This is a genomic window from Stenotrophomonas sp. Steno-Z1 (assembly GCF_056393175.1).
Genome location: NZ_JBWJPB010000007.1, coordinates 115344 through 216023, shown reverse-complemented (window position 1 = coordinate 216023; position 100680 = coordinate 115344). Strand labels below are relative to the sequence as shown.

Sequence of the window (100680 nt, the reverse complement as noted above, 5' to 3'; positions counted from 1 at the left end):
GGGGACATTCGCCGGAAAGGGCATGGGGCCCCAGCGCCCAACCCACTGACCGCGCGCGCCTGGAAGAAGTCAAAGCACGCTTCTGCTTGCCCCCGCATAGGGGCGAAGAACCTAAAAAAAGGCCACGCATTGCGTGGCCTTTTCATACGCATCGGCGCGGGGTGATTACCCCGCCACCTTGCCCCACACCTGGAACCCGGTCAGCCACAGCCCCAGCATGCTGCCGAGGTTGGTCAGCATGAAGGTCAGCACCACGCGGGTGACCCGGTTGCGGTACCAGCCCTTCACGCTCTGCGCGTCATCGCGCAGCTTGAGGAAGTCCTCGTAGGCCGGCTTGCGCAGCCGCGTTTCCACCAGCGCGGCAAACGCGCCGGTGGGGATGCTCAGCCGGAACGGCTTGAACGGAGCCACCACGATCGCGGTCAGGATGCTCAGTGGATGGCTGCCCGCCAACAGGCAGCCCAACCCGGCCAGGCCGCCGGTGTACATCGCCCAGGTCAGCAGCAACTCGCCGCCGACACCGAGGCCACCGCGGTAGAAGCCCACGGCAATACCGGTCAGCACCACGGCCAGGATGGTCAGCGTGATCCACGGGATGTTGCGCTTCTTCGGCACCGCTTCCAGCGACTCGCGCAACGGGCCCGGCGCATCGGTATCGGTCTCCAGGTACCGCGCCAGCCCGGCCAGGTGGCCGGCGCCGACCACGGCCAGCACCTCGCGCTGGGCGGGGTCGTGCACCTCGCGCAGGCGGGTGGCCATGTAGCGGTCGCGCTCGCCGATGATCGTCTCGTACAACGCCGGGCTCTCGCTGGCGAACTCGCCGAAGCTCGCTTCCAGCATGTCGCCCTGCTTGAGTTTCTCGATCTCGTCCTCGCCCACGTCCTCGGACGCGAACAGGCCGGCGCCCAGGCCCATCACCAGCTTGATCCGGCCAAAGAAGCCCAGCTGCTGCGAGGCGCGCTTGAAGGTCAGCCCGACCTCGCGGTCGATCAGGTGGACCGGCAGGTTGTGCTGGTTGGCCAGGGTGACCGCACGCTTGAGCTCGGCACCGGGCTCGATGCCCAGCTGCTCGGCCAGCCGGCGCTGGTAGGCGGCCAGCGCCAGGTTGGCGGCGAACAGCGCCACGCGCCCCTTGCGGATCACCTCCACCAGGTCCAGCTTGGCCATGGCATCGGGGTTGGTCAGCGCCTGCAGGCGTTGCGGGTCCAGTTCAACCGCGACCGCGTCGAAGCGGCCGCTGCCGATGGCGCGTTCCACCGCCTCCACGCTGGCCTGGGAAACGTGCGCGGTGCCCAGCAGGGTGTAGCGCACACCGTCGCGTTCGACCACGCGCACGGGCTGGCCGGCGAACAGATCGCCGCCGGTGTCATCGAGTTGGGGTTCAGTCATTTCATTCATTCGAAGGGGCGCTGTCGGCACCATCGCCGAGCGCGCGCTGCATCTGGACGGTATCCAGCCAGCGGCCATGCTTGCGGCCGAGGCCGCGGAAAATGCCGACGGTATGGAAACCGAAGCGCTCGTGCAGCTTGATCGAGGCGGTGTTGGTCGGCTCGCCGATCACCGCCACCATCTGCCGGTAACCGCGTGCCACGCAGGCGTCGATCAGCCCCTGCATCAGCGCCGTGCCGACCCCGCGACCCTGGAAGCCGCCCGCCACGTAGACCGAATTCTCCACGGTCCACTGGTAGGCGATGCGCCCGCGGTAGGTATTGGCGTAGGCATAGCCGGCCACCTGGCCATCGACGTCGGCCACGAGGTAGGGGAAGCCACGGCCGATGATGTCGTGCATGCGCCGCAGCATCTCCACCGCGTCGGGCACGTCGTACTCGTAGGTGTTGACCAGGTCGGTCACCTCCACCGCGTAGATGGCGGTGATGGCATCGATATCGGTGTCACGGGCGTCGCGCAGCTGCACGGTCACGGGGCGGTTCCTGGTCGGTCAGTCGATGTAGCGCTTGAGCAGGTCGCCGTACGCATCGATGCGGCGATCGCGCAGGAACGGCCAGATCCGGCGCACGTGTTCGCTGCGTTGCAGGTCGACGTCGCAGAGCAGCACGGTGGGGTCGCCACCGGCCTCGGCGATGAACTCGCCCTGCGGGCCGAGCACGTGGCTGTTGCCCCAGAACTGGATGCCCGAGGCGCCCAGCGGCGAGGCTTCATGACCGACGCGGTTGCAGCTCAGCACCGGTACGCCGTTGGCCACGGCATGGCCGCGGTGGCTCAGCACCCACGCATCGCGCTGGCGGTTCTGTTCGTCCTGCTGGTCGTCCGGGTCCCAGCCGATCGCGGTGGGGTAGAGCAGCAGCTCGGCGCCGGCCAGCGCCATCAGGCGCGCCGCTTCCGGATACCACTGGTCCCAGCACACCAGCACGCCAAGACGACCCACCGAGGTGTCGATCGGCTTGAAGCCGATGTCGCCGGGGGTGAAGTAGAACTTCTCGTAGAAGCCCGGGTCGTCCGGGATGTGCATCTTGCGGTACTTGCCGAGCAGCGTGCCGTCCTTTTCGAAGACGACCGCGGTGTTGTGGTACAGGCCGGCGGCGCGGCGTTCGAACAGCGAGCCGACGATCACCACGCCGTGCTTCTTGGCAAGCGCGCCGAGGCGCTCGGTGCTGGGGCCGGGGATCGGTTCGGCCAGGTCGAATTCGTCCACCGACTCGTGCTGGCAGAAGTACGCGCCGTTGTGCAGTTCCTGCAGCAGGATCAGCTTGGCACCCTGGGCGGCCGCTTCAGCCACGCGCGTTTCGATCACGGCCAGGTTGGCCGCGGCGTCTCCGTGGTTGCGCTCCTGGATCAGGGCGACGGAAAGGGTGTGGCGTGAGCTCATCCGAGTGCGGTCCTGCGGGGGAAAAACGCAGTTTATCGCGGATGGGTGCACGCGGCGTGCTGTGCGCTAAATGGGGAGCGCCCAGCCTCGGGGCTGGCGAGGGAGCGGGCTGGGTGGCGCGGTCGGGGCCGCGCCGTGAACCCACGCATTGGCCGCTTGCGGGCGCCCTCCATGGCGCCCAACGGTCGCGGCCCGGGCGGCGGGTCAGGCCAGCAGGCCTTCCGGCAGCTGCATGGTGATGCAGTGCAGGCTGCCGTTCTGCCAGATCAGCGAGCGGCAGGGCACCGGCACAATCTCCCGGCCCGGGTAGGCCGCGGCCAGCACGGCCCGCGCGGCGTCGTCGGCCACGTCGCCGTACACCGGCATCAGCACTGCGCCGTTGAGGATCAGGTAGTTGGCGTAGGACGCGGCCAGGCGGCGGCCGTCGTCGATCACCGGCTGCGCCCACGGCAGCGGGAACAGGCGATACGGCGCACCGGACGCGGTGCGCAGCGCGGCCAGCTCATTGCCCATCGCCTGCAGTTCGACGAAGTGCGAGTCGCTGCTGTCATCGCAGGCCTGGTAGACGATGCTGTCGGTCGAGGCGAAGCGGGCCAGCGTATCGATGTGGGCGTCGGTGTCGTCGCCTTCGAGGTAGCCGTGGTCCAGCCACAGCACGCGGTCCTGCTGCAGCCAGTTGGCCAGATCGGCGCTCAGCGAATCGCGGCTGCGCTCCGGGTGGCGCTCGTGCAGGCATTGCCAGGTGGTCAGCAGGGTGCCGGCGCCATCGGTCTCGATGCCGCCGCCTTCCAGCGCGAACGGGATGCTCTGCACCTCGGCGCCGGAGGCGAACACGCCGGCCTCATGCAGTACCCCCACCAGCTTGTCGTCCAGGCTGGCGTCGAACTTGCCGCCCCAGCCGGTGAAGCGGAAGTCCAGCAGGCGGAAGCCGCCGTCGGCGCGCGTGAGCGTGATCGGGCCGGAATCGCGCAGCCAGGTGTCGTCGTACTGCGCGGTGACGAAACGGACGCGGTCCATGTCGATCCGGTTGGAGCGCAGCCGTGCATCGGCGTAGGCCTCCAGGTCATCGTCGGCGACGATGATCAGCACCGGCTGGAAGCGGGTGATGGCGGCGACCAGGGCGATGTAGGTGTCCTCGACGTCACCCAGGCGGTCGGCCCAGTCGGTGTCGGCGTGGGGCCAGGCGATCAGGATGGCGGACTGGGTTTCCCATTCGGCCGGAAAGCGGAGCGTGTCGTTCATGGTCTCGGTGCGATGGCCCGCCCTGCGCGGGCGGAGTGATGGGTCAGCGGATCGGCGGCTTGGGGCCGACCTCGTTGGCGTCGGCCTTGTTGGCCACCACGTCGATCACCTTCTGCTTTTCAAAGTAGACAGTGAACTGCGGGTAGACCCAGCGGTTGATCGTCGGCCACTGGCGCTTCTGGCCGCCGCGCGGGTCCAGGCGCTCGCTGGGGTCGCCGAACCGGGATTGCACCTCCTGCATGCTCTGGCCGCGGACGGGCAGGGCGGTGGCGGGCTTTTCCTGGCTGCGGTCGATCAGCAGCGTATCGGCGTGGGCGCTGGCGCAGGCCAGCACGGCAAGCAACGGCAGGGTGGTCAGGTAACGCGTCATCTCGATCTACTCCCCAGTGGTCAAGAAAGGTGTCACGGCAAGGAACGTGTCACGACGGACGGCCTTGCGACCGACCGTCACGACCAACCCGGCGATTACAACAAAAACGGCAATAAAAAACCGCCCGGAGGCGGCTTTTTATTCAGGATGGTCGCGACCAGAGGCCGGGACCCCCGCCGGCTCAGCGCTGGCGAGCCTTGAAACGCGGGTTCGACTTGCAGATCACGAAGATCTTGCCGCGACGACGAACGACCTTGCAATCGCGGTGACGGGACTTGGCCGACTTCAGGGAAGACAGGACTTTCATTGCATACCTCGGCGTAAACGTTGGATTCGGTTGGAGCGCGGCCGCGATATGCAGATGACAATCGGCAGGTGACGCCCGTTCAAGCCCGCAATTGTACCGGGCTTTTTTCCATCCTTTCAAGTGGTTGCACGAAAAAGGTCTCGAAGGCCCCCGGGCGGGGGCTAGAATGGGCGGTCCATTCCACAGGGAAACCCATGAACCAGCTTCCTCCCGTGCTCACCATCGACGGCCCGTCCGGGGCCGGCAAGGGTACCGTCAGCCGCATTGTCGCACGCCGCCTGGGCTGGCATTACCTGGATTCGGGCGCCCTGTATCGCGCCGTGGGCGTGGCCGCGAGCTGGGCCGATATCGACACCTCCGACGCGTCGGCACTGGTTCGCTGCACCTTCGACACCCATGTCCGCTTCGTCGAGGCGGCCGACGGGGGGCTGCGGGTGGTGGTCAATGAAACCGACGCCACCGACGAGCTGCGCCTGGAGACCACGGGCGCGCTGGCCTCGGCCATCGCGGCCATTCCGGAGGTCCGCGCCGCGCTGAAAGAGCGCCAGCGCGCATTCAGGATTCTGCCCGGCCTGGTCGCCGACGGCCGTGACATGGGCACGGTGATCTTCCCGGATGCCCCATTCAAGGTCTTCCTGACGGCGAGCGCGGAGGAGCGGGCGGGGCGCCGGCATAAGCAGTTGAAAGACAAGGGGGTTTCTGTTAACTTTGATGACCTCCTGCGCGAGATCATGGCCCGCGACGCCCGTGATGCACAGCGCACAGTGGCGCCCCTGAAGCCGGCAGACGATGCCGTCATCATCGACACCAGTGGCATCGGCATCGACCAGGTCGTTGCCAATGTGTTGGATCTGCTTCCGGTTTCGGGTGCCTGATCCGTTGTACAGGAGGACCGCCAAGGCACCGGCGGTGTCGCACATCGCAAGGCAGCACAAGCTCCGTCCCGCAATGATGCGTGGCGGTTTTCCTACTTAACACACGGCCTGCAGTACCGGGGTCGACGAACAGGCGGGCGGTAGCCATTCCCCGAAGGGAAGCCAACCGACCCATGTGTCCAACAGAGTAAATCTAATGACCGAATCATTTGCCGAACTGTTTGAAGCCAGCCAGGCCAATCTGGCCAAGCTGAAGCCGGGCGCCATCGTCAGCGGTGTTGTCGTTGAAGTCCGCGGCGACGTCGTGGTGATCAACGCCGGCCTGAAGTCTGAAGGCATCGTGCCGATCGAGCAGTTCCGTAACGACGCTGGCGAGATCGATGTCGCCGAAGGCGACGTCGTCAAGGTCGCCCTCGATTCCATCGAGAACGGCTTCGGTGAGACCGTCCTGTCGCGCGAGAAGGCCAAGCGCGCGATGGTGTGGGACGAGCTGGAAGAAGCGTTGGAAAAGAACGAAACCATCACCGGCCGCATCAGCGGCAAGGTCAAGGGTGGTTTCACCGTGGACATCAAGGATGTCCGCGCGTTCCTGCCGGGTTCCCTGGTCGATGTGCGCCCCGTGCGCGATCCGGCCTACCTGGAAGGCAAGGAGCTGGAATTCAAGCTCATCAAGCTGGACCGCAAGCGTAACAACGTCGTGGTCTCGCGCCGCGCTGTCGTCGAAAGCGAGCACTCGGAAGAGCGCGAGCAGCTGATGGACAAGCTGCAGGAAGGCGCGATCCTGAAGGGTGTCGTCAAGAACCTGACCGATTACGGCGCGTTCGTGGACCTGGGCGGTATCGACGGCCTGCTGCACATCACCGACATGGCCTGGAAGCGCGTGCGCCATCCGTCCGAAGTCGTGAACGTCGGCGACGAGCTGGACGTGCGCGTGCTGAAGTTCGACCGCGAGCGCAACCGCGTTTCGCTCGGCCTGAAGCAGCTGGGCGAGGATCCGTGGGACAACATCGCCCGTCGTTACCCGGCCAACAGCCGCGTCTTCGGCAAGGTCTCCAACGTGACCGATTACGGCGCGTTCGTCGAGATCGAGCCGGGCGTGGAAGGCCTGGTGCACGTGTCCGAAATGGATTGGACCAACAAGAACGTCAACCCGTCCAAGGTTGTGCAGGTCGGTGACGAAGTTGAAGTCATGGTCCTGGACGTCGACGAGGAGCGTCGCCGCATCTCGCTGGGCATGAAGCAGGTTGCCGCCAATCCGTGGGAAACCTTCGCTGCCATCCACAAGAAGGGCGACAAGGTGTCGGGCCAGATCAAGTCGATCACCGACTTCGGCATCTTCATCGGCCTGGACGGCGGTATCGATGGCCTGGTGCACCTGTCCGACATCAGCTGGAACACCACCGGCGAAGACGTGGTCCGCAACTTCAAGAAGGGCGACAACCTGGACGCCGTCGTCCTGGCCGTCGATCCGGAGCGCGAGCGCATCAGCCTGGGCGTCAAGCAGCTGGAGCAGGATCCGTTCGGTCAGTACATGGCTGCCAACCCGAAGGGTTCCAAGGTCGAAGGCGTGGTCAAGGAAGTGGACGCCAAGGGCGCTACCATCGAACTGGCTGACGGCATCGAAGGCTACGTGGCCGCTCGCGACGTTGCCAACGAGCGCGTGGACGACGCGACCCAGTTCCTGAAGGTCGGCGACAAGGTGGAAGCCAAGTTCGTGGGCATGGATCGCAAGGGTCGTACCCTGCAGCTGTCGATCAAGGCCAAGGACGACGCGGAAATGCGCGAAGTGCTGGAGGAATACCAGTCCTCGTCGGCATCCAGCGGCACCACCCAGCTCGGCGCGCTGCTGCGTGCACAGCTGAACGGCAACAAGTCCGAGTAATCGGTTTGTCGCTGGCGTAGTTTCCTGGACGGCCCGGACATCAGTCCGGGCCGTTTCAGGGTCTGAGTTCCCCTCGAAGAGCCCGTAATGACCAAATCCGAGCTGATCGAAATCCTGGCGCGCCGACAGGCGCATTTGAAATCGGACGATGTCGATCTGGCGGTAAAGTCGTTGCTGGAGATGATGGGTGGGGCGCTGGCCGGCGGGGATCGCATCGAGATCCGCGGGTTCGGCAGTTTTTCGTTGCACTACCGGCCGCCACGGCTGGGGCGCAACCCCAAGACCGGGGAATCGGTCGCGTTGCCGGGCAAGCATGTCCCGCACTTCAAACCGGGCAAGGAGCTGCGCGAACGCGTCAGCGCCGTGGTGCCGCTGGAAAGCGACCCCGCGTAGAGCGGCCCGTTGGTCCGTTGCTCTTCTGGTCCACGTCTCTTTTGTCCCGCCGCTCCATATTCCGCTACTCTTGAATCTCCCGGAACTGGAGCTGCTGCATGAAAGTCGTACGTCTGCTGATCCTGTTGGCGGTTCTGGTGTTCGGGCTCATCGTCGGTGCGCTCAATTCAGACCCGATCGTCATCAGCCTGGGCTTCACCCATATCAATTCCACCACCGGCCTGGCGATCATCATCGCCCTGTTGTCCGGTGCCATCATCGGTGGCGGCATCGTGCTGGCCAGCCTGGTGATCCCGTTGTACGCAAAACTGCGCAAGGCGCAGAAGGCAGGCCCGACCGTGGTCGTGGCGCCTGCTCCCACCCCTTCTTCTCCTTTCGACGGACGCTGAGCGCCGATGGAATTTGTCTCCGAGTGGTTCTGGTTCTTCCTGTTCCTGCCGTTGGCGGCGGTGTCCGGCTGGGTGATCGGCCGTCGCGGTGGCCAGCGCCACGGCGACAACCAGGTCAGCCGCCTCTCCAGCACCTACTTCCGTGGCTTGAACTACCTGCTCAACGAGCAGCCGGACAAGGCGATCGAGCTGTTCCTGCATATCGCCGAGCTGGACAAGGAAACCTTTGAAACCCAGGTCGCGTTGGGCCACCTGTTCCGCCGTCGCGGCGAAGTGGACCGCGCGATCCGCCTGCACCAGGGCCTGGTCAACCGCGCCGACCTGAACGACGCGCAGCGCGTGCAGGCACTGCTGGCGCTGGGCGAGGACTACATGAAGTCCGGCCTGCTGGATCGCGCCGAGACCGTGTTCACCGAACTGGCGCAGATCGACCAGCGCGCCCCGCAGGCGCTCAAGCACCTGATCGGGATCTACCAGGCCGAGCGCGATTGGGAAAAGGCGATCGACAACGCCAGCCGGTTCGAGGAAGTCACCGGCGAGCCCATGGGCAAGCTGATCGGGCAGTTCGAATGCGAACTGGCCGAGCGCTTCCGTGGCGCGGGCAAGATCGAGGAGGCGAGGGCGGCGATCGCGCGCGCCTACCAGGCCGATGCGATGTCCGTCCGTGCCGGCATCATCGAAGGCCGCCTGGAGGCCGACGCCGGCAACGCCGAGGCCGCCGTACGCGCCTTCGAACGTGCCGCCCGCAATGATCCGGAGTACCTGCCGGAAGTCCTGCAGGCGCTGATGCAGAACTACCGCAAGGTCGGCGACCTGGGCGGCGCGCGCGCGTTCCTGTCGGAAATGACCGAGCACTACCGCGGCATCGCCCCGGTGCTGGCGCTGACCCAGTTGATGGAGGAGCAGGAAGGCGTGGCCCCGGCGCGCGCCTACCTTGGCCGCCAGCTCAAGGACCGACCGTCGGTGCGCGGCGAATCGGCGCTGATCGACCTGACCCTGGCCGAGGGCGCCGATTCCACCGCGACCCTGCACGACCTCAAGCACATCACCGACCAGTTGCTGGTACGCAACCCGGCCTACCGCTGCACCCGTTGCGGGTTCGGCGCACGTACCCACCACTGGCAATGCCCCAGCTGCAAGGAGTGGGGCACGGTCAAGCCGCTGCTGAACTACGCGGTGCTCTAAGCGATGCCCGTTGCCTGGATGATCGGATTGCCAGCGGTGCTGGTGATCGCGGCGCTGCTTACCTGGGTGGCGCGCCAGTACGCGCTGCGTCGCAATCTCATGGACCAGCCCGGCGAGCGCCGCAGCCATGGCGTGGCCACCCCGCGCGGCGGCGGCATCGCGATCGTGCTGACGCTGTTGCTGGCCACCGCGGCCGCCGGCCTGGCCTGGCCCGGCGGGCGCGTGGCGCTGCTGGTGTTCGGGGTCGGCCTGGTGCTGGTCGCGGGGATCGGCTGGTGGGACGACCACCGGCCGCTGCCGGCGGTGCGCCGCCTGCTGGTGCACCTGGTGGCATCCGCGCTGGTGGCCGCGCTGGTCTGGCAGGCCAGCGGCAACCCGGTGCAGGCGGTCCTGGCGTTGTTGTTCACGGTGTCGATGATCAACATCTGGAACTTCATGGATGGCATCAATGGCATCGCCACCACCCAGGCGATCCTGGCGGGCCTGGCGTTCGCCGCGGTGATGCCCATGCCGTTCGCCTTGGCCGGCGCGGTGCTGGCCCTGGCTTGTCTCGGCTTCCTGCCGTTCAACTATCCGCGGGCCCGGATCTTCATGGGCGATGTCGGCAGTGGCGCCCTGGGCTATGCGATCGCCGCGCTGGTCTGCCTGGCCAGCGTGGTCACCGAGGTCCATTGGTTGCTGCTGCTGGTGCCGCTTTCGGCCTTTCTTGTGGACGCAGGCTTCACACTCCTGTCGCGCATGCTGTCGGGGCAGCGATGGATGGAACCCCACACCCAACATCTCTATCAGCGCGCCGTTAAAGGTGGCATGAGCCACACTTCGGTGACAGGGATGTACTTCGTTTTTGGTCTGTTCAGTATTACAGTGTTTAATGCTTGCAGCGATCTGCAGCCGAGGTGGGAGGCTGCCGTGGCCGTCGCGTGGTTGATCTTCGCGACCGGTTTGTGGCTACTCCTGCGCAAGGGAATGCGCAACTAGAAGGATTGTTTGTTTTATGACGCCTTGGCAGGACCGTCTTACCAGTTTGATCCCACGCGGCGCCATCGTGGTCCACGACCTGTTCATGGTCTGGGCCTGCTGGCAGCTGCTGCATGCCGGCCGCTATTCGATGCTGGCCGATGCTCCCTCGCTGCCCCTGTGGAACATCGACACCTCGCTGGTGCTGGTGATCCAGGCGGTGGTGTTCTGGCGGGTGGGCCTGTATCGCGGCCTCTGGCGTTTCGCCAGCGTGGCCGACCTGCTCAATATCTTCAAAGCCAGCTTCATCGGCCTGCTGGCCATCGTCGTGGTGCTGGCCTACAAGCGCTTCAACGGCGTGCCGATGTCGGTGCTGGTGATCTATCCGTTCGCGCTGTCGGCGCTGCTGGGCGCGCCGCGCCTGCTGTACCGGGCATGGAAGGACTACCAGTCGCTGCAGTCCGATGCCACCGCCCGTCGCGTGCTGATCCTCGGCGCCGGCCAGGCGGCCGAGGCGCTGGTCCGCGACCTGCGCCGCTCCGGCGATTTCGAACCGGTCGGCCTGCTCGACGACGCCCCGCACCTGCAGGGGGCCAAGCTGCAGGGCCTGCCGATCCTGGGCACGCTCGACGATGCGCCGGCGGCCGTGCGCGAGACCGCGGCCAAGCTGCTGGTGATCGCCATCCCCTCGCTGGACGCGGTGGGCATGCAGCGCGTGGTCGCCATCTGCGAGGCCACCGGCGTGCCGTTCCGCATGGTGCCCAAGCTCAATGACGTGCTGCTGGGGCATTCGCTGCCCGGCGAGCTCAAGGAAGTGGCGATCGAGGACCTGCTGGGGCGCAAGCCGATCCTGCCGGACTGGTCGCTGATCCGCGGCTGGCTGGGCGGGCGTACCGTGCTGGTGACCGGCGCCGGCGGCTCGATCGGCTCGGAGCTGTGCCGCCAGTGCGCGCGCCACGGTGCCGGGCGCATCATCCTGCTGGAAATGAGCGAGCTGCTGCTGCTGACCATCGAGGCCGAGCTCAAGCGCAGCTTCCCGGACCTGGAAGTGGAGGCCGTGCTCGGCGACTGCGGCGACCCGGCGGTGATCCGCCACGCGCTGTCCATGGCCAGCGTCGATGCGGTCTTCCATGCCGCCGCCTACAAGCAGGTGCCGGTGCTGGAGCGCCAGCTGCGCGAAGCGGTGCGCAACAACATCCTGTCCACCGAGACGGTGGCCCGCGCCTGCGTCGAAGCCCGCATCGAGCATTTCGTCTTCATCTCCACCGACAAGGCGGTCGACCCGGTCAACGCACTCGGCGCCAGCAAGCGCTATGCGGAGATGATCTGCCAGAGCCTGGACCAGAAGACCAGCCACACCCGTTTCGTGACCGTGCGCTTCGGCAACGTGCTGGCGTCGGCCGGCAGCGTGGTGCCGCTGTTCCGCGAGCAGATCCTCAAGGGCGGCCCGGTCACCGTGACCGACCCGGAAGTCACCCGCTATTTCATGACCATCCCCGAGGCCTGCCAGCTCATCCTGCAGGCGGCCGCCTCGGCGTCGCATGGGGCCATCTACACCCTGGACATGGGCGAGCCCGTGCCGATCCGGGTGCTGGCCGAGCAGATGATCCGCCTGGCCGGCAAGCAGCCGTACAAGGACATCGCGATCATCTACACCGGGCTGCGCCCGGGCGAGAAGCTGCACGAGACCCTGTTCTATTCGGACGAGGACTATCGCCCGACCGCGCACCCGAAGATCCTGGAGGCCGGCGTGCGCACGTTCGCGCGTGAGCAGGTGCTGGGCAACGTGCCGCGGCTGCGCGAGGCGATCGCCACCTACGACACCGATGCCATCAACAACATCCTGTTCGCGACCATGCCGGAGTTCTCGCCGTTGCAACAGGACGATCACGTCGCCTCGGCTAAAGTGCTTCCTTTCCCGGCACGAGAGGCCAACAGGCTGTGACGAACAAGCGTATTCGCAAGGCGGTTTTCCCGGTGGCAGGGCTGGGCACGCGTTTCCTGCCCGCAACCAAGACGGTTCCCAAGGAAATGCTGCCGATCATCGATCGGCCGCTTATCCAGTACGCCGTCGACGAGGCGATCGAAGCCGGTTGCGACACCCTGATCTTCATTACCAACCGCTACAAGCACGCGGTCGCCGACTATTTCGACAAGGCCTACGAGCTGGAGCAGAAGCTCGAGCGCGCCGGCAAGACCGAGCAGCTTGAACTGGTGCGCCACGTGCTGCCCAACGGCGTGCGCGCGATCTTCGTCACCCAGGCCGAGGCACTGGGCCTGGGCCATGCGGTGCTGTGCGCCAAGGCCATCGTCGGTGACGAGCCGTTCGCGGTCCTGCTGCCCGACGACCTGATCTGGAACAAGGGCGACGGTGCACTCAAGCAGATGGCCGATGCCAACCAGGCCAGCGGCGCGAGCATCATCGCGGTCGAGGACGTCCCGCACGACAAGACCGGCAGCTACGGCATCGTGGCCACCGACACCTTCGACGGCCGCCAGGGCCGGATCAGCGCGATCGTCGAGAAGCCGAAGCCGGAAGACGCACCGAGCGACCTCGCCGTGGTCGGCCGCTACGTGCTGAGCCCGAAGATCTTCGAGCTGCTCGAAGCCACCGGCACCGGTGCCGGCGGTGAGATCCAGCTGACCGATGCCATTGCCGAGCTGCTCAACAGCGAGCGCGTGGACGCGTACCGGTTCGAGGGCACGCGGTTCGATTGCGGCACCCACCTGGGCCTGGTCGAGGCCACCATCCGCTTCGCGCTCAACAACGAGAAGCTGGCCGGCCCCGCCCGCGAGATGCTGCAGAAGGCGCTGGCCGACGGCTGACCCTGGCGCCGGGCCATGCCCGGCCGCCCGTTGACGCGGGCGGGGTGGTGCTGCCGCGCATGGTTCGGCACTACGTACGGGTTTCCGGTCACGGTAAACAAAAAGGGCAGCCTCACGGCTGCCCTTTTGCGTTTCAAGTGCCCACCAACGGCTGGCACCTACCGTTTTCTCACTGCCGTATCGACCAACGCTCGATACCTGCCGCGTGGCAAGTGCCGGCGCTGGGCCGGCACCGCCGATGCATCACAGCGACTCGAAGATGCCCGCCGCGCCCATGCCGGTGCCGATGCACATGGTGACCATGCCGTACTTCTGCTGGCGACGGCGCAGGCCGTGCAGCAGGGTGGCGGTACGGATCGCGCCGGTCGCGCCCAGCGGGTGGCCCAGGGCGATCGCGCCGCCCAGCGGGTTGACCTTGGACGGGTCCAGGCCGCAATCGCGGATGACCGCCAGCGACTGCGCGGCGAACGCTTCATTGAGCTCGATCCAGTCCAACTGGTCCTGGCTCAGGCCGGCCTGCTTGAGCGCCTTGGGGATCGCGGCGATCGGGCCGATGCCCATCACTTCCGGGCGCACGCCGGCGACCGAGAAGCTGACGAAGCGGGCCAGCGGGGTCAGGCCGTAGTCCTTGATCGCCTGCTCGGAGGCCAGCAGCACCGCACCGGCGCCGTCGCTCATCTGCGAGGAGTTGCCGGCGGTCACGGTGCCGCCGAACTGGCCGTTGCGGAACACCGGGCGCAGCTTGGCCAGGCCCTCGGCGGACGAATCCAGGCGCGGGCCTTCGTCGGTGTCGACGATCTTGTCGCGGGTGATGATGCGGCGGCCGTCAGCCAGGTCGGGCTGGCGGGTGCGCACGTCGTAGGGGCTGATCTCGTCCTTGAAGTCGCCGTTCTGGATCGCGGCGATGGCCTTCTGATGCGAGGCCAGCGCAAAGGCGTCCTGCTCCTCGCGCGAGACCTTCCACTCCTCGGCGACCTTCTCGGCGGTGATGCCCATGCCGTAGGCGATGGCGACGTGGTCGTTGTCGAACACGCTCGGGGCCATCGCGATCTTGTTGCCCATCATCGGCACCATCGACATCGACTCGGTGCCACCGGCCAGCATCAGGTCCGAATTGCCCAGGCGGATCTGGTCGGCCGCCATCGCCACGGCCTGCAGGCCGGAGGAGCAGAAGCGGTTGACGGTCTGCGCGGCGATGGTGTCCGGCAGGCCGGCCAGCAGCACGCCGATGCGCGCCACGTTCATGCCCTGCTCGGCTTCGGGCATGGCGCAGCCGATGATCGCGTCATCGATGCGGTTGAGGTCGATGCCCGGGGCCTGTGCGACCACCGAGCGGAGCACGTGGGCGAGCATGTCGTCGGGGCGGGTATTGCGGAACACGCCCTTGGGCGCCTTGCCAACCGGGGTGCGGGTGGCGGCGACGATGTAGGCGTCCTGGATTTGCTTGGTCATTGCAGTGATCTCTCGAAATTTTTGCCGGAGTGCCGACCTGTGGTCGGCACCCACCGAAAGCAGGGAGGGGCCATCAATTGCGCAGCGGCTTGCCGGTCTTGAGCATGTGCGCGATGCGGGCCTGGGTCTTTTCCTGCTGGGCCAGTTCGACGAAGTGCTTGCGCTCCAGGGTCAGCAGCCATTCTTCGTCCACCAGCGTGCCGCGATCCACTTCGCCGCCGCACAGCACGGTGGCGATGCGCACGGCGATCTCGTAGTCGTACGGGCTGATGAAACGGCCTTCCAGCATGTTGACCAGCATCATCTTGAAGGTGGCGATGCCGACGTCGCCGGCCACCTGGATGCGACGGGCCGGCATCGGCGGACGGTAACCGCCGTCGGCCAGCGCCTGCACTTCGGCCTTGGCGATGTAGAGCGCTTCGAAGCTGTTGAACACCACCTTGTCGGTGGCGCGCATCAGGCCCAGTTCCTTGGCGTTGACCGCCGAGTTGGAGACCTTGGCCATGGCCACGGTTTCGAAGGTCTTCTTCAGCTCGGCAAAGACGTCACCGCCCGGGCCGGCCGCCTGCGAGGCGCGCACCGCCAGTTCCTTCAGCCCGCCGCCGGCCGGCAGCAGGCCGACGCCGGCTTCGACCAGGCCGATGTAGCTTTCCAGCGCGGCCACGCTCTTGGCGCTGTGCATCTGGAACTCGCAACCGCCGCCCAGGGCCAGGCCGCGCACGGCGGTCACCACCGGTACCAGCGAGTACTTGATCGCCTGGCTGGTGCGCTGGAAGTTGTGCACCATTTCTTCGAACTGCTCGACCTTGCCGGCCTGCAGCAGGCCCAGCGCACCGGCCAGGTCGGCACCGGCGGAGAAGGGCTCCTTCTGCTGCCAGATCACCAGGCCCTTGAAGTCCTTCTCGGCGCGCTTGATCGCTTCCTGCAGGCCATCGAGCACGTGGTCGGAGACGGTGTTCATCTTGGTCTTGAAGCTGACCACGGCAATGCCGTCGCCGTCGTGCCACATGCGCACGCCGTCGTTCTCGAACACGGTCTCGCCCGGGCTGAAGGTTTCGCCCAGCAGCGGATCGGGGAAGCGCTGGCGCTGGTACACCGGCAGCGCCGAGCGCGGCAGCTTGGCATTGCGCGACGGGCTGTAGCTGCCTTCGGCGGCGTGCACGCCCTCGCGGCCATCGAACACCCAATCCGGCAGCGGCGCGTTGCTCATGCTCTTGCCGGCGACGATGTCATCGGCGATCCACTGCGCGACCTGCTTCCAGCCGGCCGCCTGCCAGGTTTCGAACGGGCCCAGCGACCAGCCGTAGCCCCAGCGGATGGCCAGGTCCACGTCGCGCGCGGTCTCGGCGATGTCGGCCAGGTGGTAGGCGCTGTAGTGGAACAGGTCGCGGAAGGTCGCCCACAGGAACTGCGCCTGCGGGTGCTCGCTCTCGCGCAGCTTGGCGAACTTCTCGGCCGGGTTTCGGATCTTCAGGATCTCGACCACTTCCGGGGCGGCCGTGCGGTCGGCCGGGCGGTAGTCCTGCTTTTCCAGATCGAGGACGACGATGTCCTTGCCGACCTTGCGGAAGATGCCGGCACCGGCCTTCTGGCCCAGCGCGCCCTTGGCGATCAGCGCGTCCAGCCACTTTGGCGATTTGAAGAACTCATGCCACGGATCGTTGGGCAGGGTGTCGCCCATGGTCTTGATCACGTGCGCCATGGTGTCCAGGCCGACCACGTCGGAGGTGCGGTAGGTGGCCGACTTCGGGCGACCGACCAACGGGCCGGTCAGGCCGTCGACTTCGTCGAAGCCCAGGCCGAATGCCTGGGTGTGGTGGATGGTGGACAGGATCGAAAACACGCCGATGCGGTTGCCGATGAAGTTCGGCGTGTCCTTGGCGTACACCACGCCCTTGCCCAGGGTGGTGACCAGGAAGGCTTCCAGGCCTTCCAGCACCGCGGCATCGGTGGTGCTGGCCGGGATCAGCTCGGCCAGGTGCATGTAGCGCGGCGGGTTGAAGAAATGCACGCCGCAGAAGCGGTGGCGCAGCTGCTCGGGCAGCACGTCGGCGAGCTTGTTGATGCCCAGGCCGGAGGTGTTGGAGGCCAGCACGGCGTGATCGGCCACGAACGGGGCGATCTTCTTGTACAGGTCCTGCTTCCAGTCCATCCGTTCGGCGATGGCTTCGATGATCAGGTCGCAGTCCTTGAGCTGCTCCAGGCCGGTCTCATAGTTGGCCGGGGTGATCGCCTCGGCGTAGGACTTGCTGGCGAGCGGGGCAGGACTGAGCTTGCCCAGGTTGGCGATTGCCTTGAGCACGATGCCATCGGCCGGACCTTCCTTGGCGGGAAGGTCGAACAGCACGGTGTCGACGCCGGCATTGGTCAGGTGGGCCGCGATCTGGGCACCCATGACGCCGGCACCCAGCACGGCGGCGCGGCGGACTAGCAGGGAATTGGACATGTCGATAAGCCTTTGTTGGTCAACGTCGGTGCAGCCGGGCAGCGCCCGGCTCTACGGGGTGGAAAGGGAACTCGTCGCAGCCTCGGTGCCCGCGCTGGCGCGGAAACCGGCTTCGGCGAAGTGGATCAGTTCGCGGGCGGCATGGGCACGATGCGCCGCTTCGGTGACACCGGCAGGTCGCTTGATCAGGCCGAAGTCGGCCATGGCGTAGGTCAGCGAGCCGGCCAGGAAATCCAGGCGCCAGTACAGCTCCTCCTTGCTCAGCCCCGGCACGCAGGCGGCGATCGCCTTGCCGAAGTCGCGCAATACGTGGCCGTAGTGGTCGGAAAGGAACTTGCGCAGGTTGTCGTTCTTCTCGGCGTAGGCCCGGGCGATCACCCGCACGAAGGCACCGCCGGTCTGGCGGTCCTGGGCCATGGCCAGGGCCGGCTCCACGAACGCGGCCAACACCGGGCGCAGCTGGCCGGGGTGCTCGCGGCGGGCGCCCTCGAGCTGGGCCAGACGCGCGGCGGTCATCTCGTCCATGCGGCGGCGGAACACCTCGTTGACCAGATTTTCCTTGGACCCGAAGTGATAGTTGACCGCGGCGATGTTCACGTCGGCCTGGCTGGTGACCTGGCGCAGCGACGTGCCGGCGAAGCCATGCTGGGCGAACAGCTCCTCGGCCGCGCCGAGAATGCGGTCCTTGGTGGAGAAATGAGCGGGCTTGGCCATGGGACGGGCAGGGTTCAATCAAACGATTGTTTGATATTAGGCCCATGCCGGCGAGGGAGCATTGTGCGGCGCACAAAAGCGCGGCATCCGTTCATCGTCGTGCAGGGCGTTGACCGGCCACCCCGGGGGCGCCTGAACGGGCGGCATCGCCCTGCGGGGTGCCGGCCTGCCACGCGTGGCGTGGCACTACCGTAGATGGGGAGGACACGTTAGAATTGCCTCACGTATATCAGGCTAAGCCCGCGTTTTGACGCGGGTTTTTTTCATGTTACTCTCGGGCCGATCAGTGGCCCGCCCAACGGAGAATTCCCATGGCGCTGGAGCGCACCCTTTCCATCATCAAGCCGGACGCCGTCGCCAAGAACGTCATCGGTGAAATCTACGCCCGCTTCGAAAAGGCCGGCCTGAAGGTCGTCGCCGCCAAGTACAAGCAGCTGTCGCGCCGTGAAGCCGAAGGCTTCTACGCCGTGCACCGCGAGCGTCCGTTCTTCAACGCGCTGGTCGAGTTCATGATCTCCGGCCCGGTGATGATCCAGGCGCTGGAAGGCGAGAACGCCGTGCTGGCCCACCGCGACCTGCTGGGCGCCACCAATCCGAAGGAAGCCGCTGCGGGCACCATCCGCGCCGACTTCGCTGAATCCATCGATGCCAATGCCGCCCACGGCTCGGACTCGGTCGAGAACGCCGCGATCGAAATCGCCTACTTCTTCGCCGCGACTGAAGTCGTCTCGCGCTGAGAGTGAACCCGTGAACGAGGTCGTACAGCCAACCGCCATCCCCGTCGTGCTCGTCCCGAGCGCGCCGGTGGCCAAGCAGAACCTGCTCGACCTCGATCGCGAGGGTCTGGAGCGCTTCTTCGCCGATACCCTCGGCGAAGCGCGCTACCGTGCCCACCAGGTGATGAAGTGGATCCACCACCATTACGTCACCGATTTCGATGAGATGACCGACCTGGGCAAGGCGCTGCGCGCCAAGCTCAAGCAGCACGCCGAGGTCCGCGTCCCGAACATCGTGTTCGACAAGCCTTCCGCCGATGGCACCCACAAGTGGCTGCTGGCGATGGGTACCGATGGCAAGAACGCCATCGAAGCGGTCTACATTCCGGACAAGAACCGCGGCACGCTGTGCGTGTCCTCGCAGGTCGGCTGCGCGCTGAACTGCACGTTCTGTTCGACCGCCACCCAGGGCTTCAACCGCAACCTCTCCACCGCCGAGATCATCGGCCAGGTGTGGGTGGCCGCGCGTCACCTGGGCAACATCCCGCACAAGCAGCGTCGTCTCACCAACGTGGTGATGATGGGCATGGGCGAGCCGTTGATGAATTTCGACAACGTCGTGCGTGCCATGAGCGTGATGCGCGACGACCTGGGCTACGGCCTGGCCAACAAGCGCGTGACCCTGTCCACCTCCGGCCTGGTGCCGCAGATCGACCGGCTGTCCGCGGAAAGCGACGTGTCGCTGGCGGTGTCGCTGCATGCGCCCAACGATGCGCTGCGCGAGACCCTGGTCCCGCTCAACAAGAAATACCCGATCGTCGAGCTGATGGCCTCGTGCGCACGCTATCTGCGCGCCAACAAGCGCCGCGAATCGGTGACGTTCGAATACACCCTGATGAAGGGCATCAACGACCAGCCCGAACATGCCCGCCAGCTGGCGCGGCTGATGCGCCAGTTCGACAACGCCGTGCAGGCGTCGCACTCGGGCAAGGTCAACCTGATTCCGTTCAATCCGTTCCCGGGGACGCGCTACGAGCGTTCCGGTGATGCCGAGATCCGTGCGTTCCAGAAGATCCTGCTGGATTCGCAGGTGCTCACCATGGTGCGACGCACCCGCGGCGACGACATCGATGCCGCCTGTGGCCAGCTCAAGGGCCAGGTGATGGACCGCACGCGTCGCCAGGCCGAGTTCAATAAAACACTGCAGGAAGGGAAAGGCCGGGATGCCGCTGCCTGATATCCGATTGCCAGCCGTTGTCTTCATCGCGCTGGCATTGGTCGGCTGCGGCAGCAAAGGCGTCAAACCCCCGTCCGGACCCTTGGCCATCGCGCCGGTGTACGAGGTCCGCGACACCCCGTCGACCCGTCAGCGGGTCGGCTACCAGGACCAGATGACCCTGGCGGCCGAAGCGTTCCGCGCCGGCCAGGTCGAGGCGGCCGAGAAGAAGGCCAAGGCGGCACTGAAGATCGACGGTACCCGTCCGGACGCCTACCTGCTGCTGGCCAATGTCGCCACCCAGCGTGGCGCCGACGCCGAGGCGGGCACGCTGTATCGCAAGGCCGCCGAGTTGGCGCCCGCCCACGGCGATGCCCTCAACAACTACGGCGCCTGGCTCTGCACGCATGGCCATCCGGCCGAGTCGCTGGTCTGGTTCGACCGCGCCATCGCCGCGCCGGGCTATGCGACGCCGGCCTCGGCCCTGGCCAATGCCGGCGGCTGCGCCCTCGATGCCGGCCAGGCCGAACGGGCCGCGCGCGACCTGCGCAACGCCATCCAGCTGGACCCGACCAACGCGTACGCGCTGGAATCGATGGCCCGCAGCGAGTATGCCCAGGGCCGTTATTTCGAGGCGCGCGCCTTTTCGCAACGTCGTCTTGCGGCTGCACCGGCCACACGTTCCGTGTTACAACTTGCCTCTCAAATCGAGGCGCAGCTTGGCGACACTGTGGCATCCGGTCGTTATCTGCAGCGAATTCGCGACGAATTTCCGCAGGATGCGGCTCCTAATCCCCGGGGTTGAAGCATTGTGATTGATGACCAGACTGTGAACGCTCTTGATGCTGCCGCCGGCTGTGGCGCACGCCTCCGCCAGGCGCGGGAAGCGGCAGGGCTGACGCTCGAGGAAGTGGGGCAGCAGCTGCGCATGCCCATGCAGGTGGTGAAGTCGCTTGAGGATGAGCAATGGGAGCGCCTGGGCGCGCCGGTGTTCGTCCGCGGCCAGCTGCGCAGCTACGCGCGCCTGTTGAAGGTGGACCTGGGCGATGCGCTGGAGCAGGCCCGGATCGGGGCGGTGGTGCCGCCGCAGCTGGTCAGCCACACGCATACCCCGCGCACCCGCCGCATTGCCGAGAGCCTGGGCCGCAAGGCGCTGTACGTGGGCATCACGGCGGCGCTGGTGGTGCCGACCTACTTCACGACCCGGGGCTTCTTCGACGCGGGCAGCCCCGCCCCGAGCACCGCCTCGCTGGATGTGATCCCGGCGGCCGTGCCGGTGGCCGGTGGTCCGGCCCCGGCCGACACCCCGCCCGCGCCGGCCGCTGCCCCCGCCGGTGCCGTTCCCGCCACGCCCAACGCGCCCTACGTGGCCTCGCTGACGGCGGTTCCGCGCCCCGCGGCCGCCGCCGCCCCGGCCCCGGCCGGTGCCTTGAACCTGCAGTTCACCGGCGACAGCTGGGTGGACATCACTGCGCCCGATGGCAGCAGCGTCGAGAAGGCCCTGATCAAATCCGGCGAGACGCGCAGCTTCAGCCCCGGCCAGGTCGGGCGCATGGTGCTGGGCAATGCCTCTGCGGTCGAGGTTCAGCAGGCCGGCACTATCGTCGACCTTTCGCCGTACCAGCGAGCCAACGTGGCACGCTTTACGGTATCCTCTGACGGCTCCGTGGCCCCAGTTTCGCACTGAGTCGCGTTTCCCAATCCAATTCAACTAGCTCCCCTTCACGGGCGGGGCGAGAGTACGCATGGCGATCGACGATCTGCTCGACGAGCACGAACAAAGTGAACGCGTCCGCAGCTGGCTGCGGAAGAATGGTGTCAGCATCATCGCGGGTGTCGCGATCGCAATCGGCGGCATCGCCGGTTGGCAGTGGTGGCAGAAAGAGCACAGCAATTCACTGGCCGGCGCCAACGTCCAGTACCAGGCGGTGCTCAAGCACCTCCAGGACAAGGACCTGGAGCAGGCAGCCAAGGGCGTGAAGGCGCTCGATGAAGGCAAGGCCAACATCTACGCCGACCTGGCGGCGCTGCAGCTGGCCAAGGCCCAGGTGGAGGCCGGCAAGAACGACCTCGCGCTGGCGACCCTGCGCGGTATCAAGGCCGATCCGGAATTCCAGCCGGTCATCGAGCAGCGCATCGCGCGCCTGCTGCTGGCCACCGGCAAGTACGACGAGGCCAGCAAGGCACTCGGCGGCGCCAGCGACAGCGCCAGCCTGGAAATCCAGGGCGACGTGTTGATGGCGCAGGGCAAGCGTGATGACGCCCGGCAACAGTATGAGAAGGCGCTCAAGACGCTGGACGTGGCAGCGCCGCAGCGGCGACTGCTTGAAACCAAAGTGATGGATGCCGGTGGCACCGTCACCGATGCTGCGGAGTCGGTGTAATGAAGCAGATGGTCATGATCAAGCGCGTTGCCACCCTGGTCCTGCTGGGCGTTGCATTGTCCGGCTGCACCACCGTCAAGGGCTGGTTTGCCGGCAAGGACGCGGCCGCCAAGAAGGCGCTGGAGCCGGCGGAGCTGGTGAAGTTCGAGCCGACCGTCAAGGTCGACAAGCTCTGGAGCGTCAACGTCGGCAAGGGCGAAAAGCGCATCGGCGTCCGCCAGGGCCCGACCGTGGCCGATGGCCGCGTGTACGCGGCGGCCATCTACGGTGGCGTGCATGCCATCGACCTGCAGACCGGCAAGAAGGTCTGGACCTGGGAGCCGGCCAAGGAAAAGAAGAAGCCCAAGCTGCGCCTGTCCGGTGGTCCCGGCGTGGGTGACGGCCTGGTGGCCATCGGCACGCTGGACGGCCAGGTGATCGCCCTCGATGCCAACGATGGCACCGAGAAGTGGCGGGCCAAGGTGACCGGTGAAGTGATTTCCGCGCCGGCCATCGCCCAGGGCATGGTGTTCGTGCGCAGCAACGACGGCCGCGTGACTGCCCTGGACGCCGGCAACGGCACCCAGCGCTGGTTCAATCCGCGTGAGCTGCCGGCCCTGACCGTGCGTGGCAATGCCGCCGTGGTCGCAGGTCCGGGTGTCCTGTTCATCGGCAACGATGACGGCAGCGTCTCGGCGCTGGGCATGCAGGATGGCCGCACCGTGTGGGACCAGATGGTCGCCAACGGCGAAGGCCGCACCGAGCTGGAGCGCATGTCCGACGTGGACGGCGCCCCGGTGCTGGAAGGCAACACCCTGTTCGTGAGCAGCTTCAAGAGCCAGACCATGGCCATTGAAGGCCCGACCGGTCGTCCGCTGTGGGCCCGCGATCATGGCGGCGCCGGCGGCCTGGCACTGACCTCGGGCAATGTCTTCGTCACCGACAACAAGGGTGGCGTGTTCGGCCTGGACAAGAGCAGTGGCACCGCGATGTGGTCGCAGACCGGCCTGGCGCGGCGCTCGCTGACCGGCCCGGCGGTGCAGGGCGATTACGTGGTGGTCGGCGACTACAAGGGTTACCTGCACTGGTTGCGGACCGACAATGGTGAGTTCGCGGCGCGCGCCAAGAGTGGCGGCGACGCCCTCCTGGCACAGCCGGTAGCTGCCGATGGGATTCTGCTGGTGCAGAACGTTGATGGAAAGCTGACCGCATTCCGGTTGGCACAATAAGGAGTTACCGCGATGCTGCCCTTGGTCGCCCTGGTTGGACGGCCGAATGTCGGCAAGTCCACGCTGTTCAATGCGTTTACCCGTACGCGCGACGCGCTGGTCCATGACCAGCCCGGCGTGACCCGGGACCGTAATTACGGTGTTTGTCGTCTTAACGAAGACCACCCGTTCCTGGTGGTCGATACCGGTGGTATCGCCGGTGAAGAAGAAGGTCTGGCCGGCGCTACCGCCCGCCAGGCCCGCGCCGCCGCCGCCGAGGCGGACCTGATCCTGTTCGTGGTCGATGCCCGTGAGGGCCCGATGGACGACGAGATCCTGTCCTGGCTGCGCAAGCTGGCACGTCCGACCCTGCTGTTGATCAACAAGATCGACGGCATGAACGAAGATACCGTGCGTTCGGAGTTTGCCCGGTACGGCTTTGGCGAAATGCTGACCGTCTCGGCCGCGCATCGCCAGGGCCTGGACGACCTGCTGGACGAGGTCGTGGAGCGGCTGCCGGAAGAAGGCACCACCGAGACCCTCGACACCGATCCGAACCGCATCCGCATCGCCTTTGTCGGCCGCCCCAACGTGGGCAAGTCGACGCTGGTCAATCGCCTGCTGGGCGAAGAGCGCATGATCGCCTCCGAAGTGCCCGGTACCACCCGCGACTCGATCGCGGTGGACATGGAGCGTGACGGACGCGAGTATCGGCTGATCGACACCGCCGGCCTGCGTCGCAAGGCGCGGGTGGAGGAGGTGGTCGAGAAGTTCAGCGTGATCAAGACGCTGCAGGCCATCGAGCAGTGCCAGGTGGCGGTGCTGATGCTGGACGCCGCCGAAGGCGTGACCGACCAGGACGCCAGCGTGCTGGGTGCGGTGCTCGATGCCGGCCGTGCCCTGGTGGTGGCGATCAACAAGTGGGACGGCCTCACCGATTACCAGCGCGAGCAGGCCGAAGCGCTGGTGTCGCGCAAGCTCGGGTTCGTGCCGTGGGCGGAAGTGGTGCGGATCTCGGCCAAGCACGGTTCGGGCCTGCGCGAGCTGTTCCGCTGCATCCACGCCGCGCACGCCTCGGCCACGCATGAGTTCAGCACCAGCGAAGTCAACAAGGCGCTGGAAGTGGCGTACGAGACCAACCCGCCGCCGGCGATCCGGGGTCACGTGTCCAAGCTGCGTTACGTGCACCCGGGCGGCTCCAATCCGCCCACCTTCATCGTGCACGGTACGCGCCTGAAGGACCTGCCGGAGTCGTACAAGCGCTACCTGGAGAATTTCTTCCGCAAGCGCTTCAAACTCGTTGGCACCCCGGTGCAGTTCATCTTCCGCGAGGGTGTGAACCCGTACGAAGGCAAGAAGAACGTCCTGACCGAACGCCAGATCAAGCGCAAGCGGCGCCTGATCAAGCACGTCAAGGGCAAGTAATCCAGAAGAGCCGGCGAAAGCCGGCTCTTCTGCATTACCGGTAGTGCCGAGCCATGCTCGGCAAGGCAGCGCGCAACAATTCACCCCGGTAGTGCCGAGCCATGCTCGGCAGGCCCCCGCAAAGGGGCAATGGCCGATGCCAACGGCAGCCGAGCATGGCTCGGCTCTACCCACGCCCTGCCTGCGCGATCGTCCCGGGATGAGCAGCGCGCAATCATCCCCCCGGCAGTGCTGAGCCATGCTCGGCAGGGCAGCGCGCAACAATCCAGCCCGGTAGTGCCGAGCCATGCTCGGCAGGCCCCCGCAAGGGGGCAATGGCTGATGCCAACGGCAGCCGAGCATGGCTCGGCTCTACCCGCGGCCTGCCTTCGCGATCATCCCGGCATGAGCAGCGCGCAATCATCCACCCTGTAGTGCCGAGCCATGCTCGGCAGGCCCCCCAAGGGGGCAATGATCGATGCCAACGGCAGCCGAGCATGGCTCGGCTCTACCCACGCCCTGCCTGCGCGATAATCCCGGGATGAGTACCGTCCCCGAAATCACCCCCGAGCAGGCCCGCGCGCGCATCGTCCATGGCGCCCTGCTGATCGACGTCCGCGAGGCGCACGAGCGCGCTACCGGCATGGCCGAGGGGGCGCTCGGCATCGCCAAGGGCGATCTCCAGGCCGAGCCTTCTATCCATCTGCCCGCCACCGACCGCGAGGTCGTGCTGATCTGCCAGAGCGGCAAGCGCTCGATGGAGGCTGCGCGGGTGCTGCACGACCTGGGCTACACCCACCTGGCCTCCGTGCAGGGCGGCACCACCGCCTGGCGTGCCGACGGCCTGCCGCTGGTGCAGCCGCTGCAGGGCGATGCCGAGCGCGACTTCAACGAACGCTATTCCCGGCACCTGCTGCTGCCGCAGGTGGGCGTGCCTGGACAGCAACGCCTGCTGGGATCGCGGGTGCTGGTGGTCGGCGCCGGAGGCCTGGGCGCACCGGCCAGCTTCTACCTGGCCGCGGCCGGGGTAGGGCACCTGCGGATCGCCGATGACGACGTGGTGGAGCGCAGCAACCTGCAGCGCCAAATCATCCACACCGACGCCAGCGTCGGCACGCCGAAGGTACTGTCCGCGCGTGAGCGCCTGATGGCGCTCAATCCGCACCTGCAGGTGGAGGCGCTGCAGGTGCGGGTCACCTCCGGCAACGTGGACCCGCTGCTGGACGGCGTGGACGTGGTGCTGGATGGCTCGGACAATTTCCCGCTGCGCTACCTGCTCAACGATGCCTGCATCCGGCACGCCATCCCGCTGGTGTATGGCGCGGTGGAGCGCTTCACCGGCCAGGTGAGCGTGTTCGATGCCGGCCGCCAGCGCGGGCACGTGCCGTGCTATCGCTGCCTGTTCCCCGAGCCGCCGCCGCCGCAGTTCGCCCCCAACTGCGCCGAGGCCGGCGTGCTCGGCGTGCTGCCGGGGATGGTCGGGCTGCTGCAGGCCACCGAGGTGCTCAAGCTGCTGCTGGGCGTGGGCGAGCCGCTGACCGGCCGGTTGCTGAGCTTCGATGCTCTGGGCATGCGTTTTCGTGAGACCCGCCTGCGCCCCGATCCGGCCTGTCCGCTGTGCGCGCCGGGCACGGCCTTTCCCGGGTATATCGACTACGCCGCGTTCTGCAACGCCCGCTGATGCGGGTCACGGGCAGGGTAGAGCCGACCCATGGTCGGCTGCCTTTGGCGCGGTCTTCGGCAGCGTGAGCAGCCGAACATGGGTCGGCTCTACCGGGTTGCGTGGTGCCACCCCTGTTTGCGGGACGATATGCCGTGTGAATCCCGCCATCGTTCTGTTTTCGGCACAATCATGCGCGACATGCGTGCTATTGCCGCCAGGCGCTTTGCCCTATCGTTGACCCCTCTATGTAGTCCGGGGAAGCAACCGCATGGCGGTCGAAGCAGGTGCCAGCGAGCTGGTGAAAGTAGTGGCGCTGCTGGGCGCGGCGGTGGTGATGGTGCCGCTGTTCCGCCGGCTGGGCCTGGGCTCGGTGCTGGGCTATTTCGCCGCCGGCCTCGCCATCGGCCCGTTCGGCTTCGGCTGGTTCTCCGATCCGCAGGCGATCCTGCATACCGCCGAACTCGGCGTGGTGATGTTCCTGTTCGTGATCGGGCTGGAAATGCGGCCCTCGCACCTGTGGAGCCTGCGCAACGAGATCTTCGGGCTGGGCACGCTGCAGATCGTGGTCTGCGGCACGGTGCTCACCGGCGTGTGCATGCTGCTGGGCTTCCCGTTGCCGGTGGCCTTCATCGGCGCGGCGGGTTTCGTGTTGACCTCCACCGCGGTGGTGATGCAGTTGCTGGCCGAGCGAGGTGACATCGCTTTGCCGAGCGGCCAGAAGATCGTTTCGATCCTGCTGTTCGAAGACCTGCTGATCGTGCCGCTGCTGGCCGTGGTCGCGTTCATGGCGCCGGTGCACAGCGACGCCGGCGAGAGTTCGCGCTGGGTCACCGTCGGCATCGCCGCCGGCGCGATCGTCGGCCTGGTGCTGGTCGGCCGCTTCCTGCTCAACCCGTTGTTCCGCATCCTCGCCGCTGCCAAGGCGCGCGAAGTGATGACCGCCGCCGCGCTGCTCGTCGTGCTGGGCGCGGCGTTGCTGATGCAGCTGGGCGGCTTGTCGATGGCGATGGGCGCGTTCCTGGCCGGCGTGCTGCTCAGCGAGTCCACGTTCCGCCACCAGATCGAAGCGGACATCGAACCGTTCCGCGGCATCCTGCTGGGCCTGTTCTTCCTCAGCGTGGGCATGGCGCTGGACCTGACCGTGGTCGCCAACAACTGGCCGCTGATCGTCTCCGGCGTGTTCGCACTGATGCTGGCCAAGGCGGTGTGCATCTACGTGGTCGCGCGGATCCTCGGCAGCGATCATCGCCAGGCGCTGGATCGCGGCGTGGTGATGGCGCAGGGCGGCGAGTTTGCGTTCGTGCTGTTCTCCGCCGCGGCGGTGGCCGGTGTGATCGACGTACAGGTCAACGCCAACTTCACCGCGATCGTGGTGCTGTCGATGGCGCTGACCCCGTTGTTCGTGCTGCTGCACGACAAGCTGATGCCCGACCGCGAAGTGTCGCTGGACGGCGTGGAGGAGGCCGACGGCCTGTCCGGCAGCGTGCTGATGATCGGCTTCGGCCGCTTCGGCCAGGTCGCCAGCCAGTCGCTGCTGGCGCGCGACGTGGACGTGACCATCATCGACAACGACGTGGACATGATCCACAACGCCGAGCGCTTCGGTTTCAAGATCTACTACGGCGATGGCACCCGCCTGGACGTGCTGCATGCCTCCGGGGCCGGCTCGGCCCGGGCGATCGCGGTGTGCGTCAACAACGACCAGGACGCCGACCGGATCGTCGAGCTGGTCACCCATGAATTCCCGCAGGCCAAGGTGCTGGTGCGCTCGTTCGACCGCGAGCATTCGCTGCGCCTGATCCATGCCGGCGTGGACTACCAGATTCGCGAGACGTTCGAGTCGGCGCTGCAGTTCGGCCAGGCCGCGTTGATGGAACTGGGCGCCGACCAGGACGACGCGCGCGAGATCGCCGAGCAGATCCGCGAGCGCGACGCCGAGCGCTTCGAGCTGGAAATGGCCGGCGGCAGCCTGCGTGCCGGCGCGCACATGGTGTTCGGCAGCGCGCTGCCAGGCGTGCCCACGCCCACCCCGTTCACCGCGCCCAAGCGCAAGGCACGTACGCTCAACGCCTACGAAGTGCCCGAAGAGGAATGACGCAGCGGTGGGCGGGGCCGGCGTAATCGGGGACAATACCGTCCCCGCCGCCCCACGCCTGCCGCCCTCGATGAGCTCACCGACCCCCGCATCCGCCGCCCCCGCCCGCATCCTGGACGGGCGCCGCATCGCCGAAGACCTGCTGGACAGCCTCAAGGTGCGGGTGGATGCCCGACTGGCCGCCGGCGGCACCCGGCCCGGCCTGGCCGTGGTGCTGGTGGGCGGCGACCCGGCGTCGACCGTATACGTGCGCAACAAGCGCCGCGCGGCCGAGAAGGTGGGCATCGAGGCCTTCGACTACGACCTGCCGGCGGGCACCAACGAGGCCCAGCTGCTGGACCTGATCGACCAGCTCAACGCCGACCCCAAGATCCACGGCATCCTGGTGCAGCTGCCGCTGCCGGGCATCCCCGATGCCAGCCGCCTGATCCACCGGATCGACCCGCGCAAGGACGTGGACGGCTTCCACCCGGAAAACGTCGGCCACCTGGCCCTGCGCGAGTTCGGCCTGCGCCCGTGCACGCCGCGCGGCATCGTCACCCTGCTGGGCCACACCGACCAGCCGGTGCGCGGCCGCAACGCCACCATCGTGGGCGTGAGCAACCACGTCGGCCGCCCGATGGGCCTGGAGCTGCTGATCGCCGGCTGCACCGTGACCAGCTGCCACAAGTTCACCCCGCGCGACGTGCTGGAGCGCAGCGTGCGTGACGCCGACATCCTGGTGGTGGCGGTGGGCCGCCCGGGCATCGTGCCGGGGGAGTGGGTGAAGCCGGGCGCGGTGGTGATCGACGTGGGCATCAACCGCCTGGACGACGGCCGCCTGGTCGGCGACGTCGGTTTCGAGGCCGCCGCCGCCCGTGCCAGCTGGATCACCCCGGTGCCGGGCGGGGTAGGGCCGATGACGGTGGCCACGCTGATGCAGAACACGATCGAGGCGGCGGAAGCCTTCTGACCGCCCGGGGCTGACTCGCGGCCGGCACCTGTCGCGGCTGCGGTTCCGGGCCGACCGATGCCTGCCGTGGCGGCGATCCCGGACCGAGCGATAGCTGCCGCCGCCACGGTCTCGGGCTGACCGATACCTGCCGTGGGGGCGATCTGGGGCCGAGCGATAACTGCCGCCGCTGGGATCTCGGGCCGACCGAGACCTGCTGCGGCCGCTATCTAGGGCCGACCGACCGGTGCCGCTGCCGCGATGTCGTGCCGACCGACCGGTGCCGCTGCCGCGATGTCGTGTAGAGCCGACCGTTGGTCGGCTGTTTTCGGCGCGGTGGCTCATCGATCCAGGCGCAGCCGACCAACGGTCGGCTCTACCCGGTTCGGCGGAAGGTTCAGGCGCAGCCGACCAACGGTCGGCTCTACCCGGTTCGGCGGAAGGTTCAGGTGCAGCCGACCAACGGTCGGCTCTACCCGGTTCGGGGCAGGGTTCAGGTGCAGCCGACCAACGGTCGGCTCTACGGCCCCCGCTGGCGCGACACTGCGTCGCATCCGCCCCCTGCCCAAGACGGCCGAATCAGGGTAAAATGTCGCGCTTCCCCACATCTCGGGTATGCCGATGCTGCGCATCCAGGCTGAAGCTCTCACCTACGACGACGTCTCGCTCGTCCCCGCACACTCCACGATCCTGCCCAAGGATGTCAGCCTGGAAACCCGGCTGACCCGCGACCTGCGGCTGAAGCTTCCGATCCTCTCCGCGGCCATGGACACGGTCACCGAAGCCCGCCTGGCGATCGCCATGGCCCAGCTCGGTGGCATGGGCATCATCCACAAGAACCTCAGCGTGGAGCAGCAGGCCGCCGAAGTGGCCAAGGTCAAGAAGTTCGAGGCCGGCGTCATCCGCGACCCGATCACCGTCGGCCCGGAAACCACCATCCGCGACGTGCTGGCCCTTACCCAGGCGCGCAACATCTCCGGCGTGCCGGTGGTGGACGGCGGCGGCCAGCTGGTCGGCATCGTGACCCACCGCGACATGCGCTTCGAGACCGAGCTGGACGATCCGGTCCGCCACATCATGACCAAGAAGGATCGCCTGATCACGGTCAAGGAAGGCGCCGCGTCGGAAGAAGTGCTGCAGCTGCTGCACCGCAACCGCATCGAAAAGATCCTGGTGGTCAATGACGAGTTCGCCCTGCGCGGGCTGATCACGGTCAAGGACATCCAGAAGAACACCGACTACCCCAACGCCGCCAAGGACACCGCCACGCGCCTGCTGGTGGGTGCTGCGGTAGGCGTCGGCGGCGACACCGATCGCCGCGTCGAGGCGCTGGTCGCCGCCGGCGTGGACGTGCTGGTGGTGGACACCGCGCACGGCCATTCGCAGGGCGTGCTGGACCGCGTGCGCTGGGTCAAGAAGAACTTCCCGAACGTGCAGGTCGTGGGTGGCAACATCTGCACCGGCGAAGCCGCGCTGGCGCTTCTGGACTGCGGCGCGGACGCGGTCAAGGTCGGCATCGGCCCGGGCTCCATCTGCACCACCCGCGTGGTCGCGGGTGTCGGCGTGCCGCAGATCACCGCGATCGACCTGGTGGCCGAGGCGCTGCAGGACCGCATCCCGCTGATCGCCGACGGTGGCATCCGCTACTCCGGCGACATCGGCAAGGCGCTGGCCGCCGGTGCCTCCACCATCATGATCGGTGGCCTGCTGGCCGGTACCGAGGAATCGCCCGGCGAAACCGAGCTGTTCCAGGGCCGCTCGTACAAGAGCTACCGCGGCATGGGCTCGCTGGCCGCGATGGAGAAGGGGTCCAAGGACCGCTACTTCCAGGACGCCTCCAGCGCCGACAAGCTGGTGCCTGAAGGCATCGAAGGCCGCGTGCCGTACCGCGGCCCGGTCGGCGGCATCATCCACCAGCTGATGGGCGGCCTGCGTGCCACCATGGGCTACGTGGGCTGCGGCACCGTCGAAGACATGCGCAGCAAGCCGAAGTTCGTCAAGATCAGCGGCGCCGGCCAGCGTGAGAGCCACGTCCACGACGTGCAGATCACCAAAGAGCCGCCGAACTACCGCGCCTGATGCGGCATGAGCAAAGAGGAACGAGGAAGCTGATTCCCGTTCCTCTTTCTCTATCCGCCGCCGGTAACGAATCTGTGTTTCCCGTATTTACTCCTGCATTGCCCGGGCACCATGACCAACATCCATAACGACAAGATCCTCATCCTCGATTTCGGTGCGCAGTACACCCAGCTGATCGCGCGCCGCATCCGCGAGCTCGGCGTGTACTGCGAGATCTGGGCGTGGGACCACAACCCGGCCGACATCGCCGCGTTCGGCGCCAAGGGCATCATCCTGTCCGGTGGCCCGGAGTCGACCACGCTGCCGGGCGCGCCCGCCGCGCCGCAGGAAGTGTTCGACAGCGGCCTGCCGATCTTCGGCATCTGCTACGGCATGCAGACCCTGGCCGCCCAGCTCGGTGGCGCCACCGAAGCGGCCGACCAGCGTGAGTTCGGCCATGCCGAAGTCAACGTCGTCGCCCCCGATGCACTGTTCAAGGGCCTGAGCGACCACGGCGGCGAGCCCAAGTTGAACGTCTGGATGAGCCACGGCGACCACGTCTCCGTCGCGCCCCCGGGCTTCACCGTGACGGCTGTGACCGACCGCATCCCGGTGGCTGCGATGGCCAACGAAGAGAAGCGCTGGTACGGCGTGCAGTTCCACCCGGAAGTGACCCACACCCTGCAGGGCCAGGCGCTGCTGCGCCGCTTCGTGGTGGATGTGTGCGGCTGCGAAACCCTGTGGACCGCCGCCAACATCATCGACGACCAGATCGCCCGCGTGCGCGAGCTGGTGGGCGATGACGAAGTGATCCTGGGCCTGTCCGGCGGCGTCGATTCGTCCGTCGTGGCCGCGCTGCTGCACAAGGCGATCGGCGACAAGCTGACCTGCGTGTTCGTCGATACCGGCCTGCTGCGCTGGCAGGAAGGCGACCAGGTGATGGCGATGTTCGCCGAGCACATGGGCGTCAAGGTGATCCGCGTGAATGCTGCGGACCGCTACTTCAGCAAGCTCGAAGGCGTGAGCGACCCGGAAGCCAAGCGCAAGATCATCGGCAACCTGTTCGTGGACATCTTCGATGAAGAGTCCAACAAGCTGAAGAACGCCAAGTGGCTGGCGCAGGGCACCATCTACCCCGACGTGATCGAGTCGGCCGGCAGCAAGACCGGCAAGGCGCACGTGATCAAGAGCCACCACAACGTGGGCGGCCTCCCCGAGCACATGAAGCTGGGCTTGGTGGAGCCGCTGCGTGAGCTGTTCAAGGACGAAGTGCGTCGCCTCGGCGTCGAACTCGGCCTGCCGCGCAGCATGGTCTACCGCCATCCGTTCCCGGGCCCGGGCCTGGGCGTGCGCATCCTGGGCGAAGTGAAGCGTGAGTACGCCGAGCTGCTGGCCAAGGCCGATGCCATCTTCATCGACGAACTGCGCAAGGCCGATCTGTACGACAAGACCAGCCAGGCGTTTGCCGTGTTCCTGCCGGTGAAGTCGGTGGGCGTGGTGGGTGACGCGCGTGCGTATGAGTGGGTGATCGCGCTGCGTGCGGTGGAGACCATTGATTTCATGACGGCGCATTGGGCGCACCTGCCGTATGAGTTCCTGGGTACGGTGAGTAACCGGATCATCAATGAGCTGCGGGGGGTGTCGCGGGTGGTTTATGACATCTCGGGGAAGCCGCCGGCGACGATCGAGTGGGAGTGATCCTGCAGGTCGATTGAAGTAAATGAAAAGAGCGCTTCGGCGCTCTTTTCAATTCAGGGGTCACGTTCTGTCGTCTCGTCTTGTCGATTCGGCATAGCGCCGCCGCCATTCAAGGCTGGAATCTTTGAAAACACGTCAGCCATGAAATCCATGAACACAACAGCCCGCGTGGGGAGCAGTCTATTGGCGACGTACACCATCTGTACGGGGACAGGGGGAGCCACATGCTGGGTGAGAATGAACTGTAATCTCCCGCTGCTCAGCCCGCTCTCGAACAGCCAGGCAGGTCCATGCGCCACCCCCAGGCCTGCCGTGGCCGCCGCGCTCACAGCGTCGGGCGAGTTGACCCTGAGCCTGCCGCCAATCGCAATTTCCGTATTCCGGAAGCGCCAGGTCGCCCCGGACGACAGCAGGGTGTAGATGATGCAGTCGTGGTGCCGTAGATCATCCGGGGTCTGCGGAACTCCGCGCTTGGCCAGGTACTCCTTGCTGGCGACGAAGACCCGGTCGTACGAGCCAAGGGGCCGGGCGCGCAGGGCACTTTCTTCAAGCTGACCTATGCGAATGGCGAGTTCGGTGCCTTCATTGACCAGGTCTACGTATCGATCGTTGAGTTGGAGATCCAAGTTCAATTCAGGGTAGCGCGCCAAAAAGACCGGCACATGCGGCAGCACAAACGCGTGTGCGAGCGCTGTCGGACAGGCCACGCGCAAGAGTCCCGATGGGGTGACGTTGTTCCTGAAGGACGATTCGGATTCATCCACCGCATCCAGGATTCGCCGGATGTCCGCATAGTAGCGCTCGCCCTCCGGCGTCAAGGAAAGCTTCCGCGTAGACCGGTGCAGTAGACGCGTCTGCAGATGGTCCTCCAGCGCCGCTACATAGCGACTCACATTGGGTTGCCCCAGCCCGAGATCGCGCCCTGCCGCCGAAAAGCTCCCGGTTTCTACAGCGCGCGCGAAGCATGTCATCAAAAGAAATCGGTCCACTTCTCCACCTTGATTCATGCTCGGATTGCATGAATTATATTCCCATGCGGGTTCTTATCCGATACGGCGCATAGGCGCATAGTTCTCCATGTCGGCCGCGGTGGTCGTCGTTCCTCGGAGAATTCAAATGTCGCGCTTGCAAGGTAAACGTACTTTGATCACTGGTGGCACCAGTGGCATCGGGCTGGAAACGGCAAAGCAGTTCCTGGCGGAGGGGGCGCGCGTGATCGTCACGGGCGTCAACCCGGATTCGATCGCAAAGGCCCAGGCCGAATTGGGGCCGGAGGTGCCGGTGCTGCGCGCCGACTCGGCCAGCGTTGCAGCGCAAAAGGAGCTGGCCCAAGCCATCAAGGACCACTACGGCCAACTCGACGTTGCCTTCCTCAATGCCGGCGTATCCGTCTGGCGGCCCATTGAGGAATGGACGGAGGACATGTTCGACCGTTCTTTCGACATCAACGTCAAAGGGCCTTACTTCCTGATGCAGGCGCTGTTGCCGGTCTTCGCACGCCCTGCATCCGTGGTGTTGACGACGTCCGTAAGCGCGCACGCGGGGGCGGATCGCTCGTCGGTGTATGCCGCGACGAAGGCCGCATTGCTGAACATGTCGAAGACGCTCTCGACCGAATTGCTGGGTCGTGGCATCCGTGTCAACGCAGTGAGCCCTGGCCCCGTCGAGACTCCGCTATACGACAAGCTCGGTATTCCGGAAGCGTATCGCGAGCAGCTCAATAAGGAGATCGCGGCGACCATCCCGCTTGGGCGTTTCGGTACCTCTGACGAGGTCGCCAAAGCAGTTCTGTATCTGGCCTCCGACGAGTCTCGCTGGACGGTCGGCTCTGAAATCGTTCTTGACGGCGGCCGCCTGCTGAATGGCTGAGCGAGCATCTGAATATTGCGCGGTGGTGGGGCGTCCGCAGACCAATCCACCGGGGTTGCCGAACCTGTGAGGCGGCAGGAGCAGCCGAGCATGGCTCGGCTCTACCCGAACGCGCCGGCGCGGTGCCGATACGGCGCTGGCCGCAACGTGCCCTGTAGAGCCGGGCCACGCCCGGCTGCCCTGCGGGGTTACCAGCGCGCCTCCAGCGTGCGGAACGGCCGCGCCAGCAGCACGCCGTCTGCATCGTAGTCGCTCACCGCGCGCCCATCCACGCGCACGCTGGCCGGCCGCGTGCGCGACGGCCACCACACGCGCACGGCGGCGTCCTTTCGCAGGCCCGGGCCCAACGTGAGCCGCAGCGCATCGTCGCGCTGCCGCGCCTGCAGTTGCAGGGTGCCGTAGGCGGTGGGCAGGCGCTCGATGGCCAGGCCTTCGCCAGCCACCCACGACGGCGGCGTGCCCGGCAGCAGCGACAGTGCGTCGTCGTCTTCGCGCATCAACATGCCAAACAGCGTGCGCCCGTATTCGGCACCGATCCAGGTGTGCGGCATGTCGCCGAGGTAGCGCGGGAAGCGCAGCCGCGAGTGCACCACTTCGGCCAGTACCTGCCATTCCAGCGGGCGGCGGTCGTGCAACAGGCCCTGCAACAGCTCCTCGGCCGCGGCTGGCTGGTCCAGGTGCACGTAGCTGAGTACGTTGCGGATCTCGTACGGGGTATAGGCATACAGCGCGCCGGGCTGCCTGCGCTTGCGCACGTCCTCCAGGTAGCGCGCGAAGCTGGTGCGCAGTGCCTCGGGTGGCAGCACGCTCTGTGCGCCGGTCGGGTCCAGCGCGATCGAGACGCCGGTCGGATCGCCGTCGCCGAGATCGGCCGAGGACGGGATGAAATCGATGCCCTTCCAGGCCATCGTCGCCCGGATCGACGCACCGAGGGCGTCGTACAGCGCCTTGTACTGCGCGCGTGCCCACGCGGCGGTTTCGTGGTCACCCAGCGAGTCGGCCAGCCACGCGCCGTCGTGCCAGCCCTTCAGGCCCCAGTAGTCGTCCCAGTAGCTGTGGGTGGGCGAGGGATAGCCTTCGTGGCTGATCGACGGCGCAAGGATGCCGGCGAAGCGCTCGGGCGAGGGTTGGCTGGCCATGTAGCCGGGCACCAGCGTGCGCTCGCGCAGTTCCTGCAGGAAGCGCAGTGCGGCCTTCACCTTGGGCAGGTAGTCGCGGACCGACTCGGGACCGCCGTCCAGCCGTGCGACGTCGGCCACCAGCGTGACGTACTGGCCCTGGCTGTCGTACTCGATATCCGAGCCGAACCCGGTGTTGACGCTGCCGTCGTCGTTGAGGATGGGCGATACCAGCCCGTTGGCGTGCACGCCGTGCTCGCTGTACCAGGCCAGGTAGTCGCGCGCGACCTTGGCCTCGCCCATGCGCAGCAGCACCGCCGAGGTGGCCATGCCGTCGCGGATGAAGGACCGGTTGTAGTTGCGTGGGCCGGGCTGCATGGCCGGCCCGGTCTGGTTGATCAGCATGTAGGCGGCCTGCGCGCGCAGCATGTCCACCAGTGACGGGTCGGGCAGGCGCAGGCCGACCTGGCCCAGGCGTGCCTGCCAGTCGTCGGAGGCGCGCCTGGCCAATGCGTCGAAGGCGGCATCGGCGTCGCGCGGGGCATCGGCCAGGTCCAGCGGGGGTGCCTCGGGCAACGCGCCATCGGAACCGGTCGCGGCGGTGCCGAGCGGGAAGGCCACCACCACGGCGCGGCTTTCACCGGGTGCCAGCTGCACGCGGTAGCGCAGCGCGGCCGCCGCCAGGCCGTCGGCGTCGCGGGCGTGCTGCGCGGTGGGCAGCACGCCGCTGGCGATCGCCGCGGTGATCTCGGCGTTGCCATCGGGCCCGAACGGCGCGGCACCGGCGGCATCCACCGCGCTCAGCGACTGCAGCAGGCGACGCCCATTGACGCGCACGCTGCGGCCGTCGATCGCGATCTCGCGGATCGGCGAAAGGCCGCCGTTCTGCCACGGCGGGTTCATCTGCATCGGCCGCACCACCAGCGCCAACGTTCCGTCCACCGGCGTGCTGCCAGTGTTCGTGAGGCGGTGGCGCAGGTATGTCACCGGCTGCCCGTCGCGTTCGATGGCGAAGGTTTCGCTGCGCAGTTGCAGCCCCGGTTGGGGCGACCAGGTGGCCGACGGCATGGGCTTCCAGCCGTCGCGCAGGGCGTGCTGCACGGGATGGTCGGCGGCGCCGGCGGTGCTGCCATCGGCGTTGCGCCAGATCGGCTGCACCAGCGGCGCCCCCTTGAATGCCTCGATGTTGCCGTACTCGTCGAAAATCGACTTCTGCCGGCCGCCGTGGATGCCGACCGCGGTCCAGTAGGTCTGCTGCATGTGCAGCGAGGCGGGGAACAGGCTGCGTTGCGCGCCACTGGCGGCGATCTGGTATCGCTTCATCGGCGTCATCACCGCCTTCGGGCCAAGCAGGCGCAGGCGCGCAACCCGCGGGGCGTCGCCGGCCACGCTCAGGCGCAACGCCTTGGCCGTCACGGGCGCGCTGCCCGCCAGCCAGCTCTGCGGGCGGCTGCCGGCCTGCGCGTCGGTGGCAAGGTCACGCCATGCGCCGTGCGTGTCCTGCGCCTGCAGCCGCGCCGCGCCGTGCGCGCCGGCCCATTCCACGACCAGGCCGGTGGTGGCCTGTGGGCGGGGCAGGGTGATGTCGAATGCGTGCGTGCCGCTCTTCAGCGGCGGCACCGGGACTGCTCCGCCGCCCTGCCACACGGCGGCGGCCTGTTGCGGGGTGAGCGCGGCCACGCGCGCGCTGCTGGCGGCGTCCAGCGGCTCCAGTTCGAAGATCGACACGCCCCAGTCGGAGGTGCGGTCCGGACTGGCCAGGCGCAGGTAACGCGCCTGGCGTGGGGCGAAGTACAGGGTTTCGATGCCGCCCAGCGAGTCGGCCATGGTGTAGGCGGGCTGCCATTGCGTGCCGTCCAGCGAGGTCTGCAGCGTGTAGCCTTCCGGGTTGGAGACATCCCAGGTGATCTGCGCACCGCTGAGCGACGCCGTGTTGCCCAGGTCCACTTGGAACCAGTGGCCGGGACTGAAGGCGCCGCCGGTGACGGTCTTCGGGTCGCCGTCGATGAGGTGGCTGACCGCCATCGCCGGGACCTGCTGCGAGGAACTGCTGGCGTGCCACTGGCTGCGCGGCGGCAGGTTCTGCGCGGCTGCGCCCAGGGCCAGCAGCAGGGCCGGGAGCAGAAGGCTGCGCGCGAGGCGCTCTGCAGGCGGGCGCGGGACGGTGCGGCGATCGGCAGGCAACCCCATCAAGCTCTCCTCGGCGACCCTCGACATGAGGTGGGGGCAACGCTAGCAGGGGATGTAACCGTTTACATGACGCGTCGCAATATCGTTTTCGACTGCGCCCTGCCGCCGGTACCGGTCAGCCCAGCCCCGCCACGATCCGTTCGCGCAGCCAGCGGTGCGCCGGGTCACGGTGCACGCGCTCGTGCCAGAGCATCACCATCTCGAAGCCCGGCACCTCGATCGGTGCGGGGACCGCCTTCAGCGCCGGATCCTGCGCGACCAGGCGCGAGGGCATCATCGCCACCAGGTCGGTGCGCAGCAGCACGCTGCGCAGGAACAGGAAGTGCGGCACCGACAGAACCACGTTGCGGCGTGCCCCGGCGTGCGCCAGCGCGCTGTCGGTATTGCCGTGGAAGCCGCCGCCATCGGGCGAGACGATCACATGGTCCAGCGCGCAGAACTGCTTGAGCGTGGGCCGGCGCTTGAGGCGCGGGTGGTCGCGGCGGCCGGCCAGTACGTAGCGCTCCTGGAACAGGGGGCGGTGGTGGAGGCTCGGTGGTGCTTCGGAGGTGATGTGGATCGCCAGGTCGATGGCGCCGCGCTCGCTCTGCGACACCATCTGGCCCGGTACCAGGCCGACCACGGCCAGCCGCGTCGAGGGTGCGGCCTGGCGCAGCGCGGGCAGGGCAGGCAGCACCACTGTGGTTCCCCCGAAGTCCGAGGCCATGATCCGCCAGGTGAGCGCGGCCTGTCCGGGATCGAACGGCTGCACCGGCGCAACCGCGCGCTGCAGCGCGGCCAGTGCGTCGGCGAGCGGCTCGCGCAGCGCATCGGCGCGGGCGGTGCTGCGCATGCCGCGGGGGCCGGGCAACAGCAGCGGATCGTCGAACACGTCGCGCAGCCGGCCCAGCTGCACGCTCACCGTCGGCTGGGCCAGGTGCAGTCGCTCGGCGGCACGGGTGACGTTCTGCTCTTCCAGCAGGGCCTGCAGGGTCACCAACAGGTTGAGGTCGATGCGACGCAAGGTATCGTCCATGGCAATGCCTGGAATGCAAGGAATTCATTTCTACTATAGCCGGGCGCCGCCTAAGGTGGTTGGCAGTCCCGTATTGGAGTGCCCATGAACGTCCTGCTTGTCTACGCCCACCCCGAATCCACCTCGCTCAACGGCGCGCTCAAGGACTTCACCGTCCAGCGCCTGCAACGCGCCGGCCACTGCGTGCAGGTGTCCGACCTCTACGCCATGCGCTGGAAGGCCCAGGTGGACGCGGATGACCATGTGGGGCGCGATCCGTCTGCGCCCTTCCACGCGTCGCTGGACTCACGGCAGGCCTTCGCCACCGGCGCCCAGAGCGCGGACATCGCCGCCGAGCAGGACAAGCTGCGCTGGGCCGATGCGGTCATCCTGCAGTTCCCGCTGTGGTGGTTCTCGATGCCGGCCATTCTCAAGGGCTGGGTCGATCGCGTGTACGCCTATGGTTTCGCCTACGGTGTGGGCGAGCATTCGGATACGCACTGGGGCGACCGCTATGGCGAAGGCGCGATGAGAGGCAAGCGCGCGATGCTGGTGGTCACCACCGGCGGCTGGGCGTCGCACTACGGCCCGCGCGGCATCAACGGGCCGATCGAGGACGTGCTGTTCCCGATCCAGCACGGCATCCTGTTCTATCCCGGCTTCGAGGTGCTGCCGGCGCACGTGATCTACCGCACCAGCCGGGTGGATCAGGCCACGTATCCCGCGCTGCTGGAGCAGCTGGGCAAACGCCTGGACGGACTGGCCAGCGATCCGCCCATTGCCTACCGTCGGCAGAATGGCGGCGACTACGTGATTCCCACGCTCACCCTGCGCGACGGGCTGGCCGAGGGCGAGGGCGGGCTGGGCATTCACATCGCAGGCTGATCGGCACCCGCGCCGGGCCGGAAGAACACCTGCTCCGGGTCGCCAGGGTCGAGGTTGTCGATCTGTCCGCTGGCGATGAAGCCGTTGCGCGCCAGCAGCGCGTGCATCGGCTGGTTGGACCGGTTGGTGGAGGTGAACAGGCGCGGTCGCTCGCAGCGTGACACCAGGTGCTGCAGCAGGGCCTCGCCCAGGCCGCGGCGACGGACGTGTGCACCGACCATCAGCATCTCGATGAAACCACTGTCGAAGAAGTGATGATGGAGCACGCCGTAGGCCGCCACATGCCCGTCGAGCAGCAGCAGGTGGCAACTGCGCGCCGCCACCCAGTGCTGCAACAGCTCGACGCGGCGCCGGTCGTGGGCGGCCACGCTGTCGATGTCGATCAGCGCAGGCAGGTCGCCGGCGTGGGCGAGGCGGAACTGGACGGTGTTTCCCACGGGGTATCCGGGTGTGGCAATGGGGCGAGCGTAGGCCAGGAGCGTGGCGGACGCCACCCGCCGGGCATCGCGCCCGACCCGCAGCGAAGGGCGTTGCATCGACTGCGGGACGAATGCGTCTGATCGTCGCTGCTTGACGCATCGTCAAGTGCGTGACGCGCCAACTTGACGGGCTGGCGGTTCACCCGCGGGTCGCCCATCCGCACACTTTCCCGGTGCCAGTCCACATCCAGGGCTGGCCATGACGATCACTACCGGGGGACCACCATGATCAGCATTCCCGTTTCCGATACCTCGCACGCACGCCTGACGCGCGCCGCGCGCTGGCTCTGCATCCTTGGCTACGTCGGCCTGGCCATCGGCTTTGCCTGGACCGCGCTCAGTGGCCATCGACAGGCGCAGGCCATCCTCAAGGATCCGGTCAGCGTGCAGGTGCCCGTGCAGCTGGACCACATCGAGGAGAGCCGGCGCAAGGGCCGGGTCAGCCACACCTATCAGTTCCGCTATCAGTTCGTGGTCGACGGTGTGGCACGGCACGGGGAATTCAGCACCTCCGAAGACAATGCGACGCCGTACCTGGAGGACGGGGCGCAGGTCGAGGTGGCGTATGCCCGCGCCGACCCGGCACGGTTTGAACGCATGGACCGGCTGCAGGGCCAGAAGGACCTGGGCGCGGTGCTGGGCCGGTTGTCGGTCGGCGTGGTGCTGCTCGGCGTGCTGGCCTTCGTGGTGTTCCTGCTGCTGACCCGCAAGCTGTTCGTGGTGCGCCAGCCACACGCCGCATCGGCAGCCTGATCCGGTCCCGACACGGCAGGCCGCCCCGATGGTTGACAGCAGAAACGGCCACGGTAGGGTGGCCGATTCCCACCCGTTCTGGTCCCCCTCCATGCCCGTCCCGGCGTTCGCGGAACTGCTCTCGCGCCACATGCGTCGCATCCGGGCCAGCGCCGGCGGCGTCGCCGCCGAGATCGGGATCAGCCGCGAGGCGGTCAACAACTGGCGCGCGGGCGCGTCATTGCCCAGCCGTCGTCACCGTGACCGCGTGCTGGCCTGCGCCAACTACCTGCGCCTGACCGAAACGGAAAGCAACGCACTGCTGTGCTCGGCCGGTTTCGAGCCGGAGTTCCCGGTGGAGCCGGCGGAGCCGGTCACGCATGCGCCGGTCCCGGCCACGGTGGTGCGTCTGTTCGACCGTCTACAGGCCCTGCGACCGTACCCGGTGAGCTTGTTGTTGACCCAGGCGCACTGGGGGCAACCGCCGGAACGCGAGGCGATGCTCGCCGAAGCGGTGCGCCGCTACGGCCACGATCGGGTGTTGCACCTGCAGCCACCGTTCCGTGCCGGCGTGGATGACCAGGACTACTTCGCGTTGCTGGCCGCGCAGTGCGGGCTGGACGGCATCGACTCCGATGCCGGTTTCGAAGCGGCGCTCGCGCGTCGCCTGCAGCAACCCGGCGCGCTGTTCTGCCTGGTCAGCCGCTTCGAACAGGGTGCGCCCGGCCCACGCGATGTGCTCGCCGGCATCCTGCGCAGCCTCAGCGAAATGTACAGCGGCAAGCTGCACCTGCTGATCTGTGGCGGTGCCGCACTGGCCGATCTGAAATACCAGGGCGGCGACCTGTCGCTGCTCAACATCGCCGCCAGCGAGCAGTGGCCCGAACTGGGCCTGGAGGACCTGCAGCGCAACGCAGCCAACGTGCCGGACGCCCTGCTGGCCCGCGCGCTGCACCTGTCCGGCGGCCACCCGCTGCTGGCCCAGGCCGCGCTGGCCCTGCTGACCACGCCCGCGCCGGCGCCCACGCTGGACGACGACGCGGTCATCGCCGCCCTGGCCACGCATCCGCGCCTGTGGGAAGCCCTGCTGCCGCTGCTGCGCGACCCGGCCGCGCGCGCCGCGGTGGATGCGTGGCTGGCGCGTCCGCGGCTTGCACCGGCACGTCCGTACCTGGTGGATCCGCTGCTGCGCCAGTTGTACTGGCACAACCTGCTGGCAGCGCGCGCGCACGCCGACGGTGCATGGCTGGAATGGCGCTGCGAGGCGATCCGCCGCGCGGCGCGGCAGGTGATCGACGGCCTCGCCGAGGTGCCCGCATGAGCCGCGGCACGGGCCTGTCGCGTGGGCGCGTCGTGCGCCTGCTGTTGATCGTGGCCGTGACCTGGTTCGTGGCCAGCCTGTTCGTGGCGCCCATGCTGAACCCGTGGGTGGCGTGGAAGATCTCGCACGACGGCGAAAGCATGATGCTGATGCAGCGTGCCCGCATCGACATGCTGCTGTTGCGCGAGGAAGCGCAGGGCTACTGGGAACGGGAGGGCGAGTGGCCCGCCGAGATCGCCGTGCCGGGTGTGCACGACCCCGCGGAGGCGCTGCTGGTGGCCGAGCTGCCGGCACCATTCGTGCTGCGGCTGCGGTTTACCGACCGCTTCCCGGCCAGCGCCGGGCTGGCTGGCACCGTGCTGGAGCACACACTGACCCCGGCCACCGGCGGTTGGCGTTGCCGGCCCGGCGAGCCGGCGCCACCGTCGCGCTGGCTGGCGCCGGACTGCCAGGCCAGTGCGCCCTGGACCATCATCGAATGGCTGGGCCTGTTGCTCGGGATCACCCTGGTGGTGCTGGTGGCGCTTGGCCTGGTCTGGTATCGCGTGCAGCCGGCCATTGCCGGCATCGTGCGCGCGCCGCGGCGCCTGTTCGAGCAGCCGCTGCAGGCGTTGCCGGCGTTGGACCGGCAGTTGGGCTGGGTACGCCTGCGCGCGCGCGTGCTGGCCGACGCCGGCGTGGCCACGGTGCGGTGGCGCGAGGCACTGCGCCATGCAGAGGCGCCCGCGACGCAGCAGGCGGCGGCATTGGCGGCGCGGATCGGTGCCGTCGACGCCCCGGCGGCGGGATGGTCGCTGCCCGGTTGCGTGCGCGAGTGGACGCTGCCCGATGCCATGCCCCTGGCGCTGGAGCGTCTATGGGTCTACCTCCCCGACGGCGGCCTGAGCGGCGAGGCGATCGTGCAGCACGTGCGCGGCATGCCCAACGGGCAGGACGTGGTCCTGGTGGTCAGCCCATCGCTGGCAGCCGAGCCCGCGCTGGTCGCCCATGCCGACGACCCCGCCAACCTGTGCGTCTGCCTGGACCAGGTCGCGCAGAGCCGCTGGCTGCTGCAGCCCAATGCCGCGGTCGCGCTGCTGGCGTTGCTGGCACGGCAACTGAAGGTGACCCGCATCTCCCCCTACCAGACGCATGGCGGCATCACCCGGCCGACGGCGTTTTTTGGACGCGAATCGCTGCTGGCCCGGGTGCTCAACCGCGAGCCCGGCAACTACCTGCTGGTGGGTGGCCGGCAGTTGGGCAAGACCAGCCTGATGAAGGCGATCGAGCGCCGTTTCGCCGGGCATCCGCGGGTGCACTGCCGCTACCTGTCGCTGCGCGACCACCGCCTCGGCGTACGCCTGGCGGTGGAGCTGGGCTTGCCTGAAACCGCCGACATCGATGCCGTGGTCGCCGCGCTGTCCGCGCAGGCCGGTGGGCGCCGGCTGCTGCTGTTGGTCGATGAGACCGACCTGTTCCTGCGCGCCGACGCCAGTGCCGGTTACCCGCAGCTGGCCGCCTTGCGCGCGATCAGCGAAGAGGGGCGCTGCCATTTCATGCTGGCCGGATTCTGGGACTTGTATGAAGCGGTCACCCTGGATTTCGCCTCGCCGCTGCGCAACTTCGGTGAGGTGATCCATGTCGGCGGGCTGGAGGAGGCGGCCTGCCAGGCCCTGGCAACCGAGCCGATGGCGCGCCTGGGCGTGCACTTCAGCGCGCCGGAGCTGCCCCGGCGGCTGGTGGCCGCGTGTGGCCGGCGCGCCAATCTGGTCGCGATCGTCTGTCAGCAGCTGCTGGCACAGCTGGGCCGCGGCGAACGCGTGATCGACGCGACGCACCTGCATGCCGCGCTGGTGGCCGAGCCGGTCTTCGATGCGTTGGCCGGCTGGGCCCGGCTGACCCCGGACGCGGAGGCCAACCGCATCGATCGGATCGTGGTGTACCGCGTCGCCTGCGCGCAGCTCAGTGGCACCGGTGAGCGCAGCGTGGGGCTGGACGAGTTGCTGGCCGACTTCGATGGGGCCGGCGTGCGCATCGATCCCGAAGCACTGCGCCGCGCGTTGGCGCGGCTGCAGCTGGCCTACGTGATCCGGCGCGAGGATGACGGCCCGCGGTTCGTGTTCGCGGTGCCGTTGTTTGCCACCCAGTTCCAGGGCGAAGAAGCGCGGACGCTGCACCAGCGTGAACTGCAGGCGATGGCGGGCAGGGTTGCAGAGCGCGATGCTGCCGGGCCGGCCGCGTAGCAAGCATGCCGGTCGCGCCGCAGCGTGACGCAATGCGCTGCTACTGCGCGGCGATTCTGCGATAGTGGGGCGATGCTCGTGCAACACGGCGGATGGATGCTGCACCCACAGGAACTCTCTTCTTCGCAGATTGGCGCGGTGCTGGCACAGGCCTGGGGCGTGCGCGCCACCTCGGTGGTGCAGCGCCCGGCCGGTGCCGACGCCGGCGCCACGGTCTACCAGGTGGGCGCGCACGACGGCGCCCGGTACTGGCTGAAATGTCGCCGCTACGCGGTGGAAGACACGGTGTGGCAGGTATTGCAGCACCTGCGCGGGCCGCTGGGCCTGGTGGAAGTCACCGCGCCGCAGCCCGCGCTGGATGGCGCCGCGGCGGTGCGTGCCGATGGCCTGCAATGGACCCTGTTCGCCTATATCGAAGGCCAGTCCGGCTTCGAGGCCGCGCTGTCGCAGGCGCAGTGGCGCCGTCTGGGCGAGGTGCTGCGCCAGGTGCACGAGGCGCGGCTGCCGCCCGCGCTGGCCGCCGGGTTGGCGCAACCGGGCTTCGATGACGACACCGCCGTGGAGCGGGTTGGCGCGTGGTTGCGCCGCGGCGATGCGCGCTGGCCGGTGCCCGATGCGCTGGCCGCCCAATACCTGGCCAGCTGGCGCCAGCACCGGCCGCGCATCGCCGAGGTCTGGCAGCGCTGCGTGGCGCTGCGCGAACGCCTGGTCCGGCAGCCGCTGCGGCGGGTGCTGTGCCATGGCGACCTGCACGCGGGCAACCTGCTGCTGCGTGCGGACGGGGGGTTGAGCCTGATCGATTGGGATGACATGTTGCTGGCCCCGCGCGAGCGCGACCTGATGCTGGTCGGCGCCGCCGTGGGAGGGCGCTGGGGGCGCGAGGATCCGCCGGGCTTCGGCGACGGTTACGGTCCGGTGGCGGTCGAGCCGGCGCGGCTGGCCTACTACCGGCATTGGCGGATCCTGCAGGACGTGCAGGAGTTCCATGACCTGCTGCTCGAACCCGGCGCGGCCTCCCGCCCGCCCACCCAGCGCCGCCAGGCGCTGCGCTACATGGACGAGCAGTTCGCGCCGGGCAACGTGGTCGACAGCGCCGCACGCAGTTGGGCAGCCGCGGTCGACTGAACGAGGAGGGCCACGAATGGCGTGGCGCGCTGCCGCTTGCGCCGCCGGCCGGGCCGGCTCACTCGCCCGGCTTGGCCGCGGCGGAGGCGGCCTGCGAGGCCGCGCGGCGCGACAGCACCGCCTCGCGATGGGCGATGTAGGCGTTGGCGGCGAGGATGATGCCGGCGCCGATCACCGTCCAGCGATCCAGCCGTTCGCCGAACAGCAGCCAGCCCAGCGCCGCCACCAGCGGCAGCTGCATGAAGCTGATCGGGGTCAACGCGGACACATCGCCCAGGCGCAGTGCGCGGGTCCACAGCAGTTGGCCGACGGTGCCGAACAGGCCGGTCGCCGCCAGCCACAGCCAGGCCATGCCCGCCGGCCAGACCCAGACGAACAGGGCCGGCACCAGCGACAGCGGCACCCAGAACACATAGGTGTACAGCACCACCGCATCGGCGCTGTCCACGCGGGTCAGCTGCTTGATCTGGATCGCCACCAGTGAACTGAGCACCGCGGCCAGCACCGCCACCAGGATGCCGGGGGTGAAGCTGTCCGAGCCGGGGCGCACGATGATCAACACCCCGATGAACCCGACCACCACCGCCGCCCAGCGCCGGGCGCGCACGGTTTCACCCAGCCACAGCACCGCGGCAATGGTCACGAACAAGGGCGTGGAATAGGACAGCGAGATCGCCTGCGACATCGGCAGGTGGCCGATCGCCCAGAACGCGCACAGCATCGAGGCCAGCCCGATCGCGCTGCGCAGCAGGTAGCGCGGCAACTGCTGCGTGCGCAGAGAGGCCCGGCCCGGGCGCAGCAGCATCGGCAGCAGCGCCAGCAGCCCGAAGGCGTTGCGGAAGAACGCCACCTCCTGGGTGGGGACCGAGCGGGTGGCGTAGCGGATCGCCACCGCCATCAACCCGAACGCCATCGTGCTGCCAAGCATCAGCAGTGCCGCACGCATCGGGGGTGGGGCGGGCAGGGTGAGTGGCGGGGTCACCACTGCGCGCCGATCAGGCGCGGCTCCGGCTCAATCGGCACGCCGAATTTCTCCAGCACCGAGGCCGATATCTGCCGCGCCAGCGCCAGCAGCTGCGCGCCGGTGGCCGCGCCATGGTTGACCAGCACCAGGGCATGCTGCGGCGACACCCCGGCATCGCCGTCACGGTAGCCCTTCCAGCCGCAGGCCTCGATCATCCAGGCCGCCGACAGTTTGCGGCGGTCGTCCTGGTCGGCCGGGTACACCGGCAGGTCGGGGAAGTGCTGCAGCAGCACCTCCACCTGTTCCAGCGGCAGGATCGGGTTCTTGAAGAAGCTGCCGGCATTGCCCAGCACGTCAGGGTCGGGCAGCTTGCGCCGGCGGATGTTGATCACCGCGTTGGCCACGTCCGCGGCGACCGGCAGCTCCACGCCCATCGCCTGCATTTCTCCGTCGATCCCGGCATATCCCAGGCGCAGCGCGTGCAGCAGCGGCAGGCGCAGTTCGATGGCGCTGATCAGGTAGCGGTCCGGGAACTGCTTGAACACGCTGTCGCGGTAGCCGAACCGGCAGGCATCCGCGTCCATCCGCACCCAGGCTGCCGCCTCGCGGTCCCACGCTTCCACGGCCTGGATGAACTCGTCCACCTGCACGCCGTACGCGCCGATGTTCTGGATCGGGGCGGCGCCGGCAGTGCCGGGGATCAGCGCGAGGTTTTCCAGCCCGGACAGCCCGTTCTGCAGCGACCACATCACCAGTCCATGCCAGTTCACGCCGGCACCGGCGCGCACGATGGTGTGGTCGGCGCGGTGTTCCAGGATGTCGATGCTGCGGTTGGCGAACACCAGTACGGTGCCCTCCACGTCGCCGGCCAGCAGCACGTTGCTGCCGCTGCCGAGCACCAGCAGCGGCCGGTCCGCCACCTGGGGCAGGGCCAGCACGTCCGGCAGCAGGGTCACATCGTCCAGTTCCAGCAACTGCGCGGCGCTGGCCTCGACGTGGAAGGTGTTCAGCGCCTTCAGCGAGGCGTTTTCAGTCAGGGTCCAGGCAGGCATCGCATTACTCATAGGGGGGCGACCGCGCCACGGCTGGGTGCTTCGCGGCGACGGCGGATGGCCTCCACGCAGTCCTGCACCAGGGCCGGGCCACGGAAGATCAGGCCGCTGTAGCACTGCACCAGCGCGGCACCGGCGGACATCTTGGCCACGGCATCGGCACCGGACAGGATGCCGCCGACGCCGATCAGCGGCATCGATTCGGGCAGGCGTGCGCGCAGGCGGCGCAGCACCAGGGTTGATTGGCCCAGCAGCGGCGCGCCGGACAGGCCGCCGGCCTCCTGCGCGCGCGGGTCGCCCGCCACGGCGCTGCGGTCGATGGTGGTGTTGGTGGCGATCACCCCGTCCACCTTCAGCTCGCTGAGCACGCGGGCGGCGGCGTCGATGTCGCGGTCGCTCAGGTCCGGCGCCACCTTGACCAGCATCGGCACGCGCTTGCCATGCCGCGCGGCCAATGTTTCCTGGCTGTCCCGCAGCTGCGAGATCAGCTGGCGCAGCGCGTTCTCTTCCTGCAGTTCGCGCAGGCCGGCGGTGTTGGGCGAGGAGATGTTGACGGTGATGTAGTCGGCCAGCGGGTAGACCTTCTGCAGGCAGTGCTGGTAGTCGTCGAACGCCTGCTCGTTGGGGGTGTCCTTGTTCTTGCCGATGTTGATGCCGAGCAGCCCGGTGCGGCGCTTGGCGCGTTCGACGTTGCGCACGAGCGCATCCACGCCGAGGTTGTTGAACCCCATGCGGTTGATGATGGCCTGGTGCGCCGGCAGCCGGAACAGGCGCGGTGTGGGGTTGCCCGCCTGCGGGCGCGGGGTGATGGTGCCGATCTCGACGAAGCCGAAGCCCAGCGCCAGCAGCGCGTCGATGTGCTCGCCATTCTTGTCCAGCCCGGCGGCCAGGCCGACCGGATTGGGGAACGCCAGGCCGAAGGCCTGGGTGGGCAGCGGCGCGATGCGGCCGGCGAGCAACGGCGTGGTGCCGGTGCGGTAGGCCAGCTCCAGGCCGCTCAGGCCAAGGCCGTGGGCACGCTCGGCATCGAAGGCGAACAGGAAGGGACGGGCAAGCGAGTACATGGCGTTCTATCAGTCCAGCGTGCCGATGGAGGCACGGGTGTGGTATTCGAAGGCGACCTGGCCGTCCACCGCATGGGCGTCGAACAGCTGCTGCAGCGCCTCCAGCATCGGCGCGTGGCGCGGGTGGCCGGCCTGGGGCGCGTAGGAGGACGACAGCAGGCGGCCGCGCAGGCCATCCAGGTCCATCCGCTGCACGTTGGGGAAGCTGGCCATTCCGCGCAGGCCGGGGCCGAACCAGGCACGCATGGCGTCATCGTCCTGGTAGCGCTCGGCGACCTGGGTGTAATCGGTGCCGAACTCCAGCAGCAACTGTTCGTAGCCGACCAGGAACGGCGAGGCATCGAGCAGCCGCGAGTTCCAGAACACCAGCGCCAGGCCGCCCGGGTGCAGGATGCGCGCCCATTCGGCGCGTACCGCGGTGGTGTCGAACCAGTGGAAGGCCTGCGCGGCCGCCACCAGGCCGACGCTGTGGTCGGCCAGCGTGGTCGCTTCGGCGGTGCCGTCGACCAGTTTCAGGCGCAGGTAGTCCGGCGCCAGCCACTGTTCGGCGGCCGCGCGCATGGCTGCATTGGGCTCCACCGCGATCACCGGGTGGCCGCTGGCCAGGAACAGGCGGGTGGAGATGCCGGTGCCGGCACCGATATCGGCGACCAGGGTCTCGGTCGGCACGCCGATATCACGGTGCAGCCAGTCCAGCAGCGCCGGCGGGTAATCGGGGCGGTAGCGGACGTAGTCGGCGACGCGACTGCTGAAGCGTTCCGTCGAATCCGATGCGCTCATGCCGACCTCACGAATGGGATGCGGCAAACAGGGCCAGTCCACCGAAGAACAACAGGAAGCCCATCACCACCAGGATGCTGCCGATCACCGCCACCCAGCCCAGGATCAGGCCGGCCAGGGCCAGTCCGTCGCCTTCCAGCGCCTGCGGCTGGCGACGGATGTCGGCGCGCGCCATGTGCCCGGTGATGATCGCCACCAGGCTGCCGATGAACGGCAGTACCGTCCAGCCGACGATGCCCATGACCAGGCTGACCACGGCCAGCGCGCTGGTTTGTCGAAGTGGCTGGTTCATCCGGTTCCTCCAAGGCAATGTGCCCATGATAGTGCCTGTGGCCGGTTTATCCCATCGACGGCAAGGCCCAGGCGTTGGCGGCGGCCGCTCAGTGCGAGCGGAGCAGCAGGGCGTCCAGCAGCACCTGGCCCGGCGCCTTCAGCGCTGGAATCACCCGGAACACCATCACCGCGGCCACCACCATCAGGACGATCAAGCCGATCCAGCCCAGCGTCAGCCCGGCCAGGGCGAACGCATCGGTGTCCATCGGCGCGTGGCGCCGCCGGATCTGCGCCCGTGCCCGGTGGCTGGTGATGATCGCGACCCACTGCCCGACGACGGGCAGGACCACGCAGTCGAGCAGGCCGACTATCAGGCTGACCCTGGCCAGGGTATTGCCGAGGGGTGGGGGCTGGGACATCGACATCCTCCGTGATGGCGATGCGGTGCATGGCGGAGCGGGAGGCTCAGCCCATGAGGACCTGGCCGCCATCCACGTTCAAGGTGTGGCCGGTGATCCAGCGTGCCAGCGGCGAGCACAGGAACAACGCGGCATCGGCGATCTCCTGCGGCTGCCCGAAGCGGCCGAACGGAATCTTGGCCAGGGTGCCGTGGTACAGCGTTGGGTCCTGCTCGCGGCGGCGTGCCCACAGGCCGTCCTCGAACTCGATCGAGCCTGGGGCGATGGCATTGACGCGGATGCGCTGCGGGGCCAGCGCCAGCGCCTGCGAGGTGGTGTAGTGCATCAAGGCGGCCTTGGCCGCCGCATAGGGCGCCGCGCCGGGGCGCGGTTGCTGGGCCGCGATCGAGGCCAGGTTGAGGATGCAGGCGTCGCTGGACTGCTGCAGCCAGGGCAGGGCCAGACGCGAGGCCCGCACGGCCGCCATCAGGTCGACGCCAAGGCTGGCCTCCCAGCCGGCCTCGTCATCGGCCATGCCGTAGCCGGTGGCGTTGTTGACCAGCACGTCGATGCCACCGAGCGCGCCGGCGGCATCGGCCAGCCAGCGGCCGATGTCGTCCAGCACCGCCAGGTCCGCCGACGTGGTATGCACGTCCAGGCCCAGTGCCTGCGCATCGGTACGCAGCGCGGCGAGCCCTTGCTCACCGCGTGCGCAGACCGAGACGCGGGCGCCCGCCGCAGCGAACGCCAGCGCCATCGCGCGGCCGATGCCCTTGCTGCCACCGGCCACCAGTACCCGGCGGCCGCTGAAATCCAGGCAGGGGCCGCTCACAGGTCGAACTTGATGCCCTGGGCCAGCGGCAGCGAATCGGAGTAGTTGATGGTGTTGGTCTGGCGGCGCATGTAGACCTTCCAGGCATCCGAGCCGGACTCACGACCACCGCCGGTGTCCTTTTCGCCACCGAACGCACCGCCGATCTCCGCACCCGAGGTGCCGATGTTGACGTTGGCGATGCCGCAATCCGAGCCGGCCGCCGACAGGAAGCGCTCGGCGGTCTTCAGGTTGGTGGTGAAGATCGAGGACGACAGGCCCTGCGGCACGCCGTTCTGCATGTCGATGGCCTCATCCAGCGTGCTGTACTTCATCACGTACAGGATCGGCGCGAAGGTTTCGTGCTGCACCACTTCGTCGCTGTTCTTCAGCCCGGTGACGATCGCCGGCAGCACGAAATTGCCGGCGCGGTCGATGCGGGTGCCGCCGGTTTCCACGGTGCCGCCGCTGGCCTTGGCCTTCTCGATGGAGGCCAGGAACTGCTGCACGGCGCCGTCGCTGTTGAGCGGGCCCATCAGGTTGGCCGGGTCGGTCGGATCGCCGATCTTGCCTTCCACCTGCTTGTACGCCTTGATCAGCGTGGCCAGCACGTCGTCATGGATGGATTCGTGCACGATCAGGCGGCGCGTGGTGGTGCAGCGCTGGCCGGCGGTGCCGACCGCACCGAACACGATGCCCGGGATGGCCAGCTTCAGGTCGGCCGTTTCATCCAGGATGATCGCGTTGTTGCCGCCCAGTTCCAGCAGGCAGCGGCCCAGGCGATGGGCGACCTTCTCGGCGACCTGGCGGCCGACCTGGGTCGAGCCGGTGAAGCTGATCAGCGGCACGCGCTTGTCGGCCACCATCTTCTGCGACAGCTCGGTGCCGGCATCGTTGATGAGGAAGAACAGGTCCGGGAAGCCGCCGTTGCGCAGCGCTTCGTTGCAGATGCGCATCGAGGCGATGGCGGTGAGCGGGGTCTTGTTGGACGGCTTCCACAGGCAGATGTCGCCGCAGATCGTGGCCAGGAACGCGTTCCACGCCCACACCGCGACCGGGAAGTTGAACGCACTGATGATGCCGACCAGGCCCAGCGGCTGGTACTGCTCGTACATGCGGTGGCCCGGACGCTCCGAATGCATGGTGTAGCCGTACAGCATGCGGCTCTGGCCCACGGCGAAGTCGGCGATGTCGATCATCTCCTGCACTTCACCGTCGCCCTCAGGCTTGCTCTTGCCCATTTCCAGCGCGACCAGCGAACCCAGCGCATCCTTGTTGGCGCGCAGCGCTTCGCCGCACAGGCGCACGGCTTCGCCACGGCGCGGGGCCGGGGTGGTGCGCCACACGTGGAAGGCTTCCTGGGCGCGCGCGATGATGGTTTCGTAATCGGCGTCGGTGGTGGCGTGCACGGTGGCGATCGCTTCACCGGTGGTCGGGTTGACCGGGGTGATCACACCGGCGCTGGTGGCGGTGGACCACTCGCCGTTGCCCAGATAGGTGCCAGCGTTGGTCGCGTCCAGGCCAAGGGCCTTGAGCAGCTCAGAGGACATGCAAACTCCTGTTGCGTATCAAAAAAGGGCGCAGCCGCTGGCAGGGTGGGGGGCGGCATGCAGAACGCCGATTCTACCCGGTCGACGCAGGCGATGCCTGGCTGCTCCCGGCGCGGACGCCCTCGCCCCAACAGGTAGAGCCGGGCCATGCCCGGCTGCTCTTCCCCTGCAACCGGATAGAATGTCGCCCATTGTTCGCCCCAAGGAATCTGAATGAACGTTACCGTTGCGGAAGGCGTGGTTGTCGGCAATCGACTGCCGTTCGTGCTGTTTGGCGGCCTGAACGTGCTCGAAGACCTCGATTCGACCCTGCACGCGGCCGAACACTTCACCACGGTCACCGCCAAGCTCGGCATCCCGTACGTATTCAAGGCGTCGTTCGACAAGGCCAACCGGTCCTCGATCAAGTCTTTCCGTGGCGTCGGCCTGGAGGAGGGGCTGCGCATCTTCGAGGAGGTCAAGCGTCGTTTCGGCGTGCCGGTGATCACCGACGTGCACGAAGTGGCCCAGGCCGCGCCGGTCGCCGAGGTGGTCGACGTACTGCAGATCCCGGCCTTCCTGGCGCGCCAGACCGACCTGGTCGAGGCGATCGCGCGCACGGGCCGCGCGGTCAACATCAAGAAGCCGCAGTTCCTCAGCCCCACCCAGATCAAGCACATCGTGTCCAAGATCCGCGAGGCGGGCAACGAGAACATCATCCTGTGCGAGCGCGGTGCGCAGTTCGGCTACGACAATCTCGTGGTGGACATGCTGGGCTTCCGCGAAATGATCGAATCCACCGGCGGCCTGCCGGCGATCTTCGACGTCACCCACAGCCTGCAGCGTCGTGACGCCGGCAGCGATGCCTCCGGTGGCCGCCGCCGCCAGGTGGCGGAACTGGCCCGTTCCGGCATGGCGCTTGGCCTGGCCGGCCTGTTCCTGGAAGCCCACCGCGATCCGGACCACGCCCGTTGCGACGGCCCCAGCGCGCTGCCGCTGGCCGCGCTGGAGCCGTTCCTGGTGCAGATCAAGGCGCTCGACGAGCTGGTCAAGGGCTTCCCGGAACTGGACATCCGCTGACCCGGCGGACCCGCGCGCTGCGGCGGTGGCCTTGGTCCCGCCGCTGAATGTGGGTATCCTTCACGGCTGCACCGCGCATCGCGCCGGTGCAGCCAGCGGCCGGGCGGATCTCGCCCCGCACCGCACTTGGCCCCGTAGCTCAGCTGGATAGAGCGTCTCCCTCCTAAGGAGAAGGTCGCCCGTTCGAATCGGGCCGGGGTCACCATCATTCCTGCAGCGTCAATCCCGCCGCTCGGCTGCCAGCCCACACGGGCCAGGCCGGGGTGCCTGTCGCCGCGTTCAGGCCCCCCGATTCGCTGCTAGCCCTGCCGCTCTTGCCGCAGCAGTCCATCAAACCGCGCCCGGCTGATCGCCTGCCGCGTCTTGCAGCCCGGGCAGGTGATGGCCACCCCGCCGGGGATGAGTTGCAAACCGTTGTCGCCGCTGGCGGTGAAGTGGCGCTTGCATGCAACGCAGGCGGCAGCCACCGAGCTGAGCCACGATGCGCGCGCGTCGCGCGCTTCGGTGGGGACGTTGACTTCAATCAGTTCGAAAACGCCTGTGCAGGTCATGGGTATCGATGTCCGTCAGTGTCGCCAGGGCGGGGCGGGTGGCGACGCAGTGCGCCAGGCCCCTTGGCTGGATATCGGCGGCGGTGGCCGGAACCTGAGCCCGGCAGGGGAGTAGCGCAGTCCCGGCTGGCCGCCGCGAGGGACGCAGCGGCCAGGTAGTCCAGAAGGCTCGCCGAGCCGGATGGGCTCATGCCGCCTTCGCAGGTTTCCCGTCGCCGCCCTTCGCGATGAGGGTCAGCTTGTCATCGGTGGCCTTCTCCTCCTGCAGCGTGGCCAGCAGATGCGGCAGCGCGTCCTTGTAGCCGAGCTGCTTGGCCAACGCCGCGATGGTGCCGTAGGACGCGATTTCGTAATGCTCCACCTTCTGCGCGCCGCCGATCAGGGCCGAATCCCGTACCGGACCCTCCTCGATGCTCTCGATGGCCTCCTTGCCTTCCTCGACCAGGCCTTCCATCGCTGCACACTTGATGCGCTTGAGCCGGATGCCGAGCAGCTCGACCACCGCGTCGATGCGCTCGACCTGGCCCTGGGTTTCCTCCAGGTGCAGCTCAAATGCGGCTTTCAGGGCCGGGTTGGTTGCGGCGCGGGCCAGCCGCGGCAGCGCCTTGGTCAACTGCTTTTCCGCACTGTAGATGTCGGAGAGCTCGTGGATGAAGAGATCTTCCATCGTCTTGATTGCCATGTGTCTGCACCGGGGTGTGTTGGAGAGTGCAGGCTAGGCGCATGGTTGTTACTTGAACGGGGGGTTCCTGTGAGGCTCGTCTAGACATGTCCTCGATGGATGCCGGTTGCTGCGCAGTGGGACCTCGCGTGGTGTGGCGGCGGTGCATACAGGGTGAGGGTGGCGTCGCAGGCAAGCCCCTTCCATATGACGCGGCGCGAATGCTCGCGTCGATACCCTCTACACGGCCGTGGTGGATCCTCCGGCCGCCCGCGTTCGACGGCGTTTGCGCCCGACCCAGGTCACCCAACCCGGTTCGAACGTCGCATGCGCTGGCCGGCGCCGGCCAGGTGCATGGTGATCGCCAGCCGGGTAATCTTGAACATCGCCAGGACGCGATGCCAGGAGACGGGGATGGAGTTTCGACAGATGACCACGTGGCCGGCCAAGGCCAGGGACGCAACGAAGCTGAAATCGGGGTGGCGGTTTGATCTGAGCCAGGGTGTCTGGTGGCTCGATCTGTGCCAGATGGAAGAGTTCCTGAAGCAGCGTTTGTCGGGGCAGAGCTTCGGCGCCGCTGTCGACGTTTTCATATTCGGATTCGAGATGTACGACGCGGTCGATGGCACTGCCATCGGCTCGTCCGGCGCCGTGCCGGCCGATTTTTCGCGTTACACGCCCAAGCTGCGGCAACTCCTTTCGGTCGGCCAGTTGGACTGGCACGACGTGCGCTTCCTTGATGCAAACGCTCAACTGGTCGCCTACAAGGCGGCCCTGCTGCGCGCGGTCGACAACTGGTACGCGCGCAAGCGTCGCCCGCGCGACTTCGACGTCGAGGCATTTCGCGCGTACCTGCTGGACAGCCTCGCCGGGCTTACGACCGCGCAGTGCGCGGTGGACCTGTCGCTGCTGGACCTGTCCTTGCCCGAATGGGATGAGGACGGTCGGTTCATCTACAAGAATCTCTCGGCCCACGACGTGCTGGAGTGAGCCGGTACGCGCTGCCCATGGTGCCTCAGCGCGGCGGAGCAGGCAGCGTCGCCTCCAGGTGCCTGGCAAAGAACCGCGCCATCACCCGGTACGCCTGCTGGCTCTCCGGGAGCTTGGCATCCAGGTGGAAGGCATGGCCCAGGCCCTCCCACACATGCAGGTCCGATTCGCGCCCCAGGTCCACCAGCCGGCCGTGCATGTAGGCCACGTTGCTCAGCTCGGCGGCGCGGGTGGCGGTGATGAACAGGGTGGGCGGAAACTGCGCCAGCAGCGGCTCGGAGAATATCGGGGACACCAGCGGATCGCGGAAGTCGACATCGCCGTAATACAGGTCCTCCATGATCGGCAGGCTGCCGTCGGCATGTGGCAGCAGCGCGTCGTTGAGCGCGGCCATCACGTAGCGGGAATCACCGCCGTAACGGGCATCGCCGCCCGCGCAGAAGAGCCCGGCGGCGCCCGGCATCGGCAGTTTTTCCTTGGCGAACCAGGCCAGCGATTCACCGGTGAGCACGCCCCCGGCGGAGCAGCCGAACAGGCCGATGTGCCTGGCTGGCATCTGCTCGAGGGCGGCGCGGTACACGCTGGCCACGTCTTCGCTGGCGGCGGGGAAGCGGTGCTCCGGGCCTTGCCGATACTCCACCGCCACGACGGTCATGCCAGTCATCGCCGCTACCGGGATCGCCTCAAGCAGGCCCAGGCTGTCGGCGCGGCCGAACACGAAGGCACCGCCATGCAGTTCGATCAGCAGGCGCCGCTGCGTCGGATCGGCCGGGGCACTGCGCGGTTGCACGCGCACCACGGGTACACCGTTCCAGGTTTCGTTGTGCAGCTCCACCGGGTAGCGCTTGCGCAGTTCGGCGATCTCGGCATACGCCCACTGGTCGGCGCCCGTGCGGATTGCCCCCAGCTGCGCGCGCACGGCGGTGTTGTCCAGCTTGGCGGTGGGATCGCCGTGGATCACGCCATTGCGCACGCTGGCCTGTGCTTCCGGGCTGAGGAAGGGCGAGATCGGCAGCGGAAAGGTGGGCACCTGGCGCGTGCCGTCGGCGGCGGGTGGGGTTGCCTGCGCGAGCGCGTTGCCGCCTGCAACCAGACCAAGGACCAGCAGTGATATCCGTATCGACCTACCCATGGGCGGATCCAGCAGTAATGGAGGAGGTCGCACAGGATAGCCGCATGCTGCGCGCGCCGCGCGCCAGCGCGTGGCGTCCTCGCGGGCTCGTGACGGCAGGCGGTGGATGCTGCAGGACGATACCCCGAAGGAGACCACTGAATGCACCACGATGCCATGCAGGAAACGGTCGCGCAGCGTCCGCTGTGCGCGCAGACACCCACGCCCGAGGTGCCGGTGCCACCGCCGGCACCGGTCGAAGAACCGGTGCGCGAAGACCCGCCCGCGCAGGAGCCGCCGACCGAGGTTCCGCCCGAGCGGGACCCGTCGCCGTCGACGCCGCCCATGGAAGATCCACCGCCGCCCGGCCATGCGCCGCACTGAGCGGCGAGCGCGCGCGAGGGGGCATGTTTCATGCTGCCGGATGCGCCATGGCGGGCGTATTCGTGACGGCGCCATGGCGCGGTCCACACGTCATGCAAACAACTGTTTTTCCGCGCGCACACCTCGCTGAACCGTCTGTTTTGGATGTCACGCCGACTTCATTGCCGATGCGGAAAGGTGGACCCACCCAAGCACGGGCAAGCCCAAAGAAACACAGGAGCAGATCTCAGTGACTACCGAAACCAAGACCACGCACACCCTGAACGACCTGATCGAAATCGCCCGCGATGGCAAGGACTTCTACACCGAAGCCGCCGGCAAGGTGAAGGACGCGGAACTGTCTTCGCTTTTCACCCGCATCGCCGGGGTGAAGGACGAGATCGTGCGTTCGCTCAGCGCCAGCGTGTTGGCCGCCGGTGGCAAGCCGGCCGAGCACGGCACCGTGGTCGGCTCGATGCAGCAGTTCTACGGCAAGGTGCGCGCCACCCTGGGCGACACCCAATACGGCTACGTGGCCGAACTGGAAGAATCCGAAGACCGTTTGCTGAAGGCGTTCAAGGACACCCTTACCGATGCGGACACCCCGCCGGCCGCGCGCCAGGAAGTGCAGCGCCTGCTGCCGCAGGTGCAGGAATGCCATGCGGTGATGCGCGATCGCAAGCACGCGATGAAGCAGTAATCCCACCCGCCCTGGTGCTTGCGCCAGGGCGTGGGTGAATGCGCGGGCCTTGCGCATGGACAGCCCCGGCACGCCCGGGGCTGTCGCTGTGTGGGGTCCGCACGGCCGCGTACGGGGCAGGAGGATTTGGTGCATACTCGATCGAAAGGGCTAGTTGGATCTGCTATGGAACACATGCGTTGGCTGACGCTTCGTCTTGGCAATAATCAATCCATCGGGCCCAAGGTTCTGTCGGACCTGTGGAGCAATGCCTGCGAAACAAACCAGTCGTCGGTGACCCGCGATACGATGCCGGGCAAGTCCACCTCGTATGCACTGCACGCGCCGCTGTCGCTGGCCTATCCCAAGCGTGCCGAGTTGCGCATGCGCAAGCTGCTCGAGGAAGCCGGCTACACCTTCACCCTGGGGTCGTTGGCCGACCGGCCCGCGCCGCAGCCGATGCGGTCGCGCTGAATCAAGGCGGCGCCAGCCGCCGCAGCATGACGCGCACCGGGAAGCCCCGTCGTGCGCCACCGGTTTTTCCAGCGGCGACCTGCCCAGTCGGCGATACAGGCGCCCATCGTCGGGCGCAGTCCGCACGGACATACTCCGCACCTCCAGCGCCGCCGCCCTGGCCATCAGGTCTTCGATCCGCGTGGCCGCCAGGCCCCGGCCGAGATGCGGGTCACTGACCTAGAGGCCGCCCAGGCGATGTTGGCGCCCGAGCCGCCCAGTGCGTTCATGGGAGGTGAGCGGCGCGGCAGCCACCACTGGCTCGCCCCAGCGGCAGCGCCGTCGTGCAGAAAGACGTGCCGACGCTGGCATCCGTCGGCGGCACGCCGGCCAGGGACAGGGCGGCCCCATTGCACGACGTACCACGCCGGCACGATAGGGACCTGCCTGACGATGGCAGCCACCAGCCGCCGCCAGCCGCCAGCCGCCAGCCGCCAGCCGCCAGCCGCGAGCCGTGAGCCGCGAGCCGCGAGCCGCCAGCCGGCGTCCGGCACGGCGCGTGATTGCGTCGCGGGTTGGCCACGCGCAGACTCCTGCATACCGCCGCCTGCCGCCGTGCCTCCCGCTCCATGTCTGCCGCTGCATTCAACCTGCGTCGTTACGACCGCTCATCGAGCGTGGACCGGCATGCGTTCGCGCAGTGGGTGGTGCCGGTGCGGGGCGAGCTGGCGTTCGAACTGGAGGGGAGGGGCGCGCGCCTGGATGTGTGGCAGGGCGCATTCGTGGCGCCGGCGGCCGGACATGCGCAGGCTGCGCTCGATGACGACCGTTTCCTGATCGTCGACTGCCCGGCGGCGCTGTTCGACGATGACACGCTGCAGCGGCTGCACCGCCACCCGGTGCTGGCGTTGCCGGTGCAGGTGCGCGCGATGGCGCAGCGGGTCTGCGCGCAACCGGAGCGGCTCGATGCCGACGTGGTGGCACGCGAGCTGCCGCTCCTGCTGCAGGCGTTTTCCCTGGCGGGCAGCGGCACGCGGCTGCAGGCGGTATGCGCGCAGATCGAGCGCCACCCGGGCCAGGCGTGGCCGGTGGAGCGGATCGCTGCGGAAGTGGGGGTCAGTGGCAGCCGCCTACATGCGTTGTTCCGCCAGGCCTTCGGCATGAGTCCACTGGCATGGCTCAGTGCCTGCCGGCTGCGCTGGGCACGTGGCCGCCTGGCCGAGGGCGACATGCCGATCGCCAGCATCGCCCAGCATGCCGGCTACTCCGAGCAGAGCGCGCTGACCCGGGCGTTGCGCCGCGAGTGGGGCATGACCCCGGCCGACTATCGCCGTCGTCACCGGCAGTAGCCTCGGTCAAGATTGGCCGCGCGCGCCTGCCTACACTGGCAGGCCTTTCCAGACCGCAGCCCGCGCACGCAGATGAATCGATCGATGGGAGTTGGCGTCGCCAACGGCATTGCCGCCGGCGCGCTGTGGGGCGTGGTGTTCCTGGCGCCGGCGATGCTGAGCCAGTTCAGTGCGGTGCAGCTGTCGGCCGGGCGTTACCTGGTGTACGGGCTGATCGCAGTGGCATTGCTGGCCCCGCGGTGGCGCGAGCTGCGCACGCGGATCGGCATGGCCGAATGGCGTGGGCTGCTGTGGCTCAGCCTGGCCGGCAACCTGGTCTATTTCGTGCTGCTGGCCAACGCGGTGCAGTGGGCCGGTGGTGCGGCGGCCTCGCTGATCGTCGGCCTGATCCCGGTGGTGGTCACGCTGGCCGGTGTGCGCGAGGCAGGCGCGGTGCCGCTGCGGCGATTGGCACCGGCGCTGCTGCTGTGCCTGCTCGGGGTGGGGCTGGTGGGCTACGAAGCGCTCCTGGCCGAGCACGCCGCCGGTTCCACCGGGCGCCGCCTGCTTGGGTTGCTGTGCGCGGTCGGTGCACTGCTGTCCTGGGCGGTGTACTCCATCGTCAACAGCCGCTGGCTGGCGCGCCGGCCCGACCTGTCCGGGCACGACTGGTCGTTGCTGACCGGCGTGGCCACCGGCGGCCTGGCGCTGCTGCTGGTGCCCAGTGCATTCCTGGCGTCCGGCCCATCGCATCCCGCCACGGACTGGGGCGGGTTCTGGCTGATCAGCGCCGGCGTGGCGGTGGTTGCCTCGGTACTCGGCAACGCGTGCTGGAACCGCGCCAGCCGCAACCTGCCGTTGACCCTGACGGGCCAGATGATCGTGTTCGAGACCCTGTTCGCGCTGCTGTACGGGTTTGCCTGGCAGCGGCGCTGGCCGAGCACGATCGAGGTCGTGGCGATCGTCTGCCTGGTCTCCGGCGTGCTGATGTGCGCGCACGCGCACCGGCCGCCCCGTGCGGTGGCCGAGCACGTCGGCTGAGCAAACGACGGCGAGAGCCCCGCGATGTCTGGATGGTGTCATTCGCAACTTTTTTGCCGACGTTGCAGGCCGATCGCGGCGCGGAATCTTTTGCGCTGCAACACTTGACAAGCCCCCCGGCGCCGTAGTTTTCTTGGTCCATGGTCTCCATCGCCGCCACCGCCCCGCTGTCCAACGCCGCCCTTGCGGGCGGTCGGGCCGTGCCGCGCCAGACCACCGGTACCACCACCATTACCACCGTCACCACTCGCCCGGTGCGGCCCGTCGTCTTCGCGTAATTTCCGAACACAACGGCCCCGCACCCGGAACAGGTTGCGGGGGAGCACCTTCAGCCTGAGCCGACGCGGGGCCTCGAATCGAGGTCCACATGTCATCCGTCGCCGTCCCCGTTGCTGAATCTCCCGCCCCCGTCCTGCGGGCCGCCTCCACCGTCGTGCACAAGTTCGGTGGCACCTCGGTGGCCGATGCCGAGCGTTACCGCCACGTGGCCCAGTTGCTGCTGGCGCGCGACGACGCCGTGCAGGTCACCGTGGTCTCGGCGATGAAGGGCGTGACCGACGCGCTGATCGGCCTGGCCGGGCTGGCCGCGGACGACGCCCCGCAGTGGCGTGATGACTGGCACGCGCTGCGCGCGCGCCATCGCGGCGCGGCAGTGGCGCTCCTCGGCGAGCATGCCGGGCCCACCGTGGAATGGCTGGACGCGCGCTTTGCGCAGCTGGCCGACGTGCTGGGCGCGCTGGCGGTGATCGGCGAGCTGCCGGCCGAGGTGCTGGACCGCGTGCAGGGGCTGGGCGAGGTGTACTCGGCGCATCTGCTCGGGCATTACCTGCAGGGCCTGGGTGAAGACTGCGCGGTGCTGGATGCGCGTGACGTGCTGGTGGTGGACCGCGGCGAACTGGGCGTGGACGTGGACTGGGTGCAGAGTGCGCAACGCCTGGCCACCTGGCGGCAGTCGCATCCGCAGCGGCGGGTGGTGGCCACCGGCTTCGTCGCGCGGGACCGCCGTGACCGGATCACCACGCTGGGGCGCAACGGCAGCGACTACTCCGGCGCGATCTTCGCGGCGCTGTTCAATGCCGGCGAACTGCATATCTGGACCGACGTGGACGGGGTGCTCTCGGCCGATCCGCGGGTGGTGCCCGAAGCGGTGCAGCTGGAGGCGCTCAGCTACGACGAGGCCTGCGAGCTGGCCTATTTCGGAGCCAAGGTGGTGCACCCGCAGACGATGTCGCCGGCCATCGAGCGCGGCCTGCCGATCATCATCCGCAACACCTTCAACCCGGATCACCCGGGCACCCGGATCACGGCCGACCGCACCGTGGCCGGCCCGATCAAGGGCCTGACGCTGAGCCCGGACCTGGCCGTGCTGAACCTGGAAGGCACCGGGCTGATCGGCGTGCCCGGCACCGCCGAGCGCGTGTTCGCCGCGCTGCGCAACGCGCACGTGTCGGTGGTGATGATCTCGCAGGGCTCCTCGGAGCATTCGATCTGCTGCGTGGTGCGGCAGGCCGAGGCCCAGCGCGCACGCGATGCGCTGCTGCAGGCCTTCGCCCACGAGCTGGGCCTGGGCCAGGTGCAGCGCGTGCAGCTCACCGACAACGTGAGCGTGCTGGCGGCGGTCGGCGATGGCATGGCCGGGCAGCCCGGCGTGGCCGCGCGCCTGTTCGAATCGCTGGGCCGCGCCCAGGTCAATATCCTGGCCATTGCGCAGGGCTCGTCCGAGCGCAACATCTCGGTGGCGGTGGACAGCCGCCACGCGACCAAGGCCCTGCGCGCGGCGCATGCCGGGTTCTGGCTGTCGCCGCAGACGTTCTCGGTGGGCGTGATCGGGCCGGGCAACGTGGGCGCGGCGCTGCTGGACCAGTTGCAGGCCGCGCAGGCGCACCTGCTTGGGCGTGCCAAGGTGGACCTGCGGCTGCGCGCGGTGGCCTCGCGCAGCCGCATGCTGCTCGACCAGCGCGGCGTGCACGGCGACTGGCGTGCCGCACTGGCCGGGCCGTCGCAGCCGACCGACCTGGAGGCCTTCACCGCGCACCTGCTGTCCGCGCACCTGCCGCACGCGCTGATCATCGACTGCAGCGGCAGCGCCGATGTGGCCGATCGCTATGCCGGCTGGCTGGCCGCTGGCATCCACGTGGTGACCCCGAACAAGCAGGCCGGTGCCGGGCCGCTGCCGCGCTACACCGCGATCCGCGAGGCGGCCGCCGCCAGCGGTGCGCGCTTCCGCTACGAGGCCACGGTGGGCGCCGGGTTGCCGGTGATCACCACGCTGCGCGACCTGGTCGATACCGGCGACGAAGTGCTGGCCATCGATGGCATCTTCTCCGGCACGCTGGCCTGGCTGTTCAACATGTACGACGGCCAGGTGCCGTTCTCGCAGCTGGTGGCGCAGGCACGTGGCATGGGCTACACCGAGCCGGACCCGCGCGACGACCTGTCCGGAGTGGACGTGGCGCGCAAGCTGGTGATCCTGGCGCGCGAAGCCGGACGCGAGCTGAGCCTGGAGCACGTGGAGGTGGAAAGCCTGGTGCCCGAGGTGCTGCGCCAGGCCAGCGTCGAGGATTTCATGGGCGGGCTGGATGCCGTCGATGCGGTGTTCGCCGAGCGCCTGGCCCAGGCCCGCGCGCGTGGCGCGGTGCTGCGCTACGTGGCGCGGTTGTCGGATGCGGGCGCGCAGGTGGGGCTGGTCGAGCTGCCGGCCACGCATGCCTTCGCCAACCTGCGCCTGACCGATAACGTGGTGCAGTTCACCACGCGTCGTTACTGCGAGAACCCGCTGGTGGTGCAGGGCCCGGGCGCCGGCCCGGAGGTCACCGCCGCCGGCGTGTTCGCCGATGTGCTGCGGGTGGCGGTGGGCGAGGGGGCGCGCCTGTGATGGCCGTGGCATCGGCGGTGGCGCGCGCGTTCTCGCCTGCATCGGTAGGCAATGCGGCGGTGGGCTTCGACATCCTCGGGCATGCGATCGCCGGCGTCGGCGACACCGTCAGCGTGCGTCGCATCGACGCGCCTGAGGTGCGCATCGCCGCGATCCGTGGCACGCCGTTCGCGCTGCCGCTGCAGGCCCCGGACAACACCGCCGGGGCGGCACTGATCGCGCTGCGGGACGCACTGGCGCTGCCGTTCGGCTTCGAGATCGAGATCGACAAGGGCATCGCGCTGGGCTCGGGGATGGGCGGCTCGGCCGCTTCCTGCGTGGCCGCGCTGGTGGCCGCCAATGCACTGCTGGACACGCCGTTGCCGCGCGCGGGGCTGTACCCGTTCGCGCTGGCCGGCGAGGCCGTGGCCAGTGGCGGCCGGCATGGCGACAACCTGGGGCCGATGCTGCTGGGCGGGTTGGTGCTGAGCACCGCCGAGCGGCTGGTGCCGGTGCCGGTGCCCGACGCCTGGCACAGCCTGCTGGTGCATCCGGAGGCGGTGCTGGAAACGCGCCGGGCACGCGCCGCGTTGCAGGGCCACTACGCGCTGGGAGAGTTCGTGCAGCAGAGCGCCAACCTGGCGCTGGTGTTGTGTGGCTGCTTCAACGCCGACGCATCGCTGGTCCGTGCCGGCCTGCGTGACGTGCTGGTGGAGCCGCGCCGGGCGGGCCTGATTGCCGGCTTTGCCGCCGCACGCGATGCCGCGCTGGCGGGCGGCGCGATGGGCGCCAGCATCTCCGGTGCCGGCCCCAGTGTGTTCGCCTGGTTCGAACAGCGCGCGCAGGCCGAGGCTGCGCAGGCGGCGGTGCAACGCGCGTTTGCCGAGGCTGGCTTCGACAGCCAGGGCTGGGTGTCGCCCTTGAACGCGCCCGGTGCGCAGTTGCTGTGATTCCCGATGTCCCTCTTCCCGCAGGATCTCCGATGAATTTTGTTTCCACCCGCCACGCCGCCCCGTCCGCAACGCTCAGCCAGGCCATCGCCGCGGGCCTGGCCCCCGATGGCGGGCTCTACGTACCCGCGCAGCGCCCGCAGCCGCATGCCTGGCAGGCACAGGGTTCGCTGGCCCAGGATGCCGCCGCGGTGCTGGCGCCGTTCTTTGACGGCGATGCGCTGGCACCGCAGCTGGCCGCGCTGTGCGAGCAGGCCTTCGACTTCCCTGCGCCACTGCATGCGTTGAGCACGCCCGGTGACCACGTACTGGAGCTGTTCCATGGACCCACCGCGGCCTTCAAGGATTTCGGTGCACGCTTCCTGGCCGCCAGCCTTGCCCGGTTGCAGCAAGGCCAGGTGCGCGAGCTCACGATCGTGGTCGCCACCTCCGGCGATACCGGTGCGGCGGTGGCCGCCGCCTTCCATCGCCAGCCCGGCATCCGGGTGGTGGTGCTGTACCCGGACGGGCGCGTGTCGCCGCGCCAGGCGCACCAGTTGGGGTGCTTCGGCGACAACATCCAGGCCCTGCGCGTGGCCGGCTCGTTCGACGATTGCCAGGCGATGGTCAAGCAGGCGCTGGGCGACCGCGAGCTGCAGGCACGGGTGCCGCTGAGTTCCGCCAACAGCATCAGCCTGGGGCGCTGGCTGCCGCAGATGAGCTATTACGCGCACGCCGCGCTCAGCCACCAGGCCGCCACGGGCAACGTGCTCAACCTGGTGGTGCCGACCGGCAACCTGGGCAACGCGATGGCCGCGGTGCTGGCGCGTGCGATGGGCCTGCCGCTGGGGCGCATCGCACTGGCCACCAACGCCAACGATGTCTTGCCGCGCTTCTTCCACGGCGGCGATTACCAACCGGTCGCCAGCGTGGCCACCCTGGCCAACGCCATGGACGTGGGCGCACCGAGCAACTTCGAACGCCTGCGCTGGCTGTACGCCGCCGACGACGCGGCGCTGCGCGCGGCCTTCCGGGTGGAGGCGGTGGACGATGCGGCGATCCGCGAGGTGATCACCCGGCGGCATGCGCAGGCAGGCGAGGTGTTCTGCCCGCATACCGCGACCGCCGTCGCGCTGCTGGAGAGGATGCGGGCCGAAGGCGTGCAGGGCGATTGGGCGGTGGCGGCCACCGCGCATCCGGCCAAGTTTGATTCGGTGGTGGAGCCGTTGATCGGGCGTTCGCTGGCGGTGCCGGCTGCGCTGGCCGAATTGCTGCAGCGGCCGGCGCATGCCGAGGCGTGCGCGCCGGCGTATGCGGCGTTGCGCGCGGTGCTGATGCAGGGGCGGTAGGGCTGCGCGATGTGCGGGCGAGCCGCCGGCCAGCCCGGCGCACCCGATGCGCGGCGGCTTATTCGTCGCCGGAGAGCGTGTGCAGGCCGGCTTCGTCCAGGATCTCGACGGTGTTCAGGTGGGGCAGGGCAATCAGGCCCTGCTGGCGCAGCTTGGTGAAGGTGCGGCTCACCGTTTCCATGGTCAGGCCGAGGTGGTCGGCGATGTCGCCACGGCCCATCGGCAGGGTCACGCGCAGGCCGTCGGCACCGAGCCGGGCTTCGCGCGCGGCCAGCCGCAGCAGGAAATCGGCCAGCTTTTCGGCCGGCTGCAGGCGCGCCAGTGACAAGGCCGCATCCTGCGCGTCATCCAGCGCCTGGCAGGCACGCTGCAGCAGCTTGCGCTCCAGGTGCGGGTAGCGTTGGCGCAGGTCTTTCATCTGCGGCAGGGTGACGCGGCAGACGCGGCTGTCGGCGATCGCTTCGATGTCGTAACGGTGGTTGTCGCTGCCGGTCAGGCCAAGATAGTCGCCGGGCAGCACGAAGCCGCTGATCTGGCGGCGGCCATCGGCCAGGGTGCGGACCAGGCGCAGCGCACCGGCCGTCAAGGTATAGACATGTTGGCGCGGCTCGCCGCTGCGGGCCAGGGTGGCGCCCACTGGCAGGGCCTGCGATACGGTCACCCGTTCCAGTGCCTGCACCTCGTCCGGGGACAGCGCCGAGCACACCGCGAGGTGGCGCACCGAGCAGTGCAGGCAGTCGCGCAGCGTCGAGCAGCCCGGGCTGGCGGGGTCTTCAACGGCGGAAAGGGCGTTACCGGAGTGGGGCCGGGTCATGTCGAACCAGGGAGCGGGGCCTGCTCATGATACTTCATGCGGCCGTTCACCCGGGCCGTGGCGCCGGCCTGCGGTCGCGCCGCCCGGCTGCGGCTAGAATATGCCGCTAGCTCATCCCCCCGATTCGCAGGAGTCCCGCAAGTGATCAAGCCCCGTACGCCGCCCGGCATCATGGAATTGCTGCCGCGCGAGCAGATCGCGTTCCAGCGCATGCTGGACGTCATCCGCCGCAATTACGAGCGGTTCGGGTTCCTGCCGGTGGAAACCCCGGTGTTCGAGCTGTCCGACGTGCTGCTGACCAAGTCCGGCGGCGAGACCGAGCGCCAGGTGTATTTCGTGCAGTCCACCGGCGCGCTGGCCAATGCCGCCGAAGCCGGCGACAAGACGCTGCCCGAGCTGGCCCTGCGCTTCGACCTGACCGTGCCGCTGGCCCGCTACGTGGCCGAGCACGAACATGACCTGACGTTCCCGTTCCGCCGTTACCAGATGCAGCGCGTGTACCGCGGCGAGCGTGCCCAGCGCGGCCGCTTCCGCGAGTTCTACCAGTGCGACATCGACGTGATCGGCAAGGACAGCCTGAGCACGCGGTACGACGCCGAGGTCCTGGCGGTCATCCACGCGGTGTTCGCCGAACTGCGCATCGGCGATTTTTCGGTGCAGTTGAACAACCGCAAGCTGCTGCGCGGCTTCTTCGAAAGCCTGGGCGTGGCCGACGGCGAGCGCCAGCTGGCGGTGCTGCGTGAAGTGGACAAGCTGGACAAGCGCGGCGCCGATTACGTGCGCGAGACGCTGGTGGGCGAGGGCTTTGATATTCCGGCCGAGCAGGTCGAGCGCATCCTGGCCTTCGTCGCGGTGCGTTCCAGCAGCCACGCCGACGCGCTGGCGCAGCTGGACGCGCTGCTGGCCGACCCGGCCGCCAGCGACACGCTGAAGCTGGGCGTGGCCGAGCTGCGCGAAGTGCTGGAGCTGGTCAAGGCGCTGGGCGTGCCGGAGACCGCGTACTGCCTGAACTTCTCCATTGCCCGCGGCCTGGATTACTACACCGGCACGGTCTACGAGACCACGTTGACCGACCACCCGCAGATCGGCTCGATCTGCTCGGGCGGCCGTTACGAAGACCTGGCCAGCCATTACAGCAAGTCCAAGCTGCCGGGCGTGGGCATCTCCATCGGCCTGACCCGCCTGTTCTGGCAGCTGCGCGAGGCTGGCCTGATCGCCGGCATCGAGGACAGCAGCGTGCATGCGCTGGTGGCCCTGATGGACGACGCCAGCCTGCCGCAGTCGCTGGATATCGCCCGTCGCCTGCGCGTGGGTGGCATCAACGCCGAAGTGCAGATGGAGCCGAAGAAGATCGGCAAGCAGTTCCAGTACGCGGCGAAGGCGGGCATCCGCTTCGTGGTGTTGGCAGGCGAAGACGAGCTGGCGCGCGGCGTGGTGGCGGTGAAGGATCTGCTGCGCGAGCAGCAGTTCGAGGTCTCCCGCGAGGAGCTGGCCAGCACCCTGCAGGTGGAACTGGAGCAGGCCAAGGTCATGCCGTGAAGCCGGTAGCGGCAGGGGCACTGTTGCTGCTCCTGCTCTGCGCCTGCCGGAGCGATCCGTCGCTGCACAGCGATCGGATCGGCCCGGGGCAGTACCGGTTGGTGGTCGATCGCTGTCATGTGATCGACCCGAAGCAGCTTGAGCAGGACCTGCGCACATTGGCCGGCACGCTGTGTCCAGACGGGGCAGGGGCGCTGGACGCCCTGCAGCCGATCCCGAGCCGCCAGGGCGGCCTGTTGGGCGAGTGCCTGCGCGGCGGGGCCATGCGCGCCGAGGTGCGTTGCACGGTGCGATAGCGGCGTCTGTTGGTTGGCTGGCGCCCGTCCGTTGCCTTCCATCTTCAGCTGTGCAGCCGACCATGGGTCGGCTCTACCCCCGACGCCCGCTACCGCGGGCGTTTTTTCGTTTTCAGAGGCTGAACGGGTCCCTTGTGGACCCTGGGGCGGTTTGACCCAAGACCCTCGTTTGCGCTAATGTAATATCACGCTATTACATTGATACGATGAAACTACGCCCCGCCCCCCGTGAAAAAGACGCCCAGGCCGATCTGGCCTCGCTGGCGCGTGCCTTTGCCGCCGTCACCGATCCCGAGGCGGTGACCGCGTTCCTGCGCGACCTGTGCACGCCGGCCGAGCTGGAGGCGCTGTCCGACCGCTGGAAGGTCGTGCCGCTGCTGCAGCAAGGGGTGCCGTATCGCGAGATCCATGAGTTGACCGGGGTGAGCGTGACCACCACCGGGCGCGTGGCGCGCTCGCTGGACCACGGCCACGGCGGCTATGCCGCTGCCATCGCCGCCACGCCGACCTCCCCCGAATCCGAGTAGAGACTTCCCCCATGAGTGCAACCCAGACCGCCCCGGCACGCGACCGGCTGCGTATCGCCATCCAGAAGAACGGGCGGCTGGCCGAGCCCGCGCGCAGCCTGCTGACCGCCTGCGGGCTCAGCTGGCGGCAGAGCCGCGACAAGCTGTTCTGCTACGGCGAATCGCTGCCGGTGGACCTGCTGCTGGTCCGCGATGACGACATTCCCGGCCTGATCGCCGATGGCGTCTGCGATTTCGGCATCGTCGGTCGCAATGAGCTGGACGAGCAGGGCGCTGCGCGCCGCCGGATCGGCCTGCCGGATGCCTACCAGGCGCTGCGCGGCCTGAACTTCGGCCAGTGCCGCTTGATGCTGGCCGTGCCGGACGAATGGGAATGGACGGGCGTGGAGCAGTTGGCCGGCAAGCGCATCGCCACCAGTTATCCCGCGATCCTGGCCGACTGGCTGGCCGAGCGCGGCGTGGACGCGCAGGTGGTGGAACTGTCCGGCTCGGTGGAAATCGCGCCGCGGCTGGGCACCGCCGATCTGATCTGCGACCTGGTCTCCAGCGGCGCGACGCTCGCGGCCAACCAGCTCAAGCCGGTGGAAACTCTGCTGGAAAGCGAAGCCGTGCTGGCCGGCCCGGTCCGCACGCCCGACGACGCCCGCGCCGGCCTGATGGCCATGCTGCTGCGTCGCCTCGATGGCGTGGTCAAGGTGCAGGACAGCAAGCTGCTGATGTTCCGCGCCGCCCTGGACCGGGTCTCCGAGTTGACCCGGCTGCTGCCCGACGCCGATCCGCTGGTGCAGTTGCCCGATGACGGCGGCCACCTGCGTTTGCAGACCATGTGCCACGGTGCGTTGACCTGGCAGCGGTTGGAGGACCTGGAGCGCGCGGGCGCGCAGGGCTTGATGGTGTTGAGCGTGGAGCGGTCGCTGGCATGAATCGTCTGACGTGGTCCCAATTGAATGCCGGCGCCCAGGCGCAGGCCCTGCAGCGCCCGGTCCAGGCCGTGGCGGCGCGTACCCGTGAATCGGTGGCGGGCTTGATCGCCGCGGTGCGCGCCGATGGCGATACGGCGCTGCGCGAGATCAGCCTGCGCTTCGATGGCGTGGCGCCGGCAAGCTTTGAAGTGGGCGAGGCCGAATTCGCCGCGGCCGAGCAGGCGGTGTCGGCCGAGCTGCGCCAGGCGATGACCGATGCCGCCGCGCGGATCCGCACGTTCCACCAGGCGGGCATGAGCCAGGGCTATGCGGTGGAGACCGCGCCGGGCGTGCGCTGCGAGCGGGTGGTGCGCCCGATCGGTCGCGTCGGCCTGTATGTGCCGGCCGGCAGTGCGCCGCTGCCGTCGACCGCGCTGATGCTGGGCGTGCCGGCACAGCTGGCCGGCTGTCGCGAAGTGGTGCTGTGCACGCCGCCACGCAAGGACGGCAGCGCCGATCCGGCGGTGCTGGTGGCCGCGCGCCTGACCGGCGTGCACCGGGTGTTCAAGCTCGGCGGCGCACAGGCGATCGCGGCGATGGCCTACGGCACCGACAGCGTGCCGGCCTGCGACAAGCTGTTTGGCCCCGGCAACAGCTTCGTCACCGAAGCCAAGCAGCAGGTGGCGCAGGACGGTGCGGCGGCGATCGACATGCCGGCCGGTCCTTCGGAAGTGCTGGTGATCGCCGATGCGGGGGCCAATCCCGCGTTCGTCGCCGCCGACCTGCTGTCGCAGGCCGAACACGGTCCCGATTCGCAGGTCCTGCTGCTCACCGACGACGCGCAGATGCTGGCGCGGGTGGAAGCCGAGGTGCAGGCGCAGTTGGCCCGGCTCTCGCGTGCGGACATCGCCGCGCAGGCCCTGCAGGCGTCGCAGCTGATCCTGGTCGACACGCTGGAGCAGGCCTTCCAGATCAGCAATCGCTACGCGCCCGAGCACCTGATCCTGGCGCTGCGCGACCCGCGCGCCTGGCTGGCGCAGGTCGAGGCGGCCGGTTCGGTGTTCCTCGGCGACTACACGCCCGAAGCACTCGGCGACTACTGCAGTGGTACCAACCACGTCCTGCCGACCGCCGGCGCGGCACGCGCCTACAGCGGTGTGAGCGTGGCCAGCTTCCAGAACCTGATCAGCGTGCAGTCGGCCACCGCGCAGGGCATCGCCGTGATCGGCGGCTGCGCGCGCGTGCTGGCCCGTGCCGAAGGGCTGGATGCGCACGAAAATGCCGTCGCCCTGCGCATGGAGGCTGCGGCATGAGCGCCGCTTCGTCGGTGATGGCGCTGGTGCGCCCGGACCTGCAGGCGTTCGCGGGCTATTCGTCCGCGCGCAGCAGTGCGCTGGTGGGCGATGTGTGGCTCAACGCGAACGAGTCGGCCTGGGCCAACCCGGCGGACAGCGAAGGCCGCGCACGGCGTTACCCGGACCCGCAACCGGCCGCGCTGCGGGCACGCCTGGCCGACCTGTACAAGTGCACGCCCGAGCAGTTGCTGATCGGGCGTGGCAGCGATGAAGCGATCGACCTGCTGGTGCGCGCGCTGTGCGAGCCCGGCCGTGACGCGGTGCTGGTCACCCCGCCGGTGTTCGGCATGTACGCGGTCTGTGCTCGGCTGCAGAACGCCCCGCTGCTGGAGGTGCCGCTGCGCGATGACGGCGAGGCGCTCAATGCCGATCTCGACGCGGTGATCGCCACGGCGCTGGCGGGCAATGCCAAGCTGGTGTTCCTGTGCTCGCCATCCAACCCCGCCGGCAGCACGATCGCGCTCGATCAGATCGAGCGCGTGGCGCGCGCGCTGCAGGGCAGGGCACTGGTGGTGGTCGACGAGGCCTATGCCGAGTACGCGGCGCTGCCATCGGCGGTGTCGCTGCTGGCCACGCATGACAACGTGGCCGTGCTGCGCACGCTGTCCAAGGCGCATGCGCTGGCCGCGGCGCGGATCGGCAGCCTGATCGCCGCGCCCGCACTGATCGCGCTGCTGCGCCGGTGCCAGGCACCGTATCCGATTCCCGGCCCGTGCGCCGATCTGGCCCTCGCCGGGCTGAGCGACAGCAACCTGCAGCTCACCGCCTCGCGCGTGGAGCGGATCAAGGCCGAGCGCAGCCGTCTGCAACTGGCCCTGGCGGTGCTGCCGGGCGTGCTCCGGGTGTATCCCTCGCAGGGCAACTACCTGCTGGTCCGCTTCGCCGACGCGCAGCAGGCCTTCGACGCGCTGCTCGATGCGGGCGTCGTGGTGCGCGACCAGCGCGCCGCGCCACAGCTGCACGACGCGCTGCGCATCACCGTGGGCAGCACCCTGGAGAACGACCGCGTGCTCAGTGCGCTGGCGGCACGGAGGGTTGCCGCATGACGCCCATCCTGTTCGTCGACCGTGACGGCACCCTGATCGAAGAGCCGGCCGATTTCCAGATCGATGCCTACGAAAAGATCCGCTTCGTCCGCGACGTGATCCCGGCCATGCGCAAACTGCGCGATGCCGGCTACCAGTTCGTAATCGTCAGCAACCAGGACGGGCTCGGCAGTGAAGGCTATCCGCAGGCCAGTTTCGATGGCCCCAACGACCTGATGCTGCAGATCTTCGCCAGCCAGGGCATCGAGTTCCGGGATGTGCTGATCGACGGTACCTGGCCGCACGACAACGCGCCCACGCGCAAGCCCGGCATTGGCATGATGCTGCCCTACCTGCAGGACCGCAGCATCGACTGGACGCGCTCGGCGATGGTCGGTGACCGCCCCACCGACATCCAGTTCGCCGAGAACATGAACATCCGCGGCTTCCAGCTGCGCACCGGGCAGTTCGGCGGCGAGTGGGACTGGAATGCGATCGCCCACGAGCTGGCCGATGCGCCGCGTCGCGCCACCGTGCAGCGCAACACCAAAGAGACCAGGATCCGGGTGGAGGTCGACCTGGACCGCACCGCCGAGCCGCAGACCCACACCGGGCTGCCGTTCTTCGACCACATGCTGGAGCAGATCGGCAAGCACGGCGGTTTCGCCTTGAGCGTGCAGGCCGAGGGCGACCTGCACATCGACGAGCACCACACCATCGAGGATACCGGCCTGGCGTTGGGGCAGGCATTGCGCGAGGCGCTGGGCGACAAGCGCGGCATCGGCCGCTACGGCTTCACCCTGCCCATGGACGAGACCCTGGCCAGTGCCGCGCTGGATTTCAGCGGGCGCCCGTATTTCGTGTTCAACGGCGAGTTCAAGCGCGAGCGCGTGGGCGACATGCCGACCGAGCTGGTGCCGCACTTCTTCCGCTCGCTGTGCGATGCGGCCGGCCTCAACCTGCACCTGAGCGTGCACGGCGACAACGACCACCATAAGGTCGAGGCGTGCTTCAAGGCGCTGGCGCGGGCATTGCGCCAGGCGCTGCCGCGCCAGGGCACCGCGTTGCCCAGCACCAAGGGGGCGCTGTGAGTGAGGTCGCGCTGATCGATGCCGGCGGCGCCAACCTGGGCTCGGTGCGCTACGCACTGGAGCGGCTGGGCGTGCAGGTACGGCTGGTGCGCGATGCCAAGGGTCTGCAGGGCGTGTCGCGGGTGATCCTGCCCGGGGTGGGCGCCGCGCCGCACGGCATGGCGCGGCTGCATGCGCAGGACCTGGTGCAGCCGCTGCGCGAGCTGCAGGTGCCGCTGCTGGGCATCTGCCTGGGCATGCAGTTGCTGTTCGAGGGCTCCGAGGAAGGCCACGTGGAGTGCCTGGGCCTGCTGCCCGGCGTGGTCCGCCACCTGCACCCGGCCACTGGGATCCGCGTGCCGCACATGGGCTGGAACCGGCTGCTGCCGCTGCGCGAGTCGACCCTGCTGGCGGGCGTGCCCGAGCGTGCCAGCGCGTATTTCGTGCACAGCTACGCCGCCCCGCTGGGCGAGCACACCGTGGCGGCCTGCGACCACGGTGGCCTGTTCGCGGCCGTGGTGCAGCGCGGCCGCCACAGCGGCGCGCAGTTCCATCCCGAGCGATCGGCCGCCACCGGCGCGCGGATCCTGCAGAACTTCATTGAGAACCCGCCGACATGAGTTTTACCGTCTATCCCGCCCTGGATATCCGCGAGGGCCGCGTGGTGCGGCTGCTGCAGGGCGACTATGCCCAGCAGACCACCTACGGCGACGACCCGTTGCCGCGTGCGAAGGCGTTCGCCGCCGCCGGGGCCACGTGGATGCACCTGGTCGACCTGGATGCGGCGCGGGCGGGCGGTTACACACTGGCACCGCTGCTGTCGGCCATTGCGCAACAGACCCCGCTGCAGGTGCAGACCGGTGGCGGCGTGCGCTCGCGCGACGACGTCGCGCGCATCCTCGACGCCGGCGCCGCCCGCGTGGTGGTTGGCTCGGTGGCGGTGCGTGAGCCGGAGACGGTGATCGGCTGGCTGGCCGAGTTCGGCGCGGAGCGGCTCACCCTTGCGCTGGATGCGCGCCAGGCCGAGGACGGCCGCTGGCTGCTGCCCGTGCATGGCTGGACCGAGACCGCCGAGGCTACCCTCGACGCGCTGGCCACCCGGTTCGCCCAGGCCGGCATGCGTCATCTGCTGTGCACCGATATCGCCCGCGATGGGATGCTGTCCGGGCCCAACATCGGGCTGTACCAGCACCTGGCGGCGTTGCTGCCGGGCGTGGCCGTGCAGGCCTCCGGTGGCGTGCGCAGTGCCGCCGACGTGGCCGACGCCAAGGCCGTGGGATGTGGCGGCGCGATCCTCGGCAAGGCGCTGCTGGAAGGCCGCATGACCCTGGAAGGAGCGCTGGCATGTTGAGCCGGCGGCTGATTCCCTGCCTGGACGTGCGCGATGGCCGCGTGGTCAAGGGCGTGCGCTTCCGCGACCACGTGGACATGGGCGACATCGCCGAGCTGGCACTGCGCTACCGCGACCAGGGCGCCGACGAGCTGGTGTTCTACGACATCGGCGCCAGCCCGGAAGGGCGCGCGGTGGACGTTGGCTGGATCGAGCGCATCGCCCGGCTGATCGATATTCCGTTCTGCGTGGCCGGCGGCATCTCCGATGTGGAGACCGCGCGCCGGGTGCTGTATGCCGGCGCCGACAAGATCTCCATCAATTCACCGGCACTCGGTCGCCCCGCGCTGATCGAGGAACTGGCCGACGCGTTCGGCGTGCAATGCGTGGTGGTCGGCATCGACTCGGTGCGCGAGGCCGACGGCGAGTGGCGGGTGCGCCGCTTCAGCGGCGACCCCGACAAGACCCAGGCCGTGCCGCTGCGCACGCTGGACTGGCTGGTGGAGGCGCAACGCCGCGGTGCCGGCGAAATCGTCTTGAACTGCATGGACAGCGACGGCGTGCGGCGCGGCTATGACGTGGCCCAGCTGCGCCAGGCGCGTGCGCTGTGCCATGTGCCGCTGATCGCCTCCGGCGGTGCTGGCGAGATGCAGCACTTCGTCGATGTGTTCGACCAGGCTGACGTCGACGGTGCCCTGGCCGCCAGTGTTTTCCACAGTGGCGCCATCGCCATTCCCGCGCTCAAGCAGTTCCTGCGCGCGCAGCAGATCGAGGTTCGAGATGTCTATTGAGGTATTGCCGTCGCGCGAGGCGCTGGCCGGGTTGGACTGGAACAAGGGCGATGGCCTGCTGCCGGTGGTGGTGCAGGACGCCGACAGCCTGGCGGTGCTGATGCTGGGCTACGCCAGTGCCGAGTCGCTGGAGCTGACCCTGGTCACCGGCCACATGACCTTCTACAGCCGCAGCAAGCAGCGCCTGTGGACCAAGGGCGAGTCGTCGGGCAACGTGCTGGCGGTGGTGGCGGTGCGCATCGATTGCGACAACGACACCCTGCTGGTGAGCGCGCGCCCGGCCGGCCCGACCTGCCACACCGGCAGTGAAAGCTGCTTCGAGCGGGCCCCGGGCAATTTCCTTGGCCGGCTCGATGCGCTGGTGCAGCAGCGTGACCAGCAACGTCCGGCGGGCAGCTACACCACGCGCCTGTTCGAGGACGGCATCCGCCGCATCGCACAGAAGGTGGGCGAGGAGGGCGTGGAAACCGCGCTGGCCGGCGTGGTCCAGGACGATGCCGCCCTGCTGGGCGAATCGGCCGACCTGCTGTTCCACCTGATCGTGCTGCTGCGCGCACGCGGGCTGTCGCTGGATGACGCCGTGCAGGTGCTGGCGACGCGGCACGCGCGCTGAGCACGTCGAGGCGCGCCGTTTAACGTCGGTGAAACGCGGCACACGCGATGATGTGCCGCTTTACAATCACCCACCCCCGAACGGACCGTCCCGATGACCCGCACTGCTGCCTGGCTGGCCTGCCTGCTGTTGACCACCGCACCCGCCCTGGCCGCCGAGGTGACCGTCACCGGCAAGGTCTACCAGGAACGCGACGGCAAGCCCGGGCGCGGCCCCACGGATCCGGGCATGGGCGGAGTGCAGGTTTCCAATGGCGAGACGATCGTGCGTACCGCCGCCGATGGCAGCTACAGCCTGCCGGTGCGCGAAGGCCAGACCGTGTTCGTGATCAAGCCGGACGACTACCGCTTCCCGGCGGCGGCCAACGGCCTGCCGGCCTACTGGCGACATTACGCGCCCCAGGGGTCGCCGCGCCTGAAGTACGACGGCATCCAAGCCACCGGCAGCGCCACCCGCAACTGGGATTTCGCGCTGGAGCCGGCCAAGGGCAGCGATGCGGCGCGGTCCGGTTTCGAGATGCTGGTGTTCACCGATTCGCAGACCGCCAGCCGCCAGGACATCGACTACTACCAGCGCGCCATCGTCGAACCGATCATCGGCAAGCATCCGGCCCGGCTGGGCACCACGCTGGGCGACATCGTCAATGACGACCTGGGCCTATACCCGGCCATCAACAAGGTCACCGCGCAGCTGCAGGTGCCCTGGTTCCATGTGCCGGGCAACCACGACCTGGATATGGACGCCGGCGATGACCGCCACTCGCTGGACAGCTGGCGCGCGGTGTACGGCCCGGATACCTATGCGGTCGAGGAAGGCGGCGCCAGCTTCGTGTTCCTCGACGACGTGGTGTACGACCCTGCCGCCAAGCCGAGCTACGTCGGTGGCCTGCGCCCGGACCAGTTGACCTTCCTCGGCAACTACCTCAAGGGCCTGCCACGCGATCGGCTGGTGGTGTTGGGCATGCATATCCCGCTGTTCGATGCCGCGCCGGGCCGCGAAACCTTCCGCCATGCCGACCGGACGCGCCTGTTCGCGCTGCTGAAGGACTTCCCCAACGTGCTGGTGCTCAGCGGCCACAGCCACACCCAGCAGCACTATTACCACGGCGCCGCCGAGGGCTGGCAGGGCAGCAAGCCGCTGCACGAGTACAACGTCGGCGCGGCGTGCGGTGCATTCTGGTCCGGGGTGAAGGACAGCAACGGGATTCCGGACGCCACCATGAGCGACGGCACTCCCAACGGCTATGCGCTGCTCTCGGTCAAGCCGGGTGGCGCGTACAGCCTGCGCTACCACGTCGCGCGGGCGCCGGATGACTACCAGATCGCACTGCACGCGCCGAAGGTGCTGCGCAAGGATGCCTATCCGGCCTGGGGCGTGTACGCGAACGTGTTCATGGGCCAGGCCGACACCCAGGTGGAGTTCCGCGTGGACAATGGCGCCTGGCAGCCGATGAAGCGCGTGGAGCAGCCCGATCCGCGCCTGCTGGTGGAAAACGTGGCCGACGACGAGGCAGAGCGCCTGCGCGGCTTCGACCGCTCGCCGGAGGCCACGCCGTCGCCGCACCTGTGGCGGGGGGCGCTGCCCACGAACCTGGCCGCCGGGGCGCACAAGGTGGATGTGCGTGCGATCCATGCCGACGGCCCCACCGCCACGGCCAGCACCAGCTACCGGCTGCAGGTCGCCAAGCCCTGATGGCGCATACGCCCCTGTACGGCACCGCGCGCTTTGCAAAGCCCGAAGGATCGCCGAAAATCGCGCCGAGTTATTCGATCCCAGCCAAGGCCTGCGAGTGAGCGTTGCGGTACCGTTCCCGGAACACATTCCGGCCCCTTCCGGCGCGCCCTCGGTGGTGACGCCCGGCCTGCCGCCGCAGTCCGGGCCGATCATCGTCGCCGACGTCGGCGGCACCTTCGCCCGTGTCGCGCTGGCGCAGTTGCCTCCCGGCCAGCCGCCGCAGCTGACCGGGCTGCGCCGTTACGAGTGCGCCAGCTACCCCAGCCTCGCCGCGATCCTGGCCGATTTCATCGCCGTCAGCGGGCACGCGCTGGATACCGCGGTGGTCGCCATTGCCGGCTTGTTGGAAGGCGACCACCTGGTCAACACCAACCTGCCCTGGGCAGTGTCGGTGCAGGCGACGCAGGCGCAGGCGCGGTTGCGCTCACTGGCGTTGATCAACGATTTCGAGGCGGTGGCCTACGCCATCCCGCACGTGCAGGCCGACACCCTGGCCGCACTCAACGGCGCCCCCGATGCGCTGCGGTCGTGGCCGGCGCTGGTGCTTGGCCCGGGCACCGGGCTCGGCGCGGCACTGCGTTTCCAGGGCGGCGAACAGCCGGTGCTGGCCAGCGAAGCCGGGCATGCCGCGCTCACAGCGGTAACCGCGCTGGAGATGGACATCCTGGCCCGCATGCAACAGCGCTGGGAGCATGTGGACCAGGAGCGGATCCTGTCCGGCAGCGGCCTGATGAACCTGTATCCGTGCCTGTGCGACATCCGCGGGGCCAGCCCGCGCTGGCAGTCCACCGAAGCGCTGATCGCCGCGGCGCACGCGGGCGAGGACCCGCTCGCGGTGGAAACGCTGGAGGTGTTCAGCGCCTGGCTGGGCAGCCTGGCCGGCGACCTGGCGATCACCTTCGGCGCGCGCTCGGTCTACCTGGTCGGCGGGATCCCGCCGCGGATCGCGCATTTCCTCCATGCCGGCGGTTTCCGCGCACGGTTCCTGGCAAAGGGCGTGATGGGACGGGTGCTGGCGCAGGTGCCGGTGTGGCGGGTGGAACACGGCGAACTGGGCATGCTCGGCGCCGCGGTATGGCAGGCGGCACGGCGCGACCGCGCGGCGGCCTGAGGCGAGCCCGGCCGACGCCGGGCGCTGTAACCCCATAGGGCAGGGAGTGGTTTCAGATGACCGATCGCAGGCAGTTTCTCCAGGCCGGCGCGCTCGCCGCCGGCGCCTTGGCGTTGCCACGCGCACGCGCACAGGGCAGCAACGGCGCGCGGGTAGTGTCCACCTGGGACTTCGGGGTGGGCGCCAACCAGGCGGCGTGGGCGGTGTTGTCCGGCGGCGGCAGCGCGCTGGACGCCGTGGAGGCCGGCGCGCGCTGGGCCGAAAGCGAGCTGTGCAACCCGACGGTGGGGCGCTGCGGCAACCCCGACCGCGACGGCGTGCTCAGCCTGGATGCCAGCATCATGGATGGCGATGGCCGCTGTGGTTCGGTGGCCGCGCTCACCGACATCCTGCATCCGGTCTCGGTGGCCCGCAAAGTGATGGAGAACACCCCGCACGTGATGCTGGTCGGGGAGGGCGCGCAGCAGTTCGCGGTGGCGCAGGGGTTCGAGCGGCAGAGGCTGCTCACTCCGGCCGCCGAGAAGGCGTGGCGTGACTGGCTGAAGACCGCGCAGTACACGCCGGAGATCAACGTCGAGCGACGCGGTCGCCCCGGCGACAGCAGCAACCATGACACGCTGGGCATGTTGGCCATCGACGCCAACGGCCGCCTCGCCGGTGCCTGCACCACCAGCGGCATGGCGTGGAAGCTGCATGGCCGGGTCGGCGACAGCCCGATCATCGGTGCCGGCCTGTACGTGGACAACGAGGTGGGCGGCGCCACCGCGTCGGGCGTCGGCGAGGAGATGATGCGCAACGCCGCCTCGTTCCTGGTGGTGGAACTGATGCGCCAGGGCCGCTCGCCGGCCGAGGCCTGCCGCGAGGCGATCGCTCGCCTGGTGCGCAAGCGCCCGGAGGCCAGCAAGACCCTGCAGGTGTGTTTCCTGGCGCTGGACAAGCACGGGCAGGTCGGCGCGTATGCGCTGCACCGGGGTTTCGTGTTCGCGGTGTGCGACAAGGACCGCCAGGACGACCTGCGTGATTCGGCCTCGGTCTACCGCAGCGAGCAGACCTGAGCATGACGCGCCGGCTGCTGGAAATCGCCTCCAATTCGGTCGCGTCCGCGTTGGCCGCGCAGGCCGGTGGCGCCGACCGCATCGAACTGTTCGACAACCTCGCCGAGGGCGGCACCACGCCGTCGCACGGCAGCATCGCGTTGGCGCGCGAGCGCTTGCGGATCCCGCTGTTCGTGTTGATCCGGCCGCGCCCGGGCGATTTTCATTACGGGGCGCTGGAGGTGGACGTCATGCTGCGTGATGTCGCGCAGTGCCGCGCGCTGGGCTGCGATGGCGTGGTGATCGGCGCGCTGGATGCCGACGGCGGCATCGATATCGCTGTCTGCCACGAACTGGTGCAGGCGGCCGGACCGATGCAGGTGACCTTCCACCGTGCGTTCGATGCGGCACGCGACCTGCCCGCCGCGCTGGAGCAGGTGATCGCGCTCGGCTGCCAGCGCGTCCTGAGCTCCGGTGGCCAGGCCAGTGCGGAAGCCGGCGCGGATCGGTTGGCGTCGCTGGTCGCCCAGGCCACCGGCCGCGTGCGGGTGATGGCCGGGGCAGGGCTCAACGCCGACAACATCGCCACCGTGGCCGCCCGCAGCGGATGCCAGGAGCTGCATGCGTCGGCCAAGGCCGTGCAACGTTCGGCCATGCGCCACCAGAACCCGGCGCTGATCGGGTTGTCCGCGGATTGGACCGCCACCGACACCGCGAACGTCGCCGCCCTCCGCGCCGCCCTCGACACGTAGCGCCACGCCATGCGTGGGTGCGCTTTGAACTGGCAGGGCGCGCAGCCACCCATGGGGTGGCTCTACGGGGGGCTACGGTGGGTCACGGTGTGCGTGGGTGCGCTTCGATTTGGCACCGCGTGCAGCCACCCACGGGGTGGCTCTACGGGGCTACGTTGGGCCACGGTGTGCGTGGGTGTGCTTCGATTTTGCACTGCGTGTAGCCACCCATGGGGTGGCTCTACGGGGGCTACGTTGGGTCACGGTTTGCGTGGGTGCGCTTCGATTTGGCACCGCTTGCAGCTACCCATGGGGTGGCTCTACGGGGCTACGTTGGGCCACGGTGTGCGTGGATGCGCTTCGATTTGGCACCGCGCTCAGCCACCCATGGGGTGGCTCTACGGGGCTACGGTGGGTCACGGTGTGCGTGGGTTCGCTTCGATTTGACACCGCGTGTAGCCACCCATGGGGTGGCTCTACGGGGCTACGGCGGGTCACGGTTTGCGTGGGTTCGCTTCGATTTGGCACCGCGTGTAGCCACCCATGGGGTGGCTCTACGGGGGCTACGTTGGGCCGCGGTGTGCGTGGGTTCGCTTCGATTTGGCGCCGCGTGTAGCCACCCATGGGGTGGCTCTACGGGGACATCGTAGAGCCACGCCATGCGTGGCTGCGCTTCGACCCGACCACGCGGGCGACACAAAACGGCAGCCACCTGTACCAGCGTGGCTGCCGTGGAGGACCGTTATCCCTGCCTCGGGGCAGGGCGGGCGATGCTTAGAACTTCCAGTTCACGCCGAAATACAGCTGGCGGCCGGTGTAGGTGTTGGAGATCAGGCGGGCCTTGCTGTCGCTGCCCAGGTAGATGCGCTGCTCGGACTTGGTGGCGTTGAGCACCGAGGCGGTCAGGGTGAGCGCGTCGGTGAGGTTGTAGGCCACGTTGAGGTCCAGCTGGTCGTACGGCTCGGAATACTGGGTGAGGCCATTGACCAGCCCGCCCACCACTTCACCGCGACGGTTGTACGAGGCGCGTGCCAGGAACTTCTCGTTCTCGTAGAACAGGGTCACGTTGGCCTGGTTCTTGGCGCTGCCCACCAGCGGCGAGGAGCCGATGTTCTGGCCGTCCAGCACGATCGACGCCAGGTTGGTGTCGTTGTAGGTGTAGTTGGCCTGCACGCCAAAGCCCATCTGGAAGGTGTACTGGCCGTACAGCTCCACGCCCTGCGAGACGCCATCACGGCCGTTGGCTTCGGTTTCGTACTTCTGCACGGTCACCGTCTGGCCGCCGACCGTCATCTGCTGGTCGCGCACCACCGGCACGGTGAAGTTGTCCACGTTCTTGCGGAACAGCGCCGCACCGGCCACCGCGCCGGGCTGGAAATACCACTCCAGGCCGATGTCGAACTGGGTCGCTTCGAACGGCTCCAGGTTCTTGTTGCTGCCGTGCCCGTACCAGCCGGGGGTGTCGGTACCGCCGGCCACGCGACGGTCGTTGCTGTATTCCTCGCTCACATAGCTCAGGCTGCCCGGCGCGGCGATGCTGGTGTAGCCGGGGCGTGCGATGACCTTGGAGGCCGCGCCGCGCAGCACCAGGTTGTCGGTGATGTCCCAGGCGATGTTGAAGCTCGGCAGGAAGTCGGTGTAGGTGCGCTCCAGCGAGGCGAACTCGTAGGTCTTCTCGCGCGCCAGCGCGTCGGGCAGGCGCACGAAACCGCTCTGGCAGACGTAGCCGGTGTTGGAGGCGATCAGCGGGGCGGCGGCCGGGTCGTTGCAGCCCATCGGCGCGCCGGCGGCGTTGTCCTGGAAGTAGTCATTGAACCGTTCGACCGAATCGCTGGACTCGGCGAACTGCTGGGTACGCACCACGCGCACGCCCACGTTGCCGCGCACGCGCTCGGTGCGGAAGTTGGCCTGGAAGTAGCCGGAGTAGATCTTCTCGTTGACGTTGTAGACGAAGTCCTCTTCCTTGCGGCTGTACGAGCCGCCGTACTTCTGGTTGAGGAAGTCGATGTAGGCCGGGTAGTTGATGCCCGGGAACACGTTGGCATTGAAGCCGCCGGCGATGTTGCTGATCGGGCTGGACAGGAAGAAGCCGGGCTGGGCCTCACCGGCGGTGGAATCGCACCCGGCCTGGTAGCGGTTGTTGTCGTAGTCGGCCGGGTCCTTGCCCTGGCACACCCAGTAGGTGTTGCCGGTATTGCGGTGGACCTCGCCGTCGCGGTACTTGGCGCCGAACTGGATCGAGTCCAGCCAGCCGCTTTCGAACATCTTGGTGACGTCGGCCTGGAAGTAGTTCTGCTTGACGCTGGTCTGCATCCACGATGACCCGGTCGAGCCGGTGTCGATCTCGGCGACGCCGGCCATCAGCTGGTCCTGCAGGTTTGGCGAGAAGGTCACGCTCGGCGTGCCGGTCAGGTCCCAAGCCGTGTAGGTGTTGCCGGACTGCCACACGCCGTCCACCTGGCGGCGCGGTTTTGCCGACATGCCGAAGTTCATCGACGGACCGCCCTCGGACCAGGTCCGGCCACCGGTGAAGGAGGCCTTCCACAGCGGACTGATGTCCCAGTCGATGGTCAGGTCGGCGGTCTGCGAGAGCGCCTTTTCCTTGCTGTAGGTACCGGTCAGCTGCGGGGTGGGGATGGTGCAGTCATCCGGGCCCCAGCCGCCTGGCGGCATGCCCGCGGCAGCTGCCTGCTCTTCGCTGCAGTAGTAGGTTTTGCCGGCCAGCTTTTCGTACTGGGCGCCGGTGACGATGCTGCCGCTCGGGTCGAAGTCCAGCCCGTTGAGCAGGCGCCCGCCGGCCCAGTTGCCGTCGCCGTTGAAGCGCGCCAGGTTCCATTCGGGAACCTTCAGCATGTTCTGGGTGTAGTTGCCTTCCAGCTCGAAGCGGAAGTAGTTCGCGGTCAGGGTCAGGTTGTCGATCGGCTTGAACTGGAACGTCAACTGCCCGCCGGTGCGCTCGCGCTTCTCTTCCTTCACGGCGAAGTTCGCCGAGGTGGGCATGAAGAACTCGCTGTAGTTGCGCCCGCCCTGGTCGTTGAAGCCGGACTGGCCCCACCAGTAATGGATGCCGTCCTGGCCCAGCACGTTGCCGTTGGCATCCACGGCATCGGTGCCGTTGCCGTACCACTGGTAGTCCTCGGTGCTCACCTGCATGGTGCGACTGGTGCGCTTCTGCTTGGTCGCGCCGACCAGCACGCCGAAGCGCTCGTCCTGGCTGTGCCAGGAATACAGCGCCGACGCCTGCGGGTCCACGTCGTGGCTGGTATCGGAGGAGGTGCCTTCCAGGTTGACGTAGCCGGAGTTGGCTTCCATCTCCAGCGGGCGCCGGGTATGCAGGATCACCGTGCCGCCGATGCCGCCTTCGTCGATGCGCGCTTCCGGGGACTTGAACAGTTCTGCGCTGGACAGCATGTTCGACGGCAGCAGTGTGTAGTTGAACGACCGCGTGGCCTCGTTGTTGGTTTCCGAGGTCGCCACGTAGTTGCCGTTCAACTGGGTGAGCGTCAGGTCCGGTGCGAGGCCGCGCACGCTGACGGTCTTGCCTTCGCCGCCGCTGCGCTCGATGACCACGCCGGGCACGCGCTGCAGCGCATCGGCCACGTTCTTGTCGGGGAACTTGCCCACGTCCTCGGCGGTGATCACTTCGACCACGGCGTTGGCGTCGCGCTTCTGCTGCAGGCTCTTTTCGATGGCGTAGCGATAACCGGTGACGGTCACGCTGTCGAGCGTGGTGGCCTCCGGCGACGACGCGGGGCTGGCCTGCTGTGCGAAGGCACCAGCGGGCACCATCGCGGCGGCGAACAGCGCGGCGGTAATGGCGGCCGACAGCGTGTCGCGGTTGCGCATGCGGGACATCTTGTTCATTCCACTCTCTCCCTCTCCTGGATTGAAACGGTGGCGATACGTTGTTGAATCGATCTAATGTTTTGGGAGGGCTGTTGCCAGCGCTCAACTCCCGTGCGTCCCGCGTGCTGCCTGGTGGGCCCCCACCCACCGCTCCGGCAATCGTGACCGTTTGAAGTTGGATCGATCTAAACGATTGACGGGGGAATTTTTAGCACGGGCGGGGCAGGGAAGCATGCTGCTCCGCAATATGGCCAACGACGACCGGGGACCGGGCCGATGACGTCCGAGGGGTGAAAACGTTTTCTTGCGCTGGACGCCGGCAGGGCGTGCGCCGGCGGTCCGCAGGCGACCCTGGGATATGGCGTTGTGGTGTGCGCCTTGCCGCAACCACTCGGCGCCGCTTAACCCATACCCGGGGACTCTGCGGCGACCGGCGTGGCAGCCCCTTCAGGGAGAGACCTCGACCCGCCCATGTTGCGCCGCAGAATGCATCCGTCGAAATCTCCGTGCTTTACTTGAATCGATCTAAATCCACGGCAACGTGGATCTGGACCGGTGCCAGCGGGGGAATGGCTGGCGCGCCACGGCGGGCATCCGCCGTGCTTTTTCCGTCTGCCGTACCGACATCGACCCACAGGATCCACGCATGCGCCGACTGCCGTCCGTCATCGCCGTTACCCCGTTGCACCGCCCACTGCCGCGCCTGGCCTGCCTGCTCGCGCTGGCCTTCGCGCCGGTCCTGCAGGCCGCCGCGCCGGTCGCGCTGGAGCGCGAGGTCAACACCTTCATCGGCAGCAAGGATGACGGCAACACCTTCCCGGGCGCATCGGCCCCGTTCGGCCTGATCCAGGTGAGCCCGATCGGCGAGCATTACGCCGGCTGGCGCTACGACGACCCGAAGATCCGCGGCTTCGGCCATTCGTTCCTGTCCGGTGCCGGCTGCTGGGAGCAGGGCGGTCAGGTCTCGGTACTGCCGGTCACCGGCAGCATCGGCAAGGGCGGCGACTTCGGCACCGACGATGCCAAGAGCTTCGACCACAAGCGCTACGCCGCCAGCTACACCCACGACGGCGAGATCGGCCAGGCCGGCTACTACAAGGTGCGGCTGACCAGCTACGGCGGCATCGATGCCGAGGCCACCGCCCGCACCCGTGCCGCCGCCGAGCGCTACACCTTCCCCGCCGATGCCGGGACCGGCCATGTACTGGTCAACGTCGGCCAGGCCAACGAGCGCCATTCGGTGATCGGCAGCGTCATCGACGTGGTCGGCGACCGCACGGTGGAAGGCAAGCTGGTCACCAAGAGCTTCTGCGGCGGCCACCAGTACACCACCTGGTTCCGCATCGAATTCGACCGCCCGTTCAAGGCGTTCGGTACCTGGGGCGAAGAGGGCGGCCTGGCCGGCGCGCGCCACCGCATGGAAGGCGAGCAGAAGCCCAGCGGCGCCTGGTTGAGCTTCGACGTCGGCAAGGATGGGAAGCGCGCGGTCACCGCGATCAGCGCCATCTCGCACGTGGACGCAGAAGGCGCGCGCAACAACCTGCGCAGCGAGGGCATGCAGGGCGGCAAGCTGCTCGGCTTCGAGCAGATGCGCACCCGGTCGCAGCAGCAGTGGCGCCGCGAGCTGGCCACCACGCGCGTGCAGGGCGGCACCAGCGATGACCGCACCGTGTTCTATTCCGCGCTGTACCACGCCCTGCTGCAGCCACTGACCGGCAGCGATGCCGACGGTCGTTACCGCGGCTACGACGATGCCATCCACCGCGCCGACGGCTGGACCTATTACGAGTATTTCTCGCTGTGGGATACCTACCGCGCGCAGAACCAGTGGCTGGCCTTGACCCGCCCCACCGTGGCGCGCGACATCGGCCGCAGCCTGCTGGCCATCAACGAACAGGGCGGTTGGCTGCCGCGCTGGGGCTATGCCAACTTCGAGACCAACATCATGACCGGCGACCCGGTCACCCCGTTCCTGGTCGACCTGTGGCGCTTCGGTGCCCTCGCCGGGCGCGAGGGCGAGGCCTACACGGCGCTGCGCCGCAATGCCTTCGAACAGCCGCCGCTCAACTCGCGCCACGCCGGCCGTTCCGGCAACCCCGGTTACGTGGAAAACGGCTATGTGGCCTATGACCGCGCCTTCCCCTCCAAGGGCATGGACGTGGACCCGCACCACGGCGGTTCGGCCACGCTGGAATACGCGCTGGCCGACTGCGCGCTGGCACAGATGGCCGACGGCCTCGGCCACGCCGACGATGCGGCCACGCTGCGTACGCGCGGCGGCAACTGGCACAAGGTGTGGGATCCGCAGGTGCGCGATGAGGAGACCGGCATGAGCGGCTTCCCGCGCCCGCGCATGGACGATGGCAAGTGGTACGTGCCCTCCGACGGCCACTACAGCCCGCGTTCGCACCATGGGTTCCACGAAGGCACCGCGTGGCAGTACCAGTGGCTGGCGCAGCAGGACATGCCGGGCCTGGTCCAGGCCATGCACGGCCGCGAACAGGCCGGCAAGCGCCTGGATGCGTTCTTCGCCTACGACGCGCTGGTGCGGTCGCCGCTGACCGCCGCGCGCAAGGAATGGGTGGTGGGGCCGTACAGCTACTACAACCAGTACCGCTACAACCCCAACAACGAACCGGACCTGCACGCGCCGTGGATGTACACGCTGATCGGCCAGCCGTGGAAGACCGCCACGGTGGTGCGCGCCGCCCAGCAGTTGTTCACCAATGCGCCCAACGGCGTGACCGGCAATGACGACCTGGGCACGATGTCGGCCTGGTACCTGTTCAGTGCGATCGGCCTGTACCCGGCGGTGCCGGGCAGTGGGCAGTTCCTGCTGCATACCCCGCGCTTTGCCAAGGTCGAGGTGGACCTGGGCACCGGCCGCACCCTGACCGTCGCCGCCGCCGGTGCCGACGGGCGCCGCCTGCAGTATGTGCAGGGCGTGCAGGTGGACGGCCAGGACCACGCCCCGGTGTGGTTGGACTGGGCCCGGCTGCAGCAGGGCGGGCGCATCGCGTTCGCCCTGGGGACGGACGCGCCGACCACGGGCTGGGGCACCCGTGCCGAGGCGCTGCCGCGTTCGTTCTGCGCCACCCCGGGTGCGGTGCTGGAATGATCCGTCGCAGCGGCCGCAGCCCCTACCTGACCGACGGCACGGGCACGGTCCGCTTGCCGATGCGATCGTTTAGGCTTGCGGCATGACAAGGAACGGGCAGACAGCATGAACGACAAGGCCACCCCCGCAGGCAAGGGATCGCGCGCGGTCACCGTGACCGACATCGCCGAGGCGATCGGCGTGTCGCGGGCGACCGTGTCGCTGGTGCTGCGGGGCAGTCCGCTGGTCAACGTGGACACCCGTGCGCGGGTCGAGGCCGAACTGCGCCGGCAGCGCTACGTCTACAACCGTGGCGCGGCCAACCTGCGCCGGCGCACGTCTTCCAGCGTGGCCCTGGTGATCAACGACCTGTCCAACCCGTTCTTCGCCGAATTCGCCTCCGGGGTGGATGAGGCGCTGGGTGCCAAGGGCTTCGTGACCCTGCTCGGCAGTACCGGCGAATCGCCGCAACGGCAGCAGGCGGTATTGAGCACGCTGATGGAGCACACCCCGGCCGGGTTGATCCTGTCGCCCGCCGAAGGCAGCGATGCCAGCGAACTGCGCCAGGTGCTGGGTTTCAACGCCAACGTGCTGCTGTTCAACCGCGAGCCGCCCGGTGCCGACTGGGACTTCCTTACCCTGGACAACCAGCAGGGCGCCTACCTGGCCACCCGCCACCTGATCGAGCGCGGCCACGAGCGCATCGCGTTCTTCGGTGGCCACGCCGACTCCAGCTCCTGCCACCAGCGTCGCCTCGGTTACGCGCAGGCGCTGGCCGAAGCGGGCAGGGCGGTGCACCCGGACTGGCTGATCGAATCGGCGCCGAATCGTCTCGAGGCCGCCGCGCGCACCAATGAACTGTTCGCGCGCGATCCGGTGCCCACCGCCGCGGTCTGCTACAACGACAGCGTGGCGCTGGGGCTGATGCTGGGCCTGGCCTCGCGCGGGGTGCGGCCCGGCGTCGATTTCGCGGTGACCGGGTTCGATGACATTTCCGAAGCAGCCGTCGCCCTGCCGCCGCTGACCACGCTCACGGTCAATCCGCGCGAGCGCGGCCGCCAGGCGGCCGAGCTGCTGCTGCAGCGGCTGGACCATCCCGACGCGGCGCCCCAACGCACCGTGGCGCCGGTACAACTGCGCATCCGCGCCAGCAGCGGCCCCGTGGCCGCGTGATGGCGCTTCCTTCCACCTGCTCGCGCAATGAGGCGCGTACCTGATGCCCATCTCACCAACGCCCCGACTGCCGTCTTCGCCTGCGTCCGCGCCCGTGGTCAACACGCGCATGGCCCTCGCCGTGGCGACCACGATCTTCTTCATGTGGGGCTTCCTGACGTGCCTCAACGACATCCTCATCCCGCACCTGAAGGCGGTGTTCGAACTGAACTACGCCAAGGCGATGCTGGTGCAGTTCACGTTCTTCGGCACCTATTTCCTGATGTCGCTGCCGGCCGGCCGGCTGGTCGCGCACCTGGGCTACAAGAAGGGCATCGTGGCCGGCCTGGCGATCGCCGCGGTGGGCGCGCTCGGCTTCTGGCCGGCGGCCGAACTGCGGGTGTATGAAGCCTTCCTCGGCGCGTTGTTCGTGCTCGCCACCGGCATCACCGTGCTGCAGGTGGCGGCCAATCCGTACGTGGCGCTGCTTGGCCCGGAGCAGACCGCCTCGAGCCGGCTGACCCTGGCCCAGGCGCTGAACTCGCTGGGCACCGCGATCGCGCCGATTTTCGGCGGCCTGCTGATCCTCGGCAACACGGTCAAGAGTGCCGACGAACTGGCTGCGCTGCCGTCGGCCGAGCAGATCGCCTATCGCGTGCAGGAAGCGCAGTCGGTGCAGGGCCCCTACGTGGGCCTGGCCATCGCGCTGGCGTTGCTGGCGGTGTTCGTCTACCTGTTCCGTCTGCCGGCGCTGACCGAAACCACCGAGCAGGCCGACAGCGGCACGCACACCCTGCTCGACGCGCTGCGCCACAAGCACGTGCTGTTCGGCGTGCTGGCGATCTTCTTCTACGTGGGCGCCGAGGTGTCGATCGGCAGCTTCCTGGTCAACTACCTGTCGATGCCGTCCATCGGCGGCTTCACCGAACAGCAGGCCACCCACTATGTGTCGGCGTACTGGACGCTGGCGATGATCGGCCGGTTCGCCGGTTCGGCGATCATGACCCGTTTCTCGCCGCGCCTGCTGCTGACCCTGTTCGCGGCGGTCAACGTGCTGCTGCTGGCGCTGACCATGCTCGCCACCGGCCACGTGGCGCTGTACGCGGTGGTGGCGGTGGGCCTGTTCAACTCGATCATGTTCCCGACCATCTTCGCGCTGAGCATCGAGCGCCTGGGGCCGTTGACCAACAAGGCGTCCAGCCTGCTGATCATGGCGATCGTCGGGGGCGCGGTGGTGCCGTACCTCCAGGGCGTGCTGGCCGACCACATCGGCTTGCAGCCGTCCTTCATCCTGCCGCTGGTCTGCTACGGCTACATCATTTTCTATGGCCTGTCGGGTTCGCGCCCGAGCGCCGCATTCCGCCAGGGAGCCTGAGGCCCGAATGAGCAAGATTGTCTGTTTCGGCGAGATTTTGATCGATCTACTCGCCCAACCACCGGCCAACGCGGACACCCCGCGCGCGTTCCTGCAGTACGCCGGTGGCGCGCCGGCCAACGTTGCGGTGGCCGCCGCGCGGCTGGGTGCCGATACCCATTTCGCCGGCATGCTCGGCCAGGACATGTTCGGCGACTTCCTCGCCGACAGCCTGGCCCAGGCCGGCGTGGCCACCGACTGCATCGTGCGCACCGATGCCGCCAAGACCGCGCTGGCTTTCGTGGCGCTGGACGCACATGGCGAGCGCAGTTTCAGTTTCTACCGGCCGCCGGCGGCGGACCTGCTGTTCCGCAGCGAGCACTTCCAGCCCACCTGTTTCGAGGGCACGCGCAGCTTCCATGTGTGCTCCAACAGCCTGACCGAGGCGGAGATCGCCGCGACCACGCTGGACGGCATGCGCCGCGCCCGCGCGGCCGGGGCGATGGTCAGCATCGACCTCAACCTGCGCCCCGCGCTGTGGCCGACCGGGGTCGACCCGCTGCCGCGGCTGTGGGAAGCGCTGGTGCTGGCCGAGCTGGTCAAGCTGTCGCGCGAGGAGCTGGATTACCTGGCCGCCGCGCAGGCCGGCGGCGCCGACGCAGTCATCGCGCGGCTGCTGGCCGCGCAGGCGCAGGCGGTGGTGGTCACCGACGGCGCCGCACCGATCCGTTGGCACACCCGCCACGCGCAGGGCGTGCTCACCGGCTTCCGCGTGCAGACCGTGGACTCCACCGCCGCGGGCGATGCCTTCGTCGGCGGCCTGCTGTTCGGCATCGGCGAGCGCGGCGGGGATGGCAGCGGCTTCGCCGACTTCTGCCAGGACCCGGCCGCACTCACCGGCGCGATCCGTTTCGGCGCTGCGGTCGGCGCGCTCGCGGTCACCCGCAAGGGTGCGTTCGCCGCCATGCCCAGCCTTGATGAAGTCCACCAACTGCTGCAGCAGCAACAGGAAGACGCCGCATGACCACCGCCTCCAACGGCACGCCCGTTCCGCCGACGCCCGATTTCCGTTCGCCCGCGTTCCTGCGCGCGCACATCGCGCAGACCATGGCGTTCTACCAGCCGCACGAGATCGACCCGAACGGCGGCTTCTTCCACTACTACCGTGACGATGGCAGCGTGTACGACACCGCGCATCGGCACCTGGTCAGCAGCACCCGTTTCGTGTTCAACCACGCCATGGCCTACCGCGAGTTCGGCAAGGCAGAGGACCTGGCAGCCGTCGAACACGGCCTGCGCTACCTGCGCGACGTCCACCGCAACCCGGCTACCGGCGGCTACGCCTGGACGCTGCGCGATGGCGTGGTCGAAGACGCCACCAACCACTGTTACGGCGTGGCCTTCGTGCTGCTGGCCTACAGCTGTGCGCTCAAGGTCGGCATCAGCGAGGCCCGTGCGTGGATGGACGAGACCTGGCAGCTGCTGGAACGTCGGTTCTGGGAGCCGGAATTCGGCCTGTACAAGGACGAAGCCGACGCAGAGTGGAACTTCAGCGACTACCGCGGCCAGAACGCCAACATGCACATGTGCGAGGCGATGCTGGCCGCGTTCGAGGCCAGCGGCGAGCAGCGCTACCTAGCGCGCGCGCTGTTGCTGGCCGACCACATGACCCGCCGCCAGGCCGCGCAGGGCGATGGCCTGGTGTGGGAACACTACGACCGGCAATGGCAGATCGACTGGGACTACAACCGCGACAATCCCAAGCACCTGTTCCGTCCATGGGGCTTCCAGCCCGGCCACCAGACCGAGTGGGCCAAGCTGCTGTTGATCCTGGACCGGCACGTGCAGGCCGACTGGCTGCTGCCGACGGCCCGGCATCTGTTCGACGTCGCGGTCGAGCGCAGCTGGGATGCCGCGCGCGGTGGGCTGTACTACGGCTTCGCCCCCGATGGCAGCGTCTGCGATGACGACAAGTATTTCTGGGTGCAGGCCGAGTCGCTGGCCACCGCCGCGCTACTGGCCAGGCGCACGGGCGATGCGCAGTACTGGGACTGGTACGACCGGCTGTGGGGTTACGCCTGGCAGCACATGATCGACCACCGCTACGGTGCGTGGTATCGCATCCTGGACGCGGACAACGGCAAGTACAGCGACGAGAAAAGCCCGGCCGGCAAGACCGATTACCACACCATGGGCGCGTGCTACGAAGTGCTCAACGTGGTGCGTTGAACAGGTAGAGCCGACCGTTGGTCGGCTACCCAAATCCCCGTAGAGCCGACCGTTGGTCGGCTGCTCCCGCAACCAGGCACATCACCATGCGCGCGCACCGCCGTCTCCATGTCGTTGCACCGGCCTGCTGGCTGTTTCTGGTCCTGCTGGTAGCCTGGGCACTGCCCGTCGCTGCCGCCCCGCTGGCGGCGGACTGGTCATTCCGCCTGCTGCCCGGTGATGCGCGCGGTGCCGCACACCCCGGCCTGCAGCAGTGGCGCCCGGCACAGGTGCCCGGCGCGGTGCACACCGACCTGCTCGCGCACGGCCTGATTCCCGATCCCTACGTGGGCGCGCCCGAGGCGGGCCTGCAATGGATCGGGCTGGCCAGCTGGGAGTATCGCGCCCGCTTCGACGTGGACGCCGCCACGCTGGCGCGCGCGCACGCCGAGCTGGCGTTCCAGGGCCTGGATACCTTCGCCACGGTCAGTTTGAACGGCGCGCCGCTGCTGCAGGCCGACAGCAGCCATCGCACCTGGCGTGCGCGCGTGGATGGCCGGTTGCGCGCCACCGGCAACGAACTGCGCATCGTGCTGCGCTCGCCGATCAGCACCCTGCTGCCAGGCGTGCAGGCGATGCCGCACAAGATCGCCGGCAATTACCCGTCGCCGTACGGCGATGAGCCAAAGGACGCGATGGTCGGCAACTTCGTGCGCAAGCCGGGCTACCACTTCGGCTGGGATTGGGGCCCGCGTTACGTGACCGCCGGCCTCTGGCGCCCCGTGCAGCTGGAAAGCTGGGATGCGCAGCGCCTGACCGCGCTGGCCGTGCAGACCCGCGCGCTGGATGCGGACCATGCCGATCTGGCGGTCACGCTGCAGGTGGAAAGCGCCGCGCCCGGCAATGCCGCAGTGCGCGTGGAGATCCTGGATCCGGATGGTGTGTCGGTGGCCCGCATGGACCGTGACGCCGCACTGCAGGCCGGGGACAACGCCATTGCCGTGCCGGTCTCGCTCAAACAGCCGCGCCGCTGGTGGCCGGCCGGCCAGGGGGAGCAGGCGCGCTATACCGTGCGCGCCACGCTGGCCCCGGGTGCTGCCGACGCGACCGGTATCGAACAACGCATCGGGCTGCGCACGGTGGAGCTGCGCCGCGAGGTGGACCGCCAGGGCGGGCAGGGCTTTGCCTTCGTCATCAATGGCGTGCCGATCTTCGCCAAGGGCGCCAACGTGATCCCGTTCGACATGTTTCCCGCGCGCGTGGACGCCGCGCGCATCCGTCGCGAGCTCACCGCCGCGCGCGATGCCAACATGAACATGCTGCGCAACTGGGGCGGCGGCTATTACGAGGACGACGTCTTCTTCGACATCGCCGACGAGCTGGGCCTGCTGGTCTGGCAGGACTTCATGTTCGGCGGCGGCATGCAGCCCGGCTACGATCCCGCATTCCGCGCCAACGTGGTGGCCGAGGCCCGCGACAACGTGCGCCGGTTGCGGCACCACCCCAGCGTGGTGCTGTGGTGTGGCAACAACGAAGAAGAGACGGCCTGGAAGGACTGGGGGCATGGCCGCGACCTGGCCGCCGCCGATCCGGCCTTCGCCGCCAGGGTGTGGCAGGGCTACGTGGACCTGTTCGGCAATGACCTGCGCCAGGTCGTGGCCGAGGAGGGGCTGGGCGTGCCGTACTGGTCCAGTTCGCCCGGCAACGACCTGGACGAGAAGGCCAACGATTCCACCCGCGGCGACAAGCACTACTGGCAGGTGTGGGGCAACCCGGCGCTGCCGGTGAGCGCCTACCTGCGCGAGACCCCGCGCTTCATGTCCGAGTACGGCCTGCAGGCATGGCCGGTGCTGCGCACGCTGGACGGGATCATTCCCGCTGCCGAGCAGGAGGTGGACAGTGCCACGGTGCGCGCGCACCAGAAGTTCATGGCGGGCGAGGGCAACCAGCGCCTGCTCAAGTACATCGAAGAGGAATACGGCACGCCGCGCGATTTCCCGGCGTTCGTCTACCTCAGCCAGGTGATGCAGGCCGATGGCATCCAGCTGGCCGCGCTGCACCACCGCGCCTCGCGCCCGTACACGATGGGCTCGCTGTACTGGCAGCTCAACGACGTGTGGCCGGGTGCGTCGTGGTCCAGCATCGATTACGCCGGGCGCTGGAAGGCGCTGCACTTCCACGCCAGGCGCTTCTTTGCCGACCAGGCGGTGGCCGCACTGCGCGACGACGGCGTGACCCGCATCAGCCTGCTCAACGACCGCCAGCAGGGCCTGCGGGCGACCTGGCGGCTGCGGGTGATGGATCTCGACGGCACGCTCCGCCACGCCCGGCGAAAGACGGTGGACGTGCCACCGCTGGCCGCGCTGGAGGTGGGCCGATTCGACGACACCACGCTGCTGAAGGGCGCCGACCCGACGCGCACGGTGGCCGTCGTCGAGCTGCTGGATGGCGCGCGGGTGCTGTCGCGGCAAGCGGTGTACTTCGTGGCGGCCAAGGATCTCGCACTGGCACCGGTGACGATCGACACGGACCTTCGCGCCGATGGCGAGGGTTACGTGCTGCAGCTGCGCGCCCCGCAGTGGGTACGCGCGTTGTGGATCGCGTTCGAGGGGCACGATGCCACGCTGGACGACAACGCCCTGGACCTGCTGCCGGGCGAAACCGTGACCCTCCATCTACGCAGCGACGCCGACCTCGCCGCCCTGCGCCGCAGCCTGTGCCTCACCTCGTTGACCGACACCCGGTAGCGCCCGGCCAAGCCCACACGTAGAGCCACGCCATGCGTGGCTGAAGCGCCCATGATGCCCGTAGAGCCACGCCATGCGTGGCTGATGCGCGGCTTGGTCCGCGCGAAGAGCATCCACGCATGGCGTGGATCTACGGGTCGGGTCCCCGCGGCGGGGCACACATAGGCTGAGGCGATGCAGGATTCCCGTAGAGCCACGCCATGCGTGGCTGACGCGAGGTGTGGTCCGCGCGAACAGCATCCACGCATGGCGTGGATCTACGGGTTGGGCCCCCGCGGCGGCTCACACAGCGGCTGACGCGACGCAGGATTCCCGTAGAGCCACGCCATGCGTGGCTGACGCGCGGTGTGGTCCGCGCGAAGAGCATCCACGCATGGCGTGGATCTACGCGTTGCGGCTCCGGGGAGGCGCACACAGCGGCTGACGCGATTCAGGATTCCCGTAGAGCCACGCCATGCGTGGCTGACGCGCGGTGTGGTCCGCGCGAAGAGCATCCACGCATGGCGTGGATCTACGGGTTGGGTCCCCGCGGCGGCTCACACAGCGGCTGACGCGATGCAGGATTCCCGTAGAGCCACGCCATGCGTGGCTGACGCGCGGTGTGGTCCGCGCGAAGAGCATCCACGCATGGCGTGGATCTACGGGTTGGGTCCCCGCGGCGGAACACACAACGGCTGACGCGATGCAGGATGCCCGTAGAGCCACGCCATGCGTGGCTGACGCGAGGCGTGGTGCGCGCGAAGAGCATCCACGCATGGCGTGGATCTACGGGTTGGGTCCCCGCGGCGGGGCACACAACGGCTGACGCGATGCAGGATTCCGGTAGAGCCACGCCATGCGTGGCTGACGCGAGGTGTGGTCCGCGCGAAGAGCATCCACGCATGGCGTGGATCTACGCGGTGGGGCCCGCGGCGGCGGCTGACGCGACGCAGGATTCCCGTAGAGCCACGCCATGCGTGGCTGACGCGAGGCGTGGTCCGGGCGAAGAGCATCCACGCATGGCGTGGATCTACGCGGTGGGCCTCGGGGCGGCGCACACAGCGGCTGACGCGATGCAGGATTTCCGTAGAGCCACGCCATGCGTGGCTGACGCGAGGCGTGGTCCGGGCGAACAGCATCCACGCATGGCGTGGATCTACGCGTTGGGTCCCCGCGGCGGCTCACACAGCGGCTGACGCGATTCAGGATTCCCGTAGAGCCACGCCATGCGTGGCTGACGCGAGGCGTGGTCCGTGCGAACAGCCATCCACGCATGGCGTGGATCTACGGGTTGGGCCCCCGCGGCGGCTCACACAGAGGCTGACGCGATGCAGGATGCCCGTAGAGCCACGCCATGCGTGGCTGACGCACGGCGTGGTTCGCGCGAACAGCATCCACGCATGGCGTGGATCTACGGGTTCGGTTCCCGCGGCGGCGCACACAGCGGCTGAGGCGATGCATGATTCCCGTAGAGCCACGCCATGCGTGGCTGACGCGAGGCGGGGCCCGCGCGAACAGCATCCACGCATGGCGTGGATCCCCGCGTCGGGTCGCCCCGGGGTGGCGCAATTACAGCGTGATCTGCTGGAAATTCTCGACGCGGTCGTGGCCATGGGTGGCTTCGCCCGTGCGCGGCAGCGGGTAATCGTCCAGGCGGTCGAGCAGGCGGGTCTGCAAGCCTGCGTCGCGCGCGGCGTCCAGCTCTTCCACCACGTCGGAAAGGAACACGATCTGGTTCGCCGGCACGCCGATCGTCTGCACGATGCGGCGGTAGCTGTCGGCCTCACGCTTGCCACCGACTTCGGTGTCGAACCAGCCGGAGACCAGACCGGTCAGGTCGCCGGCCTCGCTGAAACCGAAGAACTGCTTCTGCGCCGGCACCGATCCGGAGGAATACACGTACAGCCGCTTGCCTTCGGCGTGCCAGCCCTTGAGCACCGCGCCCACCTCCGGGTAGAAGTGCGCCTTGTAATCGCCGTTGCGGTAGCCGCTTTCCCAGATCATGCCCTGCAGCGCCTTGAGCGCGGTGTGCTTGCGGTCCTGGTCGATCCAGCCCTGCAGGGTCTCCACGACCAGGCTGTCCTGGCAGGCACCGCCGATCTCCACGGCCACCGCGTCCAGCCAGCGGCGCACCTCCGGCTGCTGGCCATGTGCGGCGACGAATGCCGGCAGGGCCTTGCGCGCATACGGGAACAGCACGTTCTTGACGAACGAAATGCTGCTGGTGGTGCCTTCGATATCGGTGAGGATGACAGTGGGATGCGGCATGGATCAGTCGGCCTGGTGCTGTGCGGGGTGGTAACGCGGGAACTGCTGGGCGATGTCGCTGCCGGTGAAATGACCCACCCAGCCATCGGCCTCGGTGAAGAAACGGATCGCGACGAAATTGGGCTCTTCGCCCATGTCGAACCAGTGGGTGATGCCATCGGGCACGGCGATCAGGTCGTCCTTGACGCACTCGATCTCGTACACCTTGCCGTCCACGTGCAGGGTGAACAGGCCGGAGCCGGCGACAAAGAAGCGCACCTCGTCTTCCTTGTGGAAGTGTTCGTCGAGGAACTTCCTGCGCAGTTCGGCACGGTTGGGGTTGTCTGGTGCGATCGACGCCACGTCCACGCTCTTGAAGCCGTGCTGGGCGACCAGGCGGTCGATGTCGGCCTTGTAGGCGGCGAACACCTCGTCCTGGCTGGCGCCGGGGGCGACCTCCTGGGTGGCCTGCCAGCGTTCGAAGGTGACCCCGATCCGGGTCAGTTCGGCCGCGATCGCCGCGCCATCGCGGCTGTCGAACAACGCGGTGTCCGGGGCAGTGTCGTCAAAGATGCGGAGTCGGCTCATGGCGGCGGCAGCGAGGCGAAAGGGGGAAGGAAAGGGTACCAGCGCAGCGCCGGGGCAGGGGCGCTGCGCTGATGGTGAACGGCGGAATACAGATTCCCTTCAGGAATCTGCACGGGGCACGCCCGGTCCGTGCAGCGTGGCCCGGCGCCCGCCCAACCCGTTCAGCCGCGCAGTTTGCGCAGTTCCAGCTCGCAATGGAACAGGAACTCGAAGGCTTCCAGGTGCCGGCGCGCCTCGGCCATGTCGCGGCCCCAGGCATACAGGCCGTGGCCGTCGATCAGGTAGCCCCACAGGCATTGCTGGTCGAGCAGCGCATCCACCTGCGCCGAGAGCACGTCCATGTCCTGGGTGTTGGCGAACACCGGCACGTCGATGGCCATCTCGTGGGTGCTGTTGCCGTGGAAGGCCTTGAGCAGCTCGTAGCCTTCCAGGCGGATGTGGCCTTGCGGCGCATACAGGCGCGAGGCCACCGTCTGCACCGGCGAATGCGTGTGGAGCACGCAGCCGATCTCCGGGAAACGGCGATACAGCTGGGTGTGCAGCAGGGTCTCGGCGGACGGGCGCAGGGGGCGGCCAACGGCCTTGCCGTCGAAGTCCACCACCATGATGTCGTCCTCGACCAGCCGGCCCTTGTCCTTGCCGGACACGGTGATCGCCGCGTGGCGGTCATCCAGGCGGTGGGAGAAGTTGCTGCTGGTCGCCGGGGTCCAGCCGGCCTGGGCCAGCTCGCGGACGTTGTCGATCAGCACCTGGGCCAGGTCGCTCAGGCGGGCGGTGTCGTAGGGGAAGGTCGGGGTGGTCATGCGGCCATTTTACGGCGCTTCGCTGATTCGCGCGCGCCCGGCGCCGGCCAATGGCCGGCGGCAAGCCCTTATTTCCCGCGCAGGCGGCTGTGGCGGTAGCCGTAGCCGAAGTAGATGGCAAAGCCCACTGCGGTCCAGACCCCCATCAGCATCCAGTTGTGCGCGGTCATCGCGGTCAGCAGGGCGATGCAGCTGAGCACGCCGAGGCTGCAGATCAGCCACGCCATCGGCATCCGGAACGGGCGCGGCAGGTCCGGCTGGGTACGGCGCAGGATCAGCACGCCGGCGCAGACCGCGGCGAAGGCGATCAGCGTGCCCATCGAGGTCAGTTCGCCGAGGATGTCCAGCGGGAACAGCGCGGCCAGCAGGGCGATGCCGATACCGGTGATGACGGTATTGATGTGCGGCGTGCGGTAGGTCGGGTGGATCTTGGTGAACACCGGCGGCAGCAGGCCGTCGCGGCCCATGATCATGAAGATGCGCGGCTGCCCGATGATCATCACCAGCACCACCGACGACAGGCCGATCAGCGCGCCGATCTCCACGATGATGCGCAGCCAGCCCAGCTGCGGGTGCGCGGCCACCGCGGTGACCACCGGCTCGTCGGTGCCCAGCAGCGTGTACGGCACCAGCCCGGTCATCACCGCCGCCATGGCGATGTACAGCACCGTGCAGATCACCAGCGAGAGCAGCATGCCGATTGGCATGTCGCGCTGCGGCTTGTGCGATTCCTGCGCGGCCACCGACACCGCCTCGAAGCCGATGTAGGCGAAGAACACCATCGCCGCGCCGCGCAGCACGCCTTCCATGCCGTACTTGCCCGGGCCCTCGTTGGCGGGGATGAACGGGGTCCAGTTGGCCGGGTCCACGTACCGCCAGCCGGCGATGATGACCAGGACGATCAGCCCGGTCTTGAGCACCACCATGGCCATGTTCATGGCCGAGGACTTGCTGATGCCGACGTAGCACAGCCAGGTCAGCAGCAGCACCAGGATGGCGGCGGGGATGTTGGCGATCGCCCCGGTCGGGCGCAGCTGCGCGTCCAGAGGGGCACTGACCAGCGCCGCGGGGAGGTGGATGTCGAAATGACTGAGCAGGCTGAGGAAGTAACCGGTCCAGCTGACCGCCACCGCCGAGGCCGAGACGCCGTACTCGAGCACCAGCATCCAGCCGATGAACCAGGCCGACAGCTCGCCGAAGGTGGCGTAGGTATAGGTGTAGGCGCTGCCGGAGACCGGCACCATCGCCGCGAATTCGGCATAGGCCATCGCACAGAACGCGCAGCAGATCGCGGCCAGCACGAAAGACAGCATGATCGCCGGGCCGGCGTGGTTGGCTGCGGCCTGGCCGGTGATCACGAAGATGCCGCCGCCGA

The 100680-nt window shown here is 68.4% G+C and carries 88 protein-coding genes and 1 tRNA gene (1 of these 89 cut by a window edge); 59 read left to right on the top strand and 30 right to left on the bottom strand.

The features are described 5' to 3' along the window. Positions 1-165 precede the first annotated feature (165 nt). The 6 genes from AC06FD_RS16940 to ykgO form a co-directional block, all read right to left on the bottom strand. Complete coding sequence (locus AC06FD_RS16940) at positions 166-1398, bottom strand: TraB/GumN family protein (RefSeq protein ID WP_478078407.1); 1233 nt, start codon at positions 1396-1398, stop codon at positions 166-168. Then, the gene (locus AC06FD_RS16935; protein WP_478078406.1) at positions 1391-1921 is read right to left on the bottom strand and encodes an N-acetyltransferase family protein; all 531 of its coding nucleotides are present in this window, start codon (positions 1919-1921) and stop codon (positions 1391-1393) included. The genes AC06FD_RS16940 and AC06FD_RS16935 overlap by 8 nt, the downstream gene beginning before the upstream one ends. An 18-nt stretch (positions 1922-1939) precedes the next feature. After that, the gene (locus tag AC06FD_RS16930) at positions 1940-2827 is read right to left on the bottom strand and encodes a carbon-nitrogen hydrolase (RefSeq protein ID WP_259208422.1); all 888 of its coding nucleotides are present in this window, start codon (positions 2825-2827) and stop codon (positions 1940-1942) included. A 204-nt stretch (positions 2828-3031) separates the two neighbouring features. Beyond that, entirely contained in the window at positions 3032-4069 is a 1038-nt protein-coding gene (locus AC06FD_RS16925; protein ID WP_259208424.1) for an agmatine deiminase family protein, read from the bottom strand. A gap of 43 nt (positions 4070-4112) precedes the next feature. Further along, positions 4113-4439, bottom strand: a complete 327-nt coding sequence (locus tag AC06FD_RS16920) for a hypothetical protein (RefSeq protein ID WP_259208426.1) — start codon at positions 4437-4439, stop codon at positions 4113-4115. A 181-nt stretch (positions 4440-4620) separates the two neighbouring features. Further along, entirely contained in the window at positions 4621-4746 is a 126-nt protein-coding gene (gene ykgO / locus AC06FD_RS16915; protein WP_017355593.1) for a type B 50S ribosomal protein L36, read from the bottom strand. A gap of 194 nt (positions 4747-4940) precedes the next feature. Here ykgO and cmk point away from each other — a divergent pair, with 194 nt between their 5' ends. From cmk to galU, 8 genes are all read left to right on the top strand, one after another. Continuing rightward, positions 4941-5621: a (d)CMP kinase gene (gene cmk, locus AC06FD_RS16910; protein ID WP_259208432.1), complete on the top strand. Its 681-nt coding sequence runs from the start codon at positions 4941-4943 to the stop codon at positions 5619-5621. 196 nt (positions 5622-5817) lie between these two features. Then, entirely contained in the window at positions 5818-7503 is a 1686-nt protein-coding gene (gene rpsA, locus AC06FD_RS16905) for a 30S ribosomal protein S1 (RefSeq protein WP_068851279.1), read from the top strand. 87 nt (positions 7504-7590) lie between these two features. Continuing rightward, on the top strand, positions 7591-7896 hold the full coding sequence (locus AC06FD_RS16900; protein WP_017355596.1) for an integration host factor subunit beta: 306 nt from the start codon (positions 7591-7593) through the stop codon (positions 7894-7896). Positions 7897-7994: 98 nt separating this feature from the next. Next, positions 7995-8285, top strand: coding sequence for a LapA family protein (locus AC06FD_RS16895; RefSeq protein ID WP_259208441.1), 291 nt, complete (start codon positions 7995-7997; stop codon positions 8283-8285). A gap of 6 nt (positions 8286-8291) precedes the next feature. Continuing rightward, on the top strand, positions 8292-9470 hold the full coding sequence (gene lapB, locus AC06FD_RS16890) for a lipopolysaccharide assembly protein LapB (RefSeq protein WP_259208443.1): 1179 nt from the start codon (positions 8292-8294) through the stop codon (positions 9468-9470). Between the two features lie 3 nt (positions 9471-9473). Continuing rightward, entirely contained in the window at positions 9474-10448 is a 975-nt protein-coding gene (locus tag AC06FD_RS16885; RefSeq protein WP_449336360.1) for an MraY family glycosyltransferase, read from the top strand. A gap of 16 nt (positions 10449-10464) precedes the next feature. After that, entirely contained in the window at positions 10465-12372 is a 1908-nt protein-coding gene (locus AC06FD_RS16880) for a polysaccharide biosynthesis protein (RefSeq protein ID WP_259208447.1), read from the top strand. Further along, complete coding sequence (galU, locus tag AC06FD_RS16875) at positions 12369-13253, top strand: UTP--glucose-1-phosphate uridylyltransferase GalU (protein ID WP_259208450.1); 885 nt, start codon at positions 12369-12371, stop codon at positions 13251-13253. The genes AC06FD_RS16880 and galU overlap by 4 nt, the downstream gene beginning before the upstream one ends. A gap of 243 nt (positions 13254-13496) precedes the next feature. Here galU and AC06FD_RS16870 read toward each other — a convergent pair whose 3' ends face one another. The 3 genes from AC06FD_RS16870 to AC06FD_RS16860 form a co-directional block, all read right to left on the bottom strand. Next, positions 13497-14705, bottom strand: coding sequence for an acetyl-CoA C-acyltransferase (locus AC06FD_RS16870; protein ID WP_259208453.1), 1209 nt, complete (start codon positions 14703-14705; stop codon positions 13497-13499). Between the two features lie 73 nt (positions 14706-14778). Next, complete coding sequence (locus tag AC06FD_RS16865; RefSeq protein WP_478048376.1) at positions 14779-17151, bottom strand: 3-hydroxyacyl-CoA dehydrogenase/enoyl-CoA hydratase family protein; 2373 nt, start codon at positions 17149-17151, stop codon at positions 14779-14781. A gap of 51 nt (positions 17152-17202) precedes the next feature. Continuing rightward, on the bottom strand, positions 17203-17865 hold the full coding sequence (locus AC06FD_RS16860) for a TetR/AcrR family transcriptional regulator (protein ID WP_259208455.1): 663 nt from the start codon (positions 17863-17865) through the stop codon (positions 17203-17205). A gap of 311 nt (positions 17866-18176) precedes the next feature. Here AC06FD_RS16860 and ndk point away from each other — a divergent pair, with 311 nt between their 5' ends. The 12 genes from ndk (at position 18177) to guaA (ending at position 33217) form a co-directional block, all read left to right on the top strand. Beyond that, positions 18177-18602 carry a nucleoside-diphosphate kinase gene (gene ndk, locus AC06FD_RS16855; RefSeq protein ID WP_008265389.1) on the top strand — a complete coding sequence of 142 codons (426 nt, stop codon included), beginning with the start codon at positions 18177-18179 and terminating at the stop codon, positions 18600-18602. A gap of 10 nt (positions 18603-18612) precedes the next feature. Beyond that, the gene (gene rlmN, locus AC06FD_RS16850) at positions 18613-19818 is read left to right on the top strand and encodes a dual-specificity RNA methyltransferase RlmN (RefSeq protein ID WP_259208463.1); all 1206 of its coding nucleotides are present in this window, start codon (positions 18613-18615) and stop codon (positions 19816-19818) included. Continuing rightward, a complete protein-coding gene (gene pilW, locus AC06FD_RS16845) occupies positions 19805-20602 on the top strand; it encodes a type IV pilus biogenesis/stability protein PilW (RefSeq protein WP_478078405.1) in 798 nt (265 codons plus the stop codon). Before rlmN ends, pilW begins: the two co-directional genes overlap by 14 nt. Positions 20603-20608: 6 nt before the next feature. Next, positions 20609-21484, top strand: coding sequence for a helix-turn-helix domain-containing protein (locus AC06FD_RS16840; RefSeq protein WP_259208467.1), 876 nt, complete (start codon positions 20609-20611; stop codon positions 21482-21484). A gap of 58 nt (positions 21485-21542) precedes the next feature. Then, the gene (locus tag AC06FD_RS16835; RefSeq protein WP_259208470.1) at positions 21543-22181 is read left to right on the top strand and encodes a YfgM family protein; all 639 of its coding nucleotides are present in this window, start codon (positions 21543-21545) and stop codon (positions 22179-22181) included. After that, a complete protein-coding gene (gene bamB / locus AC06FD_RS16830) occupies positions 22181-23389 on the top strand; it encodes an outer membrane protein assembly factor BamB (protein WP_259208473.1) in 1209 nt (402 codons plus the stop codon). Before AC06FD_RS16835 ends, bamB begins: the two co-directional genes overlap by 1 nt. Positions 23390-23401: 12 nt before the next feature. Then, positions 23402-24793 (top strand): ribosome biogenesis GTPase Der, encoded by a 1392-nt coding sequence (gene der, locus AC06FD_RS16825; protein WP_259208475.1) that lies wholly within the window; start codon positions 23402-23404, stop codon positions 24791-24793. Between the two features lie 520 nt (positions 24794-25313). Continuing rightward, on the top strand, positions 25314-26453 hold the full coding sequence (gene moeB, locus AC06FD_RS16820; protein ID WP_478078404.1) for a molybdopterin-synthase adenylyltransferase MoeB: 1140 nt from the start codon (positions 25314-25316) through the stop codon (positions 26451-26453). A 250-nt stretch (positions 26454-26703) separates the two neighbouring features. Beyond that, a complete protein-coding gene (locus AC06FD_RS16815) occupies positions 26704-28530 on the top strand; it encodes a monovalent cation:proton antiporter-2 (CPA2) family protein (RefSeq protein ID WP_478078403.1) in 1827 nt (608 codons plus the stop codon). A 70-nt stretch (positions 28531-28600) separates the two neighbouring features. Continuing rightward, positions 28601-29482 carry a bifunctional methylenetetrahydrofolate dehydrogenase/methenyltetrahydrofolate cyclohydrolase FolD gene (gene folD / locus AC06FD_RS16810; protein WP_259208479.1) on the top strand — a complete coding sequence of 294 codons (882 nt, stop codon included), beginning with the start codon at positions 28601-28603 and terminating at the stop codon, positions 29480-29482. A gap of 600 nt (positions 29483-30082) precedes the next feature. Continuing rightward, the gene (gene guaB / locus AC06FD_RS16805; RefSeq protein ID WP_259208622.1) at positions 30083-31540 is read left to right on the top strand and encodes an IMP dehydrogenase; all 1458 of its coding nucleotides are present in this window, start codon (positions 30083-30085) and stop codon (positions 31538-31540) included. A 111-nt stretch (positions 31541-31651) separates the two neighbouring features. Then, complete coding sequence (gene guaA / locus AC06FD_RS16800; RefSeq protein ID WP_478078402.1) at positions 31652-33217, top strand: glutamine-hydrolyzing GMP synthase; 1566 nt, start codon at positions 31652-31654, stop codon at positions 33215-33217. A 53-nt stretch (positions 33218-33270) separates the two neighbouring features. On the opposite strand, the gene AC06FD_RS16795 is transcribed toward guaA, so the two are convergent. Then, positions 33271-34224, bottom strand: a complete 954-nt coding sequence (locus AC06FD_RS16795) for a LysR family transcriptional regulator (protein ID WP_478078401.1) — start codon at positions 34222-34224, stop codon at positions 33271-33273. Between the two features lie 109 nt (positions 34225-34333). Here AC06FD_RS16795 and AC06FD_RS16790 point away from each other — a divergent pair, with 109 nt between their 5' ends. After that, positions 34334-35086 (top strand): SDR family oxidoreductase, encoded by a 753-nt coding sequence (locus AC06FD_RS16790; protein WP_478078400.1) that lies wholly within the window; start codon positions 34334-34336, stop codon positions 35084-35086. 188 nt (positions 35087-35274) lie between these two features. On the opposite strand, the gene AC06FD_RS16785 is transcribed toward AC06FD_RS16790, so the two are convergent. Together AC06FD_RS16785 and AC06FD_RS16780 are read right to left on the bottom strand one after the other, a co-directional pair. Then, complete coding sequence (locus AC06FD_RS16785) at positions 35275-38394, bottom strand: galactose-binding domain-containing protein (RefSeq protein ID WP_478078399.1); 3120 nt, start codon at positions 38392-38394, stop codon at positions 35275-35277. Between the two features lie 115 nt (positions 38395-38509). After that, positions 38510-39409 (bottom strand): LysR family transcriptional regulator, encoded by a 900-nt coding sequence (locus tag AC06FD_RS16780; protein WP_478078398.1) that lies wholly within the window; start codon positions 39407-39409, stop codon positions 38510-38512. 84 nt (positions 39410-39493) lie between these two features. Here AC06FD_RS16780 and AC06FD_RS16775 point away from each other — a divergent pair, with 84 nt between their 5' ends. Then, a complete protein-coding gene (locus tag AC06FD_RS16775; RefSeq protein ID WP_478078397.1) occupies positions 39494-40273 on the top strand; it encodes an NAD(P)H-dependent oxidoreductase in 780 nt (259 codons plus the stop codon). Here the strand turns inward: AC06FD_RS16775 and AC06FD_RS16770 are convergent. Continuing rightward, positions 40258-40710, bottom strand: a complete 453-nt coding sequence (locus AC06FD_RS16770; RefSeq protein WP_478078396.1) for an N-acetyltransferase family protein — start codon at positions 40708-40710, stop codon at positions 40258-40260. The two genes, AC06FD_RS16775 and AC06FD_RS16770, sit on opposite strands and share 16 nt — an antisense overlap. 267 nt (positions 40711-40977) lie before the next feature. Between AC06FD_RS16770 and AC06FD_RS16765 the strand changes: the two genes are divergently transcribed. The 4 genes from AC06FD_RS16765 (at position 40978) to AC06FD_RS16750 (ending at position 46152) form a co-directional block, all read left to right on the top strand. After that, positions 40978-41505 (top strand): DUF3592 domain-containing protein, encoded by a 528-nt coding sequence (locus AC06FD_RS16765; RefSeq protein ID WP_259208529.1) that lies wholly within the window; start codon positions 40978-40980, stop codon positions 41503-41505. 91 nt (positions 41506-41596) lie between these two features. After that, the gene (locus AC06FD_RS16760) at positions 41597-42805 is read left to right on the top strand and encodes a hypothetical protein (RefSeq protein WP_478078395.1); all 1209 of its coding nucleotides are present in this window, start codon (positions 41597-41599) and stop codon (positions 42803-42805) included. Further along, a complete protein-coding gene (locus AC06FD_RS16755) occupies positions 42802-45027 on the top strand; it encodes a hypothetical protein (protein WP_478078394.1) in 2226 nt (741 codons plus the stop codon). Before AC06FD_RS16760 ends, AC06FD_RS16755 begins: the two co-directional genes overlap by 4 nt. Positions 45028-45123: 96 nt before the next feature. Next, positions 45124-46152: a phosphotransferase enzyme family protein gene (locus AC06FD_RS16750; RefSeq protein WP_259208536.1), complete on the top strand. Its 1029-nt coding sequence runs from the start codon at positions 45124-45126 to the stop codon at positions 46150-46152. 58 nt (positions 46153-46210) lie between these two features. Here the strand turns inward: AC06FD_RS16750 and AC06FD_RS16745 are convergent, their stop codons facing one another. The 8 genes from AC06FD_RS16745 to amaB all read right to left on the bottom strand — a co-directional run bounded on the left by AC06FD_RS16745 (position 46211) and on the right by amaB (position 53044). Continuing rightward, positions 46211-47098, bottom strand: a complete 888-nt coding sequence (locus AC06FD_RS16745) for a DMT family transporter (RefSeq protein WP_394163765.1) — start codon at positions 47096-47098, stop codon at positions 46211-46213. Positions 47099-47130: 32 nt separating this feature from the next. Continuing rightward, positions 47131-48180, bottom strand: a complete 1050-nt coding sequence (gene murB / locus AC06FD_RS16740) for a UDP-N-acetylmuramate dehydrogenase (RefSeq protein WP_478078393.1) — start codon at positions 48178-48180, stop codon at positions 47131-47133. Further along, positions 48177-49232 (bottom strand): quinone-dependent dihydroorotate dehydrogenase, encoded by a 1056-nt coding sequence (locus AC06FD_RS16735; RefSeq protein WP_259208541.1) that lies wholly within the window; start codon positions 49230-49232, stop codon positions 48177-48179. Before AC06FD_RS16735 ends, murB begins: the two co-directional genes overlap by 4 nt. A 9-nt stretch (positions 49233-49241) precedes the next feature. Then, positions 49242-50012, bottom strand: a complete 771-nt coding sequence (locus AC06FD_RS16730; protein WP_478078392.1) for a class I SAM-dependent methyltransferase — start codon at positions 50010-50012, stop codon at positions 49242-49244. 7 nt (positions 50013-50019) lie between these two features. Next, on the bottom strand, positions 50020-50304 hold the full coding sequence (locus AC06FD_RS16725) for a DUF4190 domain-containing protein (RefSeq protein ID WP_478078391.1): 285 nt from the start codon (positions 50302-50304) through the stop codon (positions 50020-50022). Between the two features lie 88 nt (positions 50305-50392). Next, entirely contained in the window at positions 50393-50704 is a 312-nt protein-coding gene (locus AC06FD_RS16720) for a DUF4190 domain-containing protein (RefSeq protein WP_478078390.1), read from the bottom strand. A 46-nt stretch (positions 50705-50750) separates the two neighbouring features. Then, positions 50751-51515, bottom strand: a complete 765-nt coding sequence (locus AC06FD_RS16715; protein WP_478078389.1) for an SDR family NAD(P)-dependent oxidoreductase — start codon at positions 51513-51515, stop codon at positions 50751-50753. Further along, a complete protein-coding gene (amaB, locus tag AC06FD_RS16710) occupies positions 51512-53044 on the bottom strand; it encodes an L-piperidine-6-carboxylate dehydrogenase (protein ID WP_259208550.1) in 1533 nt (510 codons plus the stop codon). Before amaB ends, AC06FD_RS16715 begins: the two co-directional genes overlap by 4 nt. Before the next feature lie 213 nt (positions 53045-53257). Here amaB and kdsA point away from each other — a divergent pair, with 213 nt between their 5' ends. Together kdsA and AC06FD_RS16700 are read left to right on the top strand one after the other, a co-directional pair. Next, positions 53258-54103, top strand: a complete 846-nt coding sequence (gene kdsA / locus AC06FD_RS16705; RefSeq protein WP_259208551.1) for a 3-deoxy-8-phosphooctulonate synthase — start codon at positions 53258-53260, stop codon at positions 54101-54103. Between the two features lie 128 nt (positions 54104-54231). Then, positions 54232-54308 (top strand) — tRNA-Arg (locus AC06FD_RS16700). Positions 54309-54402: 94 nt separating this feature from the next. On the opposite strand, the gene AC06FD_RS16695 is transcribed toward AC06FD_RS16700, so the two are convergent. Together AC06FD_RS16695 and AC06FD_RS16690 are read right to left on the bottom strand one after the other, a co-directional pair. After that, positions 54403-54654 (bottom strand): hypothetical protein, encoded by a 252-nt coding sequence (locus tag AC06FD_RS16695; RefSeq protein ID WP_259208553.1) that lies wholly within the window; start codon positions 54652-54654, stop codon positions 54403-54405. Positions 54655-54841: 187 nt separating this feature from the next. Beyond that, entirely contained in the window at positions 54842-55336 is a 495-nt protein-coding gene (locus AC06FD_RS16690; protein WP_449335476.1) for a YciE/YciF ferroxidase family protein, read from the bottom strand. Between the two features lie 393 nt (positions 55337-55729). Between AC06FD_RS16690 and AC06FD_RS16685 the strand changes: the two genes are divergently transcribed. Further along, a complete protein-coding gene (locus tag AC06FD_RS16685) occupies positions 55730-56305 on the top strand; it encodes a hypothetical protein (RefSeq protein WP_478078388.1) in 576 nt (191 codons plus the stop codon). A 25-nt stretch (positions 56306-56330) separates the two neighbouring features. Here AC06FD_RS16685 and AC06FD_RS16680 read toward each other — a convergent pair whose 3' ends face one another. Further along, on the bottom strand, positions 56331-57437 hold the full coding sequence (locus AC06FD_RS16680) for an alpha/beta hydrolase (RefSeq protein ID WP_478078387.1): 1107 nt from the start codon (positions 57435-57437) through the stop codon (positions 56331-56333). Between the two features lie 141 nt (positions 57438-57578). Here AC06FD_RS16680 and AC06FD_RS16675 point away from each other — a divergent pair, with 141 nt between their 5' ends. From AC06FD_RS16675 to thrC, 9 genes are all read left to right on the top strand, one after another. Further along, positions 57579-57800: a hypothetical protein gene (locus AC06FD_RS16675; protein ID WP_449335479.1), complete on the top strand. Its 222-nt coding sequence runs from the start codon at positions 57579-57581 to the stop codon at positions 57798-57800. Between the two features lie 229 nt (positions 57801-58029). Continuing rightward, positions 58030-58479, top strand: coding sequence for a PA2169 family four-helix-bundle protein (locus AC06FD_RS16670; RefSeq protein WP_449335481.1), 450 nt, complete (start codon positions 58030-58032; stop codon positions 58477-58479). Between the two features lie 165 nt (positions 58480-58644). Beyond that, positions 58645-58932 carry a hypothetical protein gene (locus AC06FD_RS16665; RefSeq protein WP_259208566.1) on the top strand — a complete coding sequence of 96 codons (288 nt, stop codon included), beginning with the start codon at positions 58645-58647 and terminating at the stop codon, positions 58930-58932. 608 nt (positions 58933-59540) lie between these two features. Then, a complete protein-coding gene (locus AC06FD_RS16660; protein WP_478048352.1) occupies positions 59541-60260 on the top strand; it encodes a helix-turn-helix transcriptional regulator in 720 nt (239 codons plus the stop codon). A 72-nt stretch (positions 60261-60332) separates the two neighbouring features. Next, positions 60333-61280 (top strand): DMT family transporter, encoded by a 948-nt coding sequence (locus tag AC06FD_RS16655; protein WP_478078386.1) that lies wholly within the window; start codon positions 60333-60335, stop codon positions 61278-61280. 140 nt (positions 61281-61420) lie between these two features. Next, positions 61421-61558, top strand: coding sequence for a hypothetical protein (locus AC06FD_RS16650; protein ID WP_259208573.1), 138 nt, complete (start codon positions 61421-61423; stop codon positions 61556-61558). 89 nt (positions 61559-61647) lie between these two features. Next, on the top strand, positions 61648-64155 hold the full coding sequence (gene thrA, locus AC06FD_RS16645; protein ID WP_478078385.1) for a bifunctional aspartate kinase/homoserine dehydrogenase I: 2508 nt from the start codon (positions 61648-61650) through the stop codon (positions 64153-64155). Beyond that, complete coding sequence (locus AC06FD_RS16640) at positions 64155-65084, top strand: homoserine kinase (protein WP_259208576.1); 930 nt, start codon at positions 64155-64157, stop codon at positions 65082-65084. The genes thrA and AC06FD_RS16640 overlap by 1 nt, the downstream gene beginning before the upstream one ends. 32 nt (positions 65085-65116) lie before the next feature. Beyond that, a complete protein-coding gene (gene thrC, locus AC06FD_RS16635) occupies positions 65117-66412 on the top strand; it encodes a threonine synthase (protein ID WP_478078384.1) in 1296 nt (431 codons plus the stop codon). Between the two features lie 58 nt (positions 66413-66470). Here the strand turns inward: thrC and AC06FD_RS16630 are convergent, their stop codons facing one another. Next, positions 66471-67226 (bottom strand): Crp/Fnr family transcriptional regulator, encoded by a 756-nt coding sequence (locus AC06FD_RS16630; RefSeq protein WP_478078383.1) that lies wholly within the window; start codon positions 67224-67226, stop codon positions 66471-66473. A gap of 141 nt (positions 67227-67367) precedes the next feature. Here AC06FD_RS16630 and hisS point away from each other — a divergent pair, with 141 nt between their 5' ends. The 15 genes from hisS to AC06FD_RS16555 all read left to right on the top strand — a co-directional run bounded on the left by hisS (position 67368) and on the right by AC06FD_RS16555 (position 81305). Next, a complete protein-coding gene (gene hisS, locus AC06FD_RS16625; protein ID WP_259208581.1) occupies positions 67368-68765 on the top strand; it encodes a histidine--tRNA ligase in 1398 nt (465 codons plus the stop codon). Beyond that, positions 68762-69061, top strand: coding sequence for a hypothetical protein (locus AC06FD_RS16620; RefSeq protein WP_478078382.1), 300 nt, complete (start codon positions 68762-68764; stop codon positions 69059-69061). The genes hisS and AC06FD_RS16620 overlap by 4 nt, the downstream gene beginning before the upstream one ends. 206 nt (positions 69062-69267) lie before the next feature. Beyond that, on the top strand, positions 69268-69588 hold the full coding sequence (locus tag AC06FD_RS16615) for a YerC/YecD family TrpR-related protein (protein ID WP_259208585.1): 321 nt from the start codon (positions 69268-69270) through the stop codon (positions 69586-69588). An 11-nt stretch (positions 69589-69599) separates the two neighbouring features. Further along, on the top strand, positions 69600-70511 hold the full coding sequence (hisG, locus tag AC06FD_RS16610) for an ATP phosphoribosyltransferase (RefSeq protein ID WP_478078381.1): 912 nt from the start codon (positions 69600-69602) through the stop codon (positions 70509-70511). Next, complete coding sequence (gene hisD / locus AC06FD_RS16605; RefSeq protein ID WP_478078380.1) at positions 70508-71803, top strand: histidinol dehydrogenase; 1296 nt, start codon at positions 70508-70510, stop codon at positions 71801-71803. The genes hisG and hisD overlap by 4 nt, the downstream gene beginning before the upstream one ends. Further along, positions 71800-72891, top strand: coding sequence for a histidinol-phosphate transaminase (gene hisC, locus AC06FD_RS16600; protein WP_259208590.1), 1092 nt, complete (start codon positions 71800-71802; stop codon positions 72889-72891). Before hisD ends, hisC begins: the two co-directional genes overlap by 4 nt. Beyond that, positions 72888-73961, top strand: coding sequence for a bifunctional histidinol-phosphatase/imidazoleglycerol-phosphate dehydratase HisB (gene hisB, locus AC06FD_RS16595; protein ID WP_478078379.1), 1074 nt, complete (start codon positions 72888-72890; stop codon positions 73959-73961). The genes hisC and hisB overlap by 4 nt, the downstream gene beginning before the upstream one ends. Beyond that, entirely contained in the window at positions 73958-74560 is a 603-nt protein-coding gene (hisH, locus tag AC06FD_RS16590; RefSeq protein WP_259208593.1) for an imidazole glycerol phosphate synthase subunit HisH, read from the top strand. The genes hisB and hisH overlap by 4 nt, the downstream gene beginning before the upstream one ends. Then, positions 74557-75291, top strand: coding sequence for a 1-(5-phosphoribosyl)-5-[(5-phosphoribosylamino)methylideneamino]imidazole-4-carboxamide isomerase (gene hisA / locus AC06FD_RS16585; protein ID WP_478078378.1), 735 nt, complete (start codon positions 74557-74559; stop codon positions 75289-75291). Before hisH ends, hisA begins: the two co-directional genes overlap by 4 nt. Continuing rightward, the gene (gene hisF / locus AC06FD_RS16580) at positions 75285-76061 is read left to right on the top strand and encodes an imidazole glycerol phosphate synthase subunit HisF (RefSeq protein ID WP_259208595.1); all 777 of its coding nucleotides are present in this window, start codon (positions 75285-75287) and stop codon (positions 76059-76061) included. The genes hisA and hisF overlap by 7 nt, the downstream gene beginning before the upstream one ends. After that, a complete protein-coding gene (gene hisIE / locus AC06FD_RS16575) occupies positions 76051-76674 on the top strand; it encodes a bifunctional phosphoribosyl-AMP cyclohydrolase/phosphoribosyl-ATP diphosphatase HisIE (protein ID WP_394163715.1) in 624 nt (207 codons plus the stop codon). Before hisF ends, hisIE begins: the two co-directional genes overlap by 11 nt. A 93-nt stretch (positions 76675-76767) precedes the next feature. Next, the gene (locus AC06FD_RS16570; RefSeq protein ID WP_478078377.1) at positions 76768-78366 is read left to right on the top strand and encodes a calcineurin-like phosphoesterase C-terminal domain-containing protein; all 1599 of its coding nucleotides are present in this window, start codon (positions 76768-76770) and stop codon (positions 78364-78366) included. A 154-nt stretch (positions 78367-78520) separates the two neighbouring features. Beyond that, positions 78521-79519 (top strand): glucokinase, encoded by a 999-nt coding sequence (locus AC06FD_RS16565; RefSeq protein WP_478078410.1) that lies wholly within the window; start codon positions 78521-78523, stop codon positions 79517-79519. A gap of 56 nt (positions 79520-79575) precedes the next feature. Continuing rightward, positions 79576-80574 carry a glycosylasparaginase gene (locus AC06FD_RS16560; RefSeq protein WP_478078376.1) on the top strand — a complete coding sequence of 333 codons (999 nt, stop codon included), beginning with the start codon at positions 79576-79578 and terminating at the stop codon, positions 80572-80574. A 2-nt stretch (positions 80575-80576) separates the two neighbouring features. Continuing rightward, positions 80577-81305 (top strand): copper homeostasis protein CutC, encoded by a 729-nt coding sequence (locus AC06FD_RS16555; protein WP_478078375.1) that lies wholly within the window; start codon positions 80577-80579, stop codon positions 81303-81305. Between the two features lie 753 nt (positions 81306-82058). Here AC06FD_RS16555 and AC06FD_RS16550 read toward each other — a convergent pair. Beyond that, a complete protein-coding gene (locus AC06FD_RS16550) occupies positions 82059-85148 on the bottom strand; it encodes a TonB-dependent receptor (RefSeq protein WP_478078374.1) in 3090 nt (1029 codons plus the stop codon). Between the two features lie 628 nt (positions 85149-85776). Here AC06FD_RS16550 and AC06FD_RS16545 point away from each other — a divergent pair. The 6 genes from AC06FD_RS16545 to AC06FD_RS16520 all read left to right on the top strand — a co-directional run bounded on the left by AC06FD_RS16545 (position 85777) and on the right by AC06FD_RS16520 (position 95688). Beyond that, the gene (locus AC06FD_RS16545; protein WP_478078373.1) at positions 85777-88248 is read left to right on the top strand and encodes a GH92 family glycosyl hydrolase; all 2472 of its coding nucleotides are present in this window, start codon (positions 85777-85779) and stop codon (positions 88246-88248) included. A gap of 105 nt (positions 88249-88353) precedes the next feature. Then, the gene (locus AC06FD_RS16540) at positions 88354-89400 is read left to right on the top strand and encodes a LacI family DNA-binding transcriptional regulator (protein ID WP_259208604.1); all 1047 of its coding nucleotides are present in this window, start codon (positions 88354-88356) and stop codon (positions 89398-89400) included. A gap of 43 nt (positions 89401-89443) precedes the next feature. Further along, positions 89444-90754 (top strand): L-fucose:H+ symporter permease, encoded by a 1311-nt coding sequence (gene fucP / locus AC06FD_RS16535; protein ID WP_259208607.1) that lies wholly within the window; start codon positions 89444-89446, stop codon positions 90752-90754. Between the two features lie 7 nt (positions 90755-90761). Beyond that, the gene (locus tag AC06FD_RS16530) at positions 90762-91757 is read left to right on the top strand and encodes a carbohydrate kinase family protein (RefSeq protein WP_394163720.1); all 996 of its coding nucleotides are present in this window, start codon (positions 90762-90764) and stop codon (positions 91755-91757) included. Then, positions 91754-92962 carry an AGE family epimerase/isomerase gene (locus tag AC06FD_RS16525; RefSeq protein WP_478078372.1) on the top strand — a complete coding sequence of 403 codons (1209 nt, stop codon included), beginning with the start codon at positions 91754-91756 and terminating at the stop codon, positions 92960-92962. The genes AC06FD_RS16530 and AC06FD_RS16525 overlap by 4 nt, the downstream gene beginning before the upstream one ends. 86 nt (positions 92963-93048) lie before the next feature. Beyond that, entirely contained in the window at positions 93049-95688 is a 2640-nt protein-coding gene (locus AC06FD_RS16520) for a beta-mannosidase (protein ID WP_478078371.1), read from the top strand. A gap of 1548 nt (positions 95689-97236) precedes the next feature. Here the strand turns inward: AC06FD_RS16520 and mtnC are convergent. The 4 genes from mtnC to AC06FD_RS16500 all read right to left on the bottom strand — a co-directional run. Continuing rightward, entirely contained in the window at positions 97237-97935 is a 699-nt protein-coding gene (gene mtnC / locus AC06FD_RS16515) for an acireductone synthase (protein WP_259202428.1), read from the bottom strand. A gap of 3 nt (positions 97936-97938) precedes the next feature. Next, positions 97939-98502, bottom strand: coding sequence for a 1,2-dihydroxy-3-keto-5-methylthiopentene dioxygenase (locus AC06FD_RS16510; protein WP_259202429.1), 564 nt, complete (start codon positions 98500-98502; stop codon positions 97939-97941). 161 nt (positions 98503-98663) lie between these two features. Further along, positions 98664-99305, bottom strand: coding sequence for a methylthioribulose 1-phosphate dehydratase (locus tag AC06FD_RS16505; protein ID WP_259202431.1), 642 nt, complete (start codon positions 99303-99305; stop codon positions 98664-98666). 68 nt (positions 99306-99373) lie between these two features. Then, on the bottom strand, positions 99374-100680 hold the 3' portion of the coding sequence (locus AC06FD_RS16500) for an amino acid permease (RefSeq protein WP_259202432.1). 121 nt of this gene lie beyond the right edge of the window; only the last 1307 of its 1428 coding nucleotides appear in the window; its start codon lies off the right edge, out of view; its stop codon occupies positions 99374-99376.

Excerpts from the sequence above, each read along its gene's own strand:
- AC06FD_RS16940 (WP_478078407.1), bottom strand. The coding sequence starts at position 1,398 with ATGAATGAAATGACTGAACCCCAACTCGATGACACCGGCGGCGATCTG.
- AC06FD_RS16930 (WP_259208422.1), bottom strand. The coding sequence starts at position 2,827 with ATGAGCTCACGCCACACCCTTTCCGTCGCCCTGATCCAGGAGCGCAAC.
- AC06FD_RS16925 (WP_259208424.1), bottom strand. The coding sequence starts at position 4,069 with ATGAACGACACGCTCCGCTTTCCGGCCGAATGGGAAACCCAGTCCGCC.
- AC06FD_RS16920 (WP_259208426.1), bottom strand. The coding sequence starts at position 4,439 with ATGACGCGTTACCTGACCACCCTGCCGTTGCTTGCCGTGCTGGCCTGC.
- ykgO (WP_017355593.1), bottom strand. The coding sequence starts at position 4,746 with ATGAAAGTCCTGTCTTCCCTGAAGTCGGCCAAGTCCCGTCACCGCGAT.
- cmk (WP_259208432.1), top strand. The coding sequence starts at position 4,941 with ATGAACCAGCTTCCTCCCGTGCTCACCATCGACGGCCCGTCCGGGGCC.
- rpsA (WP_068851279.1), top strand. The coding sequence starts at position 5,818 with ATGACCGAATCATTTGCCGAACTGTTTGAAGCCAGCCAGGCCAATCTG.
- AC06FD_RS16900 (WP_017355596.1), top strand. The coding sequence starts at position 7,591 with ATGACCAAATCCGAGCTGATCGAAATCCTGGCGCGCCGACAGGCGCAT.
- AC06FD_RS16895 (WP_259208441.1), top strand. The coding sequence starts at position 7,995 with ATGAAAGTCGTACGTCTGCTGATCCTGTTGGCGGTTCTGGTGTTCGGG.
- lapB (WP_259208443.1), top strand. The coding sequence starts at position 8,292 with ATGGAATTTGTCTCCGAGTGGTTCTGGTTCTTCCTGTTCCTGCCGTTG.
- AC06FD_RS16885 (WP_449336360.1), top strand. The coding sequence starts at position 9,474 with ATGCCCGTTGCCTGGATGATCGGATTGCCAGCGGTGCTGGTGATCGCG.
- AC06FD_RS16880 (WP_259208447.1), top strand. The coding sequence starts at position 10,465 with ATGACGCCTTGGCAGGACCGTCTTACCAGTTTGATCCCACGCGGCGCC.
- AC06FD_RS16870 (WP_259208453.1), bottom strand. The coding sequence starts at position 14,705 with ATGACCAAGCAAATCCAGGACGCCTACATCGTCGCCGCCACCCGCACC.
- AC06FD_RS16865 (WP_478048376.1), bottom strand. The coding sequence starts at position 17,151 with ATGTCCAATTCCCTGCTAGTCCGCCGCGCCGCCGTGCTGGGTGCCGGC.
- AC06FD_RS16860 (WP_259208455.1), bottom strand. The coding sequence starts at position 17,865 with ATGGCCAAGCCCGCTCATTTCTCCACCAAGGACCGCATTCTCGGCGCG.
- ndk (WP_008265389.1), top strand. The coding sequence starts at position 18,177 with ATGGCGCTGGAGCGCACCCTTTCCATCATCAAGCCGGACGCCGTCGCC.
- pilW (WP_478078405.1), top strand. The coding sequence starts at position 19,805 with ATGCCGCTGCCTGATATCCGATTGCCAGCCGTTGTCTTCATCGCGCTG.
- AC06FD_RS16835 (WP_259208470.1), top strand. The coding sequence starts at position 21,543 with ATGGCGATCGACGATCTGCTCGACGAGCACGAACAAAGTGAACGCGTC.
- bamB (WP_259208473.1), top strand. The coding sequence starts at position 22,181 with ATGAAGCAGATGGTCATGATCAAGCGCGTTGCCACCCTGGTCCTGCTG.
- der (WP_259208475.1), top strand. The coding sequence starts at position 23,402 with ATGCTGCCCTTGGTCGCCCTGGTTGGACGGCCGAATGTCGGCAAGTCC.
- moeB (WP_478078404.1), top strand. The coding sequence starts at position 25,314 with ATGAGTACCGTCCCCGAAATCACCCCCGAGCAGGCCCGCGCGCGCATC.
- AC06FD_RS16815 (WP_478078403.1), top strand. The coding sequence starts at position 26,704 with ATGGCGGTCGAAGCAGGTGCCAGCGAGCTGGTGAAAGTAGTGGCGCTG.
- folD (WP_259208479.1), top strand. The coding sequence starts at position 28,601 with ATGAGCTCACCGACCCCCGCATCCGCCGCCCCCGCCCGCATCCTGGAC.
- guaB (WP_259208622.1), top strand. The coding sequence starts at position 30,083 with ATGCTGCGCATCCAGGCTGAAGCTCTCACCTACGACGACGTCTCGCTC.
- guaA (WP_478078402.1), top strand. The coding sequence starts at position 31,652 with ATGACCAACATCCATAACGACAAGATCCTCATCCTCGATTTCGGTGCG.
- AC06FD_RS16795 (WP_478078401.1), bottom strand. The coding sequence starts at position 34,224 with ATGAATCAAGGTGGAGAAGTGGACCGATTTCTTTTGATGACATGCTTC.
- AC06FD_RS16790 (WP_478078400.1), top strand. The coding sequence starts at position 34,334 with ATGTCGCGCTTGCAAGGTAAACGTACTTTGATCACTGGTGGCACCAGT.
- AC06FD_RS16785 (WP_478078399.1), bottom strand. The coding sequence starts at position 38,394 with ATGGGGTTGCCTGCCGATCGCCGCACCGTCCCGCGCCCGCCTGCAGAG.
- AC06FD_RS16780 (WP_478078398.1), bottom strand. The coding sequence starts at position 39,409 with ATGGACGATACCTTGCGTCGCATCGACCTCAACCTGTTGGTGACCCTG.
- AC06FD_RS16775 (WP_478078397.1), top strand. The coding sequence starts at position 39,494 with ATGAACGTCCTGCTTGTCTACGCCCACCCCGAATCCACCTCGCTCAAC.
- AC06FD_RS16765 (WP_259208529.1), top strand. The coding sequence starts at position 40,978 with ATGATCAGCATTCCCGTTTCCGATACCTCGCACGCACGCCTGACGCGC.
- AC06FD_RS16760 (WP_478078395.1), top strand. The coding sequence starts at position 41,597 with ATGCCCGTCCCGGCGTTCGCGGAACTGCTCTCGCGCCACATGCGTCGC.
- AC06FD_RS16755 (WP_478078394.1), top strand. The coding sequence starts at position 42,802 with ATGAGCCGCGGCACGGGCCTGTCGCGTGGGCGCGTCGTGCGCCTGCTG.
- AC06FD_RS16750 (WP_259208536.1), top strand. The coding sequence starts at position 45,124 with ATGCTGCACCCACAGGAACTCTCTTCTTCGCAGATTGGCGCGGTGCTG.
- AC06FD_RS16745 (WP_394163765.1), bottom strand. The coding sequence starts at position 47,098 with ATGCGTGCGGCACTGCTGATGCTTGGCAGCACGATGGCGTTCGGGTTG.
- murB (WP_478078393.1), bottom strand. The coding sequence starts at position 48,180 with ATGAGTAATGCGATGCCTGCCTGGACCCTGACTGAAAACGCCTCGCTG.
- AC06FD_RS16735 (WP_259208541.1), bottom strand. The coding sequence starts at position 49,232 with ATGTACTCGCTTGCCCGTCCCTTCCTGTTCGCCTTCGATGCCGAGCGT.
- AC06FD_RS16730 (WP_478078392.1), bottom strand. The coding sequence starts at position 50,012 with ATGAGCGCATCGGATTCGACGGAACGCTTCAGCAGTCGCGTCGCCGAC.
- AC06FD_RS16725 (WP_478078391.1), bottom strand. The coding sequence starts at position 50,304 with ATGAACCAGCCACTTCGACAAACCAGCGCGCTGGCCGTGGTCAGCCTG.
- AC06FD_RS16720 (WP_478078390.1), bottom strand. The coding sequence starts at position 50,704 with ATGTCCCAGCCCCCACCCCTCGGCAATACCCTGGCCAGGGTCAGCCTG.
- amaB (WP_259208550.1), bottom strand. The coding sequence starts at position 53,044 with ATGTCCTCTGAGCTGCTCAAGGCCCTTGGCCTGGACGCGACCAACGCT.
- kdsA (WP_259208551.1), top strand. The coding sequence starts at position 53,258 with ATGAACGTTACCGTTGCGGAAGGCGTGGTTGTCGGCAATCGACTGCCG.
- AC06FD_RS16695 (WP_259208553.1), bottom strand. The coding sequence starts at position 54,654 with ATGACCTGCACAGGCGTTTTCGAACTGATTGAAGTCAACGTCCCCACC.
- AC06FD_RS16690 (WP_449335476.1), bottom strand. The coding sequence starts at position 55,336 with ATGGCAATCAAGACGATGGAAGATCTCTTCATCCACGAGCTCTCCGAC.
- AC06FD_RS16685 (WP_478078388.1), top strand. The coding sequence starts at position 55,730 with ATGGAGTTTCGACAGATGACCACGTGGCCGGCCAAGGCCAGGGACGCA.
- AC06FD_RS16680 (WP_478078387.1), bottom strand. The coding sequence starts at position 57,437 with ATGGGTAGGTCGATACGGATATCACTGCTGGTCCTTGGTCTGGTTGCA.
- AC06FD_RS16675 (WP_449335479.1), top strand. The coding sequence starts at position 57,579 with ATGCACCACGATGCCATGCAGGAAACGGTCGCGCAGCGTCCGCTGTGC.
- AC06FD_RS16665 (WP_259208566.1), top strand. The coding sequence starts at position 58,645 with ATGGAACACATGCGTTGGCTGACGCTTCGTCTTGGCAATAATCAATCC.
- AC06FD_RS16660 (WP_478048352.1), top strand. The coding sequence starts at position 59,541 with ATGTCTGCCGCTGCATTCAACCTGCGTCGTTACGACCGCTCATCGAGC.
- AC06FD_RS16655 (WP_478078386.1), top strand. The coding sequence starts at position 60,333 with ATGAATCGATCGATGGGAGTTGGCGTCGCCAACGGCATTGCCGCCGGC.
- AC06FD_RS16650 (WP_259208573.1), top strand. The coding sequence starts at position 61,421 with ATGGTCTCCATCGCCGCCACCGCCCCGCTGTCCAACGCCGCCCTTGCG.
- thrA (WP_478078385.1), top strand. The coding sequence starts at position 61,648 with ATGTCATCCGTCGCCGTCCCCGTTGCTGAATCTCCCGCCCCCGTCCTG.
- AC06FD_RS16640 (WP_259208576.1), top strand. The coding sequence starts at position 64,155 with ATGGCCGTGGCATCGGCGGTGGCGCGCGCGTTCTCGCCTGCATCGGTA.
- thrC (WP_478078384.1), top strand. The coding sequence starts at position 65,117 with ATGAATTTTGTTTCCACCCGCCACGCCGCCCCGTCCGCAACGCTCAGC.
- AC06FD_RS16630 (WP_478078383.1), bottom strand. The coding sequence starts at position 67,226 with ATGACCCGGCCCCACTCCGGTAACGCCCTTTCCGCCGTTGAAGACCCC.
- AC06FD_RS16615 (WP_259208585.1), top strand. The coding sequence starts at position 69,268 with ATGAAACTACGCCCCGCCCCCCGTGAAAAAGACGCCCAGGCCGATCTG.
- hisG (WP_478078381.1), top strand. The coding sequence starts at position 69,600 with ATGAGTGCAACCCAGACCGCCCCGGCACGCGACCGGCTGCGTATCGCC.
- hisD (WP_478078380.1), top strand. The coding sequence starts at position 70,508 with ATGAATCGTCTGACGTGGTCCCAATTGAATGCCGGCGCCCAGGCGCAG.
- hisC (WP_259208590.1), top strand. The coding sequence starts at position 71,800 with ATGAGCGCCGCTTCGTCGGTGATGGCGCTGGTGCGCCCGGACCTGCAG.
- hisB (WP_478078379.1), top strand. The coding sequence starts at position 72,888 with ATGACGCCCATCCTGTTCGTCGACCGTGACGGCACCCTGATCGAAGAG.
- hisA (WP_478078378.1), top strand. The coding sequence starts at position 74,557 with ATGAGTTTTACCGTCTATCCCGCCCTGGATATCCGCGAGGGCCGCGTG.
- hisF (WP_259208595.1), top strand. The coding sequence starts at position 75,285 with ATGTTGAGCCGGCGGCTGATTCCCTGCCTGGACGTGCGCGATGGCCGC.
- hisIE (WP_394163715.1), top strand. The coding sequence starts at position 76,051 with ATGTCTATTGAGGTATTGCCGTCGCGCGAGGCGCTGGCCGGGTTGGAC.
- AC06FD_RS16570 (WP_478078377.1), top strand. The coding sequence starts at position 76,768 with ATGACCCGCACTGCTGCCTGGCTGGCCTGCCTGCTGTTGACCACCGCA.
- AC06FD_RS16560 (WP_478078376.1), top strand. The coding sequence starts at position 79,576 with ATGACCGATCGCAGGCAGTTTCTCCAGGCCGGCGCGCTCGCCGCCGGC.
- AC06FD_RS16555 (WP_478078375.1), top strand. The coding sequence starts at position 80,577 with ATGACGCGCCGGCTGCTGGAAATCGCCTCCAATTCGGTCGCGTCCGCG.
- AC06FD_RS16550 (WP_478078374.1), bottom strand. The coding sequence starts at position 85,148 with ATGAACAAGATGTCCCGCATGCGCAACCGCGACACGCTGTCGGCCGCC.
- AC06FD_RS16545 (WP_478078373.1), top strand. The coding sequence starts at position 85,777 with ATGCGCCGACTGCCGTCCGTCATCGCCGTTACCCCGTTGCACCGCCCA.
- AC06FD_RS16540 (WP_259208604.1), top strand. The coding sequence starts at position 88,354 with ATGAACGACAAGGCCACCCCCGCAGGCAAGGGATCGCGCGCGGTCACC.
- fucP (WP_259208607.1), top strand. The coding sequence starts at position 89,444 with ATGCCCATCTCACCAACGCCCCGACTGCCGTCTTCGCCTGCGTCCGCG.
- AC06FD_RS16530 (WP_394163720.1), top strand. The coding sequence starts at position 90,762 with ATGAGCAAGATTGTCTGTTTCGGCGAGATTTTGATCGATCTACTCGCC.
- AC06FD_RS16525 (WP_478078372.1), top strand. The coding sequence starts at position 91,754 with ATGACCACCGCCTCCAACGGCACGCCCGTTCCGCCGACGCCCGATTTC.
- AC06FD_RS16520 (WP_478078371.1), top strand. The coding sequence starts at position 93,049 with ATGCGCGCGCACCGCCGTCTCCATGTCGTTGCACCGGCCTGCTGGCTG.
- mtnC (WP_259202428.1), bottom strand. The coding sequence starts at position 97,935 with ATGCCGCATCCCACTGTCATCCTCACCGATATCGAAGGCACCACCAGC.
- AC06FD_RS16510 (WP_259202429.1), bottom strand. The coding sequence starts at position 98,502 with ATGAGCCGACTCCGCATCTTTGACGACACTGCCCCGGACACCGCGTTG.
- AC06FD_RS16505 (WP_259202431.1), bottom strand. The coding sequence starts at position 99,305 with ATGACCACCCCGACCTTCCCCTACGACACCGCCCGCCTGAGCGACCTG.